Genomic DNA, 115343 nt, shown 5'->3' with positions numbered 1-115343 from the left:
GCGATGGGGGTAAAATCGGCGACAAACGGTTGGAAAGCGATATTCATTCCCATTGAAGCGAGAATACTCTTAAGACTGATATCATACTTGAATTTAAACTTCGGCAACTTCAGGTAAACCGATTGATTTTCCAGTTGCGACATCCATGAGCTCCAGGATTCGTTATTCAATTGAGACAGAATATCATTGACGGTATGTTCCGGACGAGGAAGCAAAATGGCAATGGAAAAAGAGCTGTCGCCGTACATCAATTCGATTGCCTGAAACAGATCATTTTCGGTGAAACTAAAAGTCGTGTCGGCTCGCATAAACGTCCTTAATACTTTGGAGCCGTCTTCACGGGTAAAATCCATATCGAAATTATAATCAGAATCAAAAGGCAGCGACCAGCCCCCCTTGAAATATATGGCATTAATTAAATACATCATTGTTAGCGGATCAATCGGGGGATTGATAATATTGGTAATTTTGCCGTTAGTGTTTATATCAACCCAATTGTTTATGGTTTCGGCCGAAGATGAATTATTGAAATCCAGGGCTCGGACAGAAGCTGAGAAATAATCCTGATTTATATCGAGAAAACTTTGCTTTACGGGAAAACCGTTACGGTACCAGATTGAATTGGCGATTTTAAATGTTACGTATTCATCAAGATTGCCTAATATCTGAGTCAGGTTTTTGTAGCTTAAATTAATCTCAATTGGTGATAATTCGGGCAGTTCAAGGGTTGAGGCAATCGCTTCTTTGGTTTCGCCGCCTGCCCCATTATATGCCATTCCCAGGGCATAAGAAACGGACAAGGGAGAGATAAACAGGTTTTTGTCATTGGGTGTGGTATTGTTGATATTTTTAAATAGTTTGAGGCCGAATGAGTTGGTCGAGTTGACCAGGCTTTTTTCGGCCGCGGTAAATTGCTCGGGGGTGCGATCCGATCCCGGGTCGGGATATTCCGGATCCAAGCCCGGGTTATTATCGTCTGAACCGGGCCTAACATTAGTGTTGAACGGCTCGATAATTTTTGAACATTGAAGGCAGATTAACCCCGCCAAAACGATGATTAAATAAACAAATAGTTTTTTCATAAACCCTCCCGCGTGCGACAGAATAAGGAATCTGATAAAATATAATCAAATCGCACAGAATTTGAAAATAATATTTATCCTCCACATTAGAACAATCAAATTACGTGCCTGCTGTGCGATGTCTTCAAACGCTTGACAACCCCTTAAATAACATACGATTGAAATAGCGTAATAGGTGATGAGCAAAAGTAAGTAGTGTACGAAATGGAAATTATGTACCCTGTGGTACAAAGGATTCGTTTAGTCAGTTATTCTATCCTGGTAATCTTAAATTTGATCGTTCCCGCCGGGACCTGAATTTCGGCGATATCCCCGACTTCTTTTCCACGCAACCCGACGCCGATGGGCGATTCGATAGAGATATGATTATTGGCGACATCAATTTCATCGGGGGGAACTAAAGTGTAGGTTTCTTCATCGTCTTCGTCGTCGACGTCAACAACGGTCACCTTAGCGAATAAATAGGCCTTACCTTTGGCAACTTCATCCCGCTTGATTACTTTAACACGCGAAAGTTTGAATTCAAGATCAGCGATCTGCCGTTCGATATGAGTCTGGACTTCCTTGGCGGCATGGTATTCGGCATTCTCGGACAAGTCTCCCATTTCCCGGGCTCGCTTAATTTCGGCGACAATTTTAGGACGCTCTTCGTGTTTTAAGCGGTGCAGGTCCGCTTTCATTTTTTTCAGTCCTTCTTCGGACACGTAAACTTCATTCGAATCAGCCATAATTCCTCAAACTTATTTCTTCAAAATTCTCTATAATTATAGGCAGGATTGGCTGCAAAGTCAATAAATCACCGCCACTGCCTTTGGCCAATTATAGGTCAAATTATCGGCTTTGCTCACGAATAATAAAGTAGCAAAATTGAGCAAAGCAACCATAAGATAACGGTCAGCAATATCGGGCGATCGGTAATCAGGATACGGGTAGGGGAGCCACCCTTTTGTTCCTGATAGATCAGATAAATATATCTGAAAATGCCGTAGAAAACAAACGGCGCGGTTAGATAAAAATATTCGGTTCCCAGTCGCATCTGGACATCCGAGGAAATAGCATATAGCAGGTAGCAGACCAAAATGGCGGGTGTGACGATACCCATTAATTGGTCGAGAAAATAGCTTGAATAACTTTCAAGGATACGCCGGTGATTTTTGCTTCCTTCTTCCAGCATTACGATTTCATGGCGTCGTTTGCCGAATCCCAGAAAGAGCGCGAGAAGAAAAGAAGTAATCAAAAGCCAGCCGGAGAAATTGACATCAATAACAACCGCTCCGGCAAAAGCTCTTAGGACAAATCCGGCCGCGATTGACATGACATCGATTATAACAATATGCTTCAGGTGAAATGTATAGGCGATTTGCAGGATAAAATAACCGACGGCGGTTAAGAAAAATTCCCAATTTAGAAAATAAGCCCCGCCTAATGTTCCCACGGCAAGGATTAATGCCAAAACCGCTGCGGTTGATTTTGATACTCGGCCCGATGCGATCGGGCGCTTGGCTTTACGCGGGTGATTGCGGTCGGCCTCCGCGTCGACGATATCGTTGATGATATATACGGCCGATGACAGGAGACAGAATAATCCGGCGGCGATAAAAGCCGTTATAGCTTTATCGGGGATGTCGGCGCTTCCGGAAAAGATTAGCCCGGTTAAGACAATGCCGTTTTTGATCCATTGATGCGGACGCAATAATTGAAAGATATTCTTTACCATGATCGGGCCTAAGATAAGTCTGTTTTAATGAAAGTTCAATGAATTAATGGGTGTACCTCACGGACTTAATTATGTAGAGACAACTCGAGAGTTTTCGCTACGGGCTATTTAATGTTGTTGGATTAAAATTCGCAGCAGACTTCGGGGGGCGGCGGGCCGCTGTTGAAAACATAATTTACAATGTAAACAGCGTCGCCTATATTGCACGCGCCGTCGCAGTTGATCCGGTAGGTCGGGTTCCGAACGAACTAAATGAGTGAGAAACCCGACATATCTATTCTCCAAAATCATCATTAAATTCGGGAATATCAATTACTCCCCAATCCCTATTATAATATCCTTTTGCGAAATAACCGACAAGTGAAGAATGCTCAAAAACAAATGGATCGATAACCAATCCGTGTTTAACAGGATTAAAATGGATATAATCTATATGGCGATTGAAATCGTTTTGATCTCTGATAATATGATCCCAGAACCGATTTTGCCATACTCTTCCGGGTCCATATTTATTCCTGAAATATCGTGAATATGTAATTTTGAAATCATGCATTATTTTTGAGATGTCAACATTATTTATGTTTATCAATGAATGAAAATGATCGGGCAATATGACCCAGGCTGTAGGTTTATCAAATTTCCAGCATCGCCAGAATAAATTCGGATCATCGAGAAGGATTTTATGTCGTTTGTAAGTTACGCATGTGATGAAGTAATAAGTATTGTGGATATTAAATCGTCGCAATGATTTCATATGTAGTTGTCGGGTTTCTCATTCGCTGCGCTTATTCGGAACCCGACCTACTTTCTGCTCAGTTTCTATACACGAGCTAACATTGCCTATTGACTGATACAACTTGCGAATTAACTATATTGAATTGAAATATGCTTCAAGCTTTTTCACAGCCTTATTAAATTCATCAACATTTGAAATATCCATAGTCAATTTGAACACAATATCTTGTGGATTTCCATTTCTGACATCCGACAATGCGGTTTCTAGCTTATTGAGATTCTCTTTTGGAAACATCATAAATCTTGGTATCATATCTTCAACAAATTTGGCCAATTTGGGAACCAAGCTATCGAACGGGGATTCAACATGGGCACAATTAATTCGCATTGCCCACTTGATTGTTTTCTCTAGAATTTTCCCAAGCATAGACGAAACCCATAGAATACCTTCCTCATTGCCAGGCTCACCAGGTTTTCCAAATGCTTTTTGGACATGTTCATTAATTAAACCTTCAGCCGACGATGATATCCCTTTTAACTCGTGAAGACGGGTTTGCATCCAATCGACTGCTTCTTCGCTCTTCACAAATTCTGAGGTTTCTATTTTCAGATTTGCGCTATATTCTCTGAATAAATCGCCCCTTTTTTCTACTTCATCTATAAACGATTGAAAAAACAAACGATACTCCCATGCATCCGGTTTTTCAAGCGCAAGTTGCAGTGATTTTGACGTCAATTTATGGAAATATTCCGGGAGTTCAGTTCCGCCAAGACGATTACGGACTTTTAGCGAATCATTAAATAGGTAGGCAAATTGAATTCTTAAGCTTTTAATAATATCTTGCGCTGTTTCGAAAGGAAATACCCAAACCCTCTCTTTATTATAGATACTGTCAACAAATTCGAACAGTTTTTCAGTATCTACAACATTAGAAAAATCCCCGGATAGGTTCTTTTTCCATATTGGAAGTATATTCAATATGGTTTTCTCAATAAATACATATATTGGAATGCCCTTATTTAGTGCAGCCAAGTATTCAAGATTGGTGATTGATTTCTCGGTTTTATCATTTATAGAACCATACCGCCCCCCAATTACCAAAATCAAAATATCCGCATTTTCTTTGACGCGATTTCGACAATTTTCAATCGTATCGTCATTAGGATTTACTGGAAATGAAGGTAATTCCGAAAGAAGCGGTATATATCCAAGTTCATCAACTATGAATTCATGTAGATCAGTCCGTACTTGTTTGAGGTCATAAAAGGTAGAGCTTACCATTACTGTTGGTGCAGATTTCATACCTTGCTTTCCTCCTTTATTTTTTATAATCACCCATTGGCTGGGTTTAAAAACGAATTAACGGCGGGATTTATAATAGCACGATTATTCAATAATAGCAATGTTGTTTGGGGTAAATGGTTATTTACTACGATTCATTCCGCGTGATGAGATTAGGAACGATGGCGCGGCTTATCTCGAGTGATAAATCAAAAATATCTAAATTGGGAAATTCTTTTTTGAAAAGCGGTAGATATTCGGATATAAATCTCTCACATAATTTATCTATGCGGCCATAAAAATCATCCGGGGATAACGGCTCTTTTATAAGTGAATATGTCGGGCCGTCTATAAAATTGGTTTCGGATATATCGGGGTTGCTTTCGTTCATGATCCACGACAGGCGCTTTATATTGAAAGCGGTATTGATGCCGCCTTTGACCCAGTGATGAGCGCATGATGAATAATTGAGAAATACTCCCTGGGTTGGGAATTTATATTTCAATGTCGAATGAAAACCTGATAACAACGTTAAGGGGCAGGCGACACCGACCACGCCGATATTTTTATTGTCATTATTCAATACGGCAAAATATTTTTCAAGCTCTTCCGGTTCAAGAATTATTGTGGTATTGCCGCAGGCCAGCCAATCTTCGATTTCATAAACAATACATTCGGGATGGCATTGGGTGCACGAACTGATATTGCCATCGGTTTCTTTGCTACAATCCCAGTCGCTGTAATTTTTCAAGCAATCAGGCAGGACGATTATACGTTTTTCGGTTTTCAGAAATTCCGCGCGGTTGAGATAAGTCAGGATGCTGACGGCCAGGACATTGCGAATATACTCTTCCGGTTTATTTGCGCGTAGAGATGATGATTCAAATTTGCCCGGTTGCCCCAGTGAAGCCACGAAACCATCAACCCCGGCCACATAATCAGCGAGTTCACGGCAGGCCGACTCAATGTAAAGTTTAATGTCCAAAAAATTATCCAAATAAAAACTCACCAACCGTAATTGATTAGTGAGTTATATAATTCTAACGATTCGTCGGGCTGTACGCAAGCCCGGCGCAACAAAAAACATTTTTATATTTTTTTCGCCGTTATTAATTTTGACTTTTTGATGGCGTCGAGAATTTCTTTCTTTTTATCTTCGGGGATTGTAGTTCCTTTGAAGGAATACTGAACGGTATAGGATTTTAATTTTCCGTCGATTAACTTCCAATACTGAATTTGCGGATCTTCTTTGGTCCGGAATTCCGGGCAAATAATTTCAAATAAGACGTATTTGTTGCCGTTTTCGCTGGTTCCTCGTTCCAGAATGTCCCAGGTGGCTTCGGGGCTGGCTTTTTGGGTGCCCAAAAATATTGAGCGGGCAGTGCTAATGATGGGAACTTCTTTGGTGATTGGATTGATTTCGGTGCTTCCCATTTCGGTCCAATTACTTTGTGATTGATCCTTTGGATAGAAAAACTCAATCATTGATAGCCCGTACGTTTTTTTTAAGCCGCTGTGCCATTGGCCGCCTTCGGGCCAATTCATATTTAACATCTCCGTAGATTCCGAAATTTGTTCCGGATCTTGTTTAGTTTGTTTTTTGTCTGCAAGGGCAATACCACTGAGCAGAATCGCAAAAACGGTCAGGGTAAACAGTACGCCGAGGGTCGTCTTGATTTTCATAAGCTTCTCCATGGTTATATTCAGTCTCATTATACAAAAATCGGCTGGATTGCGCTTAAAATTTATGAATTTTAATGCCATTTTACGCAATATTAATAAAACGCGATAACGATTCCGGCATTTTTTTACTTTTCCGAATTGAAGCCAGGCTCTAAATTAACGCTCATGAAGCGGTTGTTGCTCATATTTATATCGGTGTTGCTTTTGACAGGTGATCTTGTTTTTGCTCAGGTTTTGCCTGACGAATTTGCCCGAGCCCAGTCTTTGTTTTCGCGCGCCCAGAGGCTGATGAGGCAAAGAGATTATCCCGGCGCCATCGATGCCTATAATGAATTGGTGGTCGGTTTCAAAAATTCAGAATACCGGGATATTTATAATTATGGCCTGGCCAGGGCTTATTATCATCTGGGCGATTATAAAATGGCCGGCGAAATATTGGCCAGCTTTCATACTCTTTTCCCCAACTCTTACCTGTCTCCATATGCGTATCATCTTAAGGCTAATTGCTATTACAGGACCGGCCGGATCGAGCATTCCTTCCGAAACTATATCGCCGCCTACCGAACCGCGGCGGAAAATCAGCTTCGCCGCTTGAGCGAACGGTCAATAAACGCAATAATTGAGGCCGGCTATTTCCCTCACGATTCGGTCCTGGCCATAATCCCGGGGGATTTGGAGTGCTCCGTAAAATCGCGAATGGCTTTTTTGATGAAAGGACGCTGGAGCCGGGAACAGATTGATAGTCTTCTGGGACGGTGCCCCAATGATATCTTTGAAACGGAAAAACCTCGTGATAGATCATCCGACGGCATAACCGCGGGAATGCTTACGCCGCTCTCAGGCGCTTATGCCCGCTATGGGCAGGCTCTCCTCGACGGCGCTAAACTGGCGGCCGAAAAACTGAGAAGCATGGGTGTTCCGGTTGAAATTTTAGCTTATGATACGCGGGCGGATAACGTTACCGCTGCTCGCCAGGCAATTGCGCTCGGGGAAAGCGGCGCGGATATTATTGTCGGTCCACTGCTTTCCAATGTCGCGGCAACCACGGCTGCGGTTTTGAACAATAAACGGATTCCGCTGTTGGTTCCGGCCGCGACCCAGGCCGGTTTTACGGAATTATCTTCGGGATGTTTTCAATTATCGGCAAACATCAAAACAATCGGCCGCGGATTGGCCCAATACGCCGTTCGGCATCGAGGTATGACGACGTTGGCCGTAATATCTCCGGCGTCTCTGGATGAGTTGACAATGGCTGAAGCGTTCGCCGATGAAGCCCAAAGATTGGGCGCTAACATTCTCGCCTTTGAGAGATTCCGACCCAGTGAAACCGATTTTGGCCCGTATATCCGGGATATCAAGGAAGCTATCCTGGGGCCGGTTGATGATTCGACTTTTTACGTTACGCTTAAAGGAGATACTCTGCGATCCGGAGAAATGGCGGTGGAGCTTGATGGACTTTTTATACCAGCCAATGAACAACAGCTGTTTTTGATTTTGCCCCAGCTCGATTTTTACAGATTCAATACATCGTATCTGGGCACCGACGAATGGAACACTGAAAAAGTGCTCAAACTCGGAGAACGGACTCTGGGCAATGCCGTGTTTTTTTCCAGTTCGATGGCGATGCGCGACTCGCCCGGATATGATGAGTTTTCTTCCAAATTCGATGCCAAATACAGCGGCGAGCCGGATCGCCTGGCGGCGGTTGGTTATGATGCTTTGATGATTCTGGGTGAAGCTTACCTGCAAGACCGAAAATCACCCGGCGATATTGCCGAATTTCTTAAATCCTTAAACGGTTACAACGGCGTTTCGGGAAAAATCACATTTGGGAAAAGCCGCTCGAATCTGGAACTACCTCTTTTCAAATACGAAGACGGCCAGGTCAAGCCATTGATTGAGAAGCCCCTCGTCGAAGAACCGGAAAGTGTTGAACCTCCTCCCGATTCAATTGGAACCGAAGTCATCAGATTTGAATATTAAACCCGATAAAATTATTCAGAACACTTTATTTCCCCGAAGCTATCAATCTTTATTATTACAACGTTTCGTTTCCATTTATCATTTTCATTTTTTGGTTCGTATTGCTATATTATCAAGTCTTTTATCTAAATGAGCGAGAATTATGCAGGGAATTATATTAACGGGCGGCAAAGGCGTAAGGCTGGCGCCGCTGACCGATAATTGCAATAAACATCTGATCGATATCTGCGGAAGGCCGATGATTAACTATTCATTGTCGATTTTTCTTTCCGCGGGTATAAACGATATAACCCTGGTGACCAATCCGCATCACCTCAATGATTTTAAAAAGGCAATGTCGGTCGGGATTGGCACCCAGTTTAATCCGTTAACGATGGTACCGCAAACCGAGAAGCCGGGGATTACCGGATCGATATTGATGATGCCCCACAACCTGCGCATCGGCCCCTACATGGTTGTCCTGGGTGATAATATAATTGGGGGATCGGCTCGGGCCTATCGGGATAAATTTGAGGAAAATCCTGAACAAGCGATGATATTATTGGCCGAAGTACAATCCCCCGAATCGTTTGGAATCGCTCATATCGAAAATGGTAAAATCACGGCTATTGAGGAAAAACCGAAAACGCCCAATTCGCACTGGGCCATAACCGGAATTTATTTCTTCCCCAAAGATTTGTTTGACATCGCCTCCAAAGTAAAACCGTCCGGACGGGGCGAATACGAAGTAACCAACATATTGAATACATATCTTGAGCAAGGTCGATTGAGATATGAAATGCTCAAAGATTGGTGGATCGACGCTGGAACGCATGAATCATTGGCCGAAGTTCGCAGTAGAATATGCGGCGAGGATATCGAAGAAGAAGTCGAATCGAAAGAAGGCGCGCCATGACTGATTTGATTGACGGTGTCAAGATTAAAAAATTGGTAACTCACATCGACGAGCGCGGCTGGCTGTTTGAAATTCTTCGCAGCGATGATGATGTTTTTCAGAAATTCGGTCAGGTATATATTACTTCGGTTCGGTCGGGAGTCGTCAAAGCATGGCATTGTCATGCCATTCAGTATGATAATTTCTGCGCCGTGTCGGGTACCGTCAAACTGGTTCTGGCTGATTTGCGAGAAGATAGTCCTACTCACGGAAAAATAAATGAATTTGTTTTTGGGGATGACAACCGGCTTTTGATTACTATTCCCCCTCATGTCCATCACGGCATAAAAGGATTAAGCCCTCAACCGGCGTTAATACTAAATTGCCCGACCGAACCATATAATCATCAAAATCCGGATGAGATACGATTGCCGCATGATACCGATCTGATTGATTACGACTGGGACCCGGAGGTCGGATGAAAAAGTTACTCATCACCGGCACGGCCGGATTTATCGGCTCGCACCTGGTTGAATATATCTTATCCCATACGGACGATATTCACATCACTTCGCTGGATAAACTTGATTACGCGGGGCATATTATAAACCTTGAACATATCCCCGGGGGGGTAGAATCCGAACGGCATCGCTTTATCAAAGGGTCGATATGCGACTGTAAATTGGTTGATGAACTTTTATCCAACGGATTTGATGGTTTGATTAACGTCGCGGCCCAGACCCATGTCGATCGTGCCTTTTATCATCCGGAATTTTTTATCGAGAATAACGTCGCTGGAGTATTGAATTTGCTCCGGGCGGTTGAAAATTATAAAGTCCGGCGATACCTGCAGATATCGACCGATGAAGTTTACGGAGCCGCGCCTCCGGATAAACCGTGCGGGGAAGGCGCTCCTCTGCGGCCGGGTAATTATTACGCTTCCTCAAAGGCGGCGGCGGATATGTATGTTTTGGCGGCGGTCAACAGCAAAGACATTAACGCCTCGATAATTCGGGGGACGAATAATTTCGGTCCCCGCCAGTATCCGGAAAAACTTATTCCGTTTTTTACCCGGCGCATCCTCAGCGGAAAAACTATGCCTCTTTACGGCGATGGACAACAGATGCGCGACTGGCTATACGTTAAGGACTTCTGTCGGGCGATTTGGATAGTTTTCAATAAGGGCGAAAAAGAGCAGATATATAACGCCGGAGCCGGTAATCATACCAGAAATCTTGAATTGTCAAAACGGATGCTGTCTATCCTGGGTGCGGATGAGAGTTTGATAAACCATGTCGCTGACCGGCCGGGTCATGACTTTTGTTACAGCGTCAAATGGGATAAATTATCGAAGTTAGGATGGGCACCCAAAGCTGATTTCGATACAGCTCTGGAAGAAACGGTCAATTGGTATTGTGATAATGATAAATGGGTGAAAATTATTTTGACCAAATCTCAGGATCACCCGGTTGAAAATAAATTCTTTGAAAATCACTACAAAAATCATTCATGAATTTATCCGAATGCCAGATAATGATTACAGGTGTCGGCGGTCTTCTGGGCCGTCGGTTGGCCGAAGAATTTTTGGATGCAGGTCGCGTAATCAGCCATCATCACAACAATCCGGGAATCGAAAACGATAAAGATATATTTTACGGCGACCTTGGCGATGCCGAACATGTCAAGTTTCTATCACGAGAATTTTCTCCCGATATAATTATAAATTCCGCGGCCTTAGCTGACGTTGATCGGTGTCAACGTGAACCGGATGTATCACAACGAATCAATGTTGACGCCATAGAATTAATGCTCCGGTATTTTCCCCGGGCTAAATTCGTGCATATATCAACCGATTATGTTTTTCCCGGTGAGAAACGAGCCCGACCGAATGACCGGCCTCATCCAATTAATATCTATGGTGAGCATAAACTCCGGGCTGAAGAGATGATCATAGCCGCGGGGACCGATAATTTAATCATTCGAACCAACACCATGATCGACATTACGGCCAGGCAGAACTTTTTTCTTTTTGTATATAATAGCCTGAAGGCAGGTAAAAAAATAAACGGCGCGAGCGATCAAAGCTCCAATCCGATTACCACTCTTACCGCGGCAAAATTAATCGGGCGATTGGTTGAAAAAGAGGCAAGCGGGATATATCACATCGGCGGCGCTGATTTTGTCAGTCGTTATGAGCTGGCGTTGAAGATCGCTGAGATTTGTAAATTTGATAAAGGTCTGATTACTTCGGTCGAAACTTTATCGATCCCGCGTCCGGCTCCAAGGCCGCCTCTGGCCGGGCTGATATGTGACGAAACCGAAGAGTTTCTGAATAGAAAAATGCCAGCCCTGGAAGATGAAATAATCGCTCTGCGTGATTTGATGCTTAGCTATTTCGATTGATTGTTATCACGTCTTTCTCTCTTTTTTGCGAGCGGCAGGAAAGAGAATATTATTGAGAATCAAACGGTAACCGGGCGAATATTTGTGAAGCGAAAGGTCGGTCGGGGGATCGCCAATCCGATGTTGATAGTCTTCAGGGTCATGTCCGGAATAAAAAGTAAAAGTACCTTTGCCGAGATTGCCGTGGATGTAGCGGACTTCGTCATAATCGAGAGGCTGCCCCAATACAATTACATATTTTTTCAAAAGAGATTTTTTCAAGGCTGTCGTCTGACCCATAAAACCGTTGACGACGGGCATATGGTTCTGCACCAGCATCGTCGGGACCGGGTCGAGCTTGGCTGAAAACTCAAACAGATAAAAGATATCATCATCGGGCATGAGAAATCGCTCGATGCGGGCCGGGTAGGTATCGATATTCGAACGCCGATAGGCCAGCGGATTAAAATCGGGAATAAAATCGGTGAACGCTATCGTTTCAGAAAAATCAAGTTTCGAAACGCAATCGGGATCGGGCGGATCACCGTCGAATTCGGAGGGAACAATGTCGGTCGAATGAGCCGCCAGGGCCATATCGAGAGTCTCGGCGGCCGAACACATGGCGAACAAAAATCCTCCGCGCAGGACGTATTCCTTTATTTCTCGTGCCACCGCCTTTTTGCATTCTGAAACTTTGTTATACCCCAGCGACCGGGCCATCGCTTCGTTGGCCGCGACATCCTGTTGATACCACAGTTCGCGGCCGAAAGCGGCGTAGAATTTGCCGTACTGTCCGGAAAAATCCTCATGATGCAAATGAAGCCAGTCGTAATCCTCGAGGCGGCCTTCGAGTACTTCTTTATCCCAGACCAGATCGTAATCGATCTCGGCGTATTCAAGAGCCAACCGAACGGCGTCATCCCACGGCTGATGGCTCGGAGGAGCGTACACTACTATTTTTGGTTCTTTTTCGAGAAGAACGCGTTCCATATTTTCCGCTTCGACAATCCGGTAAATATCGGCGGCTTGCGAATTGGATACGACATCGTAATGGACCCCGCGTATGAGGCATAAATCACGATTGTTGTCGGTGTCTTTTATCAGAAACGAGCCGTAGCGGTAATTGAGAATCCACTCGGCCTGCTGATTGCGCGTCAGGCAGTTGAAGACGACGCCATACGCCTTAAGATGATTGCTCTGCGCCTCATCCATCGGAATAAGAAGCATCTCTGCCGACGATATCGCCGGAAGCAGTAAAACGGCAATCAGTAAATTTATAACAAGAAAATTTCTCATAGTTTTTTGCGCCTTGTAATTTATTCATTATACGTTTTATCGGCCAAACAGTTGATTGTTATAATTCATCTTTCTACAATTCATGATACATCCAGACATTCGGTTCAATATACACGCCCTTATCGTTTTCACAATCGATATCGACCGGAACTAAGGCGCCGGGAATTGTATATCGCCCGCTTTCGGGGAATCGCATCCCGGTCCATTTTTCCCATTCGGCTACAGTTCCGGGAATCGTCATCGCTTGCGAGCAGGATTTAATAATCTTCGCGCCCAATCTCGCGTGTACTCTTAGCCAGGGATCAAAAGGCAAATTTTCGCCATTCGTCCACTTGATATATTTTTCAATCGGAATCAGAGGATAATCGCATTTTTGGGTCGGACGAACAGGAGCTATAAGACCGTTCAATCCATTTTGTCCGGCAATGTCGCGCATCGCTATGACAGCTTTGGAACTCAGCTTCCGGCCATGATAATCGGGATGAACCATGATTTGTATCGCGCAAAGTAGATTTGGTGTGCGTTTATTCTTATAATCATCGATCCCTTTGGCAAGCGCCCAGTCCCAGCCGTCATCAGGCAGGTTTTCGATTTTATCTTCCCATAACAGAGGAACAGAATTGCCCATCGCGATAATTTTATCTGAATCCGGTTCGATCAGTGCAAACTGATATTTCATCAGTTCGGGCTCGGAAAATAAATCGTCGAAATATTTTGCGACAGGGTCGTGGAGCATAAAATCATGCCAAACCATGCGTGCCATTTTATAATTTTCATCCCGTAAAATATCAGCTTGACCGGCGGTTACTATTTTGAAATTATTTTCGCTTATTTTCCTCATACCCTTTGCTGATTTGTGTCATCGCGAATCCCGCCTTAGCGGGATGTGGCGATCTGTTAAAATTGTCTCTTCTGTCAGTTCACACCCCTCCTGCGTTGGGCCAGGAACTGACAGAGCAAGTTTACAAAGATTGCCATGTCGTTCCCGCTTTCGCGGAACTTCTCGCAATGACTCTCTTTATAGTTGCAACAGGCCATGAATTAATTATTTCAAAATCATGACCTCCCGCTTCATTTACGCCGCGGCGCTGTCACCGACGGCTTCGGCCAGCATGATACGATGATACAGCCTGCAATACAGACCCTCTTTCAATATCAAGTCAATATGCCCGCCTTCCTCGACCACGCGGCCTTCGTCCAAAACGATAATCTTATCGGCTTTCTCCAGAGTTGCCGGACGATGCGTCACAATAAAGCAGGTCAAATCCGGCATAACTTCATGAAGCCGATCCCACAATATCGCTTCGGTGTCAGCATCAAGAGCCGAAGTACAATCATCAAGTATCAAAATTTTCGGCTTTCCGGCCAATGCGCGAGCCAATGCCAGACGCTGTTTTTGACCGCCCGAAATCGACATTCCCCGAACTCCGATGCGAGTCTGTAACCCTTTGGGGAAACTATCCATCTCGCCTTTGAGTTGCGCGACATCAAGAGCCCACTCGATAGTGGCATCGGTTATATCGTCCCGGTCAAAACGAACGTTGTTTTCAATCGTGTCCGAAAACAAAATCGGTTCCTGCGGGACGTATCCGACTATCCGGCGCAGATCGTGAATATCATACTTGCGCAAATCGATTCCATCGAGCGTAATCTTTCCCGATACCGGATTTACCAGGCGCGGAACCAGCCGCGCCGCCCAGCTTTTGCCGGAGCCGACTTTTCCGACCAGGGCCACGCGCTGGCTTGGCTCGGCGGTAAAGTTTAAATCGGAAACAATATCTCGCTCCATTCCGTCAAATCTGAACGTCGCGTTTTCGAAAATCACGCGCCCGGATGTTTTCTCTCTTTCGACTGCCTTTGCGCCTTCATTTTCGTCAATCATCGGGGGATACTCTTCCATTTCAATCAACCGCTTGATCGAAACCGCGGCGCGCAACCCGCGCACAAGGAAATTTCCGACATCGAACATCGGATATATCATAAACAGCATTAACGATTCAAAGGCTACAAACTCGCCAATTGTCAGGCTGCCGTTGATCACGTAATATCCGCCGGCCAGGAGGATAATTATGAGGCCCAATTGCCAGATATACATCCACAATGATTCGATAACGGTATGCGCCCTGACGGCTGATATCTCCGCTGTCTGGCGATTGTCAGCGACAGCGCCGAATTTCTTACGCTGGTCTTTTTCACGAACATACGCTTTGATAACGCGAATACCCGAAAAACAAGCTTCCATAGCGTTATTGACCGCTGAGATTTTCTTTTGCAGAAAATCAAAACGTTTATCGAGCACCGACGAGCTTTTCATATAAATGAATACCAGAATTGGCAGCGGTGTCGCCGTCCACAACGTCAGCGTGGGATGAATCGAAATCATCATAACCAGACTGAAAAGTATCAAAACCACCGATTCATAAAATCGGAAAATGCCGCTGCAGGCGAACCAGGCCAGTTTATCTTCACCGCAGTCATCGGTCATCCTCGTTACCAAGTCCCCGGTGCTGAATTTATTGAAGAAATCCGGACCCTTGAGAGTCGTGCCCTCAAATGCCTTTTGGCGAAACTCCAGCTCCAACCTGATGTTCATATACGCCCGATGCCCGACTAAAACGATATAGACGAAAAACCAGATTAACGCAAATCCAATTAGAATCAAAGAGTAGCTGGCGATGCTGTTTCCGCCCAGATACTCGATAAATTCATTCACATACGGCATATTTACACGCGTTAATTCACCCGACTGAAGCAGGTCGAATATATTTTTCAAAAGCAGCGGCTGAATGACCAGCAGCATTCCTGACAAAACTGAGAATGTCAGGAGCACAAAAAGCGTCCGCTTATGATGCCGGTAATAACGCCAGAACCATTTTATGTATTTTAACATGCCTTTTTCACTCCATTGCCGTTGAGTTGCTTGAATTGCAGTTTGAACAGCTTCGAATAATATCCGTTCTTCTCAAGCAATTCCTCGTGTTTTCCCCTCTCTATAATTTCACCCTCGCGGATGACGAGAATTTTATCGACGTTAATGATCGTTGACAACCGATGGGCGATGATAATCGATGTTCGTCCCCGCATCAGGGTCGTCAATCCTTGCTGAATCAGCCGTTCCGTTTCGGGATCAACCGAACTGGTCGCCTCATCGAGAATCAACACCTGCGGATCGGCAATCAATGCCCGCGCGAATGATAACAATTGCCGTTCGCCGCGACTCAGATTGCCGCCTCGTTCGGATAATTCCGTTTCATATTGTTCCGGCATCCGCTCGATGAACTGATGCGCCGCGACCGTTTTGCAGGCGTCAACTACTTTGTTGCGGTCAGCCCCGTTGACCGAAAGCGATACATTGGAAGCGACGTTGCCCGGAAAGAGGAAAATATCCTGAAGCACCAATCCAATTTTCTCGCGCAACTGATCTTTGGGGATATCCCGCAAATCAATTCCATCTATCACAATCCGCCCTTTTTGCGGATCATAAAATCTTAAAAGCAGGTTTATCACGGTCGATTTGCCGCCTCCGGTTACTCCGGCCAGGGCGTACTGTTTTCCTCTCGGAATCGTAAACGAAGCGTCTTTCAAGGCATAATTGTCATCATTAGTATAGGAAAACCACACGTTTTCAAACACGATCCCTTCGCGAAACTTTGGCCATGATACCGGGCGCACCGATTCGGGAACAATTTCATGAGTATCCATCAGTCCGAATATCCTCTTGGCGCCGGCGACCGCTTTTTGAATCATGGCCAGTTGCTCGGCGGCAAGGTGAACCGGTTCCATCAATTGACGGATATAGGCAATAAACATCACCAGCGTTCCGATAGTTACCGAACCCACTCCGGCCCATTTGGCTCCGAAATACAGAACGCTCGCGATTATCGCCGTTTCCATGAAGAATATGAAATTAAACATGACGATAACCCACATATTAGCCTGGAAATCGGGCCTCATCTTATTCATACTGGCCTGAAACATGCGTTGCCGCACCATTTTGATGCGATCGAAAATCTGAATAATCTGCAGACCCTGCAGAAATTCGGTTAGCGTCGCGGTAATGTCGGCCATCCGTTTGCGAACCAAAAGCCATTTGGAGGTCGTCTGCCGTTGATAGATATACAGGGCAATGACAATAATCGGGATAAAGGCCATCACAATCAGCGCCAGATTGGGAGAGATAAGAAGCAGGACAATAAATATCCCGATCACCTGTATAATCGTCCCAATGATATTGACGACTGTGTTGGTAAACATCTGCCGCAACGCCTCGGTATCCGATTCGACCCGGGCCATGAGCCGCCCGACCGGGTTACGGTCATAAAACGACACGGCCATTTTCAGGATATGATCAAAAAGGTCTTTACGCAAAAGCGTCATCACCCTCTGGCCGATTATCTCCATGCGAATGCGGAAAAAATAGTTGCCGATTAAAAACAGACCTTGAAGCAATGTATACAGACCAACCGTTATCAAAAGGCCGCGGTAATCGGCGTTAGCTATATCGACGTCAATCGCCGTACGAATCAAGGTCGGCGCGTAAACATAGAGAGCCTTGGCCACGGCTAAAAGTCCAAAACAAATAAGCAGCCATTTAATATGCGGCTTCAAAAGCGGCAACAGCCGTCCGAAAGCTTTGCGCGAGCTTACATCTTCATATTTTTCATCTTCGAAATATGCCGAATTCATGTTTCTACTCCGTTTTTGCCGCTTCGACCCGGCGTTAAATATGCACTACCAGTCCGAACGGAGTCTTTGAATCACAAAAAAACCCGCCGGACCTGTTAATGTGATCCGGCGGGTCAAAGATTTACCTGTATATAGATACTTATGGTCTTATAAGGAAACCTCCGCAACCGCAGGACCACCGCCCGGGATTACCCGGGAATACACGCCTATATATAAGTTGTTTGGTCATATTAGTCGATGTACTCCTCTTGGGATTTTATCCCGTAATGCCCGAGATCATAAAATTTTGGCGATACTTGAACATCAAACTCCCTCGGTTGCGAGTCAAAATAAAGTTTAACTTCCTGGTTAACGAAAACAATCTATAATTGTTTCGGATAAAGTCAAGCTTTTTTTTTATTTTGTCAATTCCTTGAACTCAAACTTCGACAACTTAGGTATCAGCTAAACCTCGACGACTTTTGTACCGGCGATAAAATCATGAATACATCGGCGGTCATCGCGGAATATAAAAAATATATCGGTCAACGAATAGAACGGGATAAGTCCCAGAAGTCCGTTGACGATACCGCGCATTCCGACGTTAGTTCCAAATCCGCCGTTTTCGCCTGTATCGAATTTGACGATGCGGATGTTCATGGTTTTTTTACCGATGGTTTGTCCCAGCATTGTTAAAAGATAAATTTGATAGACGGCAAACCCCGCCAGCCCCAAAAACAAAATCGCTGGCGAATCGAATAAGATCGAGGCCAGATATATCACGATGGCGCAGGCCGAATCGACGATGGCCGCCAGAAGCCGCGTTCCTCGTCCCGCTAACGGCGCCTCGGCTTTGATTGACATCGGGGGAGCCATTGCCGGAGGTGGCATGGTTGGTGGAGGCATTTGGGTCATGTTACTCTCCTTGCCTGAAGTTCAAGTTCAACAGTATTTTAGACTATATTAATAGTTCGGCGAGAAATAAGAGGCTGTTAGCTATTCAAATAAATCGGTGATATTGAACCGCAAATCCACATGAAATTGCTCAGATTTTGCTCAGGAAGCAAATTGCTATGATCTTGTATTAAAGTATACTGTTGCGATTTTTATTTAGATATCATATCATTAAATAAGCGCGTTGGGACTTACCTAAAGAGTGTTACTTCTAATAGATTTTTTTGTCGGGGAGGGCAATATGAAGTTTAAAATTCTTTCAATATCGTTATTTGGAATTGTGCTTCTTTCGTTCTCAATGTCATTTGCACAAGATTCCAATCAGTTATCAGCGAAAGACAGTCTTCTGTATAAGGTAATAAAAAAGTTAGACGTTGAAAAACTACTTCGCGTGCAACTGACCGATAAGGTTAGGATTACCGGGATATATTCGGAATTTATCGGTGACACGCTGTTTTTAATCGATTCGCTGGGCAAACGAGCCGTCCCGGTTGGTTCAATTGATATAATGTGGAAACGCGGACGGGCAACAAAGACTGGTCTGCTAATTGGAAGTATTGTCGGCACTCAGGTTGGCCTGATTGGAGGTTATTGTGCCGCCGGATTAATGCCTGGGGATGCCGCGGTAAATTTTCTTGTGGGTACACTGACCGGTATTTTGACCGGGGGACTGATTGGATCCGCGATTGGTGCGGTCATTAAAAAATGGCACCGCTGTTTCAGTCCGCCGGATCCGGAAGAAATTCTTCCTCCTGACTATGATGGCAGGTATGATTGATCGCGAAAGTGGGAGCCCACACAAAAAAGCTTCGCATTTTTCGGATGAGCCATCGGTTAGTTGTAATCCTATCAAGGCGTCGTTCTTTCCAGAATCCAGTCACATATGATTTCCAAAGCGAGTGGCGACATGGTTTTTTCTATCTTTTTGTATTCGGAGATACTCCCTGTTTCTGCGGTTTGTAACATGTGATTCAATTCAGGCAATTGTCTTACTGTATAGTCCTTGTTTCCTCCGACGGCCACAATTGCCCGTTTCGCTCCCGCCCGCTGTTTGTTCCGGTCATAGATTCGCCGCATTGCCCTGTTTTCCCCGGTACATCTTATTTAATTACAGCGTTTCTTTAGCGCTTATAGCCGATTTTTCGCAGGAAATCCACCCGTGCTTTTTTGTCTTCGTCGCTTTCAATACCCTTGGGGGCGAAACCGTCAATGACGCCAATAATCCCTCGTCCCTGCTCGGTCTCGGCAATAATTACTTCGACCGGATTGGCGGAGGCGCAGAATATCCGGCAGACTTCGCGGCAATCTTTCAAAGAAGGAAGAACGTTAATCGGAAAGCCGTCTTTCATCAGAATGATAAAACTATGTCCGGCGCCGATATCATGGGCATATTTTTCGGCCCGCTCGATTAAATCGGGATCATTGCCGTCGCTGCGGATAAGGCAGGGACCGGAAGCTTCGCAAAAAGCGATACCAAATTTTATTGACGGCGAGCTGTTTATCATAACTTCATAAATATCCTCAACCGTCTTGATAAAATGCGACATCCCCAGAATCATATTCTCATCGGCAGCGACTTGAATCTTATAAGTTTTAGTCTTCATTATTGGCCTCCCCAAAAATATTATCGGTTAAACCGGTATTGATTTTGTAATCGAAATAGAATTCCTCAACCTCGAAATTGAATTTTATGAAAATCATCACTTTGCCTCGGCCACGCAGGTAAATGCCGTCGATGATATCCTCGAGAGCCTTATCCTGAGCCCCAATGACAGCAGACAAACACAATATCATCGATGCGAAAATTGGCATGACTTTCATCATTCATCCCTGTCGTAAATTATCCGTACAGAGTTGATACGGTCGCCCCGGACAATCTGCTGAGCAATGTCCATCCCCGATACCACCTGCCCAAAAAGAGTATAGCGTGAATCGAGACGCGGCTGAGGCGATAGAGTGATAAAATATTGCGATCCCCCGGTATCTTTTCCGGCGCGAGCCATACCGAACATACCTGTCTTATAAGACAGACGATTATACTCACAACGTATCAGGTAACCCGGTCCACCCCAACCGTCGCGGCGGGGACAGCCATCCTGAATAACAAAATTGGGTACCACCCGGTGAAACTCAAGGCTGTCATAATATCCTTTCTCCGCCAACTCAATGAAATTATTGACCGTCATCTGAGCCTCTTTATACAGCAATTCAATTGTTATATCACCTTTAGAGGTCGAGATCACAGCTTTGGGATTATTCTCGTAGCGTTCATAGAAATGCCGGTAGTTTTTATTTTCAAGAAGAGTACTGTACGACGCGATCCCGCCTCGGCGATCGATTTCGTATTTGTCAAGTAGTATTTCCGAGGCTTTGATTCTGATGAAATACGACTCGTCATTGCTGCCTTCTTCAAGCACCGCGATGATCAAACTGTCATATTCGGGATTATTGTCATACTCCTGCCAGCATTCGATGATGCCCTGTTTAAGATTGATATCCAGAGTCGCTCGATTATTCAAGAATAACTCGGCAATAGGCCGGATAAATTGTACCATTTTGCGTTTTGACGCCATATCGACCGCCTGCCACTGGACCGCCCAGTCAATGTCTTTCAATGCCGTTTCGATATAATGGGTCGCTCCGGATGAATCGACCATACCCAGGCTGGCCAGAGCAGTAAAGCGTACCGACGGTACTTCATCGTTAAATAGTTTTGCAAGGCGAGCGACCGCGGCGTCTTTGGGAATTTCAACCAACGCTTCGGCTATGCTTTTTTTCTGATGCGTGGTTGGGTTTGCCAATTCTTTATCAATTGCAAATAGCGCCTCGGCGCCCTTGATTTTCAGAAGCGATTTTGCGGCTGAGGCCCGAATATTTTCCCGCCCATCCTCACGTAGAATTTTTTCTATCACGTCGGACAGATTGTTTTGACCCGAAACGTCGGGGAAATCTCCGAGGATATCAAGAGCGAAGGCAAGTAGTTTTTCATCCTGTAAATCGGGCAACTTCGAGTAAATAAATTTTACGCCCGGATTTCCAATCCTCTGCAAGGCGCCCATCGCCGCCCCGGCTACCCTGAGATCATCATCGTTGAGACCAGTCGCGATAAGCGAAGCCGAAGAAGTATCGCCCGACCGCCCTAACCCGTCGTAGGCGAGCATCCGGTATTCGGGGTCGGCGTCGGAGAGCATGACTTTGAAAAATTCCCGAGCTTCGGTACGGCCACCGAGGGATAGGGCGTACAGGGCTCCGTACTTTACTTTTCTATTGTCGCTCGATAGACCGATTTCAGCCATCCTGTTGGAAAAATTCCATTGCCCGGCTCGATATAATGCCAGCATCGCCTGATAGACAACCATCGTATCGGAATGATCCAAAAACTCCGCGATCTTTTCCGAATTGATCGAATCCGCTACCCGTCCCAGGGCTTCCACGGCAGCTTCCAGAGCCGGAGTTCCGCTTGCGGTTAGATTATATATCGGATCAAAGAAAGTTGAATCGCCTATGAGACCGGCGGCGAAAAACTTGGCCTCGGCCGCTATTTTCGAGCTATCCGGCAAATGCTCAATAAATTTCTGATTATACACGCCCCCGCCGATTCGCCCCAGCGCCAGAGCCATGCGTGCCCGGATTTCCGGATCGGGATCATTAAGATATAGGCTTTCGATGGGAATCCTGATTTCGTCGCGGATATTTTCCATCAATGAAATTCTGTAAAATTTATCCTGCCGAATATATTTCTGCTCCAGTTCAGAACATGAAACGAAAATAAAAATGGGAGCCGCCAGAAATACCGGAAAAACCGTCGTCAGCAGCCAAATCATTCTATTATTTGTCTTACCCATTCGCCCTCCATATATTGCTTTAGACTAATTAATAAAAGACTGATGCCTCAATCAACCAGAAAGTATCGATGTTTCCGGCCGATAATAATTTCGAAAAACAATGACAAATCAGAGGGTTTATAATATATTGGCTCTCCTTATTTGGGAATTCTTTTGGAATATTGATGGATCAAACTCGTATTAGAAATTTTTCCATTATCGCTCATATCGATCATGGAAAATCGACCCTGGCCGACCGCCTGCTTGAATCAACCGGGGCTTTGCGGGATCGGCAATTAACCAATCAAACTCTGGATGATATGGAGCTTGAGCGGGAACGAGGCATTACCATCAAATCCCACGCGATCAGATTTGAATACAGAGCCAAAGACGGAAATCTCTATCATCTCAACCTCATCGATACTCCCGGTCATGTCGATTTTACTTACGAAGTGTCCCGGTCATTGTCCGCCTGTGAAGGCGCTCTATTAATTGTTGATGCCGCCCAGGGCATCGAGGCTCAAACAGTATCCAATCTCTACCTGGCATTGGTAAACGACCTGACGATTATTCCGGTAATAAATAAAATAGATTTACCGTCGGCTCGAACCGAAGAGGTGGCCGCCGAGATAATTGATATGCTTGGTTGTACGCGCGACGAAATATTGGCCTGCAGCGCCAAGCAGGGTATCGGAATCGATGACCTTTTGGAAACTATTGTCGCCCAAATCCCACCGCCCCAGGGCGATCCCGACGCGCCTCTACGGGCTATGATTTTCGATTCTGTTTATGATTCTTATAAAGGCACCGCCGGATATGTAAAAGTTATCGATGGGACCCTGATGAAGGGGGCTCGGATTCGCTTTTTCTCTCACGGCAAGCAGTTTGAAATCGACGAAGTCGGTTTTCGACGCCTGAAATATTTCCCCACCGGCATTCTGGAAACCGGTCAGGTTGGGTATTTCTTTGCCGGTATTAAGAACGTAGCCGACACTAAAGTCGGGGATACTATTACCGATGCCAAAAACCCGGCTGAAAAACCTTTGCCCGATTTCGTCGAAATCAAACCGATGGTATTTGCGGGCTTGTACCCAGCCGTTGCCGAGGATTATACTCAGCTTCGCGAAGCTCTGGAGAAGTTGAAACTCAATGATGCCTCGCTTGATTTTGTCCCGGAAACGTCAGTCGCGCTCGGTTTTGGATTCCGATGCGGCTTTCTCGGCCTGCTTCACATGGAAATTATCACCGAACGCCTGGCCCGCGAATACGACCGGCATATAATTAATACCGTCCCCAATGTGGAATATCATGTCTTTACAAAAACCGGCGACAAAGTAATTGTTGATTCGCCATCCCAGTTACCTCCGCCCGGAGAAATCGAACGGATCGAAGAGCCGTACGTTGACAGCCAGATTATTGCTCCTCCGGATTACATAGGCAATATAATGAAACTGGCCACCGATCGCCGGGGCGAATATAAAACTACCGAATATCTGAGCACGACCCGCGCCAACCTCTCGTTTTCATTCCCTCTCGCCGAGATAATTTTTGATTTTCATGATAAATTGAAATCCGCCACTCGCGGGTATGCGTCCCTTGATTATTCTCTTCCATATTATCGTATCTCCAATCTGGTGAAACTCGATATCTTAGTAAACAACGATCCGGTTGACGCCTTATCGGTCATTATCCATCGAGAGCGGGCTTTCCATTACGGCCGGGCGTTATGTGAAAAACTGCAAACTTTGATTCCCCGGCAAATGTTTGAAGTTGTTATTCAGGCGTCTGTTGGCAACCACATTATCGCTCGCGCTACCGTCCGGGCCTTGCGCAAAAACGTCACGGCCAAATGTTACGGAGGCGATATTACTCGCAAGCGCAAACTCCTTGAAAGACAAAAAGAAGGCAAAAAACGGATGAAGCAGATTGGCTCGGTCGAAATCCCGCAGGAAGCCTTTTTAGCCGCTCTCAAAATTGAAAGAAATTAATTTTTGGGGTTGAATTTTATTAAATCATGGGGGAGAAAAAATTTATCGTCTTTGTGATATACCCAGCCGCTCAAATTCTTCCCACATTCGGGGATCAATCTCGGCTCCGTAACTCTCGGCATTTACCGCGCTATTATAGGATTTTTCGAAATTTTTGGAATTAAAATGTAAAACCGCCAACTTGCTGTAAAAAATGCCTTTTTCCTTAATCTTGCTGAGAGCGTCTTCGAAAGTGATTATAGCTTTTTCAATATCTCCCTGCATGCGGTAGCAATCGCCGATTCGTTCCCAGCCATAGGCGAGCGACTGGTCCTGCCGAACCGCTTGGCGGAAAGCCCTGATCGCTTCTTTAAAATTTTCCAACTCACTATAAATCGTTCCCAATTCAAGATATGTGGGTATTTCCTGATTACCGGTTTGGGTCGCCCGTTTGTATAAACGAGCCAGTTTTTCCAAATCATTCTTTGATAGTGACAAATAGCCCTTTTTGAAATCAATATCTCGCGTAATTTTTATAATCGCCTCATTTAACGGATCGAGCGCTACCTTAATTTCATTTTCAAAAATCGGCGACATCAAAGTCCCGTCATAGACATGAACACCGCCGAAAGCATGAATCATTTCATGGACGATGACAATCGGCAAATACTTATTATTATTGGCTCCCCCGGGCACCGTTTGAATCATAAACCCGCGATAAGCGATAGTCAGGCCATCTTTTCGGAGCCCTTTAATTTTATCATGATCCGTTTCGAGGCAAAATCCGACCAGGATATCAGCCCGCCCGCGATCGATTTCATTTATCATCCGCGTCGTCAGGACCGTAATGTCATTAATCGGTTCATGCTCCCAGACTTCAAAATCGACAATACCGATACGTACTCCGAGCAAATCAGAAATCATATCCGAAGACCCCGTCAGGATTTTTCGGGCTTTTTGTTGCCAGAGTTTTTGCTGAGCGAAACTCTGGTCGGCCACGACCTTCACCAATAACGCCCGGTCCCCTGCAGAGCGATCGGCATAAGCTTCAGGGGCATGAAGATAAAAGCCAAAAAGAATTATCAATATGAAAGGTAAGTATTTTTGCATCGGTCTGGTCATCAATCAAGGTACCTCAATAATAATATCGGTTTTTACGCTATTTTGTTCCAACGTTATTAAAGATTTTATATATTCGGCTATGTTGTCTTCTCTTGATATTACGAGGATATTGGCCGAGTCATCGGATTATATTGAAGGCGGAATAATATCCTCAATAGAATTCTACCGCAAAGAACGAGCGGTCCAGGTATATATTCAGGCGGCAAAGAAATATTGCGTCACCCTGTCTTATCATCCCGACGAAAGCGGCTTTTATATTTTGCCCGCCGGGAAATCAAAGCTCAATACATCTGAAAAATACCGTCCCTTCGCCCATGAAATCTGGGATTCGAAAATAAATTCGATCAGGCAAATTCCCAACGACCGTATTGTAGAATTTGAAGTTACTAAAGGCAATCTATTCCGGCATCTAATTTTTGAAATTCTCGGTCCCAATGGGAATTTATGGTTCCTCGATGATAGCAAAATCCCCATCGCCTCGCTTCGCCGGAAAAAATTTGATACAGGTAAACCGTATCAAATTCCTCCGCTTCCGCCCAAGAAAGATCCGTTCACATTGAACCGGGATATAATCGAAAAACTGTTGACGGATAATCCGGGAACCGACCCAGTCCGGTTACTTGAGAAAAATATATACGGCTTCGATTATCTGATAGCATTGACTGCGCTCAAATCAGGCGATTCACCCGATATGATCCTCCGCGCGATCGAATCGATATTGGACTTTTACAATAAACCGGACTCTCCCATTTACGTTTATCGCATAAAGGGCAAGTATCAATATTACCCATTCAAAATAACCAAATACGAACCTGAAGAAAAATTCCCGAGCCTATCTGTCGCCCAGATAAAATGTATTCATGAATCCAAGTCTGAAAACGAAGAATCCCGATTCAGTGAATTGACTCTCAAGGCGGTTAAAACCAGATTAAAAAAATCAAAGCGATTATTGGGCAGGCTGGAATCGGATATTAAAGAGGCGGCTCAGTATGAAAAATACTTGCAGTTTGCCGATTTGCTCAAAATCAATATCAATAAACTTCATCGCGGGCTCGACAGCATCACCGTCGAAAATCTTTACGATAACAATCGACCGGTTGAAATTTCCCTCGATTCGAAACTAACCGGCCCGGAAAACATCGAAGCTTACTCTCGCCGTTTCAGAAAAGGCAAGGAAGGCTTGAGCCTGATGACCCGCCGGAAGGAAAACACTATTGAGGAAATAGACGCCCTCGAAAAAGCGCTCGATATATTTGAAAATGATTTTGAGCGGGCCTGTAATTATTATCCCGAACTTCTTCCATCGAACGCGGTCACCAAAGAGAAATCGGCGACTCTTAGAAAACCATATAAGGAATATCAAACCTCAACCGGTCTGACTGTTTTAGTCGGCAAAACCGGGAGCGATAACGACCGCACCACTTTTGAATACGCCCGCCCATATGAAATGTGGTTTCATACCTCGCAATGCCCCAGCTCGCACGTTGTCCTGAAATATCCGCATAAAAAATTCGAGCCGTCAAAAAGGGAGCTGGAAGAAGCGGCCGCGGCCACTGCCTGGGCCAGTAAAGCCCGCAATTCGGCCAAAGTTCCGGTCAGTTATACTTTGAAAAAATACGTCCGCAAACCGCGTCGAGCCAAATCGGGACTGGTTACGATCGAACGGGAGACAACGATTCTTGTCGAACCCCGGGAATTACAAAAACGCGAAAGATAGGCGCGTGACTTATCTGATTTTCCTGATAGCCGTAGCCGTCCGGATATTCTGGTATATTTATACCGGCTATACCGCCGATGATGCCTTTATCACTTTTCGCTATGCCGACAACATTGCCAACGGCTTGGGATTCGTTTACAATGTCGGTGAAAAGGTCATGGGTACATCGACCCCGCTTTTTACTCTTATTCTTTCCCTGTTATCACTGATTGGAATCAAGCCGATTATCGGAGCCCTTTTTATTTCTCTATTTTGTACCGGGTTGACGGCGGCTATCATATATCGGTTCGCCATTTTGCTATCTTTTGAAAAATATTCAATCCTGCCGGTTGTGATTTATATTCTCTTTCCCCGGATATTATCGACCGATATCGGCGGGATGGAAACGCCGCTTTTCGCATTGCTCGTTATTGCAGCTTTTTATTATCAGAGAAAAAACATGTTGCAGGCGGCCTTGCTTTTATCCGGGCTGGCTATCATGACACGGCCAGAAGGAATATTACTTTTCGCGATTATATTTGGACGAAATATTTTTACTGATGCTTCAAGAACATTAAAGCTATCGTTTGTATCACTTCTGCCCGTTGCGGCGTGGTTGATATTTTCGCAAGTCTATTTCGGCTCCATCATACCTCATTCAATCCCCGCCAAACTGGCTTTATACAGCCGCTTCGGGACAATGTCATTTTGGAATAGCATCGTCTTCCTTATGGGATGGCATAATCTCTTTGGTATAGCAATGTTCATAATCGCGTTAACCGGAGCGCATTGGCTGTATTACAGGCGACGATTCGGTTTGCTTGAAATAATCTGGATAGCCGCCATGATTCTTTTTTATTCGACCGGTAAAACGCATCTCTTCCTCTGGTATATCGCGCCGATTTATCCGGTTTATATTCTTATCGCGTCCGCCGCGATTCCGTATTTATTCGGAAAGATCGAATGGGCCAAAAATAACTCCGGACCATCGGTGATGATAGTTGCATCCCTTACGGTTGCGACACTTCTTTATGCCAATTATGCCCCTTTGATAAGTTTCAAAAATCAGCAAACGACGCACAAAGAGATTCATAAATCAATCGGAAAATATCTTAAATTTCACGCCGGAGCGAATGATGTTATTGCCGCGGAGGACATCGGCTATATCGGTTACTTTTCACAAAAGAAAATTCTCGATCGGGACGGCCTGATTTCGCCTCAGGCAGTACCGTACAACCGTGATGGCAGGTACCTTGAGTTTATTCTCGATTATAATCCCGACTGGGTCGTCGCCTCACCCCAGAGTGAAATCTCAGGCTTTTTGAATGATGATCTATTTTCCGAACGATATGAAGTAATCGAATGGTTCATATCCTCGTCGAAAATTGTATATAATCTGTATCGTGTCAGATAAGTTGATTCGTTAATCCGGCAGCAGGGATGGAGCCCAACGGGCTCCATCCAAATATTACGTGTAGCGACAACTCTCGAGTTGTCGTAAATGAACACATTGGTGGGGGACAGGTGTCCACACCTGTTCCCTATTACAATATTCCGTCGGGTCTTTAGCGAAGCGGTGACCCGACGGTTTCCCGTGCGGTGCACCTGCACCGAGATAATTTCATTAATCCTTGTTGCCATTATCATATAATTATGGTATAATTAATGCAGCCGATGAAACGTTTTATGACTGTTACATAAGTTTCGCTTGGAGTTAAAGAATGAAAGTACCGGTTGATTATTGGCCCGAGCCACTTAAAAATATCCCCAAAGAGGCTCCTTTAGCAGACGAATATGTGACTGTGGCTGAGGTAATCAGTAGTCGTGATCCGGATTATAGATACAGGCAAACATTTACCGGTCTCGTCAAAGAAAAATATTTAATAAAATTATTGAATGATACCGAAGAGCATATTTTTCATTGCGATATTGAAACATCCGGTCCACATCCATGCGGCCCCAATGATTACAGGCCATCATTTAAGATTGTGTGGGGAAATATAGTCCCGAATGGAATTGAGCCTTTGGTATTAAGTTGGGAGGGTGGATCACAAAAGATACTAGCACCCGATAGTGGATTATTAATGACATATGGTTTAATTCCCAGGCTTGTAAAAATTAATGGGGAAGAGTTTGTTGTTTGGGATGATTTAAGCTATCCTCAATATGATATTGTTAAATGTAAAATGGCTGAGGAGTTTGATTGGTCCAGGGAATCACATCAGTATATTTCAATTCATAAAGATTATTTACTTGATTATGCTACCCTTAGAGATTGCCATTTAATACAGATTTATGTTGAAAACAATGTTTCCCCCTTAACCGATTTTGATGCAAGATTATTAAATGAAGAATACAGTATGAGTTTTTCATTTCCTGGACGAAGAATCAATATGACAACTGAGGGACAGCCTTCTTCTACATTAGGAGCTGTCGTGTGGGGAATTCGCCATTTGATTTCACCCGGTAATTTGCCCGTTACTGAGGGTTATCGGGATTATGGGGAATTAGTATGGCCTGGATTAAAAAATCCGGTTACAGAAAAATATTCTGGTCCCGGGCCAATGCCATATATATATGTAAAGGATTCTGTCTTGGATTTTTATGAAAGCAATCCGCACAAATATGATATATATCCGGAGTCGGGTTCGGTGGGCTTTCGCAATCAATGGAGCGTTGGATATAGTAATAGAGTTGGCCGCGACTTAATAAGGGTGGAAATAAAAAAGTTATATGAGAGTACTCCACCAGATGTAGTACGGCATTGGCATAAGTATGCTGTGGAACCACCAAAGGAATCACCAGAAAAACTTCGAAAAATACTCAATGTTGCAGATAGATCAAAACGGGTTTATCTTAGTTATATCGATCTTGGTAAAACAATATCAATTATTGCAAACAACGCAGGATTGAACAATTCCCAATCTTCGGATTTTATAGGATTCAATCATCTTGAAGTAAATCATTTAGATTGGTGGAGTGATAAAAAGGTATTTCCTATTACTTGCCATATCCCAATTGAAATGAGTGAGGATAGATTTTTGGATCGCTGCTTAAGCCTGACGAAACTTATCATCGATAGCCTGAAAGAAAAGAACTTGAGAAAACTGATTATTCATCTCGGTGTTGAGAGCGACATTATTAAAAAATTTCGCAGTCTGAAACTGCTTGCAATACTGATTGAACTTGCAATTATCGCAAATGATACAGGATTAAATCTTATTAAGAATTCTGAAGAAATTGTGAAAAGGTGGATCGAAATTTCAGACAAATTAAAAGATGATGAATTTATACCTTCTCCAATAAATGTACTGTATGTTTTATATGAAGTAAGAATTGAAAAGGCCCACAGTTCTAATAATATTGATAATTTGTTGAAAAGTTTAGATGTAGATAAGGCGTCATTAACCACTGGGTGGGGATTGTTGATGGATAGATTTTATGATGAAATAGCTGACTCTTTGGAAGAAATGAATCATCTATTATGCGAGGCAATAGAATAATTCCACTCTATATTCTTAATTGTACTGAACTATACTTGAAATGACTGCTACCCCATTCAAAAACAAGTGGAGCGTTTTTTTGGGTGGATTCCCGCACAGCGCATTTACAATTACCCATCAAATTCACCGCAATTACTGAAAACAATCGCTTTATAGAATGGAATGGTTTATGGTTGAGTGTTTATGATCAATGGCAAAGAAGTCTTTTACGAAAGTACTAAAAAGGACAAAACGAACCCAATTCGCTGTAACTCATACAGACACATTTACATATGAGGAATTTTCAGAAATGCAATTGTGGATAACTCCTAACAAAAAAATACACGACGGTGGGCTACAGAAAGTAGGTCGGGTTCCGACTGAGCGCAGTGAATGAGAAATCCGACAAATCCCTACTCCATATCCGATTCCAGATATTCCTGAATCGTTGAGGAGCTTGAGGCGAGTTTCTGGCTGAGACGTTTGGAGAAATCCTGGGCCGAATGTTCGCCATAAACTTTGAGCATGTGATTCATCGCGATAACCTCGGAAATCACCGTAATATTCTTACCCGGTGACACCGGAATCGTCACCAAAGGAATTTCGACGCCCAGAATCATTGTGTATTTATCCTCAATACCAAGACGCTCATAATGGGCGGTATCTTCCCAGTATTGCAAGCGCACCTCGACTTCGATACGTTTCTGAAGCCTTATCGCCCGAATCCCGAACAAAGCCTGAATGTCAATGATTCCAATCCCGCGGACTTCCATATGCTGGCTGAGAAGCTGGGAAGACGTACCGACGATATAATTAGCCGATTTACGGGTGATTTTGATTACGTCGTCGGCGACAAGACGATGACCTCGTTCAATCAGGTCAAGAGCGCATTCCGATTTACCGACGCCGGATTTGCCGGTATAGAGCAAACCGACGCCGTAAACGTCAACGAGAGTTCCGTGGACGGTTATAGTCGGGGCGAATTTATTGTCGAGATAAGCCGAAAGGCGGCTGATAAGTTCGGTCGTGGATAGTCTCGATGAAAAAACGGCGGTCTTTTTGCGGTCAGCCAGGGCCAGCATTTCTTTGGGCGGGACTATGCCTTTGGAAATTATTACCATCGGAGTATCGGGCGTAATAATATTCTCAAGATTCTTTACCAGTTTTTCCCGGGCAATACTGGTAACATAGGCCATTTCGGTCTGGCCCAAAATCTGGGTTCTTTTGGCGGGGAATCGTTCGAGAAAACCGCTCAGGGCCAATCCCGGGCGGAGAATTTCAGCCGTTTCGACTCGCTTTTTGAGCCCCCCCTCAGAATTGAGGAGAGTCAAAAGCAGAAAATCTTTTCGTTCATCAAATACGGTTTGGACCGTAATATCCGGCAAAGGCAGCCTCCTTAAAAATCAATCGCTTCGTCATCGGTTTTCGGCTTGGTGGCGTCAATCTGGGCGGATGCGATTTCTTTTGGATTTCTCCTTTTCAGCTTGCCCTTGTATTTTTTTATTTGAGTTCGCGCTTTATCAAACGCGGATTCAATGGAAACATACATATCGTCAGAATCTCCGGTCGAACGCAAAGTCTGCCCAAAAACATGAACGTTTAATTCAGCCATTTTCCGGTGCCGCTCCACATCAAGAATAAGATCACAGGAGATTATATTGTTAAAGAATTTTTGAAGATCGTCAAAGTTTTGCTGTGCCAAACCTTTAATTTCAGGCGTTAATTCAAAATGGCGAGCGGTAACCTTTGTATTCATATAACGGCCTCCTGTTTAATATTTGCCTAAAAACAGGCGAAGCAATTCGCCAAATTCTTTTAAACTCTGCAGATGGATATAATTTACCAAAGGGGAACCAACCGGGCCGATATTTTCCCGGAAAAAATTGATTTTGCACTGCTGTCCGCAAGGTTGCTATCGTGAGGATTACCTTTCTTGATAATATCATGCCTATATATTTTACGTTAAAGTATAGCAATCGCTGAAAATTTTATCAATTAATTTTTAATAGGCAGCCCCCCAAAAATACGCTACCAATCCCCCAAAGATATTAAACCGAACGGCGCCGGAAGCGGGCCGGAAGGATTTTAAGCTCTTCCCGGTATTTGGTAACCGTACGGCGCGCCAGTTTGATGCCTTCTTCCTGAAGTCGGCGAAAAATTTCCTGGTCTGAAAAAGGCTTTTCCGGATTTTCCGATTTAATAATTTCCTCAATCCGTTGCTTGACGGAGCGTTTTGACAATTCGCCGCCGTCGCTGCGGGGAATCCCGGTATTAAAGAAATATTTTATCTCAAGTACGCCGTGAGGCGTTTGTACATATTTTCCGTTGGAGACCCGCGAAATCGTCGCGACATTCATTTCGACTTTCTGTGCGATATCTTCCATAATGAGAGGTCTTAAAAACTCAACGCCCTTTTCGAAGAAATCAATCTGTTCCTCGACGATAGCCTCCATCACCCGGATCATTGTATTGCGGCGCTGGTTGATCGCGTTTAAAAGCCAGCGAGCCTGCTCCAGCTTTTGCCTAATATATTTCTTGGTGTCTTTGGGAGAAGTGCTACCCCGCCTGACCAGAGATCGATAGGACGGATTTATACGCAGAGTCGGCATATTTTTGTCATTATGAAATACTGCGAAACCATCTCCGACCCGCTCAATAACTAAATCCGGCATAATCGCCGCGGCCGCAGAATGGAACCGTCCATAAGCCGGGGTTGGCGACAGGGACTTTATTAAATCGAGGGCCGTCTGGGCTTTTTCGAAGGGAACGCCCATGATTTTGGATACCTGGAGTATTGATTTTTTCTCAAGGTCATAAAGATGCTCGTTGACAATGCGGTAGGCCAGAGAATTTTCAAGTCTTTTCTCCTTTAGCTGGGTCAGGAGGGATTCTTTTAGATCTTTGGAACCGACCCCGATCGGATCGAATTTCTTAATATACTCGAGTATGCGCTCAATTACTTCCTGAGAGACTTCCAGTTCCTCGGCCATCTCAGCGGGCATAACCACAAGGTATCCGGAAGAGTCGATATTTCCCAGAGTATATTGGCCGATTTCAAAATCTTCTTTGGATAATCTTAAAAAGGACAATTGTTCGAGAAGGTGATCATATAGAGACTTTTCCCCGGAAGTTGTGGCGAGAAAAATTTCCTCGTTTGATTCTTTCCTGTCTTTGAGCTTGTAATCGTATTCATCATTATGACGCAGATAATCGTCCCAGTCGATTTTTTCATTTTCGGAGTCATCGTCTTCTTTATCATCTGATTTGGCAACGTCAAACTCAACGTCTTGATCGAGTTCAGATTCCTCCTCGACCGATTCCTCAAGCAACGGATTAGTCGCAAGTTCATGGCGCAGAGTTTGTTCCAGCTTCAAAATAGGCATTTGAAGCATTTTCAAAGATTGAATTAACTGAGGTGCCAGGGTCTGCTTTAATTTGAGTTGAAGTCCTAATCTCATACAATATCTCGTTGCAATTTAACAGGTTCCGTATATCTTACATCTATTTCTATTATCGACCTATTTGCCTCAAACCTAATCGTTTGGTTTGATTTTGCTCAATTATTTGCCTAATTCAGTTTGAATTTATCTCCTAGATATACTTTTCGGGCATCTGGGTTCGACACCAAATAATCCGAAGTCCCGGCCGTCAGAATTTTTCCTTCACACATTATATACGCACGAGAACAAATAGATAATGTCTCTCTAACATTATGGTCGGTAATTAAAATACCGAGTCCTTTTTCAGTAAGTCTTTTTATAATTTTCTGGATATCCTCAACGGCAATCGGGTCAATTCCCGCAAAAGGCTCATCCAGAAGCATATACGACGGCTCAATAGCCATTGCACGGGTAATTTCAACCCGCCTTCGTTCCCCTCCCGATAAATTATATGCCTTGGATTTACGCAGATGAGAGATATCCAACTCGTCGAGAAGACTTTCTAATTTGGCTCGCCGGTCCTTACGGGATATATTCTGCAATTCCAAAATAGACAGAATATTATCCTCAACCGATAATTTGCGAAAGACCGAACTTTCCTGCGGTAAATACCCAATCCCCTTGCGAGCTCGCCGATACATCGGCATTTTGGTCATTCGCTCCTCACCAAGAAAAACTTCCCCCGATTCGGATTTGATAAATCCCATAATCATGTAAAAGGTTGTCGTTTTACCAGCCCCGTTGGGACCGAGCAAACCGACAACTTCTCCGGGCTTTACGTCTATCGATACGCCGCCGACAACCTTTCGGCGGCCGTAGATTTTCACCAGATTCTCAGCCTTTAATTCCGCCATACTTAAAAATATATATCAGTTTCCGAATCTAACAATAAAAAAGTTTTTATTTTCGCATATAATTTGCTTGAGCATGAAAAATAAATTAAATTTCCGATATTATTGACGTGAAAGTGTAAAAGAATTTAATAATTAATTAGGCAGTTGGAGAAGAGTTGATGAAATTATTCGTAAACGCGGGATTTGGTTTATTCATTGTATTGTTGATGTCGGTCGGATGCGAGAAGGCTCCCGAAAATGATCTCGACCGCATAGGATGGGAATTGGAGAGGGGAAATTATTCGGCGGCCGAAAAAATTGCAAATGACTACAGAAGCGCCGACAGTCTCAGTGCCGAAGCGATCTATTGCCGGGCACTATTGAATGAATATCAAGGGTTGGAATGGGATGCGTTAATTGGCTATCTTGATGCCGCACCTCGTGACGCCGGATTTTTACCGGCCATGGAAAAATTTACTCAACTTGCGATCGAGTTAAATTATTTTCAAAACGGCCACCTGATGAATCGCATCCTCATGAGGAAATATCCGGAAAATTATAAATACGATCTTTATGCCGCCGGCTTATTCATGCGCCAGAACATTTTTGATAGCGCCCAATTTTATATTGATCAGGCCGCCGCGAAAACACCTGAAAGCAAAATGATTTCCCTGGCAAAGACCGACCGGACATTCCGTATGGGAGACGAAGCAGAAATAAAAATAGCTCTTGCGGAATTATCAGAATTGGAGTTTGAAACCGAAGAGCAGTTTAATTATTTGATTGATCTTTATAGATATCTAAACCTGGGCGATTCGGCGCTTCATTACGCCCGTCAATGGTCACAAAACAACCCCGACAATATTCAATTGAAACTAAGGCTAATCAAATCATTAATCGATGAACGCCGACCGAACGAGGCTTTGTCATTATCCCGAGAATTAACTGACAGATATGACAATTGCGGTCCTGCTTACGTATCCACCGCTTATGCCGAAAGAATGCTGGGTAATTACGGTGATGCCGAAATAGTATTTAATAAATTCATGGAGCCTTATATCAACACACCGCCGGCGTATGAATTAAAGGCAAAATATTATTCCTTTTTCAACGATACGATTTCTGCCATCACCCATTTAAAAGTCGCTTTTGATTTAGCGGATAATTTGCGCTATCCGGACGATTATCTGAGTCATCTTTTTGTACCGTTGATAAGCGGTCTGCTGGCCGACCTGCAGTTGGACGATGCCCATACCCGGTATTTGAATTTTGCGGATGTCTTCACCGATCTTCCTGACATGAATTTTTTCAAAGCCCATTTGATGTATGCGTCCGGAGATGTAAAAGATTCCGCGATTATAATTGTTGATGATAGCGTCTCGCTCAAATGGGACGATCAGGAATGGCTGGAGTTGGCGGCCGGGTATTATTTCAGACTACGCATGTTTGATGAAGCTAAACGCCTGTATCAGAGGTTGCTTGAGTTCCCTCATTATAAGCCTGAATATTATTCCCAATTGAGCAAAATATATTTGAAGTATAATGACTATGATACCGCCGTTGATTTATTCAAGCGATTGCCATTCAGACTGCAAAATGATATCGAGTTTCTGGAAACGCACCTCGAAGTATATCAAGAAAAAAATGATTGGGATAATGCCAAATCGATAGCGGAAGTTTTATACACACGGAGCGGGGATTATGTCCCGTATCTAACTGCCTTATCAGAGATATATGTAGAATTGGGATTGCCGGATGAAGGGTACGATTTATTAAAGGATTTTGTCGTGCGCTATCCCGATGAATCGGAAAGTTATTTCCTTAAAGCCCAATTTGAACATGGCCAGGGCATGACCGATTCGGCCTATGATAATTTGCATAAAGCATTGGCGCTTGACACCGCCAACGGTCAGGCTCTTGATTTGTTGGGCGCCTGGTACCTCGACCAGGGTCAAACCGATTCGGCCATGGCGTGTTTTAATAAAGTGGTTGATATGAAATGCCATAGCGGATACGCCTATTATCATTTGACCAAACACTATTTGGAAACGGGCGAAAACCTTAAGCGGGCCGAGGGTATGGCGGTTTACGCACTTCATTATTATCACGATAAGCGGGCGGCTTATCTGCTCATCGGAAAAGTTTACACCGCGATTGAAAAATACAAGCTGGCTCGATTGCAATTTTACAATGGAACGATTTTATTTCCCAAAGACGCGGAGTTGAATTTCTATCTTGGTAAAACCTTTGTAAAGTTGGAAAATAGTATTGAAGCTCGGAAATATCTGCAGACGGCTTTACAGCTTGATTTGCAATCACCGCTTAAGGAAGAAGCGGAGAGTCTCATGAATGAATTATAGCATACCTAATACATATATAAAAAGGCCGGATTATTTCCGGCCTTTTTTATATCTTTTTGCGTAGATGTTTTCGCCAAGTTTTTGATAAGGGACGGCGTTGGCCGTCAACTCCGATATTTCTCCGCGCATAAATTGAAAATAGGCCGCACCCGCGATCATGGCCGCGTTATCGGTGCATAGATTAAGAGGCGGGTAGATTAACCGTACTCCCATAGAATGACACATATCCGACATTTTTTTACGTAATCTTGAATTCGCCGCGACTCCGCCTGAGATAGCGAGGATTTCAGGGGTGGTTTTATTCAGCGCGATTTTTGATTTTTTAACCAAAACATCAATCGTTGCCTCCTGAAAAGAAGCCGCTATATCAGCTTTTTGTGCTTCGAGCTCGTCCCGTGATAACTTCTGAACATATAATGCTACCGCTGTTTTTAATCCTGAATACGAAAAGTCAAGAGAATTTTTTTTTAGAACTGCTCGAGGAAATTTTATAAAATCCGGGTTCCCTTCCCGAGCCAATTTGTCTATCGCGGCTCCCCCCGGATATCCCAGTCCGAGAATTTTGGCGACTTTGTCAAAGGCTTCACCAGCGGCGTCGTCGAGAGTTTTACCCAATACTGTGTATTTCCCCATTTCCATTACATCGATCAACATGGTATGTCCGCCGGAAACAAGCAGAGTCAAGAACTTTCCGCAAACATCATGATGAGCCAGCAAATTAGCGGCAATATGTCCCTCCAGATGATTTACGGCACAGAAATCTTTACCGGAGGCGTAAGCCATCGACTTGGCCGCTGTCAGTCCGACCAGTAACGCACCGACTAATCCGGGTCCGTAGGTGGCGGCAAAAATATCAATATCATTCAAAGACATGTTTGCTTCGTTCAGGGCCTCGTTAATAATAGGAATGAGTTTCTTTATATGTTCGCGGCTGGCGAGTTCGGGAACAACGCCTCCGTATTTTTGATGTATCTCCTGAGAATAAATGCAATTGGATAATATTTTTCGACCGTCCCGGACAACGGCCGCGGAGGTTTCATCGCATGAAGTTTCTATGCCGAGAACGATCATGGTGTAATAACGACCCTGATTGAATCGGGTATAATTTTCACTATCGAAAAATTCGGAGGTAAGTCCACTTGGGGGACAGCGTATCCTGCCAACGCGTCGGTCGGTAAATCGATCTGAGCCGTTAATGAAGATGTTACGAGCGAATCAAAATAAGATTCGGGCCCGCTAACAACTAAGCTTATTGTGGCCGGATCCAATATGATTGTTTTATCGTTGATTGCTTTTTCAATGCTTACCTGAACGGAATCGATACGTCGTGATAATATCCGGTCGATATTGATGTTCACCGTGGCGGAATCGTGCCCAAACGTAATCTGGGCATCGGAGGAAACTTCCAGTTTGGCATTGTAAGAAACTGGCTCATCGACATTATCAATTATTTTCGCTTCGGTAAATACGGAATCAATTTGCCTGAGCACCGACGCCGGTCCCGTTATCATCACCTCGGACGGTTCAATAGACAGAGTGCCTTTTACGACCATATAATCCTCATCGGGCACTACCGCCAGGAGGGATGCGATCGGCCTGTACGCCGAATCGACGCGATCCAGTTGAACCCGCGCTTCGGGAGAATTAACAATTTCCAAAAGACTAATACCCTCGGAACGAACCAGGGCAATCGTTTCGAGGTTGTATATAAAATTATTATAACCTCGTTTTAGCCGACCTCCTCGGAGTCGCAATCCGTCCTCTTTCCAATCGTTTCGGAGAAGAATACTCCCATCGGCCTGAACTTTAACCGTAAGCGATTCGGGCCATGCCGTAATCGCCGCCAGATCATCCGGGAACTCGAAGACTTTCAAGGGCAATGAAATATCGTATTCATATTGCTTCTGGCTAACGACATTGAACCACAAGAGCACCGCCAGCAGAAGAGCCGCCAGTTTGATCACAATATTTAGCATGGAGCCGGACATAAATTTCTTCTAATTTCTTTTTATTAAACGGAATAAATTACTATCCAACACTATTTGTTATAAATAGCGTAACGCGATTGATCCCTCCATTGGGATAGTGTATGATCATCAAATCAGCCCGATTATCATTGTTGAGGCGTACCGGCTTTAAGATATCCGGGTCGGTAATGTCAATTACCAGAAACGCCCTGCCTTCAAGATATTCTTCGGTAGAACCGGAATAAAACAATAGTTGGCTGCCTCCGTCCGCCGTGATAAGGTCCGGCAGACCGTCACCGGTAAAATCCGCCGACCAATCCAAACGGAACCCCCCGACCGGATTGGCCCGGTCAAAATCGAGACGACAGGTAATCTTGCGGCGCACCTCGGGGTCATCGGGAAGCCTCCCCAAGTTATCAATCGGGTAAATCAAAAGGTGCAGGTCGGTTTTGTTGGAAATCATCTTTTTAACGGTTGACATAATTCCCAGTTCAATCGCAGGAATCACCAGTTCCAGACCGATACGATTGTCAAAGTTGTCGATAATAAGATTTCCGCAAATATCGGTTAACGAGATAGATTGGGTTGGGTTGACATTGCCGCTTCGTAATAAACTCGCGTCATAAAGCGAAACTTCGGTTTCTGCCTCCGATAGCCCCCCCTTCGATTGACAGCTAATCAGGTCAAGATAGCCGTCGTTATTGACGTCAGCCATAGCCGCCTGGCAGATATTATCATGAGTTAACTCACGAAACCGGTATTGAGTGCTCACCTGATTATCGAATTCTCCATTACTGCCTTGCGTAAATATTTGCAATCGGTCCGGCCACAATAGATAGATATCATACCGGCTGTCACCGTTACTATCACCGGAATATATTTTGGGAAAAGTAAAAGAATAAACGACCGGGGATGATACAAATAATTTAATTGACGATTCCGCCGCCTGAATATCATGCGAAAAATCAAGCCTTGATGATCGCGAGAATTTGTTTCCCGAATATGTCCAGACTTCATAACCGTCCATAACCGGCATCAGCGCGATATTTTTATCCGGCAATGAATAAATAAACTCATGAGATAAAATTCTATTTTTTATCCCCCCGATAAATACTGTCGCGACCTGGGCGGTATGCCGGGGCTGGTCTCGGAAACCATTGCTGTCGTATTCGAAAACCCACATGCCCTCGCTGTCGATTATATGAATTTCTGTTTTTCCATCGGTATTTAAATCGGCGCACTGCGCCATATTAACCGAAGCGGATAACAAAATTTTTTGGCTGGGACCGGGAGGGAATCTTCCCGATTCTCGCTGAATAAAAACTAAAATCGACCGTTGTCCAAAGTCCTCATTAATGAAAAAGGCCAGATCGGTTCGCCCATCACCGTTAAAGTCACCTTCACGGCTCCCCAAAATCGTGCCGTTGACGTCGATTTCCTGCTGGTTAAAAAAATCATCATCGGCCGCGAACAAATGACCGGAAAACCCGACCATTATCAGTATAACTATCCCGACCAGTGAATTAGCATATTTCAATTTGCCGCCACCTTTTAAAACTTCTTTTTCAGAATATCGAGTATATAACATACGAAAATTTTGAATGCGATTCAATTATTTTTGAAATTAGTGTACCTCCTCAATCAGGACGCCTTGTATTACCTTATATTAAAAAGACCGATTTGGGGTCCATTTGTGGCAGGTTTTCTTATAAAAAGGCTTTTTCTTATTAGCCAAATTGATCAAATATTCCGTCTCTTGCATTCAAATAAGCAAAAACGATAACGCATTTGACTAATTTAATTGAACTTATTCAACGTTTTGAACGTCGTAATAGGAAATAACAACTGACCGTACGGTGTAGATTTTTGGCATCATGAAATCTTATTAGAGGTATTTTATGAACAAGAAAATTATCCAGTTTTCGCTTTTTGTTGTTCTGTTGTTTGCAACGTTAGCCTTTTCTCAGGAAGAATATGACGTTAAAGTCACTCAACTTACCGATAATCTGTTTTTGCTAATTCCGCAAGTTTATGTTGCTCACCCCACTATAATCGCATCAATAGGACCGGATGGCGTGCTACTCGTTGATACCGGAATCAAAGAAACCGCGCAGGTTTTAAAGAAAAAACTCGATAGCCTGGGGAATGGAAATCCGAATATTATCATAAATACGCATGCCCATATAGACCATACCGGAGGCAATGCCTTTTTTGGTGATTCTCCTACTGTGATTGCCCATAATATCCTCAGAAAAAGATTGAAAAGCTCCAGTTTTATCTCGTGGGAGTTTCCCGACGCAACCTTGCCCGATATTTTAATTTACGATTCATTAACAATATTTTTTAACGGCGAAGAAATATCGATTATTCCTTTTGAAGGGAGCCATAGTGACAATGATGTCATTGTATTTTTCAAAAAATCTCGAATTGCCTTTATTGGTGACATCATGTACGGATTTGGATTCCCGTCTTATGATAAGTTAAGCGGCGACGTTTTGAAATACCCGGATGTGCTCGAAAAAGTAATTAATTATTTGCCTGAAGACGCCAGGATAATACCCGGCCATGGACATGAATGTAATTTGGAAGAATTTAGGGGATATCATAATATATTAAGCAAAACCATTGAAGCGGTAAGCGAGGCCGCCTTCCGGGGTAGAACCCTGGAGCAAATGCAAGAAGATAAAATCCTGAATGCCTGGGATTCATTAGGACAGGGCGAAATACCCACCAATAAATGGATTGAGTCAATCGTCTATTGTCTGGATGAAAACCGACCGAGAAAATCGCTTGTTGAGCCGCTGTACTTGGCTCTGAAAAATAATGGCATCGATGGTGCCGTTGCAAAATTCCATGAGTTAAAGAGAACTGCAGAAAAGGAATATGCTTTCACTCTCGCGGCGTTTAATATCGTTACCTATTATTTATTGGATCGCGAAAGATATGAAGATGCCCGGAAAATACAGACCCTGGCCAGTGAGGAATACCCCGACTCCTGGGTTGTATTTTATATGCTCGGAGAAATTTATTCAGCAGAGGGCGATAAAGAAAATGCCCGGAAATATTTCAAAAAGTCAATAGAGATCGATGCGAACAATCCATACATTTCTGAACTTGAAAGAATGATTAAAGAATTGTGATAGTTTAGCGCAAAAGTTAATCGAGCCGATTGCGATAATCACTAAATAAAAAAATGGAAACTCTTGCTCCAATATCCGTAATATATCTTATTAGGATGGGCTTATTGTAATCGCAAGGGCAACATATGATCAAAGTTGAAAATCTGAAAAAATCTTTTGGCGAAATTACCGCCGTTGATGAAATTTCTTTCTCGATTGAGGTCGGTGAAGTCTTCGGGCTTCTGGGTCCTAACGGAGCCGGCAAAACGACAACGATAAATATGATTGTCGGAGTCTTGAAACCTGATTCCGGGACCGTCAATATCAACGGCGAAGCCGATCCGACCAAGGCCGAAATCCGCCGTCAAATAGGAAACTCGCCTCAGGCGATCGCCTTATACGAAGGGCTCACCGCTAAGGAAAACCTGGAGTTTTTGGGGCGGTTATATCGACTATCGGGGAAAAAGCTTAAAGAGCGGGTCGAATGGGCGCTCGAATTCGCCGGTTTGACCGAACGACGCAAAAGCAAGGTCGCTACTTTCTCGGGCGGGATGAAAAGACGATTAAATATGGCCGGAGCTCTGGTTCACGATCCCCCCGTTTTACTTTTTGATGAGCCGACTGTCGGCGTTGATCCGCAATCGCGAAATATGATTTTTGACAGCATTGAGGGGCTTAAAAAGCAGGGTCGGACTATCGTTTATACTACGCATTACATGGAAGAAGCTCAGAGATTATGCGACCGGGTCGCGATAATGGATAACGGCAAGATACTGGCTATGGGTGATGTTGACGATTTGACCGCTCAATATGGTGGTAAGGCGATAATCGAAGCCGAAGTTGAAAACAAGGCGGAGATTCCAAACAATTTTCCCGGTGAATATGATGGCAATCGGTTGAAGATTGAAACTTCTGACCCGATGAAAGACCTGGCGCGGCTGGCGCAGGCTGGACTGAAATTTAAACATTTACGCGTCGATAGGCCCAATCTTGAAAAAGTATTTTTAAGCCTGACAGGAAGGAACCTGAAAGACTGATGGGAATTCTGTTTACACTCGCGGTCAAAGATCTCAGGATTCTCTTCCGTGAGAAATCTTCGATCTTCTGGGTTCTTGGTTTTCCGCTAATGATTGCCCTGTTCTTTGGCACGATTTTTTCCGGAGGCGACGGAGAAGTCAGCGGGATGAAAATCGCCGTCATCGACGAAGACCAGAGCGATTATTCCAAAGACTACATAGACGAAATCAGCAGCTTGTCTGCTCTGCGGGTAAGCCAGATGAGTCGCGACAGCGCCGAAGCCAAAGTCCGGCAGGGTAAACTCTCGGCAGTGGTGACTTTCAAAAAAGGTTTCGGCCAATCGCTGGGGATGTTCTCCGATGAACCGCTTATGGAAATCGGTATCGATCCCGCGCGCAGGCTAACGGCGGGATACCTTCAAGGGCTTTTGACTCGTTCGCATTTCACGCTTCTCCATAAACGCTATATGAACTTTGATACCTGGCGCGGTGATCTCGATAGCCTCAGTGCCGGGATGGAAACCTGGGATATTGACGAAGAAACTAAAAGCTCCGCCCAAAAAGTCGTCGGCTCTCTAAAAGATTTCACTTACAACATCGAGGAGAAGACCTCGGGGGCATCCGATTGGGCCGATACCGCCGGAAGCGATGAGCAATTTAATCTGTTCCCAATGAAAATGACGGCCATTACCAACGATGACATCGGTCCGCGTTCGCCGTTTGAAATTACATTCCCTTCGTCGCTTTTATGGGCGTTGATAGGCATATCGGCCGCTTTCGCGGTCTCGATTGTCAAAGAAAGAACGGCGGGAACGTTTTTGCGCCTGCGAATCGCGCCGATTTCGCGCGGGCAGATCTTGGCCGGAAAAGGTCTGGCGGCTTTTCTGGCTAGTACTATAGTCTGTATCGTTCTCCTTGGGATAGGAAATATCGCTTTTGGAGTTAGAGTAAGCGATCCGGTTATACTTGCGATAGGCGTCATTTCGGCGGCGTTTTGCTTTGTGGGATTGTCGATGCTGATAAGCGTCCTGGGTAAAACCGAAGAGTCAGTCGGCGGCGCGGCGTGGGGAGTTTTAATGGTCGCGGCCATGACCGGCGGCGGCATGATTCCGGTAATGTTTATGCCTTCCTGGTTGCTAACGGTCAGCCACGCCAGCCCGGTCAAATGGGGTATTCTGGCCATCGAAGGCGGTGTCTGGCGCAATTTTTCATACACCGAGATGATGCTTCCGGTGGGAATGCTCGTCGGTATTGGAGCCGTTTCGTTTATTGTAGGCACAACGATTTTGGCCAAACGCGACGCCTGATAATGATTTTTGAAAATGGGTTTGTTTCCTCAAATTAACGTTTTGGGGCATATCAACTCGGTGGTGATTCTTAACACACCCCGCCCCTTCGGGGCACCCCTCTCGAGAGGGGAACAGCAAAAAGTCTGTTTTTGGCTGTCGCGTAATTTATCTGAATTTTTGCCAAGGCGTTGGTCATATATCTTATTCTACCTTAATGTTTTTTTGTTATTCCCGCGAAGGACCCGAAGGGGTCGTTGCGGAAATCCAGAATGGTTTTAATTTTACTGGATTCCCGACTCGTCCGGCTTTCGCCGGACTCTCGAGAATGACAGTCGAAAACCTGTTCCCCTGAAAGATCCGAAGGGGTCTTTGCGGGAATTCAGAGAAGTTATCCACATTTTCAATTTGGTAAATTCTTTATAATGGCATGCACCTGTTATGCTTATAGCAAATTGGGTTCGTTTTGTCCTTTTTAGTACTTTAGCACCAATCCTTCCCCCATTAATAATCACTCATTGATGATTTACTTTCATCTATATAATGGGGTTGATTTCGGAAATTGCAGTGGAGTTAGTGGATAATTGAAAATTTCGCAGGAAGTCGCGCGAGCTCTTTGTAGGTCGAAACCCCTGTGGTTTCGACATTTAATTTGATATTTCTCTATAATTATTTTATTATATTACATGACGAACATCCGCCGATATTTTTCTCCCGGTCAAGTATATTTCCTGACGCATGTCACCTATAAGCGAAAACCAATATTAATCGATAATGCGGATTTATTAAAAACTGCAATTTATGATGTAAAAACGGATACGCCCTTTGAAATAATCGCATTCGCTATCATGCCCGATCATTTTCATATAATTATCGATCCCGGCAAATCCAATTTATCCACAATATTTAAAAGGATAAAATTGAAATTTTCGACGAATTATAGGAAGGCACTAACTATAAAAAGTGGACGCATATGGCAAAATCGTTTTTGGGATCATCAAATAAGAAATCAGGATGATTTGAACGCTCACATTGATTATATCCATTACAATCCGGTTAAACATGGCTTGGTAAATGATCCATTTGTTTATAAACATTCGTCATTGCCGGAATTTTATGACCAAGGTTTATATGGCAGAGATTGGGGAGTCAAATTGGATTTAATATTTGAAGGTGAATTCGGTGAATAAAAATATTGTCGAAACCTCCTCCGCTTCGCCCCGCAGGGGCTTCGCTTCGGACCTTCGGCAGGGGTTTCGACCTACAAAATTAAACTTTCATCTAGATGATGGGGATGATTTCTAATTTGTGAGGTAGTTATAAATTACACTTGAGAGGCGGTGATGATTTTCAGAGCATGTTTAATATAAATAATTCTCTATAATTGTCAACCCCAATATTAATAAATTCTCATCCCCCCAATTCATTTTTCAAAAACTGGCCGGTGTATGATTTCTTGACCTTGGCGACTTCCTCAGGCGTTCCCGACGCGACCACCATCCCGCCATCGTCGCCACCCTCGGGACCGAGATCGATAATATAATCAGCCGTTTTTACCACATCCAGATTATGCTCGATAACCAAAACGGTATTACCCCGCTCAACCAATTCCTGCAGCACCCCCAGAAGCATCTTAATGTCCTCAAAATGAAGTCCCGTCGTTGGCTCATCGAGAATATACATCGTTTTGCCGGTCGCGATTTTGGAAAGCTCGGTCGATAGTTTGACCCTCTGCGCTTCGCCTCCCGATAACGTCGTCGCCTGCTGCCCCAGACAAATATATCCCAACCCGACGTTTTTAATCGTCTGGAGCTTGCGCCGTATCAGCGGAATATTGGTGAAAAACTCCAGCCCCTCATCGGCGGTCATAGCCAGCACATCGGAGATGTTTTTGCCTTTATAAGTAATCTCCAGCGTTTCCTTGTTATACCTTTTGCCCTTACACTCCTGACAGGGTACATATACATCCGGCAAAAAATGCATCTCGATTTTGATAATGCCGTCGCCCTGGCATGACTCGCATCGCCCCCCTTTGACGTTGAACGAAAACCGCCCCGGCATATACCCGCGCACCTTTGATTCGGGCAGGTTGGCATACAATTCCCGTATCGGCGTAAAGACTCCCGTATATGTCGCCGGATTTGATCGCGGCGTGCGTCCGATAGGCGACTGGTCGATATCGATAACTTTATCGATATTTTGCAGTCCCCGAATCGAACCGTATTCCAGCGGCGCCTGCCGCGAACGATAGAACTGCCGCGCCATTATCCGGTACAACGTCTCATTTATAAGCGTCGATTTCCCCGAACCGGAAACGCCGGTGACGCAAATAAAAAGTCCCAGAGGAATATCAACCGATATTTTTTTCAGATTATTCCCGGCCGCCTTAAAAAGTCTGACCCGTTTGCCGTTACCGTTTCGCCGTTCTTTGGGAACAGGGATTGATTTTTTGCCCGATAGATATTGTCCGGTCAATGATTTGGAATTGCGCTTGATAGCCGTCGGTTTTCCTTCGGCGATAACATGCCCGCCCTGCTTGCCGGCGCCCGGACCCAGATCAACAACATAATCGGCTGACAGGATGGTTTCCCTATCATGCTCGACGACAAGAACGGTATTGCCCAAATCCCGCAGTTCATTGAGCATTGTCAAAAGGCGATGATTGTCGCGTTGATGAAGCCCGATCGACGGTTCATCGAGAATATACAATACTCCCACCAGACGCGAACCGATCTGAGTCGCCAGCCGGATTCGCTGCGCCTCGCCGCCCGATAAAGTCGACGCCGGCCGCGACAGAGTCAGATAGTCCAAACCGACGTTGACCAGAAATCCAAGACGTTCCCGCAACTCTTTGAGAATCTGGCGGGCAATCATCTCCTTGGTTTTAGTCAGTTTCAACTTATCAAAAAAGACTTTGACATCTTTGATAGACATCCCGGTCAGATCATGGATATTGGTTTTATTGATCAGAATCGACAACGCTTCCCGGCGCAGGCGCGTCCCATGACAGGCCGGGCAATCGGTTATCGACATAAAATTTTCAATCCAGACCCTGATGCCGTCGGATTCGGTTTGCTTATATCTCCGCTCCAGATGTTTGACAACGCCCTCGAAATTCGACTCGTACTGCCCCGAACCCCGTCCGTTGGAATGCTCATACTGAAACTTTATCTTTTCCCGTCCGGAACCGTCCATCAATATTTCCTGAATTTTTTTAGGCAATTTGTTAAACGGTGTTGTCATCTTGAATTTGTAATGCTCCGCCAATCCCTTGAGCATATAACGGTACCAGTTGGCTGAATCGGATGCCCACGGCGAGATGGCTCCATTCAAAAGAGATTTATTCGGGTCGGGAACAATCAATTCCGGATCAACTTCCATCTTTGTTCCGAGGCCTCCGCACGACGGGCAGGCTCCGTAAGGGGAGTTGAACGAAAACAGCCTGGGAGCCGGTTCTTCATACGAGATATTGCAATTGAGGCAGGCGTACTGTTCCGAGAACAGGTATTCCTTATCTTTGGCCTGGATAATAACCGTCCCCTGAGCGACTTTCAAAGCCGTCTCCAATGAATCGGTTATCCGGCGCACCGACCGGGAGCGGACGACAAGCCGATCGACAACGGCCTCGACCGTATGCTTTTTCTTCTTGTCCAATTCGATTTCGTCTTCGACTTCATAAATCTTACCGTCAACGCGTAAACGAATGAATCCCTGGCGGCGAGCCTCATCGATAATTTCCCGATGTTCGCCTTTGCGGCCCCGCACCAGAGGCGCGAGGATAATAATTTTAGTCCCGTTCTCAAAGGACATGACCGAATCTACAATCTGACTGGCCGACTGCTGGGTAATCGGTTTGCCGCAATTGAAGCAATGAGGCGTCCCGACGCGGGCGTACAAAAGACGCAGGTAATCATAAATTTCGGTGACGGTTCCCACTGTTGAGCGGGGATTGCGGGCCGAAGTTCGTTGTTCGATCGAAATCGCCGGAGACAATCCTTCGATAAAATCGACATCCGGTTTTTCCATCAACCCCAGAAACTGGCGAGCATAGGCCGACAACGATTCCACGTATCGCCTTTGCCCTTCGGCATAAATCGTATCAAAAGCCAACGATGATTTCCCCGACCCGGACAAGCCGGTGATGACGCACAATTTATTACGCGGAATCCTGACCGAAATATTTTTTAGATTATGCTCCCGCGCCCCTTTTATAAATAAATACTGCGAGTCGGCCATTTTTTTCTCGATTCACCCGTCTATTTTCATATTTTTACGCAACCCGGAAATATAAGACAAAAACACACTCTGGGCAAAAGCTATTTTTAAATCATATAAGAATAAAGACAGGTAAATGAGAATCACTTATTTTGGAAAAAAATCAATACCGGTCCCGGCTTCGAGAATCGCGGTTATCTTCCCGTTTATCAGCTCCGGCGAAATCAATTCGCAAAATCCGCCCTTCGAATTCCTGGCCATTCAATTCATCCATGGCCTCAACCGCCCCATCAGTTGTTTCGAATTCGATAAAGGCGATCCCGCGGTCGCTCAGGAGACTAATTGATTTGATTTCACCGAACTGCCCGAGCAGTTCGCGAATCTGATCTTCGGTAATGGAATAACTCAAATTCCCAACATATAGCTTGTTTATCGGCTGCCCCGGTTTCAAAGGCGGCTGAGCTTCGGCAACCCGTAAATTTCGCCCCATAAACTCAGACCCGTCAAGCCCTTCTATGGCCTTAACGGCATCGGCACTGCTTTTGAATTCAACGAATCCAAAACCGCGCCCCTCGACTATATTTACGTTAGTCAATTCACCAAACTGACCGAACAATTCGGACAGTTGCCGCCGATCAACCAGATAATTCAGATTCCCCACGTAAAGTTTGCTGCTTTGCATACATCACCCGGTTCTGTCGTCATCTGCATAACTATTTTATGAAGTGATGAGAAACGGCCGCCATAAGGGTCCCCACAGCCGGTATTTCATTATGCAATAACGTGCTCTTCTTTATTATTGGGGATAAGTTAATCCAAGTTTAGCTGTTCGTCAAGGAATTTTTTATAAAGATATTTTGGGTATGACAGAACTTACGGGATATTATTTATCGTTTTTTTGAGCGGATTTCCTCGGCTCGTTGAGAATATTCGCGTGCTTCTTTCTTCCGCCCCATTTTATCATATAAATATGCCATGCTCTCAAATAGGCTTGCTATATTGGGATGATTGGCTGGGAGCGTCTTTTCCAATATCTTTAATGCCTGTTTATATAATTCTTCCGCCTCCTCATAACGACCCATCGATTTATATAACAAGGCAAGATTGTTCAGGTCTGTCGCATAATCGGGATGCTCTTCGCCGATTGTCTTTTTGTCTATTTCAATCGCCTGCAATAAATATTCTTCCGCCTTCTCATATCGACCCATTGATTCATATACACCGGCAAGATTGCTCAGGCATAGAGCATAATATGGATGTTCTTTGCCCATTACCTTTTTAACTATCTTAAGGGCTTGCTTATAAAAATCTTCAGCCTTCTCATAACGGCCCATCGATTTATATAACAAAGCAAGATTGTTCAGGCGTATTGCGTAATACGGATGTTCTTCGCCAATCGTCTTTTTTCCTATCTCCAGAGCCTGTTTATATAATTTTTCCGCTTCCCCATAACGACCCATTAGGTTATACACATTTGCAAGATTGTTCAGGCGTATCGCGTAATTCGGATGCTCTTCGCCGATTGTCTTTTTGTCTATTTCAATGGCTTGCAAATAATATTTCTCCGCTTCCTCATAACGACCCATTGATTCATACACACCGGCAAGATTGTTCAGGTCAGTCGCATAATCGGGATGTTCCTCGCCGATTGTCTTCTTGTCGATTTCAATCGCCTGCAAATAATATCTCTCCGCTTCGTCATAACGACCCATTGATATATAAACATTAGCAAGATTGTTCAGGCGGGTCGCATGACCGGGATGCTCTTCACCAATGGTCTTTTTATCAATTTCAATCGCCTGTAAATAATATCTCTCCGCTTCCTCATAACGACCCATTGATTCATATACACCGGCAAGATTATTCAGGTCAGTTGCAAAGCCCGGATCTTCTTCGCCAATAGTTTTCTTGTCTATCTCCAACGCCTGCTTGTATAATTTTTCCGCTTCCTCATAACGACCCATTGATTCATATAACAGGGCAAGATTGTTCAGGCAGGTCGCGATTGCGATTTCCTGATTGTTTTCGTCATTTTCGAGTTTGGCAATTATCTGTTCGTATAGTGGAACTATCAAGTCCCATTGTGCGGCATCGTCGAATTTATCTACCCTATTAGTAAACCAGGCACAATAATCGCCAATATCTTTAGAATATTGACCGTGATAAAACGCTTCTTCCAATGCTGCCTTTTGTTCATCGGTGATGTTCTTTATATCAATTTTTTTCAATTTGGCGTCATAATGCTCAAACAGCTTTAAATGGGAATTAACATAGTATTCCGTTTTGTCCTTTTCATCATCTTTAAGTACGTTTTCCTGTAAATGCTTCCGCATCAACTCGTGCATGACGCATATTCCGGAATTTTCGTGATGCGTTATAAATGAATAGTGCGGTAAATCAAATATCTCGACCCCGTGGAATCTTTGTGGGAATTTTCCGCTCAGATATTCGAATATCTTGCTATCCCATTTCCTGGCCGAGGACAAAATCTTAAATGCCTTAAGATGATTGGAATCCATACCGCGCGTAAACTGAGTTAATATCTTCTTATGAGTTCCTCCAAAATCTTTCGGAGTCGGCTCACGACCTTCGTTTTTCTTAATATTGTGAAACCTACGGGCCTCAAGTTCTATATAAAACGGAACGCCTTTGGAAGCATCGTATATCTTTTCTTGTATTTCCTTGTCGTCAATTCCCTGCGATAGAAAATATTCAACCGCGTATTTCTTTTCCAGATCTTTCAAGTCATGCTGTTCCAGCCGCTCGTCAATCCAGAATTTATCTTTGTTCGTCCAGGTCATTTTTTGCCGTCCGGTGATGACCAGCATCGTCCGAGGTAGATTTTTGGCAAGAGTTTGCACCCATTCGTCAATATCAACCGTCGCAGAATCGGGGCGTTTTGTGCCTGTCAGCATCTCGTAAGTATCCAGAAATATTACCGACGGCAAACCGGTTTTTTCAAAATGCAGGCGCAAATCTTCACCGAGAAGAAGCGGTAAATCATTCAGGATTTCAAAAGGTTGTTTATGTTGAAACGATTGCAACAAAATTATACTTCGCTCTTTTCCCAATTTCTTTAAATCCTGGTATCCTTTACCGACGAATTTCGCTATTTTGGGCAGGAGACCAATAATCGGAAATTCTCCTGCCATCAAGCTAATATCGGCCATTATTTCGGATTTTTCCAGAAACGGAAAATCATTCTTATTCAATGCGACATCAGGATTTGCTTTTTTCAAATAAGTCGCGACGCCGATTTCGAGAGCCAGACAATCAACTTTGTGTTTTTTCGATAAATTTCGTCGAATAACCGACAGGGCCGTTTCAATATGCTGATACGATGGATTCTGAAAATCAACATCTGCCCAAACGGCATCCGGGTAGACATTTTCCAACTCCTTTATAAGTTCACCCTTCAAAGCCGTTTTGCCGATTCCGGACACGCCGTGAAATACCAGCACTTTCGAATCGCCGCTCTCGTCGCCGACCACCGTCGTCCCGAATTTCTCAGTCAGGGCATCCTGAAATATTTTTATCTCTTTTTTTCGCCCGACAAATATTTTCTTGCGTCTCGGCGAGGGTGCATCTTCAATTTTTCGTTTGGTCGCCGCCATGATATCTCCCCTGCATTTCCATACCGAATCAAGAACGCTAAACATTCAACAATAAATTATTTTATCAAAAAGTCAATACAGTTTCTTAAAATTGTATGAATATAAATTAATAACTGATGATACGGGCCAACGCCGGATGCTACTGAATACTATTCAACCCGTTCAAGGCCGCGACTTTGTAGGCTTCCGACATGGTCGGAAAATTAAAGACGGTATCGATGAAATATTCAATCGTCCCCCCGAAAGTGATCACCGCCTGCCCGACATGAATCAAATCGGCGGCGCTTTCGCCGATAATATGCACCCCGTATAATTTTTTTGTATCGGGACAAAATATCAACTTGAGAATGCCGTCATGATCGCCCGAAATCTGACCCCGTGCCAGTTCATAAAACCGGGCCGTACCCGTTTCGTACGGGATGCCTTTGGCGCTGAGACTTTCCTCGGTCTCGCCGACAATCGAAACTTCCGGGATGGTATAAATGCCGTAGGGCAACAATGTATTGAGTTTGGTTTCCGATTTGCCGAAGGCGTGACGCGCCGCCAGCCGTCCCTGGTCCATCGACACCGAAGCCAGCGAAGGAAATCCGATAACATCACCGACGGCGTATATTTTGCCGATCCCGGTTTGAAAATTCTCATTGACTTTTATCAGGTTTCGCTTATCGAGTTTTATCCCCAGCTCTTCCAGCCCCATACCGGGGGTATTGCCCGTCCGACCCATGGTAAACAGGATTTTATCGGCGGCAATTTTCCGACCCGCCCCGGTAGTCATGTTTACCCTGCTGTCGCTGATTGTGATTTTATCGAATTTATCGCCGAGGATAACTTTTATCCCGTGTTTGTGCATCAGGTAGGCCAGCGTATCCGATATTTCATGATCCAGATGCGGCATCAACCGATCTTTGCTTTCAACCATCGTCACTTTAACGCCCAGATGACCGAAGATGCAGGCGTATTCGCAGCCGATGACGCCGCCTCCGACGACAATCATCGATTTGGGAATCCGATCCAGGTTCAAAATCGTCTCGCCGTCAAATACATAAGTATCGTCAAAATGAATATTGGGATCCCGATGCGGCCGCGATCCGGTCGCGATGACAATCACTGACGCTTTCATAAGTCGCCCGTGGCCGTTTTCTTCGTCGACCATCACTTCCGTCGGCGAGATTAATTTCCCCCGTCCGGGAATCACGGTGATACCGTTGCGCATCAATTTATCCTGGATGACTTCCAGTTCTTTTTGAATCACCTGCTCGGTCCGGTACATCAGTTCGCCCACGGTCACGTTCGATTTGAGCGAACAAACCACGCCGTAAACCGATCTCTGCCGGATACCGGCAAGGTATAAGACCGTTTCGCGGAGGGTTTTTGAGGGCAGGGTTCCGGTATGAACGCAGACGCCCCCGACGACGCCGCGCGATTCGATGATGGCCACTTTTTTGCGAAGTTTCGACGCCTGAATCGCCGCTTTTTCACCGGCCGGCCCCGACCCGATAACAATCATATCATACGATTCCATGAACTATCCTCCGGAACAAATCCCCAATCGGTTAAAACTATTAGAATAGAAAAAAATAGCCCTTTTGATAAATACTGTCAATTTACAATACGCCCGAAGACAATTATGTTCCCAAAACTTTTTATTAAAAAGTAAAAGCCTTCATAATTTTTATGGAGGCAGATGGGGACATATGTCGCCCGCAAAATCCTATTATTATTTATTTTTGGAACCGGTCAATGCTGCCGCCAGCCCCAAGCCGATATATATGCTTCCGGAAATATAATTCCCCGCGGTTGAAAATGTTTTGCGCCTTGAAAGCCACTGTCGAAACCTGGCAGCCAAAAGAGCATAGGCGCTGCCCACGGCCACAGCCATAATCTGGGATATCACCCATAATACTAAAGTCTGAATCATCGGATTACCACGCGAAGGATCGATAAATTGTGGAAGAAAGGCCAGAAAGAATAATACCGATTTTGGATTTAGTACTCCCACCACAAAGCTCTCCAAAAAAGCCGCCATACCAGTCCTTGATTTTTTTACATCAACCTTCCAGGTCATTTTTCCTTCCCGCAGCCGACAAATACCTAAATATATAAGGTAACCGGCTCCGATATACCTCATGATATTGAAAGCTGAGACCGACGACGCCAGAAGGCTGGCGACGCCAAAGGCAACAGCCAGGGCATGAGGAAAAGTTCCCAGGGCGAGTCCGTAAACCGACAAAAGTCCGGCTCTTTTTCCCTGATCCAGACTCCGGGTTATTGTATACATTACAGCCGGGCCCGGAGTTATCAATACTAAAAAGTTGGCTGTGGCAAAAAGAAGAAGTGCAGTTAAGTCAAACATTTGAAAAGGTGTCCTTTCTCAGAAGCGCTTCAATGACGTTATGACTAAAACAGACAGCGTAGATAAAATGTTCCATTAAATAATTATTGGTTAACCCAGGGATAGTGACCAAAGCGCTCCAGCCAAAAAATATTGTCGTATTAAGTGAAACCGGTCAATATGACCCAAATCTCCATCCAATGGATGGAATACTAATTTTGGACGTCTTCCTCCTAATAATCACTGAAATCCTCGAAAACTTTTGTGTTAAATATCAATTTGAGATTAAACGCAACAGCAGTGCAATTCGTTTAATCTATAAATTATTGAAAGAAAAGTATAGGTTTGGTTACGAACTCCAAAAGGAATGAAAATATACAAACCCACTATGCGGTGGAGGCAGGAGGATCAATTCATGTCAAACAGGAAATTATCATTCGCGCTTATTGCATTAATCATCATGGGAGGAGGATGTATTATGTCCGAAAGCAGTAAGTTTTCGGGAGAAAAGGCCAAAGTTGAGCAGACTATCAATGATTGCATAATGTGGCCTTACCCCGAGAAGAATATTGACAGACTTTATAGTTCCGTGGCCAAGGATGCCGATTTTTTAATCTTTCATCCCGATTCGGCGTCCACAATAATAGGTTATGATGCTTTCCAGCATATGATTGATAATGTTTTTCTGAAGGATGAATTAAAAGCGACCGGGTCCTCTATCAGAGAATTAAGAATCAACCTGTCGGAATCCGGCGACGTGGCCTGGTATTCCTGTATACTTGATGATACCGGGGAGTGGGCCGGAAATCCTTATAAATGGTTAAACACCCGCTGGACCGGCGTCCTTGAAAAAAGAGAGGGGAAATGGCTTATAGTACAAATGCACTTTTCCTTTGCCTCCGACGCTAAAAATGAATCAGATGAGCAGGAAGCTGTTGAGGTAGATAAGTAAGCAAAGTTATCATTTCGGGAGCAAATATCCCGCTCATAGCTGGCGTTGTTGATTTTTTTAAGTACTACTTTGTGTGTAAAATAGATGTAGATACCGTCTTAATAGTCAAGTTGATATTTTGGATTGAATGGTATTTTGTTTATCAGTATTGCCCTCGCTCTCCAGTTTCTGGCCTTTCGCGATGCCCATTTCGATAATCTTTGGGTTGCATTATAGGCAGAGGAAACCTATCATAAATGCGTAAGACATGTCGCTTTCAGAGTTTTGTAATCTTTGTCAAAGGAGATATTATGAACAGACTGATTATTGTTTTTGCGGCCATTTGCTTCATGGCAGTAATGGCATGGGGTGCTGATCGGTCTACCGGTCTGGTACCGAGCGAAGGTTTCGTTGAGGTTACCGGTGGAAAGGTGTGGTATCGGATTGTAGGAAGCGGATCGCGTACACCGCTTCTGGTATTGCACGGAGGGCCGGGCGTACCGAGTGTTTATTTGAAACCGCTGGAGGCGCTCGCCGATGATCGTCCGGTGATTTTCTACGATCAACTTGGTTCCGGGAACTCCCCCAGTCCCACCGACACTACCTTATGGACGATCGAGCGTTTTGTGGAAGAAATAGCTCAGGTGCGCGAGGCGTTGGGCTTGAAAGAGATCCATCTCTACGGACACTCCTGGGGTACAATGATAGCTGTGGACTATATGCTTACTAAACCCGCCGGTATAAGAAGTCTTGTCCTGGCGAGTCCCTGTCTTAGTGTTCCCCGTTGGATTCACGATGCCGACAGCCTGCTGGGTACTCTGCCTGATTCCTTGCAGGAAGTAGTCAGACATCACGAACGGGAAAATACAACAGACACAACCGAATATCAATCTGCCGTAATGGTCTACTACGAGCAATTCCTTGCGCGCAGGCAGCCTTGGTCTGATGATCTAAACAGTGCTCTCGAACAGATGAACCAGGCGATGTACAGCTATATGTGGGGGCCAAGCGAGTTCACTACTACAGGGACACTCAGCGATTATGATCGTACCGATCGTCTCGGCGAGATCACGATACCGACTCTACTCACAGCGGGCCAATTCGACGAAGCCGCACCTGCAACGGTCGAGTATTATCAAAGTTTGATTCCCGGGGCGGAGTTTGCACTACTGAAAAATTGCGCCCATTTGACGATGCATGATGATCCGATTGCCGATATCCGGATAATTCGGGAATTCCTGGCTAAGGTAGAGAGCAAATAAACTAACGCGTTTGTCGGTGACCACTCACAGCTTAAACCTCCCATTGTCCGGGGTTTGCAGCGCCATGCACATATCGGCGGGGCAGTTAACGGTTGAATGGAAGGTGGAAAAGATGCAAGATTCCAAAGACAAGACATACAGCGAATGTGAGTCGTGCGAAAAAAGGACATTCTTAATTTCTCTAAGCTGTCTACTTGTCGGCTCTGTCGGGTATTTCTTATTGAGTCGCGACGTGTGGATATTCTATCTCTTCGCTCACCTGGGTGCCTTGGGTGTTATGGGATTGTCCGGCGTTGCAGCGGGCGTTCTGGCGAGAAAGAAGCATCGGGGCTATTGGACGGCTTTTTCGCTGGGCTTCTTGCTCCCGATAATTTTGGGAATTGTCGCTGTCCTCATATTCTGGTTGGGTGAAGATGGAAAATTGTATTGCGGAGGATCGGTAAGTCTTGTGGTTGCCATTCTTGTGATCGTCTTCTATTTGCTCGCAAAGAAGAAAAAGCCGTCCCAGGCGGGATACGCTGGATAATGGGGCTAATCCACAGCAAAGCTGTGTGCACCCCGGCAGGTTTAGCCCGGGTCGAATTGAAAAACAGAAATCTCCCGTCTGGCAAAACGGTATTGCCATAGCCTGATCCGGATTGTCCGGTCTATTAAATCTCCTGTTATATATCTATCCCCATCCCTAAAAAGATGCGGCACCCGGGATAGCACTGGACATTTATTTCTTCTTCTTCTTCTCTTCTTTCAATTTTCGTTTTTCTTTTGGAGTACGCTGTGCCTTTTTCTGTTTTTCCCTTTTGCCTTTATCTTTACTTCCTTTGTCACCCATGTCTTTTTCTCCGTGTTTAAAATTGACCTACGCCGGTCATGGTGGGGCTATTTTTGTTCTAATATCTGACCAAAGCCGCACTCCGGTGATAGAATATAACAGCGGTGTTTGCGGAGGGCAAGAGAAAACGCCAGCGATCATCGGGGTCAATATCTATGGCCGGGTTGAAGAATGTCAGCGACATTATTGGTGTCAAGATAGTGGCTGGTGCTTTCAATTATCGGATTGGTTTTGCCCAGAATCAATATTAACACAGCACCAAGCGACAATTCATCAAACCAATAAGCCCTTGACAAGGTTGCGTTAAGCGTTATCTTACTGCTGGGCAATTAATTTCATCAAATTACGCCCTACAAAAAATTCATTATCATCCCGGAGGCAATTATGTCACGCATAATAATGTCGATCATCTTCTCCGCGGTATTACTTCTCCACATCTCAGCGATTGTCTGCGCCGTGCCACCGACAGAAGAGGTTATTCAAAAACTCAAAGATGAGGGTCGGTTCGACCGTTTTGTCGAGAGGATGATGCAGGCCAGAGCCAAGGGAGTCAATTCAGTACCCCTTCCGGACGCTAAAGGCCTGCAAAATCTAACTTTAGCCCCCAATCAAACATATCGGGTTTTGATTCTCCTGATAGATTTTCCCGACAAATCATACACTGAGGGCTGGGCTGCGGGAATGCCTGGCGATTTTGATTCGTTACTTCTTTCTGACGGTCTAAATCCAACTGGTTCCATGAAAGAATACTACTACCAAAACTCGTATGGAAATTTCACTATCTCAGGTGATATTTATGGCTGGTACACTGCCGATAATGGTTACGAGTATTACACCAACTATTGCGATGGCTCTCATGGTGTTGGTTCTTATCCCAATAACGCTCAGAAATTGGTGGAAGAGGTAGTAGATGCGGCTGATGGCGATGTTGATTTTTCGCTCTATGATAATGACAACGATGGCTACATGGATGGCATTTTCGTTGTCCACGCGGGAACAGGATTTGAAGAAACGGGTGATATGTGTGAAATCTGGTCGCATAAGTGGGGTATAAACCCGCGATATAAGGATGGGGTTTGGATCAATTTGTATTCTGTGCAACCCGAGGAATCGCATGGTGTTGAGGGGCTTATATCCATAGGGATTTATTGTCATGAGTTTGCACATATTCTTGGGTTGCCTGATCTTTACGACTACGATGGTTCATCATTTGGTGCCAGTTGTTGGGCAGCAATGTCTGGCGGGATTTGGCACGATTATGGAAGAAAACCGTCTCAGTTTTGCATTTGGAGTAAATATAAATTGGGCTGGCTTAGTCCAATCAATATTTTAGCCAATCAGACCGATGTGAGCATTCCCGCCATTGAATGGAATCCGGTAGGATATCGACTATGGTATAATGGCACTGGTGGCAACGAATATTTTCTTGTCGAAAATCGGCAATTGATGGGATTCGACACCTTGAAACCCGGAGCGGGTCTTATTATCTGGCATATCGATGATAATGTGTCAGGTAATAATGACGATTGGCATCCACAGGTATTTCTGGAACAGGCTGACGGCCGGTTTGACCTTCAGAATTCTAACAATTATGGAGACGAAAACGATCCTTACCCCAATGGGGGTGCATCACCGCATTTTCATGACAAGACAATCCCCAACTCTCGAGATTATCTTGATCAGTCAACCCAGGTGGCCGCATGGAATATATCCGCTTCCGATTCAGTAATGACTGCGGATTTCGATGTGACCTGGTCGCGTCCATATCTAATACTAACCGATTACACTTTTAACGATGCCACCTATGGCGATGGGGACGGTATTTTGGAAGAAGAGGAGAGGATTGAACTAATCCTTAATATCCAAAATGATTGGAAAGAGGCGACAGGGGCAATGGCATCGCTGACAGTAAACGATGTCAATCTGATCCTAATCGATTTCTCATCATCCTTGGGTACGATTTCTACGGGGGGATCAGCTAATAATTCAGCCGACCCCTTTACCTTCGACATCCCGATTGGATTTATTCCGAGGGTTGATTCCTTTTTTGTCGAGATATCATCTAACGGTGGAGCCGATGTCTCGATTCTTGGCATTGAGCAAAATGTTGGCGATGCCAACTTTGATGCACCCGGTCTCGTTTCCAACTCTCCACCGCAACATGAGCTGAATGTTACGTGCTCTTCCAATATATCGGTTACTTTTGACAATGATATGGATGAGACGACCATCAATAGCTCCACATTAGTAGTGAATGCCGAATACACAGGATTGCATCAAGGCGTGATCAGCTATGATGGTGCGACGAAATCAGCAACTCTATATCCTACGCATGATTTTGATGAAGGCGAAGTTGTAACGGTCGTTCTGACAACCGACATACGATCATCCGTGGGAATATCACTTAATAGCAGCTATATTTGGTCTTTTACGACCGCAGTCGATAACGGTTTGGGCAGTTTCAATCCTCAAATAGTTTACCCCGTTGGCTCTGGCCCCTTTGAAACCGTTGCCGCCGACCTTGATGGTGATGGTGATATCGATCTGGCCACTGCCAATTACTTCTCCTTCGATGTTTCGGTCATTCTGAACGATGGGACGGGCAGCTTTGGCCCCCAATCTGCATACCCAATCGGTGTTAACCCGACTTCGATCACTGCCGGTGATCTCGATGGCGACGGTGACCTTGACTTGGTTTCGGCAAATATGACATCCTCTGATGTGTCTGTTCTGTTAAACAATGGGGTGGGCACGTTTGCACCGCAAGTGGCATACCCGGTTTACGGTTATCCAGAATCAGTTTTTGCCGCAGACCTTGATGCCGACGGCGACCTCGATTTAGCGGTGGCTTGCTGGTCTAACAAGGTCTCAATTCTGAAAAATAAAGGAGATGGTACCTTTAGCCCTTATTTAAGTTATTCCGTGAATCCAGGCGTAGCATCCGTTTTTGCCGGGGATTTTGATGCCGATGGTGACCTTGATCTGGTTACGGCCAACCGAGACACTGACGATGTCTCAGTTCTCATGAACAATGGGGATGCCTCATTTGCTGCTCACGTGACCTACTCGGTGGGTGATTGGCCTTATTATGCGACCGTTGCCGATTTAAATGGCGATGGTTACCTCGATCTTGCTACTGCAAATCATTATGACGATAACATTTCTGTGCTTATGAACAACGGCAACGGGACTTTTGGAATGCAATCGGTCTATCCGGCAGGCGACGGAGTGCAAAAGGTAGTTGCGGCAGATTTTGATGATGATGGTGATCTCGATCTGGCCGGCGAAAATTGGAATTCCTGGGATGTTTCAGTGCTCCTGAACACGGGAACCGGCACATTCGATCCTCAGGTGACCTATTCGGCCGGCACTTATCCCCGCCGCCTTGCTGCAGCCGATCTTGATAATGATGGTGATATCGATATCGCGGTGAGTAACGGTTACGGAGATAATGTCTCGGTTCTCTTGAACCAGACCTGCTTTGATTCCGACGGCGACGGTTATGGGAACCCGGGACATCCCGAAAATGATTGTCTTGACGATAATTGTCCTGAGGTTTACAACTCGAATCAAACCGACACGGATTCTGATATGGTTGGTGATTCCTGTGACGTTTGTCCGGGATATGATGACAATATTGATACCGACGAGGATGGTGTGCCTGACGATTGCGATCTGTGCGAGGGATTTGATGATAATATTGACATAGATGAGAATGGAATCCCGGATGGGTGTGATTTTATCTGCGGCGATGCCAATTCGGACGATCAAATTAATGTAGGCGACGCGGTCTTTATTATAAATCATATTTTCAAAGGTGGCCCGGCTCCCGATCCGATAGAAGCCGGGGATGCTAATTGCGATTTGGCTTGTAATGTTGGTGATGCCGTCTATTTAATTAATCATGTATTTAAGTCCGGCCCTGCCCCATGCGCCGAATGCAAGTAATAAATAATTACAAAAAAGGCCTCGATATCGACGGGCCTTTTTTTTATTAAAGATATTTTCCGAAGAAATCCGCGGAAGCCGCTAATGCCTGATCGAGTTTTTCATTACTCCCCTTAAAGGGATGAGCGGCTCCGAACGTATGTCCGGCTCCCGGAATCTTAAGAATTTCACTCAGCTTCGGATCAGCCCAGTTATGAATAATATCCGCTTCTTTTTCGGGAACGGCTTCATCTTCTTCCCCGTGTATGACAAGAAGAGGTTTATTTAGATTCTTCACCGCTTTTTCAATATTCAGGCCTTCTGCGCCATTTTCCTCGATATCATCGAGCAATACGGTGTTAAGTTGCATTACTTGCCCGGTTCGTTGATTAACGACTTCAAAAAAACCCTGTTGGCGCCATTTTTCCTTTAGATTCTCGGAATATCGATTAAACGACGAGACAGCCGACCAAGTTGCGACCGCGCCGATATCTTTGTTCTGAGCGGCCGTTAGAAGGCTGGTCCCGCCGCCGCGGCTATGCCCCAGTATTCCGACTTTATCGCACGGCCCAAACTCACCTGATTTGCAGGCCGCGACAAGTTCGTTTAATTCACGAATTTCGCGGCTATAAGTGTTATTGGCGAATTTATCCAGCTCGGTGAATTCGGTCATATTCTCGCCGATACCGTTATGCGAGAAATTAAACGTAACCGCCAAGAATCCTCTCCGGGATAGAAACTCGCCGATATACGGCACAAATCCCCAATCCTTGAATCCCTTGAATCCGTGAATGTAGATAAGGCAAGGTTTTTTGGAATCGGGTTTGCCATAAGTTGTGACGGTTAGATATTCGCCGTCAGTCATCCTGAGTTTATAATCTTTTTTCATAGACTGATAATATGCGGAATTGATGAATGTAAAACAAGGGATTGATTACACTCGTGCCATGCCAATTTGTTCGAGTGGAATCAATTATCGATTTGAATATCAATATTTTGGGGTTTAATAATTTTAAAAAGCTTGTGCTTGACAAATTCAACGCCGATAGTATATTAGGGTTTCCTGAAACGCAAAGTTTCGGAGAATTGAAGAAGGTTTTCGACACTCCCCTGTAGCTCAGTCGGTAGAGCAGCTGACTGTTAATCAGCGGGCCGCTGGTTCGAGTCCAGCCGGGGGAGCTTAAATTGTTTTTTTAATCCCTTCGGCTATTAAGTCGAAGGGTTTTCTATATGAGGGACAAAGGTTTCCGTCGGTTAGTACATAGTTTGAAGGAGTTCCTGTCAAAAGTTGTGTAAATTGATTTTTCAAGCAGCGCGTTTTTCGGTCTGATTGTTCTTCATTTTCCTGACCTCGATACCATCCTTGATACCATCTTCAAACTTCACACCCTCCAGAACCTTCGTCACCGGGCATGTTGAAAAAGTCCTGAAATGATCTTCAGCCTAAGGAATGGGGAAACATTTCGAATCGTAAGTTCTTGATACACAGCAGATCACAATTTTGTTTTCACGAAATCAAGACCCGCCGCAACTCTTGGCGGTGGTTTTTCAACAAGCCCCACCAGGTGGGGGGCATTGAGCCGTCGCCATCGTTTCTGCGCCCTGATGATTAACTGAAAGATCAGATACAAGGCTGAGCGGGGTGATTTAATCCGTCGAGCGGCATTGGTTCGCAATTTGACGGTAGCAAAGATCGACTCGATCGGATTGGTCGTCTTCAAACTCAGTCAGCGTTCCTGCGGATAGTCGAAGTAGGTCAGCAAAGCATCCTTATCTTTCAGCGAGCACTCCACCGCCCGGGGATACATGCGGCCATACAGTTCCGGGAACTGCTGCATGAATGTCTCAGCCTGTTTCCGGGTGGTGGCATCATACATCTGCCTGAGCAATCGCTTGACTTCAGCATGCAATCGCTTCGGAAAGTGTACCATCACATTGCGCATCTTGTGGACCCAGCAGCGCTGATGATCCGCTTCCGGATAGACCGTCTCAATGGCTCCCCACAAACCCAAGGCGCTGTCGCCGACAAACAACTTCGGATCAGTCAATCCCCTGGCTTTCAGATTACGCATCACCTCCGCCTCAAGGGTTGAAATCAGCATCCGCCGGGCGCCTTCACGAGCAATGGCGTCCAGATCGGAGGCCATCCCCGCTTCCGGATTCTCCCTGATTTCACTTGCCACACCAGTCAACTTATAATAGACGAATACGCGAAAATATATGTTTAGTTTCATCACAGACAGGTGCACCAAAGCTTGTTGTTGCGCATCCGGCAATGGTTCAAATTATCGGGAATCCCCCTCTCAATCAATTGGAATCCGCATTTTTTACGGTAAAAGTCAGGGATCCCTGATTACCAATTCCTTCATTCACCGTTCCCTTGAGATATATATTATTAAAATCTTTATCAATGGCTTGAATTTCTATATGAAATTGCATCGCGGGTGCGTTTTCTGGAATCGTCACTTCGACGGATCATATGTTATCACCAGCTTTATCATCACCCTCTTTGCCGTCATTATTAAGCACATAAAAATAATTATTCGCTTCCACCAATTTGGCTTTTACACTTAATATGTCATTCCCCCGTTCATCGAATATCACCAAGAGCAACAATTTACTACCAGATTTTACTTCTGCAGGAGTGGCTGCAACTTCTTTTATGCCAATCTGAGATGCACACGGCCAATATTCTACCTGTGTGGCTTCTATTAACAGCCTAGTAACATCCTCATCAAGTAATAAGCCCTGATATTTTAAATTCAGTATTGACTTTGTTACTTCAAAAAGATAATCAGCCCTTGTAGGATATCTTTCAAGTATTGCTATTCTGGGATCAATCTTTTCTTTGCATTCCTCACTCGTAATGGGCAATGGCCAGACTCTACCCCTATTTCTACCCAGGGTTTGTGAGTAAGTAGGAGAACGCATACCCCAGCCAGTATATGTAGTCAGTGGTGCATCAATATCGGGTAGCCGTATTCCTGCTATCTCGTTTCCGTCCTTATCAACCTGGGGAACAAGACACACATAACGGGGTCCGACTTTCGGAGGGACATAATCCGCAATACCTTCAGTATCCCAACGAGGCCCCATATTCAATCGGTAAGGATGGTAGAATGACGGTGGCATTATAGCTCCTGGAATATCGGGAAAAGCTCCTTTCCAAGTTTCAAAATCCACTAAAGTACCATTGGATATTTTAGGAATTTGAGATGCCGGTGGCTCTACGCCATAACTAATCCATTGATCCAGAGCGGTCAATAATGCTCTGCTGACAATACCTATACGGTCATCCGTATGAGCTAATCCCGCAACAGAATAAATGCGCACACTGGGATCAATTTTTGAGTCCACTTGTCCCTCGACATCAGTATGCAACATCGAAGCGGCTCGAGTCCAGTAGTCTGTTGATGAATTTATAAAAAATATTTTGGGAAGAAAACCTGACTTGCGCGCCCGTTCTACCCCATCGCCTTTTTCTCCAGTAATGGGGTCGTACTGCTCAACCGTCGTAAATGGAAAAAAATCGATCGGGAAGAGATTATCTTCGTGATGACTACCGTGGCGAGTTGTCTGCGCAAAACGAGAATTGAACTGTCCTTTACCGGCACCGGGACAGTTGGCCATAATACCATCAAATACTATTCTCTTTCTTTCGTCGCCGTTGAAATCTTGGTACACAAAATGGTTAAGCAATCGACCCGATTGGGAATGACCCCAAGAATATGCATAGTCAATCGCATCGGCCAAAGGATTAATAACACCGTCATTACTTATATTTTCATATTTGAAAAAAGAAACCACGTCGCGTATGGCAGCCAAACCTAGGCCAGTTACCTTAGGATTTTTACCAATATAAACCAAATCATAAAGCCATCCAGGTTCTATACCGTCCACAACATATAGAAAACCAGAATCAGGTGTCACATTACCGTCCTCCCAGCGGGCAAAAGACCAACTATCATGCGGTATTTCAATAGGTTCTTCCCACCGATACCGCCTTTTCGATAATACAGCATTGGTGTTTTCCAATGTAACCGGGGCATATGATATCGATCCTCCCCAGACAAGAGGCATGCTATAAACTACTTCATCTGAGTAGGATATTATCTCGGTATAAATCTCTCCGGTAATTGTATTACCATTGTCATTAATTACAGGTAAATTGATATTAAGCTTGCCATCACTTTCTTCCACATCACAATTCCAGCCGCACCACAAATAGGACCAACCATTGGCCCATAGCCAATTTTTATCGGTGTGATAGTTAAAGTGCCATTTACCCATTTTATTTCCTCGATTATTCACAAAGTATAGCAATCTATGGTTACCACGATCGGAATTCACAGGCTTGCATAATTCAAATTCTGTTGAAAATTCAACATTGCCCCTACTATTTCTTTGAGCCAATTTTAAATCAACGATTAGTTCATTTGCAGGATCATTCGGATCCACTTCAAGATATATAATTCCTTTTATCATTTCATAGGGACCAGACATACTTTGTTCTTCCGAGTTCTGTATTATTTCTCTGCTGCTAATATCCAGCCTGACAACTTTGGCAGAAACTATCAATGGTGTGAATAATAAAACTATATTTAATAGTAATATCAGCCCTGCCCGGAGAATATCTCCGTCTCGATAATCAGAATACGTCATAGTCTTTATCCTTTATCAAAGATTATTATTTTATCTGGTTCTATTTATAGACGTAAATTTAATTCACATGTTTCATATTAGTAACCTGAATGACCTGTTACATAAGTCACACATTAGAAAGATTACATAGGTAAAACATTTTTTGATTAGGTTCATTTATGATGTATATCTTTTTCTCTTTCAATTTATTTGGCGCCGGGTGCACAACAACTTTCGACGGGAAAACGCCTCTCAAATTTCACATAAAAAATCAATCCAATAAAAAAAGCCCCGCGAAACGGGGCTTATTGATTTTTCAATATGAACTCTTAGCGTCTTATTCGACAACGCTTACTTTTTTGCGGTCTTTGCCGACCCGTTCAAACTGGACGACGCCGGTGATTTTGGCGAAAAGCGTCCAGTCTTTTCCGACGCCGACGTTATCGCCGGGTAGAATTCTGGAACCGCACTGACGGACAATAATCGAGCCCGCCGGGATCGCCTGGCCGGAATATACTTTTACACCGCGTCGCTGGCCGTTTGAGTCCCGTCCGTTTTTGGAAGAGCCTACGCCTTTTTTATGTGCCATAACTATAAACCTCTGTCTTATCCGTTTTCTTTAGCTCCGGTTATTCGAGCCTCTGAATATATAGATTCTTTTCAAAAAAGCAAGCCGAAATTTAACGCTAATTAAGGATGTCCCGCGAGCACCGGCAGGCGCTCAGAACCGCTTCCCTACTGCTAATTTTCAGTTTTTGCTTAGTTTAAATTGACCGAATCGGGTTGCTTGTCCTCTTCGCTCGGTTTTCCTCCGGATTGAAATTCAAATATCAGCGATTCCTCATCATCGGCGACAACGATCTCCAGTTCGGTATCTCCGGCGTATTGGCCGCGCAGGATTTCTTCAGCCAGCGGGTCTTCCAGGTATTTCTGGAGGGCTCGTTTGAGCGGCCGGGCGCCATACTGCGGCTCAAATCCTTTTTCGGCGAGCCAATGTTTAGCATTGGCGGTCAGTATGAAGGAGATACCTTTTTCAGCCAGACGGTTAGCCAGGTCAACCAGGAGAATGTCGATAATTTCCTCGATATGCTCAATCGTCAAGGAGCGGAAAACTATCGATTCATCAATGCGGTTGAGCAGTTCCGGATTGAACATTTTTCTCAGTTCTTCCTGAATCCGGCTTTTCATATTTTCATAATCGTCGGCGAGTTCTTTTTTGGCGAATCCGACGGTTTTATCTTCGCCGATAGCTCGAGTGCCGACATTCGATGTCAAAATGACAACGGTATTGCGGAAATCGACTTTTCGCCCAAAGCTGTCGGTAAGCTGTCCGTCGTCCATTAACTGGAGCAAAATATTGAAGACTTCGGGATGAGCCTTTTCGATTTCGTCAAGCAAAACCACGGAATAAGGTTTGCGCCGGACGCGTTCGGTCAACTGCCCGCCCTCTTCGTAGCCGACATATCCGGGAGGAGCTCCAATCAGCCGGGAGACGGCGAATTTTTCCATATATTCCGACATATCGATCCGGATAAGCGATTCGATATCCTCGAATAAGAACTCGGCCAATTGCCGCGCCAGCTCGGTTTTGCCGACACCGGTCGGGCCCAAAAAGAGGAATGAGCCGATCGGTTTGTTGGGGTCACTCAGTCCGGCACGAGCTCGACGGATTGCTTTGGTCAAAGAAGAGATGGCTTCGTCCTGTCCAACGATTCTCTCTTTGAGGCTTTCTCCCATGCGCAGGAGGCGCTTGGATTCTTTTTCTTCGAGGCGGAAAAGCGGAATACCGGTCATGCTGGAGACAACCTGAGCAATATCTTCGCCGTTGAGAACTATCCGCTCCTCGTCGCGCTTGGTTTCCCATTCTTTCTGCATTTCTTCCAGCTTGGCTTTCTTAAATTTGAGCTCGTCGCGGAATTGGGCGGCTGTTTCAAATTCCTGATTCTTGACCGCTTCTTCCTTTTTCAAACCCAGTTCGGTGATTTCATGTTCGATTTCGGCGAATTCCTTAGGCCGGGTATAAGAAGCAAGATGAGCTCGCGAACCGGCTTCGTCAAGAACATCAATCGCTTTATCGGGCTGGAACTTGCCGGAGATGTAGCGACTGGAAAGTTTGACGGAGGCATCAAGAGCGTCATCGGAGATTTCAATTTTATGATGTTCGGCGTATTTGTCGCGCAAGCCTTTTAATATCTTAATCGTATCTTCGGGGGATGGTTGTTCGACCATCACCATCTGGAAGCGGCGTTCAAGAGCACCGTCTTTTTCAATATATTTGCGGTATTCGTTAAGTGTAGTAGCGCCGATGCACTGCAATTCGCCCCGAGACAGCGCCGGTTTGAAAATATTGGAGGCATCGAGAGAGCCTTCGGCGCCACCGGCGCCGACGATGGTATGGAGCTCATCAATAAAGATGATAACGTCGCGGGAGTTCATAATTTCGGTCATGACCGATTTGAGGCGTTCCTCGAACTGACCGCGATATTTGGTACCGGCGACCAGCGAGGCCATATCTAACGTAACGACGCGCTTGTTTTCGAGCGTCTGGGGAACCTTGCCTTCGACGATGCGCTGAGCCAGACCCTCAACGATAGCGGTTTTCCCGACCCCGGGTTCGCCTATCAGAACCGGATTGTTCTTTTTGCGGCGGGACAGAATCTGGGTGACGCGTTCGATTTCCATCTGGCGTCCGATAATCGGATCGAGTCTTCCCCGGCGGGCCATTTCGGTCAGTTCGCGTCCAAAATGGTCGAGGGCCGGAGTTTTTGATTTGCGCCTTTTCTTTTTGAATGATGACGGTTTCCCGCCTTCAATATTTTTCAATTCATCATAGGCTTCTTTGTAGTCGATTTCGAACATCGCCATGACCTGGGCAGCAACCCCTTCTTCGTCTTTGAGTAAAGCCAGCAGAATATGTTCGGTATCGATATCTTTTGATTTCAGGGCTCGGGCTTCCTGTCCCGAAACTTCCAATGTTTTTTTGGCTCGGGCCGTCAAAGGCAATTGACCCATGGTCATCGTTCCGCCCGACGGCTGAACGACTTCTTCCACGGCGGCTTTGAGGTCATTCAAATCGAGGCCGAGATTGGAAATGACCTCGATTGCTCGACCTTCGGCAAGACGGATGAGTCCCAGAAGCAAATGTTCCGTCCCGATGTAATCATGGCGCAAGCGCGCCGCTTCATCCCGTGAGTATTCAATCGCTTTGCGAGCCAATTCGGTGAACATTTCATTCATGATTTATTGCAACCTCCCTTGAGTTCTCATTCCAATTTATTTTAGTCTTTCCCTGACCATATTGGCGCGAGCGATATCGCGCTCTTCGCTGTCCATATCCCGGTCGCAGTATTTAATCAGGTGCGCCGGTTGCGATAAGAGCAGGATTTCGTTAATCATGGCCAGATCCAGATCCTCAATGATGTCGATGGCCACGCCCAAGCGCACGGCGGAAAGAAGATTCATGACTTCTTCCGACGATAACACCCGCGCGTATTTCAGTATTCCGTAAGCCCTCCAGATTTTATCGCAAATCTGATCGAAGGCTTCCTCGCGGAGGCGAATTCTCGCCGTCGCTTCGTCATTTATTATAACTCGTGTAACTCGCTCAATATCCTCAAGAATATCGGCTTCCGATTTCCCCAGCGTGGATTGGTTGGAAATCTGGAATAAATTACCCAAAACGTCGGTGCCTTCACCGTAAAATCCGCGCACCGCCAATCCCATCTTGGTAATCTTCTGGATTACCTTGTCGATATCCCGCGTCAATACCAAACCGGGTAAATGGATTAACACCGAAGCGCGCAATCCGGTTCCAACATTTGTCGGGCAGGCGGTCAGGAAACCAAAGTCACTATCATAATCGTATTCGAGCAGGCGGCCGATTTCGTTATCGTATTGGGCGGCCAGTTCCATTGTCCGATCCATTTCCAGGCCCGCGGTCAGGGATTGAATTCGAAGATGGTCTTCCTCGTTAATCATTATCGAAACCTGTTCGTTGGGTCCGATGTAAACGCCGGCGCCTTCAAGCCGGTCGAGCATGGTCGGCGAAATCAGGTGGCGCTCGACAAGGAAATTGCTGTCGATTTTTTCAATATTTTCAGTGTTGTGAAAACTTCCCCGTTGAAGAAACTCGGATTTGGAAACGGCCGAGTTGAAATACTCAATAACTTTCTCACGGGTTTCCTTATCGGCCGAAGTCGGAAAGCGGATATCGTGAATATTGCGGGCCAGCCTGATTCTTGATGACAAAACTACCGTTGCTTCTTCGCCATCGCCGGTCAACCACCCCGCCGGTTTTTTGGACATGTCCTCAAACATTTTCTTTTTCCTTGCTTTCTTCTTCGGATTCCGATTGCCGGAGCGATTTTAGTTTGTCGCGTAAATCAGCAGCCCGTTCAAAATCCTCAAGCTCAATCGCACGCTGCAATTCCTGCTCCAGTCTTTCCTGTTCTTTAATATTAGACGCTTCTTCGGAAAGCATCGGCGGAAGTTTTCCTTTATGAAGGGAAGAGCCGTGAATTTTTCTTAAAAGTCCCTGGAGCTTATCGCGGAAGGTTTTATAACATTCTCCGCAGCCGAACCGCCCCAGGCGGGAAAATTCCTCAAAAGACAGGCCGCAGGAGGGGCATGATAAATCGGGCGATTTGATGGCCTTGGAACCTTTTTCGATTTTATCTTTGCCCATCATTTCGGCTAAGAAATTGGCCAGCGGAAAGGGAATATTATCGAGCGGAGAATGAAAACCGCGTTTGGCGGCGCATTCCTTGCATAAACTCAAAACGACTTTCTCATTGTTGATAATCTGAGTCAGGCTGACCGTCGCTTCGCTATTATTACAATCCTGACATTTCATTTTTTACCCGCGCTTTCAGAATTTATTTCAATTAACAGGCGGTCTTTCCGCCTGATTCATTCCATTTTCCACCTTGACCATGCGGTCGGTGATCGCGGCCAAATGCTGATTATGGGTGGCGATTATAAACGAAGTCTTTTTGGTTCTGTTCAGGTTCAGCAATAATTCGTGTAATTTTTGCCCCGTATCAACGTCAAGGTTTCCCGACGGCTCATCGGCCAGAACCAAATCCGGTCCCATCGTCAAAGCCCGGGCAACGGCAACCCGTTGTTGTTCGCCTCCCGATAGCTCATTTGGCAAATGCGTCATTCTATCCTTTAAACCCACATCCTCAAGTAATAGTTCCGCCCGTTTGACAGCTTCCTTGTGAGACGTTCCGGCAATTAGGACTGGCATCATGACATTTTCGAGGGCGGAAAACTCAGCCATAAGGTAGTGAAACTGAAAAACGAAACCGATATGGCGATTGCGAAACGAGGCCAGTTTGCTTTCCGACATGGTCGAAAATGATAAATCCCCAAAATAGACATCACCGCTGTCGGGACGGTCAAGTCCGCCGAGTATTTGAAGCAGTGTGGTTTTGCCGACACCTGATGCACCTAAGACAGACACCATTTCACCTCGGGATAGATTTAGACTAACTCCCCGTAAAACCTCAATTCTCCCCTGCGGTGTATCAAATCCACGGTAAATTTGATCTGCTCGCAGAATAAGGTCACTTCCCGGTTGCCTATTGTTCATATCCTATACACCGTGCTTATATATATTTTCGCCATTTTCGCCAAAATGTTAACCTTGTAAACCATTAAGTGACAAATATTTTTGGCTATTTTCATAATTATCTTCGCAATACTTTTACCACCGATAAGCGGGCCGCTCGCCCCGCCGGATAGAGCGTGGCTAAAAAACAAAGAGCGATAGCCGCGAATCCAACTAACAGGAAGTCCAGTAATCTGATATCAACCGGGAGACTGCTAATAAAATAAATATCCGGGGGCAATGTAATAACCTCGAATCTGATCTGAATCCAGCATAATAAATACCCGAGCAGCCAGCCTAAAAGGCACCCGACAACGCCAATAACGACTCCGATTCTCATGAATATTCGCCTGATGGCTCCCGGAACCGATCCCATAGTTTTCAAAATACCTATTTCATGGCGCTTTTCCATCACAATCATGACCAGGGTGGATATGATATTAAAGGCGGCGACGGCTATAATTAACGATAGCGCGATAAACATCCCGACCTTTTCCAACCACATCCACGAAAACAGGTTTTCATTCATGCGGCTCCAGTCAACGGCGCTGTACTTTCCTCCAAATTGTTCGTTGATTGAATCGGCAATTATCCCGGCGGTGAAAATGTCGGTCGTTTTCAAATGGATGCCGGTAACGCCATTGGTTTTAAACAAACTCCTGGCGTCGGGAATTGAAATATATGCCATCGAGGCGTCGTATTCATACATGCCGATTTCATAGATTCCCCGAACTTCAACCAATTTAATTTTTGGCTGAGAACCGGGGCGCAGATCTTTTACACGCAGAGAATATAGTCTTATAATATCCCCCGGCAGGACATCAAGACTCTGGGCCAGGTTTTTGCCGACGATGATGCCGCCCATGCCTTCTTCATTGGGGCCGACGTCGAAGTACCCTGAAAAAACAGTTTCGCCTAATCCGGTGACGGTGTTTTCGAGTTCGGGTTCAACGCCGCGGATAACGATTCCGTCTCCGGCGGATTCGGACGCGATGGCGGCTTTGTAATAGATAAAGGGAGCGGCGGCGATGACGCCATCGACCTGAAGTAATTCGGCCATAGCCGAATCGGGATCGGCGATATGATCCTCAAATCGAGGGAAAACGGAAATATGCGAAGTGACACCCAGAATTCGGGTGCGGAGTTCGGTCTCAAACCCGTTCATCATCGACATGACGAAGATGAGCGCGGCGACTCCGACGACGACTCCGCCGATAGAAAAAACGCTGTTAAGCGAGATAAATCCGCCTTTCCTGCGCGTCATCAAATATCGACGGGCGATGAACCATTCATATCTCAAATTATTCCGTCCCTGCTAATGCCGCCTTCAAATCAATTCCATGAATATGCGGTTATGGCAGCCGATTGCATTCCTTTTTATTCTTCCGTTTATTCATCCGATTCCGGTTTTGATAGTTGAACTTTAGGCCGCATCTGGGGGAAAAGTATCACATCCTGAATCGAATGCTGGTTGGTCATAATCATGACGATGCGATCCACGCCTATTCCCAGCCCGGCCGTCGGCGGCATACCATACATCAGGGCGGTGATAAAATCATGATCCAGTTGATGAGCTGCCTTGTCTCCTGCTTCGGCGGCTTTGCCCTGCTGGATAAACCGCTCTCTCTGGTCTATGGGATCGTTCAGCTCGCTAAATGCGTTCCCCAGTTCCATGCCGCATCCGAACAATTCGTATCGTTCGGCCAGATTCGGATTATCGCGATGTTTCTTAGCCAGCGGCGAAATATCGCGGGGGTGATCCATGATGAACGTCGGCGAAATCAAATGCGGTTCGGCCAGTTCATCAAAGAAAGCCTCGACAATCTTGCCGTGATTGATCAGCTTGTCCATATCCATCCCGGCTTCTCTGGCCAGTTTTTTGGCACGGTCAAAATCGAAATCGGACAGGTCGGGACCACCGTATTCTTTGACGGCATCGATCATCGTCAAACGTCTAAACGGCGGCCCAAAATCGATTTTGTTTTCCCCGTATTCAAATTCCGTTTTCCCGAAAACTCTCCTGGCCGTGAAACGCATCAGGTTTTCATGCAGGTCCATCATATCGTGATAGTCGGCGTAGGCCCAGTAAAGTTCGATCATGGAAAATTCCGGGTTATGTTTGCGATCCATGCCTTCATTGCGGAAATCTTTGCAGAACTCCCAGACTTTATGATATCCTCCGACGATTAATCGTTTCAGATAAAGCTCATCGGCGATTCTAAGATACAGGTCAATATCGAGTTTGCGGTGATGGGTTACGAACGGAACGGCTATTCCGCCTCCATAGAGAGGCTGCAGAATCGGCGTTTCGACTTCAAGGAATCCTTCGCCATTTAAAAACTCACGGAGGGCGGCGATAATCTGAGAGCGTTTATTGAATGTATCGCGCACTTCCGGGTTGGCAATTAAATCGACATATCGCTGGCGATAGCGGGTTTCTTTGTCGGTCAGGCCGTGGAATTTTTCCGGGAGAGGATGGAGTGATTTTGTTAAGAGCTCGAAGGAGGAAATTTTCAGCGTTTTTTCGCCGGTCTTGGTGGTAAACAGGGTTCCGGTCATACCAATTATGTCGCCGATATCAATCAGTTGGAACAAATCCCATTGCTCATCGCCGACGATATTCTTTTTGATATATGCCTGAAGCCGTCCGAACTCATCCTGAAAATGCATAAACAGGGCTTTACCCATTTTTCTGACGGACATGATTCGCCCGACCATCTTAATTTCGGTCTCATTTTCGGATAACTCATCAAAGGTTTCAAGAGCCTGGATGGTCGTATGCGAAAAATCGAATTTATAGGGAAAGGGATTAATACCCATTTCACGGATTTTTTCAACCTTTTCGATCCGCCCGGCGATTATTTTATTTAAGGGCTGTTGCGGGGCTTGCTGTTCGGTATTATCTGACATGCTTATTCCTTATTAAACAGAGTAAATTTCCGTTCGTCAAATTTATACAGGGCATATACACCCAGTATAGCCAAGTAATATAAGCAATTTTTTGGAGGTAAGGCAATCAGGTAATAATGCTTTTTGGCCTTGAGAAGTTACTCATGCGGGTTGACCAAATAATAAATATGGCTATATTATGAAAAATAATATCGAATAGAGAGAAAGGTCACTATGTATCGGTTATTATTTGTAGTAATGATTTTCATTTTAATCGGCTGCGGCGGAGAAGAACAGGCTAATCGCCAGGAAGAAACCATCCCGAAGACAAATACAGAAGCGCAAACGGATACTGAGCAGGAAACCGCGCCGCCTCTGGCCGGCGTTGATCTGATGCCTCTGGAGGTTGGAAATAGCTGGGTGTATGAGCTGGCTGCGATGGATACGCTGACGGGTGAATTGACTGTAAATAAAATAGATACTTTTCGGGTTGAGCGCGATACCGTCATCGACGGCGAGACCTTTTATTTCATATCAGGGATGGGACTGCGCGGGACCTTGGCGACCAATCGTGATGATGGGTTCTGGATTATGGGTCCCATGGGCCAACCAATCATGCTGGCCAAATTTCCTGGGGTGGACGGCGAAGATTTTTCAATGACCGTGGGACCGAGCGTGATTACCAATCGGCTGGATAAGGCGGGTCTTGAAATTGAAGTTCCGGCTGGGAAATTTTATTGCTATAAATATTCGCAGGTTATGGGACCGATGCGGCGGACGACTTACAATTATTTCGCCCCGGGCCTGGGCCTGGTCAAAATGGAGACTCTGGGCAGTCCGACCGGCAAACCCATTATGGTAGGTCGCTTGATTGATTACGCGGCCCAGTGATAATTTTATCGGCGGGGAGAATTATGCGAAAAATATTTCCGATATGTTCAGCGTTATTGGCGCTTGTTTTATGGTTTGGCTGTACTGAAGAAAACGTGGATTTGGGAACGATTCCCGAAGAACCAATTTACTTTATTGATTCGGTTTCCCCGGCCGATGGAGCCACATCAGTCGCGGTCAATTATCCCATTATCATTACTTTTCTGCGCGTCATGGATACGGCAACGCTTATTGGTGATCGATTCGATTTGAGCGGCGATGCCGGTTATGCGTTTTCACGAAATAAAACTCAGGCGACTATCTACCCCTACAATGATCTAGAATATAACACCGAGTACACCGTCACAATTGAGGCCGGGATCGCCGATTCGATCGGCAACGTCATGGACACCGATTACGAATGGTCGTTTACGACCGGATTGGGAATTTCATTTCTCGAATCGACCTATCCCGTCAACGGACAAACTCAGATACCTTTGGACGCCGTCATTACGGTTACTTTTGCCAGCGAATTGAATCTCGCTACGATTAATAACAGCACTTTTTACCTGGATAATAACGTCACGGGAACGGTGACGTATTCAAATCGAATCGCCCGGTTTACTCCGAGTGCCAATTTGCCGGCCGATACGACCTACACGGTGACGCTCACTTCCGATATCACGGACAATACGGGAATGTCATTGGGGAGCGATTATATCTGGAGTTTTTCGACGATCTTTTCCGATTCGATACCGCCTGCGTTGGTTAGAGTTTCTCCGGCTGAGGGTGAAATAAATGTTCCGGCCAATATACCGCTTTCATTGATATTTAACGAAGAAATCGATCCCGAGTCGGTAAATCTTCAGGTATTTGTCAGTTTTGGAATCGAAGGAGTTATCCGCACGGAAGATAGCATCGTTATCTTTTCGCCCAATCAATATCTATTGAATAATCAGGAATATACGGTAACTTTCAGCGGCCAGGTGGCTGATAAATCAGGCAACACTCTGTACCTCAATTATAGCTGGTCATTCACCACCGGCGGCGGCCCTGAGATTGTTTCGGTTTATCCCCAACCGGGAACGATAGGAGTCCCGATCGATACGACCGTGTGGGTGACGTTTACCAACGACATGGATTTATCGACAATCAACAGCAGTTCCTTTGCGGTTTTGGATGAGGATGAAAATCTTGTATCAGGTATCAGGACGTATAGTAATAAAACCGCGACGTTTGTTCCGGCGCAGCCGTTTTTGCCAAATCATACCTATAAAGTCATTTTAACGATGGGCGTACGCGACATCACCAATCAACCAATTCCATCCGATACGGTCTGGACTTTCACGACCGAGGCGGCAGCAGCATTGTAAAACGTTGCGCCAGGTCTTGATTCGGCGACGACCTCCGAAAAATAGGTGAAGCGCTTTTTCGAGGGGCTCCATCCGCAAAAAAATGTATTGACACAATAATATAATTATTCTTAATTATGTTTATGCTCGTTCAGGGGATTAGATATTAATCCGGACAGAGCGATATTTGGTATAAGGTATAGTCAACCCAATCACTCGGGAGGTAATTTTATGAAAATATCGAGATATTTCGTTATCGTGATGATAATTGCTCTGGCAGTTGTCATTATGAAAACCGGGGCTAATGCAACTAAACCTTCAATAATACACCTATTCAATATAGAATATACGATTTCACCTGATTCGCTGTCCAGCGGAGAAGTAATTCTCACCTCATTTGTCACGCCTAATTTTGAGGGAAGTCCCGCCTTATGGAAATGTAAGGAATGTGAGATTACTTTCAATATCGACACTATCGACAATCTGCAATACAAGGGTCCGATGATCATGACCGGCATAGCCAGCAAAGAAAATCCTGCAGTCTTCGAACTGAAGTTCAATATTCCTGAAAATGACACATCAGGATTTGAAATTACGATTCGGTCAAGAGATAGTATTGGCATGCTTATAAACTATTTTTGGGTAACGACAGAAAGCAAAGGTTTTTTTCACGGCAATCCTAAGAAAAATAGAGGTTCTGACCCTACTAAACGAAAGCCAAGAATAATTACGAAGGAAGAGCAACAATACCGAAAAATGAAAGAGATGGAAAAGACGCCTTTGACCGAATATTCCGCTCAAACGCTGGTAGTTGGCAACAAAACATATATTCGCAGGAAAGGTGAATATAAATTTCGCCTTGCACCTACTTTTGCCGATCCAAAAGATGCCAAAGACGATGAACGAATGATAGAATACTGGGAGTGGATGCGGAAAGATGTATTCATTCTCGACTTGTCCGCTACCAAAGATTACGATTTTGCTAAAGGCAAGGTTGATTCTCTTATCTCAACTACCAAAGAACATCACTATAAAGTTTTTCTGACTCCCGAACAACTGGATACTCTTCTTGAAAACGGAATCAAAATACTGCCATACTCCGATCCTGACGAAGAACCGCCTGAAAATCAGGAATCGTCATCGGGCGGCGATCTGCTTTATGATAATTTTGAACGTTCATCATTGGGAAATTCATGGATTACGGATGATTTAAATCCATTAAACGGCATACATATATGGAAAATTGAAGAGTGCCCCAATGAAAATCCCTGCGACGGTGGATATAGATATGCCTGGGCCGCCGGATACAATCAATGCAGTCAATACACGCACAATATTGAATCGCCGCTTTTGCTCGCCGAACAAATTTATGTCGGCGAACAATTGCGCGTTTACATTTCATATTGCATTAATCATGAACTGGCATCAAATCTTCCTTATGAATACGACAATTGTTTCTTCTGGTATAAATTGGGAGAGGAATGGACAAGCGCGGCTGTACATTTTGGTGACTCATGGCGTTTCCCTGATAATGATTATGGATGGAAGATCTACACTTTTCAAATTGATAATCCCCAGGGTGAGGATTCGCTGGATTTTTGTTTCAAATTCGTTTCTCATAATATTGTCACTTCCGAGAATGGGGTTTTTCTCGACAACGTCTGGGTCTGGGGTGAAGACAGTCCCACAGTAACTGTCAGCGGCCGGATAAATTATTGGGAATTGGGACAACCATATTTACAGTATCATAGTTTATCGTACTTTCGCGTTGAACTATGGGATTATGACTTATCGACCAACACGCCCCGAATCAGGGTCGATGATGGGCTGACATTTACCAATAATTTGGGATATTTTCAATTCGATCCGGTACTTAACATGTATGCCGATAATGACGGAACCGAATTGGATATTGCCGTTCGGATATTCGCTGATAATGATACAATTGAGGTCAAAAGCGATCTGGCGGGACAAATAACTTATTATTACGATTCTGACGTAAATGAAAATGTGGGATGTGGTATCTTAAATTTATACAATATTGGCATAGATACCTCGAAAAGTGATTATTTCTACGTGGCCGATATCGCCCGTAATAATTTCAAGCTTTGGAATTCCGTTACCGGTCTGTACCCCGGAAAACATACCGCTATCCTAAATGACAGCGTTGAAACGGGTGCAAGTGCTCAGTCACTTAGAATATCTACTGCTAATGATCCCGCTTTAGCCTACCCGGACTCTTATGACGCCGGCGTTATATATCATGAATTGGCTCACAAATATGAACTGCTTGACCGATTTTTTGACCTAAATATTAGTCAATCACATTATTGGAACTTCATAGTTCCTCCTGGCCTGGCATCGCTTGAAGGTTTCGCCCATTTTTGGGCTTCGTTTAGTGAAAACCGCGAAGTATGGTATGACAGCTACAATAATTTCAAGGATACGTTATGGGTTAATTCAGAAAATGGAGAATGGGGACGGCAAGGTGTCACGCATAATCTAACGGAGGGTTCAGCAAATGCTATGGGTGATAGCTGCGAAGCATCTGTCGCCGGAATACTGTGGGATATTTATGACGACAATGTCGATGATTACAGCGGTGAAATCGATTGGGGAATTCTTGACAGACCACACCATCCTGATAATGTAAAAGATAACCTGAATATCAGCATGAATGAAATTATGGATGTGGTTCTTCACAAGACGCATGATTTGCTCAGGCCGGAAACAATAGAGGAGTTTTGGCATGTATGGTTTTGTGATGTTTACAGCAATGGCCTTTTTTTCGAGATGAGCGATATATGGTTTGAACATGGCCTTAATTCAACCGGAAACGAATATACCGGCGATATTAATTTTAATGGATTGAATTGCGAAGTGTCTGACGCAGTCATGTTCGTTAATTATTTTAGGTGGGGAACTTCCGCATTTCAGGGGCATGAACAGGAAAGCATAATAAATTCAAATGTTAATTGTGATAATGCCGCTTTGACTGTTGCCGACTTTGTATATTTGATAAGACTGATTATAGATGAAGAGAGTTATCGGAATTGCGACCCCTGCTATGAACAGGGTTTCCGGGAATCAACAATATATTCTGAAATCATTGGCCCGGAGAGTATATCAATTAACGATACGATAAGAATTTCACCTTTTACGGCAACAACTGGAGCTGAAAATATCCCGCTAAATATTGAATTTTCTAATTTGGAAACAGTGAGCGGTTTGCAGGCTCGATTAATATATGATACCGCCATATTTAATCCGGTATTTTTGGATCCTCAAAGTGATACCATTACTCTGGCATACGAACTACTGAATCGTTGCCAGAATTATATTTCAAGCGGCGGCGTGGTAGAAACTCAGCGCCGCGAACCAGGTGAAATATTAATCAGATTTTTACCGGATATGGACCTGAACGCCAAAATCTCATCTGATTCGGAACCGATTATTCGTTTATTTCTTGATGTGAAAAACGATGCTCCTTTGGGAGAAACCAACATAGCGTTTGCCGAAGACGCCTATGATAAAAACGAATTGGGCGATACCACGGGTGCATCTATATTCCCGACTTTGATTGATGGATTAGTAACAATCGAAGAGCTTACTTTTATTTGCGGCGATGCCAACGGTGATGGTGTTGTTGACGGTGATGACCCGCAATATATAATTGACTTCATATTCAATAGCGGCCCGCCCCCAGATCCAATGGAAGCAGCCGATGCTAATTGTGATGGATCGGTTAATGTGGGAGACGCCTTATATCTTATTCAATATTTGCAGAATAACGGCCCGGAACCCTGCGCCAACTGCCCGTAATCTTAGAGCATAAAAGTATTCTATCGAATAGATATGAATTATCACCCCCCGAATCTGACGCACAACGCCACGCCGCCGAAGGGTTTATCCTGGCTTAGTTTGGCTAAATTGGAGAAATTGGCGAAAATATTTAACCCGACATGTTTATAATAAAGTTGAGTTTGAAACGCCATACCAAATGTCTTTACATGAATCTTTTCATGGCTCGTATGAAAAAACCCACGGCTGATGAGATCTCCTCGAGTGACCATATTGAGCCAGCCCACTCCCAGCTCAAGCGAAGACGATAAATTCCCTTCTTTTCTTGATCTCAATCCAATTAAAAACGAAACATCGGTCGCGGATTCGGAAGGCGAAGTTGTGCCAATGATCTGCATTTCTTCGTGCCTTATGACACGGAAAGAATAGGATAATGTCTTAATCTGATAGGTCGCGTTCAAATTAATCCCAATTCCGACTGTACTGGTCCCAACTCCAAATCCAAAATCCAGGCTTCTGGCACGTAAAGGATTTACCGTTACGCAAATCGTTATAATAGCCATAAGGATTAATCTACGTGTTTTTTTTGATAACATCTTTTGCCTCACATTCTTGTTCGGGATAGTTAGCTACTATCCAATTTTCTGTCTAATTGGGAATTAGCAATTATTATGCCGGATGTTTGAGGCCCACAGTCATGCCTTCAAGTGCATGCCAGGCAAAAAGTTGTGGGGTGTTGCGGTTATGCGAGCGATATGTTATGCTGGGTACGAAATAACCATGAAATGAATAGTTACAGGCCGATATCCACATCGCTCCTAAATGTCATTTATTTTGTAGTGACAACCCCAGGGATGTCTCTGCATTATTTGGGCTGATACGGTATTCCCTTCATTCTCCTTACTGTATGCGGTAAATGTCCACATCTGATGAGAAAAATGGGTTTGTTTCCTCAGATTAACGTTTTGGGTCATATCAACAGGCGAAAGCCTGTTTTCAGCTGTCGCTCGGTGTTTCCGCCTTTCACGGAAATATTGGCCTACAATGCGGGATCGTCGCGATGAGCCCCTGCGGGCAATTGTGTATATGCAATATATTCCATCTTACTAATGCGGATGAATTCTGAAAATACATCAGATTGGTTGGATATTTGTAAATGCTCTTTGTGGGACCCCATCCAAAAAAATGCGCTTCGCTTATTTTTCGGATGGGCTGCAGATCGTGCCGATAGATGATTTGTAGAAGTTATCCTTTCCCAAGTCTGAAGACTTGGGGCACCCTGGCTAATTTAATGTTCATATTACTGTTGTGTTTTAATATATTATAATGTGTCTGGGTGAGTTGTACGAATGAAGAAAGCGATTACTCGTAGCGGATAATGTTGAGGAGAGTCCTGTCATTTTGAAAATTGCAAACAGATAAGGTGACAACATGGTTGAACAAGAAAGACAAGATGTGACGATTGTCGGTGGTGGTAGTAGTACGCATGTTTTGATTCCTTTTCTTTCCGGTGCGGGTTTTGACGTCAACATTCTCACACGAAAGCCGAAGGAATGGTCCCGGAAGGTCGATGTTCAGTTGCACTCGATTCATGGGGAACTCCAGGAGGAGTTTAGTGGTTCCCTGACGAAAATCAGTGACAATCCGGCTGAAGTCATTCCACAGGCAAGTTTTGTGATTTTGTGCATGCCTGTATGCAAATATCGCTTCGCTCTTCACGGCCTGGCGCCGCATCTTGCGAAAGATAAAGAGGTGTTTGTCGGGACCATCTATGGTCAAGCAGGATTTAACTGGATGGTCGATGAGATCAAGAAGAAATTCGATTTGAACAATATCACCACCTTTGCCATCGGTTTGATTCCGTGGATTTGCCGGGTCATTGAGTATGGTAAGGTGGGAGTGACCTATGGTTGTAAGGAGCTCAATGTCGTGGCGGTGTCACCGCCGAATCGTTTCTCTGAACTCAATGACCTTTTGTTGAAGAATATTTGCGAGCGGTGGCTGAAAAAAGGACCTTTCCGACAGGCCGCCAATTTTTTGTCACTGACTCTGTCTGTCGACAACCAAATCATCCATCCTTCGCGTTGCTACGGTTTGTTTCTCAAATACGATGGAAAATGGGCGAACAAAGAAGATATCCCCTATTTTTACCGCGACTATGACCAAAAATCCGCCGACCTTCTACAGGAATTAGACGCGGATTTCTCTAAGATTCGAGATACCATCAAGGCAAAATATCCTCAGCAGGATTTCCAATACATGCTTGATTATTTGGGTCTTGAGCGACTCTCATACCAGTCGGAAAACACCGACATTCGCGAGTCATTCACGACTTCGCTGACGTTGGGAGCCATCAAACCACCCACCATTCAATTAGAAAGCGGCGAATGGATCATTGACAAGGACCACCGCTTCTTTACAGACGACATTCATTATGGCCTGTGCATCGCAAAATGGATTGCCGACCAACTAGCTCTGGACGTTCCCACCATTGATAGCATCATCGACTGGGCCCAGCAATTGCGCAATGAGAAAATCATCGAGGGGAATAGATTGTTATTGAACAGCGAAAGCCTGACCTCGGAATTCATGTCCGGCATTCCTCCGGTGTATGGACTCAACAGCATCGATGCCATACTGGACTAATTTCTGTTTTCAATCCCCAGCGAACTTGACAAACGCTGTGAAAAAACTGACTTAGAAAGTGGTACAATAGCCGGGGGGAATCGAACCCCCCATCCTGCTTAGTCGAATGAATTGAAACTAAATTCGGTGAAAAGCCTAATTCTGTACCGAAGAAGTTCTGTCTATTGTGACAATACGCATTATCGTAACTTGTTGTTAAGTAATCACATAAGAAAATAGCGGGGGCTACGAGACGAGTTCATCAACTGGGTAATTGATAATGCGGCTTAATAACTAACTCAAACCCGCTCAATATCTGCTATTTCGGCCATTCGTACGCATTTGATTTTACTGTGTCGTTTCAGCCTAAAGTGGACAGGAATGGCTTGAATTTAAGACGTGGTTTTGTAGATTTGGCATATCAGAGAGGAGTTAGTTATGAGTGGCAACAGAAGCCAGAGTCCTGAATCGGTAGTCCGGGAGATTCGTCGTAAGACGAGGCGCAAGTATTCCACCGAGGAGAAGATTCGCATTGTGCTGGAAGGACTTAAGGGCGAAGTCAGCATATTTGAAATCCGGAAATTATAAGGCGGCAATTAATGGATTTGAAGGCATCAAGAAAGATTTTTCATATCGCAGATTTCTAAATAGTCATTTGAGCGTCAAATTGCACTATTATCTTGGAATTGCCTACGAAAATGACAACCAGAATGAATCAGCTATTAGGGAGTATTCGAAATTTCTTAAGTCTTGGCAAGATGCTGATGCGGACTTAAAAACCATCGATGATGCCGGAAAGCGGTTAACTCGATTACAAAATCAATTTTAATTCAACCAAAGTATCAGTCGCCAACCTGCGGCAGGGGGACTTATGTTGATACCTGTATTCTGAGAGGGTAGTAATTGTCATTATCGGCCAGATAGCTCTTTAGCTCACCGGAGATATAACACGGACCATTGTCCGATAACAATCTTGGTCGGTGGCGGGCATATATATATTTCCCGATATATTGGGTTTTTTAAGATTCTTAAGATTCCATAACTATTCCAGCAAACTGAGAAAACGAGACTACAAAAAAGTAATTGCTATTAGACAAACTATATCTTAAATTTCAACTACACCTGTCCAAATTGTCTAACGGTGTACAATCGGAATCACTAGGACTTAATACTTAAACGCTGCAACCGTATCTTGGCATCCTCCACCTCGTCTATTGGTGTATCGGCGTTTTGCCAATAATCGAGAAAGGCTTGGTACTGCTCAACAGCCTTTCCGAACCATTTGGATCGCTCATATGCCAGTCCGAGGTAATAGTGTGTCCTGACGCCCCACACCCCGAAGAACACCCGGTGCGAACTGTAAACGGACAGCAGTTTTTCAAACTCGGCGACAGCTTCCTCCAGCTGTTCTGCCTCAAGGTAGGCGCGCGCTTTCCAGAAACGAGAATAAAAATCTGTAATGTCTGGCGTCACTTTTTCAAAATATGTGACCGCTTGCTCTGGCTTACCCTTGGCCCGATTAATCAATCCCAGGACGAACCAGTATGAATTCAGGGGTTCGTTGGATTCTTCAAGCATTTGCTTCAAAGTATCGGCCAACTCCTCAGCTTTTTTCATCTCGCCGATTCCAATCAGGAACTGGATATAAAAGGCATGATATCCTGCGGCGGTATTACCAAAACCGGTCGGCGGGCAGGCAAGATACTCCTCATAGGTTTCGGCGGCGCCCTGGAAATCTTTCAGTTCCTCCAACACCTGGGCCTTCTGCAAGAGCTTGTATTCCGGCTTGCGTGTATTCGCTCCCGCGGTTATTTCTAATGTCTCGGCGGCGATGCAGCTATCGAGAATTTCCAATGCCTTCCGGAATTGCCCGCTGTAGACAAAAATTTCCACCAGGTATCGCCCGGCACTCGATTTGTATCGTTCATTTTCAGTTTTGCCAAATGCCATGATACAACTTTTGGCCTTGGCATATTCACGCTTGAAGATGTACATGCGGCCGAGGGATTCCAGGGAAGTGACAAAATCCGGTTTTATCTGTAAGGCCATTTGAAAAGACTCGATCGCTGCATCAAGTCTTCCGTTCTTGGAATAAATATCTCCTCGTGTATCATAGGGATTGGCTTCATCTGGAGCCAGTTCGATATATTTATTTATGGCCCATAATGCCTTTTCGAAATTACCGACATTATCATAGGCATAGGCCAGCTGATTATAGGCCGGTTTGTAATAGGGATCAATATCAATAGCTTTTTCAAGATTCGCAAAACTCTCGTCAAAGTCGCCGATGGTATATTTAAACCGGCCAATATCATAATAGGCCTTTTTCTCATCTGGATATCGCGTCACCAAAGCCTCCAATTCCTCAATGGCACGGGACATATCCCTTCGGTAGACAGCCTCCAGACTACGAATATAATGTTGTTCCTTTTTGCCTGCCCGGTTACTGTATTTGACTGCTTTCTCGGTTAATCGACCATCCTTGAGCAAGGCCAGGTAATAATATGCCATGGCAAAGGTCGAGTCATATGTCAGGGCCTTCTCGAAGCTTTCAATTGCTTCGCCCCGGTAAAGCTTATAATAGGAGTCAACGCCGGTGAGATAATGGCGATACGCTTCAGCCGAATTCGTCGTCACTTCGGCGACTGGACGGTCGAGTTCCTGAGCTGCCTCAAGAGGTAGGGTCAGGTCCTGTTTCAATTCAGCCGTGAGCCTATCTACCAGCGAAAAGGGATCATCATCCGGGCCGCCAGTAATGTGCTGAGCGGCAACAACATGACCGGAAGCGACTTCGACCAGCTGAGAGGTGATTTCCATGTATGGTTCTTCCTGCAGGATATGTCCCATGATCATCCATTTCGCTCGACCTTTACTGGCAATCTCGGTGGCGATATCCCGGTTAAGGGCGTTGATTTTTTCATGCCCTGACTGGCGCATCAAATCGTATAGACGTTGACTGGATATAACCTGCAGGTATTGTGATTCGGCGAGATCGGTAATGAGGAGGTTGGTGATTATTTCCCCCCATTTCAGGGGATCGTCGGGGTTAGCAAGATTGTCAAAATAGATGATGGCGATGCGGAATTCTTCGGCGACGGCCTCCTGTGTCGGACTAATTTGGATCTGCCACGGCTTCAGAATAAGGACCATGACTATAATCGCAATCATGACGGCAGGGATAAGAATCGGGCGTAATCTTCTGGCGAGAAAACCTCTGAATTGCTTTTCGGCCGCAACCGCGGCCTCCTCCGGTGACTCATCCACTATGCGGTCCATCAGGATTTGAATATCGGTGTCCCGGTTAATTATGGGCGCGGCGTCTTTCAACTGCCGGGCCAGCGTCCAGCAATGGCTACAACCAAGAAGGTGGATTTCGAATTCCTGCCTTTGATTGTCATTCAACAGGCCCAGTTCATAGGCGTGAAGCATCTGTTCAAATCGTTTGTCAGTACATTCACTCATTGATCCGTGTCCTCGTTTTTCAGGCAGGATACTAACAATGTTCTCGCCCGAAAAAGGCTTGTATAGAAAACTCTCTTAGTCAATTTAATCTTTTCGCAGATCTCAGTCGTAGAAAATCCCTGATAATGCAGATTTAATATCCGGGCATAACGGATATTTCTTCGACCGATTTTCTCCAGACAAAACAGCAATCGACGTTTCAATTCCGGATTTTCCACCAGCGGAGCAGGTCGTGGAAGACGATTATCCCTTATAGCGTCCCTCATTAATGATCCCCGACGTCTCTTGGTCTGGATATAATCCAATATCTTATTATTCAACACTTTATAAGCCCAAGCGGCAAAACTCACCTTGAAGTCAATCTTTATGTATTCCTTATGAATAGTCATCAAGGCATTCTGAACGATCTCCTCAGCATCCGCTTTATCCCATATTCTATGGAGTGCGAAATATAGAAATTTATCAGAAAGCAATTGAAAAAGATGCTTTTCTTTGGTCGCATCGCCCCTGCGCACCTGGTTATATAGATAATTAATGTCTGGTTCGGTCACCGTACAGCCTTTTTGATAATGTGTAAATATATGAATTTTAAAGCGTTGTCACAATATTTTGTGCCAATTTCCTTTTCCTGACAGGTTTGACAACTTGCCGCCCCAAACCTTCTCCTGTAGAACTATTGAAAGTAACCCGGAAAACCCCATAAGATGTATTTTCACGACCAGACAATGTAAAAAATTGAGCATTTATACACCATTTCCATGGATGGCATAAGAGTGTTATGCTAAATAGATAAACATACAGGAGGAGATATGTTACCATTTTACCGGGCAATTATCGTGTTGATGGCAATTTTTTACGCCAACCCCACCCTTTCGGTTGGTCTTCTTAACGAACCTGAAGGTATCGTTTTTGATTCCATGAATAATCGTTATCTGGTCTCCAATTGGCGATCGGGAACAGTAGTCGAAATAAACAGCGCCGGCGAGCAAAGCTATTTTAAAACGGGGTTGGGCAATTGCGCCAGTATAATTATCGACGGAGATGTTGTCTACGTAGCCGTGAACAACAATGGTGTGATTGGCCTTGATCTGGCAACAGGAGCAACTCTCATGAGCGTGAATTTCGCAGGTGCCGGGGGATGCCACGGTTTGGCTGCAGACACTTCGGGCTACGTCTACGCAACAGACTGGAGGAACAGCAGAATCTATCGCGTCGATCTCAGTGATAATTCCTATTCAGTCTTTGCCAATGCAGGCAAAGGAGTCAATTCGCCTCTGGGGATTCATTTTGACCCATTCAGAAATCGTTTGATAATGGCCTCAATGACCAATAATTTTCCGATTCAGGCTCTTAATCTGTCTGACACCACGGTTTCAGCTCTTATTAGTCCCTCCCTTCCCCCTCTTGATGGTATAGCCAGGGATCATATGGGCAATTACTATATCTCTACGATGGCGAGTAACAGTCCAGGATCGAATAATAATAATTCGATCTATCGATTCGACAGCACTTTCAGTCAACGACCGCAACTTATAATATCTGGGCTCGACGGTCATACTGACATTTATTTCACCAGTCACAACAATATTTTGGCTGCTGTTATCTACTGGGACCATGATGTCATTTATCTGCCGATTTATGGCTACACGCATCTCAACGGATACACATTTTCCGATGATCTCTATGGAGACGGTGATGGCATTCCGGAAGGCGGCGAAACGGTCGAATTGGTTTGCCAAATATCAAATCGGGGTGTTGATACAATAGTCGATCTTTCAGTAAACCTGTTCTCTAATGATGCCGCCTTGCGGATTATCGATGGCTCGACAGTTATCGGTGATGTTCTGGAGGGGCATACAGTGGATAATGAAGGCGATCCCTTTATAATTGAAATTCCCAATGATTATATCCCCCGTTTCGATTCATTATATTTCGAAACTATCTGGCAGTGCGACACCGGCACGGTAACTAATACCTTGGCGGGCGCAAAAAATATCGGAGCTGCCTCGATATTATTGGTAAATGATGACGGCGGAAGCGGTGTCGATGGGTACTATATTTCCTGTCTTCAGGCAGCCCATATACCCTATGATATATGGTCATCGCCACCTTCTCCCTCATCAGAGGATCTGAACGGTTATGACATTGTGATCTGGTTCGTCGGTGATTACCAAACCAGTCCTCTGGATAACGATGAAGTCAGCGCGATGAAGGGCTTTCTCGATGCCGGCGGGCAGCTTTTCCTCACGGGGCAGGGGATTGCCGCGCAGCTTGACACGGATGATCAGTCTTTTTTGCATGATTACCTACACGCCGGTTATGTCGCAACAAGCTTTGTTCCGATCCTGGCATCTGCAGGAGGTCAGGTTTTTGATATTTCCGACTCCATCTATATCCAGGGTTCCGGCGGCGCAGCCAACCAGGTTGCTCCAGATCATCTGGCAGCGATCAATGGTGGCGTAGACGAGTATCGGTATCTTGTGGCAGACAATCCGGGCGCCGTATCGTACCTTGGGACGTATAAGGTGATTTTTTTCGGATTTGGTTTCGAAGCTATAATCAACGGTGACAGTCGTTGGACGGGGCGGGGTATTATTATGGACAAAATTCTCGATTTCTTCGCGTATCAGCGGCCACAGAGTACGATATCATTGGCTGTCGCGCCGGGTGATCCCATACATATGACAGAGCACACCCCGGAATTATCGTGGAGTCATTCCGATGCAGAATTCGTTCAGCAGGAATATCATGTCCAGGTCAGCAATGATGATGACTGGTCAATGCCGGAAATGTGGGATTCCGGTCCGATATCAGGATCGGAAACGAGTTTAGTCTATGCGGGCACCGCGCTGAGCGACGGCTCAACATATTATTACCGGGTGAGAGTATCGAATGGGATAACTTGGTCATACTGGTACTATAGTGAGTTCAGGATGAATTCGATACCTGCATCGCCGACCAACCTCGATCCGGATAATATGCAGGAACTGGAGGACAATCCGCCTACCCTGTCACACGCCAATTCTCAGGATAACGAAGGCGATAGCCTGACATATTCATATGAAGTCTACGACGACGAACTGCTAACTGAATTGATAGTACAGGCTTCAGGTATTCCGGAGGGCGACGACGGAATGACGACCTGGGAACTACCCGATACTATACCGAATGAGAACGACTATTTCTGGCGCGCCCTGGCGTATGATGGATTCGAGTACGGTGGTTGGAGCCAGGTGGCAACCTTTTATATTCTTGCGCCCTATTTCTGCGGCGACGCCAATGGAGACACCGAAACAAATGTCGGGGACGCCGTCTTCATCATCAACCACATTTTCAAAAGCGGCCCCGTACCAGACCCGATTGATGCATGCGATTCCAACTGCGATGGTCAATGCAATGTCGGCGATGCTGTGTACATGATAAACCACGTCTTCAAAGGCGGCCCGGGGCCGTGTGCGGGGTGTGAGTAGGGAATTTTGATTTATTGGGGACAATTATGGTCGGTAAATGTTAATATGCCAGACAATTGAGATTACTTCATGGGAAGAATCAAAGTACCTCATTTGAGATCCTTTTTTTATTTTGTGACCAACTTGGGACTATGCATGGCCAAAACATACAAAACTACACAAAACCAAATAAAAACAAATAAAAATACCTAAATGGCTCTCCATTAATGCCGGGTGCCCAACGCCTTTAGGGCTTGTTGAAAAACCGGGGTATTTCATTCATTTTTATAGGTCAGCCGAAGAGAGGCAAAGAATGATATCTCCGTTCCGGATTTCTTTTAGACCGGTGGCCCAACCGAAAAATAAGCGAAGCGCATTTTTTCGGGTAGGGTCCCACAAAGAGCATTTACAATTATTCAACCAATCTAACGTGTTTTCGGAATTCATCCTCATATGTAAGATGAAACATATTGCAAATACACAATTATCAGTGAGGGCTCGTCGCGACAAGCCCGCCATATATGTCGCAACGAATCTTCGGGTCGCTCGCGAGCGAATCCTACGGGAAAAAAACAGGCCCCCGCCTGTCGGAATCACCATTGAGTTGATATGACCCAAAACGTTAATCTGAGGAAACAAACCCATTTTTCCGGCAAATGTGGATACATGCCGGGCATCAAATCTTTGGCCAAAAATCCGGGTCATCTACGCAACAGCCAAAAACAGGCCTTTGCCTGTAAAAGGACAAAACGAACCCAATTCGCTGTAAACTTAACTATTGTTTACTATTAAAAGGAATTTTTGAAAATGCAAATGTGGATAATTCTTCTGGATTTCCGCCTTCGGGCGTGTTGAAAAACCACTGCCAAGAGTTGAGGTGGGTCTTGATTTCGTGAAAACAAAATTGTGATCTGCTGTGTATCAAGAACTTACGATTCGAAATGTTTTCCCATTCCTTAGGCTGAAGATCATTTCAAGACTTTTTCAACAAGCCCCTTCGCTCTCCGAGATGAAATAAAAAAATAATTTGCTCTGTGGCGTGGACAATAGATAAAAAATATTATACGAGGTTACATAGTCTCGGGGGTGGAGAGGCTATTGTCTTCCGATTGAGCCGGCGCTTTTTTCGAATGGTACATCATAAGAATTATCGTAACGATAATACCGCATGATACGGCCATGTCGGCGATATTGAAGATCGGCCAGCGATCAAGGTGATAGGAGGCGATGGAAATATCAGGGAATTCGCAGTCTATAAAATCGACTACCTCACCGAAACGAAAACGGTCGATGATATTTCCGGCGGCGCCTCCCGAGACTATCGCCAGGGGAATCGAGATGAAACTCACTTTGCGATTTTTGATGACATAAAATAAAAGGATAACGAACACGATCAATGATGTGATGAGATAATAATTGGGGCCGCCCAGTCTCATGCCGAAAGCCCCGCCCGGATTATAGGCTAATGTCCAGCGGAGATAATCTCCCAGAACCGGTACGGGTTGACCCAGGGTGAGTGAAGATAAAGCGATATACTTGGTCGCCTGGTCTAAAACCAGGACCGCGATGAAGAGGATTATAAGCTTGAAAGAGGTTTTGTCGATCACTTGCGTCGAACTTTCTTTTTCTCTTCCGCTTCTTTACATGCAATACAGAAACGCGCGTGTGGGACAGCTTCCAGCCGAGGTTTGGTTATATTTTTGCCGCATTCGTGGCATTTGCCATAAGTGCCGTCTTCGATGCGGCGCAAAGCTTCATCGAGATGATAAATCAACCGGCCTGATTTCGATGCCAGTAGAAACTTTTTTTCCCGCTCCTGCGCGTCGGTGCCCAAATCGGCCATGTGATACGAATACGACGACAGATCGCCCGTTGATTCCTTGATCGTCGCCGTCGAGTCTTTGCGCAGACCCTGGATGTTTTCCATCAACGTCTCGCGCTTGGCCAAAATGAGCTTTTCGTATTTCTTCATGTCCGCTTTTTTCAAAGCGCACCCCCGGGTTTTAAATACGTCCTATTGCAATATACGTAATTTCACCGTTGATTTTCAACTCTTCAATTGTGCCCAATGCAAATTGTGCTCCGGCCTCTTTATTTCCCTCAATCGGATTCGCCGTAAACGGCTCAGCCAGAGTTTCGGCGCTGATATAATCGCCAAAGTTCTTTATCGCCGCCGCCACCGGTTCATCGGCAAACAACGTTATTCGAATCCGGTCGGTAACTTCGAAACCGGAAGATTTTCGTTTATTCTGAATCTTGTTGACCAGTTCGCGCGCGAACCCTTCCTGCCGGAGTTCTTCATTGAGGCTGGTATCCAACACGACCGTATAAGGTCCGTCGGATTCTACGGCAAAACCTTCCCGCTCGTTGCGGATAATTTCAACCTCTTCAGTGGTTAGCTCTACCTGGCGGCCGTCAAATTCCAGTTTCAAACTTTGTGTCCGCGCAAAATCTTTAATTTCATCAGAAGGCAGGGAAGATATTTTTTCAGCCGCCTGTTTTACGGCTTTTCCGAACTTGGGTCCCAGTTTGGCAAAGACCGGTTTTGCCGAGTATGATACATATTCTGCCGGATTATCCGAATATTCAATCGTCTTGATATTCAATTCCCGCAGAATAATTTCATTTATATTATCCGAAGGCTTATCGCCGTTTTGGTTGTTTATGATTATCCTCGACAGCGGTTGCCGGACTTTGAGATTCTTGCGTTTGCGTGCCGACAAAGCCAGAGAAACGACTTTTTGTACATATGCCATTTCCTCTTCCAACCCAGTATCAATAGCCTCGACATTATAATTTGGATACGAGGTCAAATGAATCGATTCACCTTTGGCTCGTCGCGATTCTCCCACCAGTTGACCGTAAATAAAGTCGCAGAAAAAGGGAGCAATCGGAGCCATCAGTCCGCAAACTCCGACGAGGATGTCATAGAGAATGGAATAAACCAGCATTTTATCGGGATCGTTACCGGAACTGTAGAAGCGAGAGCGATTGAGGCGAATATACCAGTTAGACATGTCATCAATCACAAAATCTTGAATCAATCTCGCTGCCCGAGTGATGTTATAATCATCGAGAACCTCGGATACCGATTTGACGACCGAATTGTATCGTGACCGAATCCATTTGTCTATCAGCGTTTCCCGTCCGGCGCGTTTGCGCAAGAAATCGCTGATAGATAAATTTTCTTTATCGGCCCTTTCGGCAATATCATCTATGTTGGCGTACAGGGCCCAAAAGGCGTAACTGTTTTTCAGCGTATCGAAAAATTTTCGTTGTGTAATCTTCACACCCTCGGGATCGAATTTGAGAGCGATCCAGGGATGTGAGATTGAGATCATATACCAGCGGACTGCATCGGCGCCGTAAGTATTGAACATATCAAACGGTTCAATATAGTTGCCGATATGCTTCGACATTTTTTTGCCCTCCTGGTCAACGACAAATTCCATAACCAGGCAATTTTCGAAACAAGATTTATCGTAAAAAATAGTTGAGATGGCCAAAAGCGAATAAAACCATCCCCGGGTCTGATCGACGGCTTCAGAAATGAATGCCGCTGGGAAAAGTTCTTTGTCGAAGCGATCCTTATTCTCAAACGGATAATGCCATTGCGCGAATGGCATCGCCCCGGAATCAAACCAGACGTCAATAACCTCGGAGACGCGAGTCATTTCACCGGAACAAGCGGAGCAGGTCAGTTTGATCTCATCAATGTAAGGCTTGTGCAGATCAAGATTATCAGGAACGCCGATGCCCTCATTCTTTAATTGCTCGACGGAACCGACAGCTCGCTTTTCGCCGCATTTATCGCATATCCAGATCGGAAGAGGCGTACCCCAGAATCGCTCACGAGATATAGCCCAATCAATATTATTTTCCAGCCATTCTCCGAAGCGGCCGGAGCCGATTTCGGGCGGATACCAATTAATTCGTTTATTGTATTCCAGAAGTTTGTCTTTAAACTGAGTCGTCCGGATATACCATGAATCCCGGGCGATATAGATCAGAGGTGAATGACATCGCCAGCAAAAGGGGTAGCTGTGAGTGTACTTTTCGGCCATGAACAGAAGTCCCCGTTTGTCGAGGTCGGCGATAATTTCAGGATCGGCGTCTTTGATAAATTTCCCGGCCAGCCATCCGGTATCTTCCTTAAAATAGCCGTTTTCGTAGATTGCCTGCAGAACCGGGAGCCCGTATTTTTTGCCTATCTCATAGTCATCGGCTCCAAAACCGGGAGCAATATGGACAATACCGGTGCCGTCTTTCATGCTGACAAAATCGGCATTGATGGCATAAAAAGCCTTATCGGCCTCATCGGCAAAAGTGTCAAATAGCGGCTGGTATTTTATATTTACATATTCCGAACCTTTTTTCGTTTCCAATACTTCAAAATCATCTCCCAGAACCCGGTTTGCTAAGGCTTCAGCTAAAACCAACCGCTCGTCTTTGTATTTGACGCAGACATAATTTTGGTTGGGATGAAGGCAGATGGCGGCGTTGGACGGCAGTGTCCATGGGGTTGTCGTCCAGACCAGGAATGAATAATCGTCGTCCACGGCTTTCATTCGGACGAAGACCGAAGGATCGCTGACATCTCTATAATCCTGTCCGACTTCATGCGATGACAACACCGTTTCGCAGCGCGGACAAAAAGGGACGGTTTTATAGCCCAGGTAAATTAGATCGCGATTGAAAAAGTTGGCCAGAATATACCAGACCGATTCGATATAATAATTTTCAAGAGTGATGTAAGCTTTATCAAGGTCCAACCAGTAACCGAGGCGGCGCGTTAGCTCGTCCCAGTCTTTTTTGTAGGTGAAAACCGATTCTTTACAGCGTTTGTTGAATTCTGCGATTCCGTATTGTTTAACTTCCTGTTTGGTCTTCAGGTTAAGTCTCTTTTCAACTTCCACCTCAACCGGCAATCCGTGCGTATCCCATCCGGCTTTTCTGTCGACGCGAAAACCTTGCATGGTTTTATATCGGCATATCAGGTCTTTTATCGTTCGGCTAATGACATGGTGGATGCCCGGCTCGCCGTTAGCCGTTGGAGGACCTTCAAAGAATACATAAGGCTCATTGTCTTTGTTTTGCTCCATCGACCGGGAGAATATGTTGTTTTTCTCCCAGAACCCAAGAATTTCGTCCTCGATTCCAGCCCATGAGAAGTTGTCTTTTAGCTGATCAAATTTCATAATCCTGGCCTTTTTATTTTAGCCTTATAATTTATCCAAATTGGCATTTGAAGTAAAGTATTTTTTGGAGGGCATAGTCTACCAATAATGATTTCTTTATCGGTAGAAAAATAATTTTTTCGGGCAAATTTGGTTGATTTTGGTTTGAATTAAAATATATTAAACATAATTGGGACTGGAACGTATAATAAATATTCGCCGGGGGCACGCCTGCAAGGAAAATATCTTAATTTATTGGGCCAATGCCCGCTCCGGCTAAACTGGTAAGAAAATTGTGCCAGGGAAGGCCAGATTAGGTTAGTAAATACCAGAAAGCGACAGTACCGACGCTGAAGAAGCCCCAAAGAGGGGGATGCGCGGTCAATATGATTTTCGGATCATTTGAGCCGGCTTTTTGGGCACAGGTTTTACAACCGAGCGGGTGCGGCCCATTATAAAATTTTTAATCTTTTTCCAATACACATGGTGTAAATGGGCGGTATCGGATCAAGGAGCTTTTTGATATGCCAACCGGTATCTTTCAGAATATCTTTGAGCTCTTTGGGTGAAACCAGCAGATAGTCAAACCAGGGCGTCCTATAATTAAGATATCGAACGCGCAGTTTTATCTGACCGGACATGCGTCCGCGTTGGCGATTGTATTTATGATAAGCCAGATGATACGGCAGTTTCGTTCCATAAGGATCGCAGGTTGTAGCGATGATGCGGCCTTTTTCGGTGGTCATGCGATACAGTAATTTGAGCCGCCGTTTGGCGCAATTATAACTTCCGAAAAGTCCGAAATTATTCCCGAACATAGTTATCGTATCGAAAGTACCGAACTTTGCCGTTAGTTTATTGAAAGCCATTACCGATATCTTTTTCAAGCCCCGCGCCTTGCATACTTTTACGGCCAGGGGAGAATTGTCGATGCCATAAACATCGCATCCTTTATCTTTGAGATACAGCATCACCCGCCCGGCTCCGCAGCCGATGTCGAGGACTTTGCCACGGGCGAATCGAATCGCTTTTCTTTCGGACGGGGGCCACTTTTTATATTCTGCGAAATAATAAGACGGGCCGACGCTAATGTCTATATATCCGTCTTCACGCTCGACAATTTCATAAGTGGTTTTGTTACCTTTGAAGTAATCATAAATTTCCTGCCCGTAAGCATCATGCAAATTGTTTGATATTTTCAACTTATTTTCCTATTACATCCGCATTGGTTGTTTTTTCCAATAGGTCAACGATCGCCAGAGCCATTCGGCGGGGCCGAAACGGAAATGCCTTAACCAAAGCGGGCTGTATAGTAATTGGATTATCCACATCCCCAAGACCATCAGCAATAACCAAAACCGCTCAATGCCGCCGAACAAACCAAAACCGTGGCCGTAAAATATGGTCGTAAATACAAGAGTGTGTATCAGGTAATTAGACAGGGCCATGCGGCCGACTGCCTGAAGCCGGGAGGTCAACCATGAGAATAGTCCTTTTTTATACAGGAGAATTATCAGGCTGGTGTGAGCTACGGCAACGAGGATACTGGCCAGATAGTTAAAATGCGCTCCGTACATCATAAACCGGATAAAGTCAAAATCATGGGCGATGGCTGTAGTCATTCCATAGGCGACTATCGGCAAACCAATTACATATCCGCTTATCATCCACACCAGATATGTTTTATTGGATTTATCACCGGCCAGAAATCCCGATTTCATCAGTCCCATGCCGATAAGCATAATTCCAAATATACGCCAGAACATCATAAATAAGAAGGCTTGAGTTTGCATCATTATCGACATTGGCCAACGAATCATAAAAGCGTCGGAAAAACTCCCACGGTAAGCGTTGATTTCTTTGGTCAAGGTTTCAGAGCTGGGGCTAAACATTACACCCATCTGTTTCCAGGCTTGCAGCATTCCTTGTTGGTCAGGGCCTATTTCTTTTCCGGCGTCAAGCGCGGCCTGGGCCTGTATTGCCTGATCACGCACATACCCTATTCCAAAACCGCTTCCGGAATAAATAATCAGGCCAATTAATAGCATCAGGATTCCAAGGATAATTAGGAATTTCGGGGAGCGGCGGCGAAATAAGTAGATAATCATACCGCAGATAGCATAAGGAAAGAGGATATCTCCATACCAGAATACATAGGCATGAATCAGGCCAATTATAAGCAGCCACATTAATCGGCGATAATAGATATTTTTAAACTGTAGATTGTTCTTCTCTGAGCGGTTCATCATTAGAATTAAACCGCCGCCGAAAAGCATCGAAAAGACGGCCATCATCTTTTCAAAAAAGAAAAAATACCCGAATTCCCACGTCAGCAGATTAATCCCGTCAAAATTACCGACAAGCGAGGGATTAAAGATAATGATGCTGGGCAGAGCGAAGAAATCTATATTAATGATTAAAATTCCCAGAACCGCCATGCCTCGGATAACATCGATGGTGGCGATTCTTTCCTGCGCGGCAACCGGTGCCAATACGGGCTGAGAAAGCATATTGTTTTCGATATTCATAGTTACCCCCAGGTAATTTTGAAAAACTTCATTTTAAATTTGTTATACCTGTCCGGCAGTAACCAGACGGGCGAAATGATCGAAAGAACGATCATATGTCCGTTCAGCATCATCAGGGAAACAACAGGCTGGTAATTGCCGGCTGTTCAGATGATAGCTGAGGCATTCGCAACAGTTGCCCTTGCGTGGGCAGGGTTCATAAGTACAGTTACACTTAGCAAGATTTTTTTCTTTTTGACAATCCATGAAAAAACACTCCCCGGTAGATGAATTTTAACCGTAAGCCTCAATAATATATTTTCATCGCGCGGAAATCAATAGATAAGAGATTGTAATCAAATATAAATCGCCCGCGAATTTGATATCGCGGGCAGGAGATGAATATATGATATAATAACTGGAAAAATATTGAAGTTAGTTCGTCAAACGAAAGCTCAATTTAATCATTTCCTTCGTGCTGAACGGAAGATCAAAGTTCGGTTCCTTATCCAGAATAATTTCCCAGATATCTCCGGGTTGAGATGTGATGGCCCGGCTTTGGCTCATCATATAAGCCTCGCTGAATTTTAATTTCTTGGCGTAAGGATCGAAGTTCTCATAGTTGGATGCGATGGTTCGAGAAATATACAGACTGAAAGTTATATTGCCATCATCGTGATAATAAACATCATCGACCCTATAATACACATAGTACAGCATGGAATCATTTTTGGCCGGATAGACCGTATAAACGGCGCATTTGTCTTTTCGGGTGCGGTCATCGGGCGTATCGTAGAATGTGCAGGCGGTTGGTTCGATTATATATTCTCCGGTTTCGTTGTCTTGCAGGGAATATTCCGAGTCGAATTCAATCTTAATATCGAGTTTCTTACCTGTTGGCGTTTTACTACTGTTTTTTTTGCCAGGCCTATCAAGATAAGCGCGCAAGGTTATATCTTTTTTTGGCAATTCCAAAACAATTTCACGATAACCATCTGTCAGCTTTTTACGGGGAATAACCTTTTCAGTAAATTCATAGCGAGGTTTTTGAGTATTGCCGGCATTGACCATCTTTTCGATATACCCGGATAACTGCAATTCGCCGTCTCGAGATTGCGACGGTTTAAGGAAAATATTTGCATCAAGAAGAATTTCTTCGGTTATGATAACCATTCCATGGGGATCGGTTTCATTGTCAATAAATATATCCGGTCGGGTGGCCGAAATCGTGAATGATTTCCCATCGCCGAAAAACTTCATATTTATTCGACCGAATTCATTCATGCCGATATTTATCTTTCCCGAAGAGATAACCGTTTTAGCATCATCCTCGGGCACAACTACCAATTCAATAGTCAAACGATCCTGTTCTTTTATGCTCCAAGAATGGAGATAACCGTCCTGGAGAGTTTGGACCAGTGTATATATCGATTTGGCTTTGTCATAGGTTCGGTTAGTATTATTGTCTTCATCGACAAGCAATACCTCTTGAGCATTAGATGTTACCGGGATTGACAGAATTAATAAAGCGATCAAGAATTTTATGGCACAAATACGCTGCATAATACACCTCCATTAATTAGTAGTCTGGTCCGATATGGTCTGGCGATGGACGATATCGGCTTGAGATAATACGATAGTATGAACTTTTGGCGTTCGGGATGTTGTCCCTGAATCCCTCATTTCAATATCAGTAGGGGGAGAAGTGAAAAAGGCTTTGTGAATAAGGAGAATAAAGACGACAGCGGTAACCCAAACAAAGGTGCGAGGAATGCGAAAATGTCCTTTTAATAGACTTCTTACCCGGTCTTCATTTTGAGCCGGCCTTTCTGAGATAGATTTATGGATACGATTTTCCAGCTCTTCCGGCATAGATGCCTTAGGCATTTGGCTAATTGCTTTGTCGAATTGCAAAGCAGAAGAGGCAAACTCACTGCATTCCCGGCAAGTTTCGAGATGCTCGTCTAACCGTTTTTTCTCCCCGTCCGTTAATTGATTATCCATTTTGAGGGAAATCAATTTTTGATAATCTTCGCACCGCATATCTATTACCTCATTTTTTCTGATCTTTCTGATTTCTTAGCCTGCTTTTGCAGCTTTTTCCGGGCTTTGAATAAAAGCGATTTTACGGCCGGAATCGATTTATGTAAAATTCTGGCAATTTCTTCATAGGAATAGCCGAAATATGTTCGCAATATCAAGACTTCGCGGTATTTATCATCCAGTTGCCCCAGGGCTCTTTCGACAAAATAAGTTAATTCCGCAGATGGATTTTCCTCGTATCTGTTTTCGATAATCTGTTCAGAATAGTCGGCCTGCTTCCGGATTCGTTTGAGGCGGGTATAACATAAATTCCGCGTCACGATAAACAGCCAGTTTTTGATATCATGAATTTCGGCTCGTTTATGGAACTGGTCATATAATCTGATAAAGGCTTCGTGAACAATATCTTCCGTCTCGGCCTGGTCATTCATCAATTTTATGGCAAAATCGTACATATTATCCTTGTGAGCCATAAAGGCTTCTTCAAATCGTTCGGCTATTGATGTCGTTTTGCTGTTCACCAAAAAAACTCCGCCTTTAATTCCTGCCTGCATTCAGTATAAAGACTATCCGGGATGTAAAAAGTTGCCGTAACTTTTATAAAACAACGCCATTTTTATGGATTGATTTTTCTGCCCCCCAAAAATCTACTCCCGGTGGGCGATGGTGGCTGAGGCTTGAGCTGTCGGCATTATTCGGAGTTGATAAATATTGACGTGGGCTGGCCGGGTGACACAAAATAAAACCGCTTCGGCGACATCCTCACCCGATAAAACCTGAATTCCCTGATAAATCGATTTTGCCTTCTCGGCATCGCCTCGGAAACGGACAACCGAGAATTCAGTCTCGACCAGGCCGGGATCGACAGTGCTGACTCGAACCGGCGTATCGACCAGGTCGATTTGCATTCCCTTGGTGATAGCATCGACGGCGTGTTTGGTAGCGCAATAAACATTGCCTCCGGGATAAACCTCATGACCGGCAATCGAACCGATATTGACAATATGTCCCGACTCGCGTTTGACCATTCCAGGAATGACGGCCCGGCTGATATACAAAAGTCCTTTGATATTGGTATCAATCATCTCTTCCCAGTCGAGCAGTTCGGCTTCGTGCAATTTGGAAAGCCCGCGTGAGAGTCCGGCGTTGTTGACGAGGATATCAATATCCCGCCACTCTTTTGGAAGAGAATTTATTTTTTCTTCGACCTCGGCTTGATTGCGCACGTCGAGGGCAAAGAAATGGCATTCAGTGGCATGCTTTTCTTTCAGCTCGATTGACAGGTCTTTGAGTTTTTCTTCGCGGCGAGCGCAGAGGATGAGGCGGGCGCCTTCCCGAGCGAAGGCTTTGGCGGTGGCGTAACCGATCCCTGACGACGCCCCGGTTATGAAAACAATTTTATCATTGACGGTTGACATTATCGTTTCTCCATAGAAATTCGATTCTTCAAGATTAATCAATCTATCCGTTTGATCCAATGATGTCAAGATTTGGGAATTAGCTTATTCTTAATCTAAATGAATCTTATTATTTAAAACTTCCACCCCCTGAAAACTATCTCTTTGGTTAGAAATTAGTCTATAACCTGCAATAATCGATAAGATGCCAAATCATGCAATTCAATATCATCACGCCTCTTTAATTGATCCCACAGCCAGTACTTGTGATGGCCACCCACGATTATCATAAATTTTTCTCCACGATAATCGGCCAGGGCTGTTTCTATGCGTTTGAGAAAACTGTAATTCCACTCTTCGTACAATGTTGCCAGTTCAGGAAAGATGCGTTCCAGAGCCGAGTAGTACGGTTGAACTTGTAGAATATCGTACTCTCGCGTTTGAAAGTATTCGATTCCATTGGGATTTCCAACAATTTGCAGCATCCCTTCAAGTTCGGCTTTTCCCTGCTCTTTCATATATTCAAGGCAAACCCTCATCTCCGGGTCCTTTTCCAAGCTTGCATAAACTGACTTCAACCTTCGTTCCCATTCCCTCGCGTCATCTGTGGGCATCTGTATTGGCACAATTCGCGAGCCAAGCTCCTGAGCTATGGGCAAGACTGCCGCGGCGTACTCGGGTTTGGAATGGCATGTCGTCGTACCATCCAGTTGCTCGGGCGATAGTTCCGCACAGATAACGCTTGGAGCGATCTCGCGCAAGATATCACGGTAGCTTTTAATGAAGTCTGGCGATGTACCTTCATCTAAGTGAAGAGAAGCAAACAGGACAACCAATGATTTTTTGACATCCTCCATTCGTGAAATCCTCTTTAATTTTGGATTGAGCATTAAATTATCGCAAATGTTTACATAAGTCAAGGAAGCGATTATTATCAAGAAACGTCAATACATATTTTACATCATGCCGTCAAACCCCTATATTACCTCCATCCATGAAAAGGCAGTTTGCGAAAAATCTGGGGTCCAACTGGGCGGTTTATTTTGCCTCGGCGTTGATATCGTTTTTTCTCACGCCGTACATAATCGGACAACTGGGGCAGGCGTCTTACGGGGTATGGATACTGGTCGGGTCGTTTTCGGGATATCTGGGCATTTTTGATTTCGGAATCGGGTACGCCGTCGTCCGCTTCGTGGCCCGCTATCAGAAAACCGGCGAACCTCATAAACGAAATGAAATTATCGCCACGTCGTTTTATACCGCCGGATTGCTTTCGGTAATAGTTATCGCAGCGACAGTATTTATTGCCTGGAATGCCGCCGGATTTTTCGATATTCCCCCGGAACTGGCCGGGCAATCCAAAATTGTAATCCTTTTGGTCGGAATTTCGATCGCCGCGGCCTTCCCGATGGGGGTATTTTCCGAGGCTCTTTCGGGCGGATTGTGGCGCTTCGACCTGTTTAATCTGGTTTCACTGACTATTTCACTATTTCAAGCGGTACTGACTATCACCCTGCTTGAAGCCGGAATGGGTTTGCCGGGATTAGGGATTTCGGTTCTGCTGGGTTCGGCGATTGGTTATATCTGGCGTATGCGTATGCTGTATAAGCTCTTACCTGATTTGTCCATCAGTCCGAGCCTCGTTAATTTCCCGGTTTTGAGGAAAATCGGCAATTATTCGTTCTTTTCGTTTATACTGGTTCTCTCAGGAAGAATTGCTTTTTATTCCGATTCTTTCATAGTAGGCATTTTTCAGGGCATCGAAGAAGTCGCTATATTCGGGATTGCTGTCAAATTGACAGAGTACTTACGCCAACTTATCTTTACTGTGACCAAATTATTTACTCCAGTCGTTTCCAGATACGATCCTGATACCGATAAGGCCTCACTGAGGCGTATTTTCTATGACGGCAGTCGCCTTAACCTGTTGGTTTCTATGCCGTTATCAGCCATGTTATTTTTTTGGGGTGGAAATTTGATTGAAGTCTGGATCGGGCCCGATTTCTCTTATGCCAAAACGATTTTGCAGGTATTATTAGTAGGACATATTCTGGCTTTTACCCAGGCGATTGGAGGTGAAGTGCTGATTGGAGTCGGGAGGCATCACAGATTTGCCATTATTTCGATGATTTCAGGGATTGTGAATATTGTTCTCTCGATAATTCTGGTTAAAAAGCTCGGACTGATTGGCGTGGCATGGGGTACGACGATTCCTTTGTCGATAATTTCAGTCGGCTATCTGCCGTTTGCTGCCATAAGGTTAATCGAGGGGAAATTCTCAGAGTTTATCTGCCGGGCGGTCATTCCCGCTTTACTTTCGTCGTTGGCTCCGGTGATTTTGATCTATTTAACCAAAGACATGACGGCGAGTTTTGGTGGATTAATCGTCTGGGGTTCTATTGTATTTATCATTTATTTATGCTCCGCGTATCTGTTGGGGTTGAGATTCGAGGAGAGGGGCAAAATAAAAGGCCTGTTGTTACGGATTTTCCGCTAATTTTTGGTTGACATTATTCTCATACCTTTGTATATCAGTCAAACCTTAATAAGGAATCATGGGAAGGGAGATATCATGAGATTCTTGAGAATTTTTGTAGTCATTATTTTTGTCCTGGGTTTGTTTTTGAATTCTGGCTGCGGTCAGCAGGAGGAGACGGTAACCCAGGATGAACCGACGACGACGGAGACAACTGAGACTACCGAGACCGCCGCACCTGATACGACAGGCGAGGAAGTTCCGGATGATACCACGGCAACGGAAGAGACTCCGACAGAGTCAACTGAGGGCGGCAACTAAAACTTACTGTTCAATATTTGAGCAACTACAGTTTGCGCAGCCTGCATTCCCGTGCAGGTTGTGCAACTTGTTTCTTAAAAGGCGGGCATAATTAAATTCGCGGTTTATTTGGTTTACATTTAAAAAGCCGCTAATGCTTCGTAAATACATATCTTTACAATACTGGCAAGACCCGCTGAGGTTTAATAGAAATGACTGGTAAAGGCAGGCATAGTGTTTGCTTGATAGGGTCAAGAGAAAATCTTTTTTGGGAGGATTTGACATCTTAGTAAGGGCTAAACGGCGTAAGCTTTTCCGTTTAAAAAGATAAGAATTAGGTTGACAACTTTCCGGTTGTAGTTTATATTAGACACGATGATACGACATTTTCTACACGTTGATCTTAGACATTAGCAGGTGATAGTCTCCTATCTAAAGTTGATAAAGAGCCTGAGAAATTAAAAAAGCAAATTTCATGATACCTCAATGTTGGGTTTGTCAAATATACAGCCTGATTCGAGTTACCAGTCAAGGGCTTGGTTCGTAGCCGCACTATAAAAAATATAGTAGCGGAAAAATGAACAGAACAAGCGCGGAGGTGAGCGACTGATATAGGTAACGGAAGTTGTCAGAAACTATATGGAAAACTGTATGGAAGGAGTAGAGCATGTCCTTCACTTGCCAGTCGCGTTTTTTAATACTTGCCTTAGCCGTCGTGATGGCGGTTATGGTCTTTTCAACTGAATCATCTCAGGCGCAGTTACCTGAGATTTATCTGGCGTTAGGCGATACCACCGTCACCGCCGGCGATACAACCGGGTGGGTCAGCGTTTGGTTCACTAATTACCAGGAGACATTGGCCGCATTTACGATCAAGATAATTATGAACAATCCGGACCTGCTTGACTTCAGGACGGATGCGGTTGATACCAGCTACCGAACGACGACGCAATATTGTGTCGAGTGGGATCAGAGCACTTGCCTTGAATGGAGGGATACTTTAATCGTCGATACAATCGTGAGGTCAGGCGCGATCGATACGGCTGGAACTTTGATCTCGGGATGGGAATACGTAACCGCGAGATCGGTTTCCGAAAATCGGACGGATATCAAGATTACGGCTATTGCCGATGCTCTTGGTCAGCCATACGTTCCCGGGATCGCGCCGCGGACGAATCCGGGATGTTTGTTTCGATTGCGGATGAGGGCCGAGCCAGAGACGATCGACAGCTCCGATAATGTTGTCGGACTTCTGATAATCGACAATTTGAGTGAGACGATGTTCTCCGATCCGCATGGAGATTTGTTTGGGGTAATTACGAGTTATTCAATATGTGATTCGACCTGGATCGAGGAAGTTTTGGTGTGTGATACTTTTTATCGCTACTGGATCTGTCAGAATTGGGATGGGCCGGATTGCCTTGATTGGATCGACACGACCAATCCCGATTCGGCCATATACGCCGATTCAACATCAATTGATTCTATTCCCAGGACGATTCGCAATGAAGCGACCTGTTTTTATGATGACGGCGACGTGACGGTTGATTTTGTCGATTGTACCTGCGGCGACGCCAATGGGGATACTTATTTTAACGTCGGAGATCCGGTCTATTTGATCAGTCACATATTTAAGCAGGGACCTCCGCCGGTAACTAGTTGCGGCCAAACCAACGGCGATCCGTATTTGAATGTCGGCGATGCCGTTTACGGAATCGCTGCCGTGTTTAAAGGCGGGCCTCAACCCATTTGCAACTAATTAGGGCGCTTATTTTAACGACTGGGCATAGATTGAGAATAAGTTTTATTAAAATAGAAACTCTCTCAAAACGAGAGATTACTACTAACCTTAAGTGGAACATTTTGAAAGGAGGTGACACGCGCATAAGAGGATTTTTTTGACACGCGCTCAAAAGAAGGAATGACTTTTTAGCTCATTTCTACTCACTTACCTGAACAAAATTTCCGGACGGCTCATCGGAATTTGTGATGGTTTGTATGAGGGGGATTGTATGGCAATTCGTTACTTGCAATTTTACGTTTTGCTGAAACATGAACTTTGGTAATGAAGGAGCACATAATGAAACGACTAATCGTTTTGCTCGCAACATTGCTTCTTTCTTTTGGGCTTACTTACGGCCAAACTCAGAATATGGTATCCCTAAAAGCGTGTGAAGATGGCAAAATTACTGAACCTCTTGACACGCTTCGTACGGGAATTGCCTCGAGTTTTGTCGTGGCGCTTGAAAACGATCAATTGCTCGGCGGTATGGGCCTGGGCTTTGTTATCTGGTCGGACGACGGCGCAACCTGGACTTGGAATGACACGGGTAATTCAAAGCCTGGTCCTCCGAGTACAGCAACTGAGTTTTACGTTAGAAAACTCGCCGGTACCCGTATGTCTGTCGATGGTGATGACGACATTTGGGATATGGGCGGTTTTCTGGTCACTTATAAGGACGTTGACAACGTATCGCCGGACAGCATAATGGTCGGCGGCGTTGCAATGTATGTAGGACTGCCGGTGGGTCCGTTGGAAGATATGGTGGAATTACTCGGCATCCCGGGCGGAACAGTGGATCCCGACGAAGTGAAAACCCTCTGTATCGATAGTGTGCAGATCGCTGATGCCGCTCCGTTCGTTTACGTGGACGAGACAGGAGCGACTTTTGTTCCGCTGGTTGCATGGGCCGAAGGCGGTCTTTGCTACCCGGTTACCAACGTGCGGAATTTATGTCCGGAATTTGCTGATGGTCTTCCTACGGCAATGACCGTTGACCATTGCGGCAGCAATAGCGTTGGTCTGTCTGCTACTGACAAAGAAGGCAACGCTATCTCATTTAAGCTGGGCGGTACAACCGGCACCGGCGCCGCGATCGTGACCGATCATGGCGATGGCACCTGCACCGTATCTTATACCGGTACTGCTGCGGATGTTGGTTCGCCTGTAACTATTGATGTTATAGTTGAAGACGCTTTCAATCCGGACTGCGATTCATGGCCTTTGACCGTGACGGTCACCAACAATGCCCCGACTATCGATTGTGGTCTTGATTACAATCCGATCGGCTTTGACGCTATAATGGTCAAGGACGATATTGTTGGTTCCGATGCTGATGATTGTGATGGCTTGGCTTATGCTCTGGTTCCACCATTAACCGGTGATCAGGCTATTGATGGTAGTACAGGTGTATTTACCTGGACGACCACAATGGATGATATTGCGACATCTGAGCATATCATCACAGTATCCATCACCGACGGTATTGCTGATCCTGTGACCTGTACGTTCAGGATTGACGTTCTGTTGACCGAACCATATGAACTCGTCATCGAGAAGATGCACGATGTCATTCAGGGTCACTATGTCGATCTTCCGATTTGGATCACCAAGGGTTCAGAAGAAATGGGCGGTTTTGACCTCCTGTTGGCTTATGACCCGACGGTATTGACATTCACTGAAGCTTCTCTCGGTACTTTCTTCCAGAATTGCGGATGGGAATACTTCACCTACCGTTATGGTTCACATGGCAATTGTGGTAACGGCTGTCCTTCCGGCGAGATTCGCGTCGTCGGTATGGCCGAAACCAACAATGGCCCGGTACATCCTGATGCTGTATGCCTTGAAAATGCTGATGAAGATGGCGAAATTCTCGTTAATCTGACATTCTTTGTCACGACTGACGTGAACGCCAACGGCCAATTCGCTCAAGTCAGCTTCTTCTGGATGGACTGCGGTGACAACGTAATCTCAGTCGCTTCCGGTGACACTCTGGCTATCTCCCGTTTCGTCTATAACTACTATGGTTCGGACGGAATGGATAGCTACATCGAAGTCACGGATAATACCTGGGGTTTCCCGGGCATGTACGGCGCTGCTGTATCCTGCGAAACCAGAACTGATAAGGGTCGGCCGATTCGCTTTATTGACCTGTTCAACGGCGGCATTGATATTATTGATAAGGATGATATCGATGATCGCGGCGACATCAACATGAATGGTTTGCCGAACGAAATCGCTGATGCGGTTATGTTCACAAACTACTTCATCACCGGCCTTTCGGCCTTTGGTAACCATGTTGATGGTTCTATCGCGGCTTCCGACACGAATGCCGACGGTACTGCCCTGACCATTGCTGACCTCGTGTATCTGGTTCGTGTCATCATTGGTGACGCGCTTCCGTATGCCACGAAGCCGGCTCCGGGCGCTCTGTTCGACGTCAAGACTCAGCTTGTCAATGGTAACATGAATGTTAGTGTGGAAACCGGCGTTGACGCTGGTGCCGCCCTGTTCGTCTTTGACGTTTCAGGCGATGCCGGTACTCCGGTCCTGCACAACAACATGGATGTCGTCTCAAGCTTTGAGAACAGCGAACTCCGTGTCCTGGTTTATAACATTGGTTCTGAAGCGATCACTTCCGGCGATCTGATGACCATTCCGGTCAACGGTAACGCCGAATTGATTAGCGTTGAAGCTTCCGATTATAACGGCAGCATGATGGAAAGCAGCTTCTATGCTCTTCCGTCAAACTTCAGCATCAATCAGAACTACCCGAACCCGTTCAAACCGACTACCAACATTAGCTTCAATCTGAGCGCTGCCTCAGACTGGACTATTGAAATTTACAACATTGTTGGTCAGCGGGTGAATACTTTCAGTGGTTACAGCGAAGCTGGAACCCAGAAGGTTGTTTGGGATTCTAAAGATGCCAGTGGCAAGTCCGTTGCTTCCGGTATCTATTTCTACAAGGTAACTGCTGGTGCTAACTCAGCCACCATGAAAATGGTCCTGATGAAGTAATCAGTTTGAATAATTTAGTGATAGGGGCCCGCGCGGCCTCTATCACTAAATAAAAAGAAGAGGAAAATAAGGGAGGTTGGATTATAGAGTACGAGATAACGAACGATTGACATGACCGAGAATAAGGATTAGCCATATGCCCGACAAAGAGCTTAATATATTGACCGACAATAGCTTGCGGGCTTTTCGTTTTTTAAAAATTACGTTTTACTCGTCATCTGTCTTCAATATTCTGCAAAGTTGTGCAGGTTATATTGTAAAGATTGTCAATTACTCGCCATACAGATTTAATGCCTCACAAAGTTACAATTTCAGGCCTCAGTTTCCAAGGTCTGGGGAGAGATAAGCGTTTTTAGGTTATTTGATATAACGAACTGGGAATTAAAAGGTTAGGGTTTTTTTTGCGGTAGTCGAGACTTAATGATTACCTGAGCTTTGCAGCATATCGCGAAATTTATAGGATTTATTAAGGGTTATTAAGACTTATCCGGGATTGGTAAGCCTTTTGCTCTTAAGGAGACTGGAGTTGTATAGCATATAAATTTGGGCATTTGATGAAAAGTTTTGCACTGACATACATGATTTTGATTCTTCTCTGCGCTTCAGTTTTAGCACAGAATGATCCGATTGGCGAAACCGACACGATATCAATCGGCCAGCTTTCAGTCCCGGCCGGGGAAAATTTCAGTGTTACCGTCAATCTCTGGAATGATGAAGAATTGGGGGCAATTACTTTACCGCTTATTTATCCCATAGATAAACTCGAATTTCAGGAAGTTGATTTTGCCGGTAGTCGGATCGAGTACCTCTCTATGACGCTGGTATTGGCCGACGATATTAACGGCACGATTTTGATCGGAGCCGTGGTCGTTATGGAAGAATATATCCAGCCCGGTTCCGGCCCGATTTGTAAGATAAATTTCAGAGCCAAAGATGATTTAATTCCTGGGGAAATAGTAATTATTGATACCACGTTTTTACCTCCTGCAGGTCAATTGTTGCTCTCCGACGCCAGTGGGTTGAATAATTTCACCCCCGCATTTATTCCTGGGGAAATACTTATCGCAGAGCAAAATCGCCCGCCGATATTCACGCCGGTTCCCGACGTGTATGTAGCGGAGGGAGATTCTTTATATATTGACCTGCAGGTTATTGATTCCGACGGCGACGACGTTCTAATCGTCAATCCGATTCATCCTTATAATTCCGAATTTGTCGATAACGGAGACGGCACCGCGCGTTTTGCCTGGCGTCCCGATTTCATCGGTCCGCTTTCGGCCGATCTGTCCCCATTCTATTTTGTCTTCTGGACTTCCGACGGAAAATCATCGAGTTATATCCGCGTCAAAGTTAATGTAATAAACGTCAACCGAGCTCCGATAATCAGCGCTCCGGACCTGATCGTGGCCGAAGCCGGAGATTCTCTGGGAATAAACGTATCGGCTTTTGATCCCGACTTTGAAAATATCGAATGGGAAATTTCAGATTTGCCCGACGGGGCTTCATTTGACTTTGAAAATCCGGGTCTGATAAGCTGGCCGAGTGATTTTTCCGATTCGGGACATTATCAGATTACCCTGATCGCCCATGATCCTTATAGCCTGTCTGATACCGCGGTTATTGAGATCGAGCTTTTGCCGGTAACATTATATAGTATTCGGATAGATACTGTGACGAGTTTTTCGGGCCGCACGGTTGACCTAAATGTTTACCTGAAAAATAAATTTGTTGTTCGCGAATATAATCTTCTGATCCGGATGGATCCTTCGGTGTTAATTCCAATAGGAATTTCCAGTACCGGGACCCGCAGCGAAAACCTGCATATATTTGACTACCGCATCAACGAGAACGGCATCAGCGGCAATGTCCGCGTCTCGGGTAAAGCCGGGATGGGCAGTCCGATTGAAAGCGGCGAGGGCCCTATCTTTACGATGACATTGCAAATCAGTTCCGATTTAACTTTTGTGGGCCAGCAGATTCCGGTGCGATTTATTCAGATGTTCTCAACCGATAATGCCTTGGTTCTGGAAGATGGCAGTATTATTTATGCTTCGGATATTAATCTCTTTGACGGTTATGTCCTGATTGCGGCCTCGGGCGTGCAGATGCTGGGAGATATTAATCTCAATAATATCGCCTATGAAATCAGTGACGCGGTGTATTTTTCCAATTTCTTCATCAGCCCGACCCAGTACCCGATGAATGAGCAGCAAATACTCAATTCCGACATCAATCGTGACGGTTATGCTCCTTCAGTGGCGGATCTGGTTTTGCTGGTAATGGTCATTACCGGAGAGTTCGATCCTCCGACAGCCAAGCCGACCACGTATTCTTATCCCGTTAGCGTGGAAATTAAGCGCGAAGAGACGGGGACTTACCTGACTATTGATTCTCCTGACGAGATAGGCGGTGTCTCTATTCGCCTGACCGGAGAAGATGTTGATAATCTCGCTCCGGTGAACTTAACGGAAATGGATTTAATGTCCGGAACGAAACAGGGCGGGTGGAACGGATTATTAATGAGCTATACCGGTAAGACGATTGAACCGGGCTCACAATCCGTAATAAAAATTTCAGATTCAAGAGATTTGAATCTTCAGATTGAAAATATAGAGATAGCGAATGTTAACGGAGAAGTTTTACAAATAGAAAAGACCGAAACTGGCGTAATGCCGTCGCAATTTGAGTTATTCCAGAATGCTCCCAATCCGTTTAATCCGGAAACAAACATTCGGTTCAATTTATATGAGCCGGGACGAGTGACGCTGACAGTTTTCAATATTCTGGGGCAAACTGTAAAAGTCTTGAGCGACGGAGAATTTCCGGCCGGGCAACATGAGGTCATTTGGGACGGCACAGATAAACAGGGCCGCACAGTCGCTTCCGGAGTCTATCTTTACCGGATAAAAGCGGGCAATAATTCGGCCTCCAAAAAAATGGTGCTGTTGAAATAATTATGAAAAAAACTTGCGAAGCATATAGAGGGATGCCATGAGGCGTTTGGCCATACCACTGTTATTAAGTCTGTTAATCGGAATATCCGCCGGGCAAGCCCGGGGTCAGGTTTTGACAGAAGAGAGTATCGGATTTTTGAAAGTCGAATATGGATTGCCGGATAGTATCGTTTCGATACCGATTTATATTCAGAACGATTCGACGGTCAGCGGAATAAGCTTTCTGTTCGAGTTCGACCATACTATTCTCCATCCGATTATCGCTTTCAATGCCGATTATCAAAAACTTTTAGATTCGGCTGATATTGATCCGACCTACATTCCGCCCGATTCGACCGAATATCAGGCGACGCCGGCTTATGATCCCGGTCTCTGGGAATTGCCCATTATAATATCGGATGAAATTAAGGATTATGGATGGGTGAATCCGCCGGAATATACGGGTATCAGTCATCCGACCTGGGCTATCAAATCCGTTTATTATAATCTCAATGCCCGCGACAGCGTTCGTCTCCTGATGGCTCCGAACTGGGTGGATTCTGCCTATGTACACAATACTGCTGGCTATGTCAGGCCGCATATTCCCGGCCTTTTGGTTTATTCGATCGATACTCTTGGTGTAAATATTGGATATATACAATTTAGAGTTGATCCTAATGCCGTGATAGAAGTGGATCAGTCGTTTTTGCATACTACGAGAAATATCCCTCAAACATATAAGAGTACTGAATTTGCCGAGGAATGGCACGATCCTCCCGGCATCCCCGACGCGCAAACGGTATCGGTGTATCCTCAGAATTTGCTGAGTTCGGTCTTTATTGTTGATACTGCTGATACTACTATCCCGCCACCCCCTCCGGATGAAAATCAACTTCCGGTTCTCTCGACAATTTCACCCAATAATTACAGCATTATGGCAGGCCAGCAAGTTAGTTTCAACGTCACCGCGACCGATGCCGAATCCGGAGTCGTCACTATTCGCGCCAACGACGGTAGTTTAACGACTCCTAATGCTAATTTCGGGATTAACGGTGTTGTTACAGGCGCGGGCGGCGTCGCGACCGGATTATTCTCCTTTAAACCTGATTTGGATCAGGTTGGCAATTTCTCATTCAAATTTGAAGCTGAAGATGATTCCGGAGCTTTTTCCGGAGCACAATTCGTTTCGGTCTTTGTCGAGGGTATCGACGAGGATATTCTGTTTACAGCTTCAGCCGAAGATATTTTCCAGCAGGGCGGTGTACCGGGACTGAATGAGGTCATGATCCCGATTAATGTTATCACCGAAAAAACGATTTATGGTGTTCAATTCGACCTCACTTACGACTATAACTATTTTGACTTCGACTCAATCATCGCCACCGATCGTATCCCTGATTGGATAATTTACGAAAATAATATTGGCGAGGAGCCCGGCCATCTAAGAGTCGTAGCGTTTGGACTGGCTAATGACGCAATGGTTCCCGGATTATCATCCGCGGTTCTTGAATTGGCTTTCTCAGTTGATCAATTCGCTACGGCCGGATGTTATCCTATTAATATTTTCGATGCCTGGGAATCAATTGATCCCGACCCCAATATGGCCGGGCTTGAGATGGTGACCGATTCCGGCTCGATGTGCGTTGATAGATGGGGTGATGTCAACTTAGATAAAAATATAAACGTGGCTGACCTTGTCAGTGTCGTCGCATTTATTATTGAAAATTATGATTTGACTCGCAGGCAATTTGCCACAGCGGATGTTGTGATAAACGACTCCGTAAACGTGATTGACTTGGTCGGTATCATCAACGCAATTTTCCTTCTTCCTATATCTCCGGATCTGGCGCCGATCGTTCCTGCAGGAGAATTCGCGTCGCTTCAGGTGCTTCATGATGAGATTACCAGCGCCGGAGTGCAATCGGAAATGGCCCTTGAAGCGGATTTGCCGGCTGATATCGCCGGGGTGGAGTTGGATCTATCCTATAATCCCAACACAATTGAAATGCTCAAACCGATGTTGACCGACGCCAGCGACGAATTTCAGATATATTCCAAAGATAACGGCACCGGCAAAATGAAGATTCTTCTCCATAGTCGGCACCCCTGGAATGATGATGAGTTAATTTCCGAAGGATTGTCTGATATTTTAACTTTGCCGTTTGTTTCCAAAGCTCCGATTAGAGCCGATGATGATTCGCAGGTACGGATTACTCATGCGGTGATAAGTACCGGAGCGGCCAAAGGCGTCGAGGTAGAGGGAATTGATCCTGAACCGATTCTGCCCGACAAATTCGCGCTTTATCAGAATCGACCCAATCCGTTTAATCCAACGACTTATATAGACTTTTATATAGATGGTTCCTCAGGAGGAGCCGAGACGGTAAGACTTGAAGTCTTCAATATTCTCGGTCAATCCGTGAAGACCCTGGTAAATGAACCACTTCCACCCGGTATGCATACTGTTGTCTGGGACGGCACCGATAATGACGGCGATAAGTCGGCTTCCGGTGTCTATCTCTACCGACTACGAGTGGGAGATAATAACCAAACCAAGAAAATGGTACTGTTGAAGTAGTTCAGGTGTGAGGGTAAAGATAATGTTTACTAAATATAAAATTCTGGCGGTAATTGTAACCCTTGGTCTGATAGTTACAACCGGTTCGGCGATGGCCCAATCGGCTCCGGTTGTATCGGGTATCCCGGATCAGACGATCGCCGAAGGTGCGTCCTTTACGACAATTAGCCTCGATAGTTATGTCACCGATGCGGACCATACCGTAGATCAATTAAGCTGGAGTTATTCGGGTAATACTGATTTTACAGTTGATATCACAGCGCGAGTGGCTACAATAACGCCGTTAACCGCCGACTGGAATGGCACTGAGACGATTACGTTTACTGCTGAAGATCCTGATTTGTTGACGGGCAGTGACGATGCGATCTTTACTGTTACGGCTGTCAATGATGCTCCGGTAGTGTCTGGTATTCCTGATCAGACGATAGCTGAGGGTTTGAGTTTTGCCACTATCAATTTAGATGATTATGTAACAGATGTAGATAATACTGACGCTGAGATGCTGTGGAGTTATTCTGGTAATACTGATTTTACAGTTGATATCACAGCGCGAGTG

The 115343-nt window shown here is 44.9% G+C and carries 84 protein-coding genes, 1 tRNA gene and 1 pseudogene (1 of these 86 running past the window's edge); 33 read left to right on the top strand and 53 right to left on the bottom strand.

The window, feature by feature from the left end; genetic code table 11:
- The 7 genes from V3V99_07805 to V3V99_07775 form a co-directional block, all read right to left on the bottom strand.
- Nucleotides 1-1082, bottom strand: partial view of a serpin family protein gene (locus V3V99_07805; GenBank protein MEE9442557.1) — the 5' portion only. Its footprint begins 226 nt before the window's first position; 1082 of the gene's 1308 nt are visible here — the first part of the coding sequence; the start codon lies at nucleotides 1080-1082; its stop codon lies beyond the left edge, outside the window.
- Nucleotides 1083-1330: 248 nt separating this feature from the next.
- Nucleotides 1331-1810 carry a transcription elongation factor GreA gene (gene greA / locus V3V99_07800; GenBank protein MEE9442556.1) on the bottom strand — a complete coding sequence of 160 codons (480 nt, stop codon included), beginning with the start codon at nucleotides 1808-1810 and terminating at the stop codon, nucleotides 1331-1333.
- Nucleotides 1811-1926: 116 nt separating this feature from the next.
- The gene (locus V3V99_07795; GenBank protein ID MEE9442555.1) at nucleotides 1927-2799 is read right to left on the bottom strand and encodes a decaprenyl-phosphate phosphoribosyltransferase; all 873 of its coding nucleotides are present in this window, start codon (nucleotides 2797-2799) and stop codon (nucleotides 1927-1929) included.
- A 274-nt stretch (nucleotides 2800-3073) separates the two neighbouring features.
- Complete coding sequence (locus tag V3V99_07790) at nucleotides 3074-3553, bottom strand: transposase (GenBank protein ID MEE9442554.1); 480 nt, start codon at nucleotides 3551-3553, stop codon at nucleotides 3074-3076.
- Nucleotides 3554-3667: 114 nt separating this feature from the next.
- Nucleotides 3668-4837, bottom strand: coding sequence for a DUF4062 domain-containing protein (locus V3V99_07785; GenBank protein MEE9442553.1), 1170 nt, complete (start codon nucleotides 4835-4837; stop codon nucleotides 3668-3670).
- A gap of 127 nt (nucleotides 4838-4964) precedes the next feature.
- Nucleotides 4965-5801 carry a DUF116 domain-containing protein gene (locus tag V3V99_07780; protein ID MEE9442552.1) on the bottom strand — a complete coding sequence of 279 codons (837 nt, stop codon included), beginning with the start codon at nucleotides 5799-5801 and terminating at the stop codon, nucleotides 4965-4967.
- A 104-nt stretch (nucleotides 5802-5905) separates the two neighbouring features.
- Nucleotides 5906-6499 carry a hypothetical protein gene (locus tag V3V99_07775; GenBank protein MEE9442551.1) on the bottom strand — a complete coding sequence of 198 codons (594 nt, stop codon included), beginning with the start codon at nucleotides 6497-6499 and terminating at the stop codon, nucleotides 5906-5908.
- 165 nt (nucleotides 6500-6664) lie between these two features.
- Here V3V99_07775 and V3V99_07770 point away from each other — a divergent pair, with 165 nt between their 5' ends.
- The 5 genes from V3V99_07770 to V3V99_07750 all read left to right on the top strand — a co-directional run bounded on the left by V3V99_07770 (nucleotide 6665) and on the right by V3V99_07750 (nucleotide 11759).
- Nucleotides 6665-8482, top strand: a complete 1818-nt coding sequence (locus tag V3V99_07770) for a penicillin-binding protein activator (GenBank protein MEE9442550.1) — start codon at nucleotides 6665-6667, stop codon at nucleotides 8480-8482.
- A gap of 142 nt (nucleotides 8483-8624) precedes the next feature.
- Nucleotides 8625-9377 carry a sugar phosphate nucleotidyltransferase gene (locus V3V99_07765; protein ID MEE9442549.1) on the top strand — a complete coding sequence of 251 codons (753 nt, stop codon included), beginning with the start codon at nucleotides 8625-8627 and terminating at the stop codon, nucleotides 9375-9377.
- A complete protein-coding gene (locus tag V3V99_07760; GenBank protein ID MEE9442548.1) occupies nucleotides 9374-9838 on the top strand; it encodes a dTDP-4-dehydrorhamnose 3,5-epimerase family protein in 465 nt (154 codons plus the stop codon). The genes V3V99_07765 and V3V99_07760 overlap by 4 nt, the downstream gene beginning before the upstream one ends.
- Entirely contained in the window at nucleotides 9835-10869 is a 1035-nt protein-coding gene (locus tag V3V99_07755) for a dTDP-glucose 4,6-dehydratase (protein ID MEE9442547.1), read from the top strand. Before V3V99_07760 ends, V3V99_07755 begins: the two co-directional genes overlap by 4 nt.
- A 20-nt stretch (nucleotides 10870-10889) precedes the next feature.
- A complete protein-coding gene (locus tag V3V99_07750) occupies nucleotides 10890-11759 on the top strand; it encodes a sugar nucleotide-binding protein (GenBank protein ID MEE9442546.1) in 870 nt (289 codons plus the stop codon).
- Between the two features lie 6 nt (nucleotides 11760-11765).
- On the opposite strand, the gene V3V99_07745 is transcribed toward V3V99_07750, so the two are convergent.
- The 5 genes from V3V99_07745 to V3V99_07725 form a co-directional block, all read right to left on the bottom strand.
- Nucleotides 11766-13034: an asparagine synthetase B gene (locus V3V99_07745; GenBank protein ID MEE9442545.1), complete on the bottom strand. Its 1269-nt coding sequence runs from the start codon at nucleotides 13032-13034 to the stop codon at nucleotides 11766-11768.
- Nucleotides 13035-13107: 73 nt separating this feature from the next.
- On the bottom strand, nucleotides 13108-13875 hold the full coding sequence (locus V3V99_07740; protein ID MEE9442544.1) for a GNAT family N-acetyltransferase: 768 nt from the start codon (nucleotides 13873-13875) through the stop codon (nucleotides 13108-13110).
- Between the two features lie 234 nt (nucleotides 13876-14109).
- Nucleotides 14110-15924, bottom strand: a complete 1815-nt coding sequence (locus tag V3V99_07735) for an ABC transporter ATP-binding protein (protein ID MEE9442543.1) — start codon at nucleotides 15922-15924, stop codon at nucleotides 14110-14112.
- Nucleotides 15918-17720, bottom strand: a complete 1803-nt coding sequence (locus V3V99_07730; protein ID MEE9442542.1) for an ABC transporter ATP-binding protein — start codon at nucleotides 17718-17720, stop codon at nucleotides 15918-15920. The genes V3V99_07735 and V3V99_07730 overlap by 7 nt, the downstream gene beginning before the upstream one ends.
- A 444-nt stretch (nucleotides 17721-18164) precedes the next feature.
- Nucleotides 18165-18614: an RDD family protein gene (locus tag V3V99_07725; GenBank protein MEE9442541.1), complete on the bottom strand. Its 450-nt coding sequence runs from the start codon at nucleotides 18612-18614 to the stop codon at nucleotides 18165-18167.
- Nucleotides 18615-18894: 280 nt separating this feature from the next.
- Here V3V99_07725 and V3V99_07720 point away from each other — a divergent pair, with 280 nt between their 5' ends.
- On the top strand, nucleotides 18895-19431 hold the full coding sequence (locus tag V3V99_07720) for a hypothetical protein (GenBank protein ID MEE9442540.1): 537 nt from the start codon (nucleotides 18895-18897) through the stop codon (nucleotides 19429-19431).
- A gap of 71 nt (nucleotides 19432-19502) precedes the next feature.
- Here the strand turns inward: V3V99_07720 and V3V99_07715 are convergent, their stop codons facing one another.
- The 4 genes from V3V99_07715 to V3V99_07700 are packed head-to-tail and all read right to left on the bottom strand — an operon-like array spanning nucleotide 19503 to nucleotide 22498.
- On the bottom strand, nucleotides 19503-19730 hold the full coding sequence (locus V3V99_07715; protein MEE9442539.1) for a hypothetical protein: 228 nt from the start codon (nucleotides 19728-19730) through the stop codon (nucleotides 19503-19505).
- A gap of 44 nt (nucleotides 19731-19774) precedes the next feature.
- Nucleotides 19775-20257, bottom strand: coding sequence for an adenosine-specific kinase (locus V3V99_07710; GenBank protein ID MEE9442538.1), 483 nt, complete (start codon nucleotides 20255-20257; stop codon nucleotides 19775-19777).
- On the bottom strand, nucleotides 20247-20477 hold the full coding sequence (locus tag V3V99_07705; protein MEE9442537.1) for a hypothetical protein: 231 nt from the start codon (nucleotides 20475-20477) through the stop codon (nucleotides 20247-20249). The genes V3V99_07710 and V3V99_07705 overlap by 11 nt, the downstream gene beginning before the upstream one ends.
- Complete coding sequence (locus tag V3V99_07700) at nucleotides 20474-22498, bottom strand: peptidylprolyl isomerase (GenBank protein MEE9442536.1); 2025 nt, start codon at nucleotides 22496-22498, stop codon at nucleotides 20474-20476. Before V3V99_07700 ends, V3V99_07705 begins: the two co-directional genes overlap by 4 nt.
- A 164-nt stretch (nucleotides 22499-22662) precedes the next feature.
- Between V3V99_07700 and lepA the strand changes: the two genes are divergently transcribed.
- Nucleotides 22663-24465 carry a translation elongation factor 4 gene (lepA, locus tag V3V99_07695; protein MEE9442535.1) on the top strand — a complete coding sequence of 601 codons (1803 nt, stop codon included), beginning with the start codon at nucleotides 22663-22665 and terminating at the stop codon, nucleotides 24463-24465.
- Nucleotides 24466-24507: 42 nt separating this feature from the next.
- Here lepA and V3V99_07690 read toward each other — a convergent pair whose 3' ends face one another.
- A complete protein-coding gene (locus tag V3V99_07690) occupies nucleotides 24508-25566 on the bottom strand; it encodes a tetratricopeptide repeat protein (GenBank protein MEE9442534.1) in 1059 nt (352 codons plus the stop codon).
- On the opposite strand from V3V99_07690, the gene V3V99_07685 reads away from it, so the two are divergent.
- The 3 genes from V3V99_07685 to V3V99_07675 all read left to right on the top strand — a co-directional run bounded on the left by V3V99_07685 (nucleotide 25532) and on the right by V3V99_07675 (nucleotide 30765).
- A complete protein-coding gene (locus V3V99_07685; protein ID MEE9442533.1) occupies nucleotides 25532-27283 on the top strand; it encodes an NFACT RNA binding domain-containing protein in 1752 nt (583 codons plus the stop codon). The genes V3V99_07690 and V3V99_07685 overlap by 35 nt on opposite strands.
- Nucleotides 27246-28676, top strand: a complete 1431-nt coding sequence (locus tag V3V99_07680; GenBank protein MEE9442532.1) for a hypothetical protein — start codon at nucleotides 27246-27248, stop codon at nucleotides 28674-28676. The genes V3V99_07685 and V3V99_07680 overlap by 38 nt, the downstream gene beginning before the upstream one ends.
- A gap of 307 nt (nucleotides 28677-28983) precedes the next feature.
- On the top strand, nucleotides 28984-30765 hold the full coding sequence (locus tag V3V99_07675) for a hypothetical protein (GenBank protein ID MEE9442531.1): 1782 nt from the start codon (nucleotides 28984-28986) through the stop codon (nucleotides 30763-30765).
- Between the two features lie 392 nt (nucleotides 30766-31157).
- On the opposite strand, the gene hprK is transcribed toward V3V99_07675, so the two are convergent.
- The 4 genes from hprK to lptB form a co-directional block, all read right to left on the bottom strand.
- A complete protein-coding gene (hprK, locus tag V3V99_07670) occupies nucleotides 31158-32129 on the bottom strand; it encodes an HPr(Ser) kinase/phosphatase (protein ID MEE9442530.1) in 972 nt (323 codons plus the stop codon).
- An 11-nt stretch (nucleotides 32130-32140) separates the two neighbouring features.
- Nucleotides 32141-32500, bottom strand: a complete 360-nt coding sequence (gene raiA, locus V3V99_07665) for a ribosome-associated translation inhibitor RaiA (GenBank protein MEE9442529.1) — start codon at nucleotides 32498-32500, stop codon at nucleotides 32141-32143.
- Between the two features lie 292 nt (nucleotides 32501-32792).
- On the bottom strand, nucleotides 32793-34202 hold the full coding sequence (gene rpoN / locus V3V99_07660; protein MEE9442528.1) for an RNA polymerase factor sigma-54: 1410 nt from the start codon (nucleotides 34200-34202) through the stop codon (nucleotides 32793-32795).
- 110 nt (nucleotides 34203-34312) lie between these two features.
- Entirely contained in the window at nucleotides 34313-35038 is a 726-nt protein-coding gene (gene lptB, locus V3V99_07655; GenBank protein ID MEE9442527.1) for an LPS export ABC transporter ATP-binding protein, read from the bottom strand.
- A gap of 158 nt (nucleotides 35039-35196) precedes the next feature.
- Here lptB and V3V99_07650 point away from each other — a divergent pair, with 158 nt between their 5' ends.
- Nucleotides 35197-37377, top strand: a complete 2181-nt coding sequence (locus tag V3V99_07650) for a tetratricopeptide repeat protein (GenBank protein MEE9442526.1) — start codon at nucleotides 35197-35199, stop codon at nucleotides 37375-37377.
- A 30-nt stretch (nucleotides 37378-37407) separates the two neighbouring features.
- Here V3V99_07650 and tsaD read toward each other — a convergent pair whose 3' ends face one another.
- Genes tsaD through V3V99_07635 form a run of 3 tightly spaced genes read right to left on the bottom strand, consistent with a single transcriptional unit; the run spans nucleotide 37408 to nucleotide 40881 of the window.
- Nucleotides 37408-38448: a tRNA (adenosine(37)-N6)-threonylcarbamoyltransferase complex transferase subunit TsaD gene (gene tsaD, locus V3V99_07645; GenBank protein ID MEE9442525.1), complete on the bottom strand. Its 1041-nt coding sequence runs from the start codon at nucleotides 38446-38448 to the stop codon at nucleotides 37408-37410.
- Nucleotides 38445-39365 carry a CdaR family protein gene (locus V3V99_07640; protein MEE9442524.1) on the bottom strand — a complete coding sequence of 307 codons (921 nt, stop codon included), beginning with the start codon at nucleotides 39363-39365 and terminating at the stop codon, nucleotides 38445-38447. Before V3V99_07640 ends, tsaD begins: the two co-directional genes overlap by 4 nt.
- A gap of 40 nt (nucleotides 39366-39405) precedes the next feature.
- Nucleotides 39406-40881, bottom strand: coding sequence for a VCBS repeat-containing protein (locus tag V3V99_07635; GenBank protein ID MEE9442523.1), 1476 nt, complete (start codon nucleotides 40879-40881; stop codon nucleotides 39406-39408).
- 361 nt (nucleotides 40882-41242) lie between these two features.
- Here V3V99_07635 and V3V99_07630 point away from each other — a divergent pair, with 361 nt between their 5' ends.
- The 4 genes from V3V99_07630 to V3V99_07615 all read left to right on the top strand — a co-directional run bounded on the left by V3V99_07630 (nucleotide 41243) and on the right by V3V99_07615 (nucleotide 45955).
- A complete protein-coding gene (locus V3V99_07630) occupies nucleotides 41243-42484 on the top strand; it encodes an MBL fold metallo-hydrolase (protein ID MEE9442522.1) in 1242 nt (413 codons plus the stop codon).
- Nucleotides 42485-42609: 125 nt separating this feature from the next.
- Nucleotides 42610-43500: an ABC transporter ATP-binding protein gene (locus V3V99_07625; GenBank protein ID MEE9442521.1), complete on the top strand. Its 891-nt coding sequence runs from the start codon at nucleotides 42610-42612 to the stop codon at nucleotides 43498-43500.
- A complete protein-coding gene (locus V3V99_07620) occupies nucleotides 43500-44786 on the top strand; it encodes an ABC transporter permease (GenBank protein MEE9442520.1) in 1287 nt (428 codons plus the stop codon). The genes V3V99_07625 and V3V99_07620 overlap by 1 nt, the downstream gene beginning before the upstream one ends.
- Nucleotides 44787-45451: 665 nt before the next feature.
- Nucleotides 45452-45955 (top strand): transposase, encoded by a 504-nt coding sequence (locus V3V99_07615; GenBank protein ID MEE9442519.1) that lies wholly within the window; start codon nucleotides 45452-45454, stop codon nucleotides 45953-45955.
- Nucleotides 45956-46175: 220 nt separating this feature from the next.
- Here the strand turns inward: V3V99_07615 and uvrA are convergent, their stop codons facing one another.
- From uvrA to V3V99_07590, 5 genes are all read right to left on the bottom strand, one after another.
- Nucleotides 46176-49001, bottom strand: coding sequence for an excinuclease ABC subunit UvrA (uvrA, locus tag V3V99_07610; GenBank protein MEE9442518.1), 2826 nt, complete (start codon nucleotides 48999-49001; stop codon nucleotides 46176-46178).
- Between the two features lie 142 nt (nucleotides 49002-49143).
- Nucleotides 49144-49662: a hypothetical protein gene (locus V3V99_07605; protein ID MEE9442517.1), complete on the bottom strand. Its 519-nt coding sequence runs from the start codon at nucleotides 49660-49662 to the stop codon at nucleotides 49144-49146.
- A 205-nt stretch (nucleotides 49663-49867) separates the two neighbouring features.
- Nucleotides 49868-52594, bottom strand: a complete 2727-nt coding sequence (locus tag V3V99_07600) for a tetratricopeptide repeat protein (protein ID MEE9442516.1) — start codon at nucleotides 52592-52594, stop codon at nucleotides 49868-49870.
- Nucleotides 52595-52733: 139 nt separating this feature from the next.
- Nucleotides 52734-54116 carry a Si-specific NAD(P)(+) transhydrogenase gene (gene sthA, locus V3V99_07595; protein ID MEE9442515.1) on the bottom strand — a complete coding sequence of 461 codons (1383 nt, stop codon included), beginning with the start codon at nucleotides 54114-54116 and terminating at the stop codon, nucleotides 52734-52736.
- A gap of 195 nt (nucleotides 54117-54311) precedes the next feature.
- Nucleotides 54312-54947, bottom strand: coding sequence for a LysE family translocator (locus V3V99_07590; GenBank protein ID MEE9442514.1), 636 nt, complete (start codon nucleotides 54945-54947; stop codon nucleotides 54312-54314).
- Nucleotides 54948-55341: 394 nt separating this feature from the next.
- On the opposite strand from V3V99_07590, the gene V3V99_07585 reads away from it, so the two are divergent.
- The 4 genes from V3V99_07585 (at nucleotide 55342) to V3V99_07570 (ending at nucleotide 61896) form a co-directional block, all read left to right on the top strand.
- On the top strand, nucleotides 55342-55878 hold the full coding sequence (locus V3V99_07585; protein MEE9442513.1) for a nuclear transport factor 2 family protein: 537 nt from the start codon (nucleotides 55342-55344) through the stop codon (nucleotides 55876-55878).
- Between the two features lie 290 nt (nucleotides 55879-56168).
- Nucleotides 56169-57119, top strand: coding sequence for a proline iminopeptidase-family hydrolase (locus tag V3V99_07580; GenBank protein MEE9442512.1), 951 nt, complete (start codon nucleotides 56169-56171; stop codon nucleotides 57117-57119).
- A gap of 64 nt (nucleotides 57120-57183) precedes the next feature.
- Nucleotides 57184-57645 (top strand): hypothetical protein, encoded by a 462-nt coding sequence (locus V3V99_07575; GenBank protein ID MEE9442511.1) that lies wholly within the window; start codon nucleotides 57184-57186, stop codon nucleotides 57643-57645.
- Nucleotides 57646-58332: 687 nt separating this feature from the next.
- Nucleotides 58333-61896 (top strand): M6 family metalloprotease domain-containing protein, encoded by a 3564-nt coding sequence (locus V3V99_07570; protein ID MEE9442510.1) that lies wholly within the window; start codon nucleotides 58333-58335, stop codon nucleotides 61894-61896.
- A 46-nt stretch (nucleotides 61897-61942) separates the two neighbouring features.
- Here the strand turns inward: V3V99_07570 and V3V99_07565 are convergent, their stop codons facing one another.
- Entirely contained in the window at nucleotides 61943-62764 is an 822-nt protein-coding gene (locus V3V99_07565) for a dienelactone hydrolase family protein (GenBank protein MEE9442509.1), read from the bottom strand.
- A 217-nt stretch (nucleotides 62765-62981) separates the two neighbouring features.
- Here V3V99_07565 and V3V99_07560 point away from each other — a divergent pair.
- Nucleotides 62982-63054: transfer RNA gene (locus tag V3V99_07560), tRNA-Asn, on the top strand.
- 548 nt (nucleotides 63055-63602) lie between these two features.
- Here the strand turns inward: V3V99_07560 and V3V99_07555 are convergent.
- The 9 genes from V3V99_07555 to lysS form a co-directional block, all read right to left on the bottom strand.
- Complete coding sequence (locus V3V99_07555) at nucleotides 63603-64151, bottom strand: transposase (GenBank protein ID MEE9442508.1); 549 nt, start codon at nucleotides 64149-64151, stop codon at nucleotides 63603-63605.
- 199 nt (nucleotides 64152-64350) lie between these two features.
- Nucleotides 64351-66537, bottom strand: a complete 2187-nt coding sequence (locus tag V3V99_07550; GenBank protein ID MEE9442507.1) for an alpha/beta hydrolase domain-containing protein — start codon at nucleotides 66535-66537, stop codon at nucleotides 64351-64353.
- Between the two features lie 316 nt (nucleotides 66538-66853).
- A complete protein-coding gene (gene rpmA, locus V3V99_07545) occupies nucleotides 66854-67105 on the bottom strand; it encodes a 50S ribosomal protein L27 (GenBank protein MEE9442506.1) in 252 nt (83 codons plus the stop codon).
- 170 nt (nucleotides 67106-67275) lie between these two features.
- Nucleotides 67276-69753 carry an ATP-dependent Clp protease ATP-binding subunit gene (locus V3V99_07540; protein ID MEE9442505.1) on the bottom strand — a complete coding sequence of 826 codons (2478 nt, stop codon included), beginning with the start codon at nucleotides 69751-69753 and terminating at the stop codon, nucleotides 67276-67278.
- A gap of 36 nt (nucleotides 69754-69789) precedes the next feature.
- Nucleotides 69790-70833, bottom strand: a complete 1044-nt coding sequence (locus V3V99_07535; protein MEE9442504.1) for a protein arginine kinase — start codon at nucleotides 70831-70833, stop codon at nucleotides 69790-69792.
- A complete protein-coding gene (locus V3V99_07530; GenBank protein MEE9442503.1) occupies nucleotides 70826-71368 on the bottom strand; it encodes a UvrB/UvrC motif-containing protein in 543 nt (180 codons plus the stop codon). The genes V3V99_07535 and V3V99_07530 overlap by 8 nt, the downstream gene beginning before the upstream one ends.
- Nucleotides 71369-71395: 27 nt before the next feature.
- Nucleotides 71396-72109: an ABC transporter ATP-binding protein gene (locus tag V3V99_07525; GenBank protein ID MEE9442502.1), complete on the bottom strand. Its 714-nt coding sequence runs from the start codon at nucleotides 72107-72109 to the stop codon at nucleotides 71396-71398.
- Nucleotides 72110-72206: 97 nt separating this feature from the next.
- On the bottom strand, nucleotides 72207-73427 hold the full coding sequence (locus V3V99_07520; GenBank protein MEE9442501.1) for an FtsX-like permease family protein: 1221 nt from the start codon (nucleotides 73425-73427) through the stop codon (nucleotides 72207-72209).
- A gap of 89 nt (nucleotides 73428-73516) precedes the next feature.
- Nucleotides 73517-75037, bottom strand: coding sequence for a lysine--tRNA ligase (gene lysS, locus V3V99_07515; GenBank protein ID MEE9442500.1), 1521 nt, complete (start codon nucleotides 75035-75037; stop codon nucleotides 73517-73519).
- Between the two features lie 213 nt (nucleotides 75038-75250).
- On the opposite strand from lysS, the gene V3V99_07510 reads away from it, so the two are divergent.
- The 3 genes from V3V99_07510 (at nucleotide 75251) to V3V99_07500 (ending at nucleotide 81060) form a co-directional block, all read left to right on the top strand.
- Entirely contained in the window at nucleotides 75251-75907 is a 657-nt protein-coding gene (locus V3V99_07510; protein ID MEE9442499.1) for a hypothetical protein, read from the top strand.
- A 23-nt stretch (nucleotides 75908-75930) separates the two neighbouring features.
- A complete protein-coding gene (locus tag V3V99_07505; protein MEE9442498.1) occupies nucleotides 75931-77259 on the top strand; it encodes an Ig-like domain-containing protein in 1329 nt (442 codons plus the stop codon).
- 210 nt (nucleotides 77260-77469) lie between these two features.
- Nucleotides 77470-81060 carry a dockerin type I repeat-containing protein gene (locus tag V3V99_07500; GenBank protein ID MEE9442497.1) on the top strand — a complete coding sequence of 1197 codons (3591 nt, stop codon included), beginning with the start codon at nucleotides 77470-77472 and terminating at the stop codon, nucleotides 81058-81060.
- A gap of 41 nt (nucleotides 81061-81101) precedes the next feature.
- Here the strand turns inward: V3V99_07500 and V3V99_07495 are convergent, their stop codons facing one another.
- Nucleotides 81102-81635 carry a hypothetical protein gene (locus V3V99_07495; protein ID MEE9442496.1) on the bottom strand — a complete coding sequence of 178 codons (534 nt, stop codon included), beginning with the start codon at nucleotides 81633-81635 and terminating at the stop codon, nucleotides 81102-81104.
- An 835-nt stretch (nucleotides 81636-82470) separates the two neighbouring features.
- Here V3V99_07495 and V3V99_07490 point away from each other — a divergent pair.
- Nucleotides 82471-83685, top strand: coding sequence for an NAD/NADP octopine/nopaline dehydrogenase family protein (locus V3V99_07490; GenBank protein ID MEE9442495.1), 1215 nt, complete (start codon nucleotides 82471-82473; stop codon nucleotides 83683-83685).
- Between the two features lie 417 nt (nucleotides 83686-84102).
- Nucleotides 84103-84240: pseudogene (locus V3V99_07485) on the top strand (IS3 family transposase).
- Nucleotides 84241-84822: 582 nt separating this feature from the next.
- On the opposite strand, the gene V3V99_07480 reads toward V3V99_07485, so the two are convergent.
- On the bottom strand, nucleotides 84823-87126 hold the full coding sequence (locus V3V99_07480; GenBank protein MEE9442494.1) for a tetratricopeptide repeat protein: 2304 nt from the start codon (nucleotides 87124-87126) through the stop codon (nucleotides 84823-84825).
- On the bottom strand, nucleotides 87123-87677 hold the full coding sequence (locus tag V3V99_07475; GenBank protein ID MEE9442493.1) for an RNA polymerase sigma factor: 555 nt from the start codon (nucleotides 87675-87677) through the stop codon (nucleotides 87123-87125). The genes V3V99_07480 and V3V99_07475 overlap by 4 nt, the downstream gene beginning before the upstream one ends.
- Nucleotides 87678-87935: 258 nt before the next feature.
- On the opposite strand from V3V99_07475, the gene V3V99_07470 reads away from it, so the two are divergent.
- On the top strand, nucleotides 87936-90596 hold the full coding sequence (locus V3V99_07470) for a dockerin type I domain-containing protein (GenBank protein ID MEE9442492.1): 2661 nt from the start codon (nucleotides 87936-87938) through the stop codon (nucleotides 90594-90596).
- Between the two features lie 1049 nt (nucleotides 90597-91645).
- On the opposite strand, the gene lspA is transcribed toward V3V99_07470, so the two are convergent.
- The 11 genes from lspA to V3V99_07415 form a co-directional block, all read right to left on the bottom strand.
- Complete coding sequence (lspA, locus tag V3V99_07465; GenBank protein ID MEE9442491.1) at nucleotides 91646-92182, bottom strand: signal peptidase II; 537 nt, start codon at nucleotides 92180-92182, stop codon at nucleotides 91646-91648.
- Nucleotides 92179-92562 (bottom strand): TraR/DksA C4-type zinc finger protein, encoded by a 384-nt coding sequence (locus V3V99_07460; protein ID MEE9442490.1) that lies wholly within the window; start codon nucleotides 92560-92562, stop codon nucleotides 92179-92181. The genes lspA and V3V99_07460 overlap by 4 nt, the downstream gene beginning before the upstream one ends.
- 16 nt (nucleotides 92563-92578) lie before the next feature.
- Nucleotides 92579-95773: an isoleucine--tRNA ligase gene (gene ileS, locus V3V99_07455; protein ID MEE9442489.1), complete on the bottom strand. Its 3195-nt coding sequence runs from the start codon at nucleotides 95771-95773 to the stop codon at nucleotides 92579-92581.
- Between the two features lie 431 nt (nucleotides 95774-96204).
- Nucleotides 96205-96954 carry a methyltransferase domain-containing protein gene (locus V3V99_07450; protein ID MEE9442488.1) on the bottom strand — a complete coding sequence of 250 codons (750 nt, stop codon included), beginning with the start codon at nucleotides 96952-96954 and terminating at the stop codon, nucleotides 96205-96207.
- 12 nt (nucleotides 96955-96966) lie between these two features.
- Complete coding sequence (locus V3V99_07445) at nucleotides 96967-98280, bottom strand: DUF418 domain-containing protein (protein MEE9442487.1); 1314 nt, start codon at nucleotides 98278-98280, stop codon at nucleotides 96967-96969.
- Between the two features lie 42 nt (nucleotides 98281-98322).
- Complete coding sequence (locus V3V99_07440; protein MEE9442486.1) at nucleotides 98323-98526, bottom strand: DUF6485 family protein; 204 nt, start codon at nucleotides 98524-98526, stop codon at nucleotides 98323-98325.
- A gap of 168 nt (nucleotides 98527-98694) precedes the next feature.
- The gene (locus tag V3V99_07435; protein ID MEE9442485.1) at nucleotides 98695-99822 is read right to left on the bottom strand and encodes a hypothetical protein; all 1128 of its coding nucleotides are present in this window, start codon (nucleotides 99820-99822) and stop codon (nucleotides 98695-98697) included.
- Nucleotides 99823-99834: 12 nt separating this feature from the next.
- Nucleotides 99835-100302, bottom strand: a complete 468-nt coding sequence (locus V3V99_07430) for a zf-HC2 domain-containing protein (protein ID MEE9442484.1) — start codon at nucleotides 100300-100302, stop codon at nucleotides 99835-99837.
- A gap of 5 nt (nucleotides 100303-100307) precedes the next feature.
- Nucleotides 100308-100823, bottom strand: coding sequence for an RNA polymerase sigma factor (locus tag V3V99_07425; GenBank protein ID MEE9442483.1), 516 nt, complete (start codon nucleotides 100821-100823; stop codon nucleotides 100308-100310).
- A 126-nt stretch (nucleotides 100824-100949) separates the two neighbouring features.
- The gene (locus V3V99_07420; protein ID MEE9442482.1) at nucleotides 100950-101720 is read right to left on the bottom strand and encodes an SDR family oxidoreductase; all 771 of its coding nucleotides are present in this window, start codon (nucleotides 101718-101720) and stop codon (nucleotides 100950-100952) included.
- A gap of 155 nt (nucleotides 101721-101875) precedes the next feature.
- On the bottom strand, nucleotides 101876-102556 hold the full coding sequence (locus tag V3V99_07415) for a hypothetical protein (protein ID MEE9442481.1): 681 nt from the start codon (nucleotides 102554-102556) through the stop codon (nucleotides 101876-101878).
- A gap of 137 nt (nucleotides 102557-102693) precedes the next feature.
- Between V3V99_07415 and V3V99_07410 the strand changes: the two genes are divergently transcribed.
- The 7 genes from V3V99_07410 to V3V99_07380 form a co-directional block, all read left to right on the top strand.
- On the top strand, nucleotides 102694-104196 hold the full coding sequence (locus V3V99_07410; protein MEE9442480.1) for an MATE family efflux transporter: 1503 nt from the start codon (nucleotides 102694-102696) through the stop codon (nucleotides 104194-104196).
- Between the two features lie 75 nt (nucleotides 104197-104271).
- Entirely contained in the window at nucleotides 104272-104496 is a 225-nt protein-coding gene (locus tag V3V99_07405) for a hypothetical protein (GenBank protein MEE9442479.1), read from the top strand.
- Between the two features lie 646 nt (nucleotides 104497-105142).
- A complete protein-coding gene (locus tag V3V99_07400; GenBank protein ID MEE9442478.1) occupies nucleotides 105143-106234 on the top strand; it encodes a hypothetical protein in 1092 nt (363 codons plus the stop codon).
- 321 nt (nucleotides 106235-106555) lie between these two features.
- On the top strand, nucleotides 106556-109276 hold the full coding sequence (locus tag V3V99_07395) for a T9SS type A sorting domain-containing protein (protein ID MEE9442477.1): 2721 nt from the start codon (nucleotides 106556-106558) through the stop codon (nucleotides 109274-109276).
- A 554-nt stretch (nucleotides 109277-109830) separates the two neighbouring features.
- Nucleotides 109831-112230, top strand: coding sequence for a FlgD immunoglobulin-like domain containing protein (locus tag V3V99_07390; GenBank protein ID MEE9442476.1), 2400 nt, complete (start codon nucleotides 109831-109833; stop codon nucleotides 112228-112230).
- 37 nt (nucleotides 112231-112267) lie between these two features.
- Nucleotides 112268-114787 carry a FlgD immunoglobulin-like domain containing protein gene (locus tag V3V99_07385; protein MEE9442475.1) on the top strand — a complete coding sequence of 840 codons (2520 nt, stop codon included), beginning with the start codon at nucleotides 112268-112270 and terminating at the stop codon, nucleotides 114785-114787.
- 22 nt (nucleotides 114788-114809) lie between these two features.
- Nucleotides 114810-115343, top strand: a 534-nt coding sequence (locus V3V99_07380) for a hypothetical protein (protein MEE9442474.1), incomplete at its 3' end; no start/stop codon positions are given.

Source organism: Candidatus Zixiibacteriota bacterium (genome assembly GCA_036480375.1).
Taxonomy (GTDB): Bacteria; Zixibacteria; MSB-5A5; order GN15; family JAAZOE01; genus JAZGGI01.
Note: the sequence above shows the minus strand (reverse complement) of the source record. Positions and strands in the feature narration are given on the sequence as shown.

Coding starts and splice junctions, on each gene's coding strand:
- greA (MEE9442556.1), bottom strand. CDS start 1,810: ATGGCTGATTCGAATGAAGTTTACGTGTCCGAAGAAGGACTGAAAAAA.
- V3V99_07795 (MEE9442555.1), bottom strand. CDS start 2,799: ATGGTAAAGAATATCTTTCAATTATTGCGTCCGCATCAATGGATCAAA.
- V3V99_07790 (MEE9442554.1), bottom strand. CDS start 3,553: ATGAAATCATTGCGACGATTTAATATCCACAATACTTATTACTTCATC.
- V3V99_07785 (MEE9442553.1), bottom strand. CDS start 4,837: ATGAAATCTGCACCAACAGTAATGGTAAGCTCTACCTTTTATGACCTC.
- V3V99_07775 (MEE9442551.1), bottom strand. CDS start 6,499: ATGAAAATCAAGACGACCCTCGGCGTACTGTTTACCCTGACCGTTTTT.
- V3V99_07770 (MEE9442550.1), top strand. CDS start 6,665: ATGAAGCGGTTGTTGCTCATATTTATATCGGTGTTGCTTTTGACAGGT.
- V3V99_07765 (MEE9442549.1), top strand. CDS start 8,625: ATGCAGGGAATTATATTAACGGGCGGCAAAGGCGTAAGGCTGGCGCCG.
- V3V99_07760 (MEE9442548.1), top strand. CDS start 9,374: ATGACTGATTTGATTGACGGTGTCAAGATTAAAAAATTGGTAACTCAC.
- V3V99_07755 (MEE9442547.1), top strand. CDS start 9,835: ATGAAAAAGTTACTCATCACCGGCACGGCCGGATTTATCGGCTCGCAC.
- V3V99_07750 (MEE9442546.1), top strand. CDS start 10,890: ATGATTACAGGTGTCGGCGGTCTTCTGGGCCGTCGGTTGGCCGAAGAA.
- V3V99_07745 (MEE9442545.1), bottom strand. CDS start 13,034: ATGAGAAATTTTCTTGTTATAAATTTACTGATTGCCGTTTTACTGCTT.
- V3V99_07740 (MEE9442544.1), bottom strand. CDS start 13,875: ATGAGGAAAATAAGCGAAAATAATTTCAAAATAGTAACCGCCGGTCAA.
- V3V99_07735 (MEE9442543.1), bottom strand. CDS start 15,924: ATGTTAAAATACATAAAATGGTTCTGGCGTTATTACCGGCATCATAAG.
- V3V99_07730 (MEE9442542.1), bottom strand. CDS start 17,720: ATGAATTCGGCATATTTCGAAGATGAAAAATATGAAGATGTAAGCTCG.
- V3V99_07725 (MEE9442541.1), bottom strand. CDS start 18,614: ATGACCCAAATGCCTCCACCAACCATGCCACCTCCGGCAATGGCTCCC.
- V3V99_07720 (MEE9442540.1), top strand. CDS start 18,895: ATGAAGTTTAAAATTCTTTCAATATCGTTATTTGGAATTGTGCTTCTT.
- V3V99_07715 (MEE9442539.1), bottom strand. CDS start 19,730: ATGCGGCGAATCTATGACCGGAACAAACAGCGGGCGGGAGCGAAACGG.
- V3V99_07710 (MEE9442538.1), bottom strand. CDS start 20,257: ATGAAGACTAAAACTTATAAGATTCAAGTCGCTGCCGATGAGAATATG.
- V3V99_07705 (MEE9442537.1), bottom strand. CDS start 20,477: ATGATGAAAGTCATGCCAATTTTCGCATCGATGATATTGTGTTTGTCT.
- V3V99_07700 (MEE9442536.1), bottom strand. CDS start 22,498: ATGGGTAAGACAAATAATAGAATGATTTGGCTGCTGACGACGGTTTTT.
- lepA (MEE9442535.1), top strand. CDS start 22,663: ATGGATCAAACTCGTATTAGAAATTTTTCCATTATCGCTCATATCGAT.
- V3V99_07685 (MEE9442533.1), top strand. CDS start 25,532: ATGAAAGGTAAGTATTTTTGCATCGGTCTGGTCATCAATCAAGGTACC.
- V3V99_07690 (MEE9442534.1), bottom strand. CDS start 25,566: ATGACCAGACCGATGCAAAAATACTTACCTTTCATATTGATAATTCTT.
- V3V99_07675 (MEE9442531.1), top strand. CDS start 28,984: ATGAAAGTACCGGTTGATTATTGGCCCGAGCCACTTAAAAATATCCCC.
- raiA (MEE9442529.1), bottom strand. CDS start 32,500: ATGAATACAAAGGTTACCGCTCGCCATTTTGAATTAACGCCTGAAATT.
- rpoN (MEE9442528.1), bottom strand. CDS start 34,202: ATGAGATTAGGACTTCAACTCAAATTAAAGCAGACCCTGGCACCTCAG.
- lptB (MEE9442527.1), bottom strand. CDS start 35,038: ATGGCGGAATTAAAGGCTGAGAATCTGGTGAAAATCTACGGCCGCCGA.
- V3V99_07650 (MEE9442526.1), top strand. CDS start 35,197: ATGAAATTATTCGTAAACGCGGGATTTGGTTTATTCATTGTATTGTTG.
- tsaD (MEE9442525.1), bottom strand. CDS start 38,448: ATGATCGTTCTCGGCATAGAAACTTCATGCGATGAAACCTCCGCGGCC.
- V3V99_07640 (MEE9442524.1), bottom strand. CDS start 39,365: ATGTCCGGCTCCATGCTAAATATTGTGATCAAACTGGCGGCTCTTCTG.
- V3V99_07630 (MEE9442522.1), top strand. CDS start 41,243: ATGAACAAGAAAATTATCCAGTTTTCGCTTTTTGTTGTTCTGTTGTTT.
- V3V99_07625 (MEE9442521.1), top strand. CDS start 42,610: ATGATCAAAGTTGAAAATCTGAAAAAATCTTTTGGCGAAATTACCGCC.
- V3V99_07620 (MEE9442520.1), top strand. CDS start 43,500: ATGGGAATTCTGTTTACACTCGCGGTCAAAGATCTCAGGATTCTCTTC.
- V3V99_07615 (MEE9442519.1), top strand. CDS start 45,452: ATGACGAACATCCGCCGATATTTTTCTCCCGGTCAAGTATATTTCCTG.
- uvrA (MEE9442518.1), bottom strand. CDS start 49,001: ATGGCCGACTCGCAGTATTTATTTATAAAAGGGGCGCGGGAGCATAAT.
- V3V99_07605 (MEE9442517.1), bottom strand. CDS start 49,662: ATGCAAAGCAGCAAACTTTACGTGGGGAATCTGAATTATCTGGTTGAT.
- V3V99_07600 (MEE9442516.1), bottom strand. CDS start 52,594: ATGGCGGCGACCAAACGAAAAATTGAAGATGCACCCTCGCCGAGACGC.
- sthA (MEE9442515.1), bottom strand. CDS start 54,116: ATGGAATCGTATGATATGATTGTTATCGGGTCGGGGCCGGCCGGTGAA.
- V3V99_07590 (MEE9442514.1), bottom strand. CDS start 54,947: ATGTTTGACTTAACTGCACTTCTTCTTTTTGCCACAGCCAACTTTTTA.
- V3V99_07585 (MEE9442513.1), top strand. CDS start 55,342: ATGTCAAACAGGAAATTATCATTCGCGCTTATTGCATTAATCATCATG.
- V3V99_07580 (MEE9442512.1), top strand. CDS start 56,169: ATGAACAGACTGATTATTGTTTTTGCGGCCATTTGCTTCATGGCAGTA.
- V3V99_07575 (MEE9442511.1), top strand. CDS start 57,184: ATGCACATATCGGCGGGGCAGTTAACGGTTGAATGGAAGGTGGAAAAG.
- V3V99_07570 (MEE9442510.1), top strand. CDS start 58,333: ATGTCACGCATAATAATGTCGATCATCTTCTCCGCGGTATTACTTCTC.
- V3V99_07565 (MEE9442509.1), bottom strand. CDS start 62,764: ATGAAAAAAGATTATAAACTCAGGATGACTGACGGCGAATATCTAACC.
- V3V99_07550 (MEE9442507.1), bottom strand. CDS start 66,537: ATGACGTATTCTGATTATCGAGACGGAGATATTCTCCGGGCAGGGCTG.
- rpmA (MEE9442506.1), bottom strand. CDS start 67,105: ATGGCACATAAAAAAGGCGTAGGCTCTTCCAAAAACGGACGGGACTCA.
- V3V99_07540 (MEE9442505.1), bottom strand. CDS start 69,753: ATGAATGAAATGTTCACCGAATTGGCTCGCAAAGCGATTGAATACTCA.
- V3V99_07535 (MEE9442504.1), bottom strand. CDS start 70,833: ATGTTTGAGGACATGTCCAAAAAACCGGCGGGGTGGTTGACCGGCGAT.
- V3V99_07530 (MEE9442503.1), bottom strand. CDS start 71,368: ATGAAATGTCAGGATTGTAATAATAGCGAAGCGACGGTCAGCCTGACT.
- V3V99_07525 (MEE9442502.1), bottom strand. CDS start 72,109: ATGAACAATAGGCAACCGGGAAGTGACCTTATTCTGCGAGCAGATCAA.
- lysS (MEE9442500.1), bottom strand. CDS start 75,037: ATGTCAGATAATACCGAACAGCAAGCCCCGCAACAGCCCTTAAATAAA.
- V3V99_07510 (MEE9442499.1), top strand. CDS start 75,251: ATGTATCGGTTATTATTTGTAGTAATGATTTTCATTTTAATCGGCTGC.
- V3V99_07505 (MEE9442498.1), top strand. CDS start 75,931: ATGCGAAAAATATTTCCGATATGTTCAGCGTTATTGGCGCTTGTTTTA.
- V3V99_07500 (MEE9442497.1), top strand. CDS start 77,470: ATGAAAATATCGAGATATTTCGTTATCGTGATGATAATTGCTCTGGCA.
- V3V99_07495 (MEE9442496.1), bottom strand. CDS start 81,635: ATGTTATCAAAAAAAACACGTAGATTAATCCTTATGGCTATTATAACG.
- V3V99_07490 (MEE9442495.1), top strand. CDS start 82,471: ATGGTTGAACAAGAAAGACAAGATGTGACGATTGTCGGTGGTGGTAGT.
- V3V99_07480 (MEE9442494.1), bottom strand. CDS start 87,126: ATGAGTGAATGTACTGACAAACGATTTGAACAGATGCTTCACGCCTAT.
- V3V99_07470 (MEE9442492.1), top strand. CDS start 87,936: ATGTTACCATTTTACCGGGCAATTATCGTGTTGATGGCAATTTTTTAC.
- ileS (MEE9442489.1), bottom strand. CDS start 95,773: ATGAAATTTGATCAGCTAAAAGACAACTTCTCATGGGCTGGAATCGAG.
- V3V99_07445 (MEE9442487.1), bottom strand. CDS start 98,280: ATGAATATCGAAAACAATATGCTTTCTCAGCCCGTATTGGCACCGGTT.
- V3V99_07440 (MEE9442486.1), bottom strand. CDS start 98,526: ATGGATTGTCAAAAAGAAAAAAATCTTGCTAAGTGTAACTGTACTTAT.
- V3V99_07435 (MEE9442485.1), bottom strand. CDS start 99,822: ATGCAGCGTATTTGTGCCATAAAATTCTTGATCGCTTTATTAATTCTG.
- V3V99_07430 (MEE9442484.1), bottom strand. CDS start 100,302: ATGCGGTGCGAAGATTATCAAAAATTGATTTCCCTCAAAATGGATAAT.
- V3V99_07420 (MEE9442482.1), bottom strand. CDS start 101,720: ATGTCAACCGTCAATGATAAAATTGTTTTCATAACCGGGGCGTCGTCA.
- V3V99_07415 (MEE9442481.1), bottom strand. CDS start 102,556: ATGGAGGATGTCAAAAAATCATTGGTTGTCCTGTTTGCTTCTCTTCAC.
- V3V99_07410 (MEE9442480.1), top strand. CDS start 102,694: ATGAAAAGGCAGTTTGCGAAAAATCTGGGGTCCAACTGGGCGGTTTAT.
- V3V99_07405 (MEE9442479.1), top strand. CDS start 104,272: ATGAGATTCTTGAGAATTTTTGTAGTCATTATTTTTGTCCTGGGTTTG.
- V3V99_07400 (MEE9442478.1), top strand. CDS start 105,143: ATGTCCTTCACTTGCCAGTCGCGTTTTTTAATACTTGCCTTAGCCGTC.
- V3V99_07395 (MEE9442477.1), top strand. CDS start 106,556: ATGAAACGACTAATCGTTTTGCTCGCAACATTGCTTCTTTCTTTTGGG.
- V3V99_07390 (MEE9442476.1), top strand. CDS start 109,831: ATGAAAAGTTTTGCACTGACATACATGATTTTGATTCTTCTCTGCGCT.
- V3V99_07385 (MEE9442475.1), top strand. CDS start 112,268: ATGAGGCGTTTGGCCATACCACTGTTATTAAGTCTGTTAATCGGAATA.